Below are 115343 nucleotides of genomic sequence, written 5' to 3'. Positions count from 1 at the left end.
CCCGCGTCGGTCGTCGACACGCTGCGCGTCGTGCGCGTCAGCAGCCGCACGCCGAGCCGCGCTTCGAAATCGCGCACCGTCTGGCTCAGCGCCGATTGCGACACACCGAGGCGCGCCGCCGCGCGCGTGAAGCTCCGGTCGCGCGCCACCGCCAGAAACGCCAGCAGATCGTTGAGGTTTTCGCGCGGCATGTCGGGCAGCTCCTGTCGAAACGGACGCCCATCCTAGCACCGACGCCGCCGCGCGCCACCCGGTACGGCTTCCGTCTATTCATTAGCCTGACTTATAAGTCCAAGCGCAGTGCGCTACTTAATCGATCGATCGTGGGTCGATAGACTGCGAAGCCTTCGGGTCCCCGTGCGGCCGTAGCCGACTTTTGGGGATCTCCCCTGCATTCCTTTCCGGAGTCCGTCTCGTGAAATCCGCTCTTCGCCTTCTCGTCGCCGCACTTGCCGTGTCCGGCCCGTGGTTCGCCCATGCGCAGGGCCTGACGCGCGAGCAGGTGCGCGAGGACATGATTCGCTACGAAGCCGCCGGCTTCAATCCGGCACGCGCGAATCCTCGCACGTGGGTGGACGATGCTCAGGCCGCGTCCGTACGCGTCATGGCCGCGCACGATGCCGGCGCCCGCACGCACCTGGCCGATCGCGGCGCGGCCGCCGCGCGCTGCGACTGACCGACGCCGCCCCTTTCGCCCACGATCCGCACCGCTTCGACGATGCAAGCCGTTGCCACTTCCGACCGGCGCCCCGCGCCCGTTCAAACCGCCGCATGGGGCGCCGTCCTCGCGATGGCGCTCGGCGCGTTCGCGCTCGTCGCGTCCGAATTCATGCCGGTCAGCCTGCTGACGCCGATCGCCACCGACCTGCACGTCAGCGAAGGCCAGGCGGGCCAGGCCATTTCCGTGTCCGGCGCCTTCGCGCTCGTGACGAGCCTGTTCATCGCGTCGCTGGCCGGACGGCGCGATCGCAAGCGGCTGCTGCTCGTGCTGACGCTGCTGACGATCGTCTCCGGCACGATCGTTGCGTTCGCACCGAATTACGTTGCCTTCATCGCGGGGCGCGCACTGATCGGTGTTGCGATCGGCGGGTTCTGGTCGATGTCGGCCGCGACCGCGATGCGGCTGGTGCCCGATGGCGAGGTGCCGCGCGCGCTGGCGATCGTGAACGGCGGCAACGCGCTCGCGACCGTCGTCGCGGCGCCGCTCGGCAGCTTTCTCGGCGGCATCGTCGGCTGGCGCTGGGCATTCTTCTGCGTCGTGCCGGTCGCGGCGCTCGCGTTCGGCTGGAAACTCGTCAGCCTGCCGCCGATGAAAGCCGCATCGCACGCGGCGCCGGCCAATGCGCTCGCGCTGCTCGGCCGCGTGCCGGTCGCGCTCGGCATGGCGGCCGTCAGCCTGCTGTTCATGGGACAGTTCGCGCTGTTCACGTACCTGCGGCCGTTCCTCGAAACGGTGACCCACGTCGGCAATGCCACGCTGTCGCTGATGCTGCTCGCGATCGGCGTGGCCGGGGTCGCGGGGACGATCCTGATCGATGCGTGCCTGAAGAACGGGCTGTACCGCACGCTCGGCGTCATCCCGCTGCTGATGGCCGCGATCGCCGTCGCGCTCGTGTGGTGCGGCGCGTCGACCGCCGCCACCGCGGGCCTGCTTGCCCTGTGGGGACTGACCGGCACGGCCGCGCCCGTCGGCTGGTGGACCTGGCTCGCGCGCACGCTGCCGCATGACGCGGAAGCCGGCGGCGGGCTGATGGTCGCGGTCGTGCAGCTCGCGATCGCGCTCGGCGCGACGACGGGCGGCCTGCTGTACGACCTGCACGGCTATTGCGCGACCTTCGCGATGAGTGCGGCGCTGCTCGTTTGCGCCGGCGTGGCGGCGTTCGCGGCGGGACGCGCCGCCGCGGCGCGCACGGCAGGTGGCTGAGCACCGCACGACGCCGCTCTAGGCCGCTCCGGGCCGCTCGATGCCGTTTTGCAAGTCGTACCGTGCAAGGCGGCTGGAGCATCGCCGGGGCTGCTTGCATCCCCTGTCCCCCGCCATCACCGCATGCGGCCCCAACCCACGACGCGTCCATCGCGACCGAACGCGGCATGCCGGTTGCTGCATGTCGTCGATATCGTCGATACGGGAGCCGCCGATGCACACACTGCCGATGTTCCGCCCCGGCAACGCCTTCGATCGGCCTGTCGCGCGCGCCCGAGCATGCCGCTTCGCGCGCGCGGCGTCGGCCTGCACCGGAGGACTGGCATGAAGCGCGACGCGAGCACGAAACCGGCGGCGGTCCCGGCCGCCGCCGACACACCGGCCACGCTCGACGCCTGCCGCCGCTGCGCATTGTGGGAACATGCGACGCAGCCGGTGCCCGGCGCCGGGCCTGTCGACGCGCGCATCATGCTGGTCGGCGAACAGCCGGGCGACCAGGAGGACCGCGCGGGCATTCCGTTCGTCGGCGCCGCCGGCCGCATGCTCGACCGCGCGCTCGACGAGGCCGGCATCGCGCGCACGAGCGTCTACCTGACCAACGCGGTCAAGCACTTCAAATGGGAACCGCGCGGCAAGCGGCGGCTGCACAAGACGCCCGCGCAGCGCGAGGTCGCCGCCTGCCGCTACTGGCTCGAACGCGAGCTCGACGCGGTGAGCCCGCGCGTGATCGTCGCGCTCGGCGCGACGGCGCTGCGCGCGGTGCTGCAGGACAACGACGCGACGCTGGAGCGTACGCACAAGCCGGTGCGCTCGCCGGACGGTTGTCTCGTCGTCGCGACCTATCACCCGTCCTACGTGCTGCGCACACGCGGCGCCGATTCGCGCGAGCATGCGTACCGGACGCTCGTCGACGCGCTGCGCACCGCGTCGCGCCTCGCGCGCGGCAACGGCGGCGCGCACGAGGCATCCGGAGACGCCGAATGAGCAACCTGCGCGGCGGCGCGTCGCGCGACACCCCGGCCGCCACAACCGACCCGGCCGCCACCACCGCCGCGAAGCCCTGGTACCGTCGGCTCGGCCCCGGCTTGCTCGCGGGCGCGTCCGACGCCGATCCGAGCAACGTCGCCGTCTATGCGCAGGCCGGCAGCCAGTTCGGCTTCCACATGCTGTGGATGATCGTGATCACGCTGCCGATGATGGTGGCCGTGCAGCTTGCGGCGGCATTCATCGGACGCGCCAACCGCGAAGGCCTCGTGGCCGGCATCCGCGAGCAGTTCTCCAGCCGCCTCGCCAAGGCCCTGATCGTCATGGTGGTGATCGTCAATGTCGTGAACGTCGGCGCCGACCTCGCCGCGATGGGTGATGCGACCGCGCTCGTCGCCGGCGGCCGCAGCTACTGGTATGCGCCCGTCTACGGCATCGCGTCGCTCGCGCTGCAGGTGCTGCTGTCCTACGAACGCTACGCGCGCTGGCTCAAATGGATGACGTTCGGCCTGCTCGCCTACGTGCTCGAACTCGGTTTCGTGCACATCGATTGGCGCGGCCTGCTGCACGCGATCGTCCTGCCGCACATCGCGTTCACGCACGACTATGCGACCACGGCGGTCGCGGTGCTCGGCACGACGCTGAGCCCGTACCTGTTCGTATGGCAGGCCGCGCTCGAGGTCGAGGAAACCCAGGTCGAGCGCCGCAACGGCGACACCGCGTGCACGCCCGGCGCGCGCCGTGAAACCGGACGGCGCATCACGTTCGACACCTGGACCGGGATGATCGTCACCAACGCGGTGTCGTTCTGCATCATGGTGATCGGCGCGGCGGTGTTCTTCTCGCACGGCAAGCACGACATCGGCTCCACCGCGCAGGCTGCCGAGGCGCTGCGCCCGATCGCCGGCGAGGCGGCATTCGTCGTGTTCGCGTTCGGCATCGTCGGCTGCGGGCTGCTCGCGATCCCCGCGTTCGCGGGCAGCGCCGCATATGGTTGCGCGGAGGCGTGGCGGTTCCGCGAAGGGCTGAACGAGCCGGTGCGGCGCGCACCCGCGTTCTATGCGGTACTGGCCGGCTGCGTGATCGTCGGCATCGCGATCTGCTTCAGCCCGGTCGATCCGATCAAGGCGTTGTACTGGAGCGCGGTGCTCAACGGCGTCGCGGCGGTGCCGATGCTGGTGCTCGTGATGCTGCTGTCGCAGCGGCGCGATGCGGCCGGCCAGCCGGGCAGCGGCATCGCGTCGAAGGTGTTCGGGTGGCTGGCGGTCACGCTGATGGCGGCATCGGTGGTCGTGATGGCCGCGGACATGCTGAGCTGATCAGGGAGGCATGGTTGCGCCTGCAACCGTTCAGGCGTGACGGACGGCGTGGAAAGCGAACGACCCTGACGATCGGGTGACAACCGGGCACGCCGCGCGAGCGGCGTCGCCCGGCTGCCCGACCGGCAGCGTCACATCATCTTGCCGCGCGACTTTTCGGCCCGCGCCGCATCGGCCGCCGACTCGACCTTCTTCACTTCCTCCGGCGGCGGCAGCACCGCCTTGAAGCCCATCGAGTCGATCCACATCTCGCGCGCCCAGCCGCGGGTGTGATACAGGTGATGGTCCTCGTCCGCCTCCACCTCGTCGTGCGCGGCCTTCAGCGCCTTCGCCGCGTCGCTATCGCGCAACTGGTCGGCCGCATAGCCGATCAGCTCCCAGTTCAGGTGGTCCTTCGTCTCGGCGAGCACCACGCACTCGGCCGCGACGATCTGCGCGACCGCCGGGTCGGCCTGCTTCTTCGCCTGCTCGATCACCTGGACGAGCGACTTGCCGGTCGCCGCCACGGCGGCGCGCCCCGGCGACTGCGTATCCGGATCGAGGCCGAGCGTGTCGAATACCTTGCGCAGCACTTCCTGGTGATGCATCGTTTCGCGGTGGTACTTCTCCCATTCCTTGTGCAGGTCCTCGTCGGTCGCACACTTGAGCGCGGCCTCGTAGATCTTCGCGCCGCCGAGCTCGGTTTCGTATGCCTGGCACAGCAACGCCAGGATGCCTTCGTGCTTCGATTGCCGTTGGCCCATGACTGCTTCTCCGAAAAAACGGGCCGCCCGCGCGGCCCTGGGGTTGAACCGGGCACGCGTTACTGCGCGCCCACCTTGCGCTGGAGTGCTTCCGCCATGCTCAGGTGATGCCTGAGCGTCGGCAGCGCGGCGGTCGCGAACGCCCGCAGCTGCGCGTCCTGGCCGCCGCGCGCCTCGTCTTCGAACAGCGCGACCGCCTTCTTGTGCGCGTCCGGGCCGGCCGCGGCCACATACGCCGTGTCGAAGTCGTGTCCGCTCTTGCCGCGCAGCGCCTCGACGTCCGGGTCGTGGATCTGCTCGACCTGCGGCTTCATGCCCGCGCGCGCGGCGACCTCGTCGAGCTTCGCGTTCGCCTTGCCGTGGTCGGCCACCATGCGTTGCGCGAACGCGCGCACGTCCGGCGACTGCGCCTGCTTCAACGCGAGCTGGCTCGCCTGCACTTCGGCCTTGCCGGCCAGCGCGGCCTTGTCGACGAATTCCGCATCGCCGCGCTGCGGCGCCTTCGCGATGCCCGGATCGCCCGCGCCGGCGGCGCCCGACGACGGGTTGATCACGCCGCCCGGCACATGCGAATTCGACGCGGGCGGCTCGCTCGGCGCCTGTGCCTGCGCGAGCCCCGCCATGGCGAGTACGCCCGCGGCGAGCGCCGCGATCGTCCAGTTGGGTTGTTTCATGCGCTTTCTCCTGGTGTGGCGGGCATCGTCACCCGCCGACGATCGAGCCGCCGTTCGGATGCAAGGTCTGTCCCGTCATGTAGCTCGCGCCGTCCGACGCGAGCAGCACATAGCAGCCGATCAGCTCGTCCGGTTGCCCCGGCCGCTTGAGCGGCACGTTCGAGCCGAACGTCGCGACCTGTTCGGCGGTGAAGGTCGACGGGATCAGCGGCGTCCAGATCGGCCCCGGTGCGACGGCGTTCACGCGAATGTCGCGCTCGGCCAGCTCGATCGACAGCGAACGCGTGAACGCGACGATCGCGCCCTTGGTCGCCGAGTAGTCGGGCAGCTTCGGGCTGCCGTGATACGCGGTCACCGACGCGGTGTTGACGATGCGCCCGCCCGCTTTCATGTGCGGCAGCGCGGCCTGCGTGCAGAAGAACATGCCGTACACGTTCGTGCGGAACGTGCGCTCGAGCTGTTCCTCGGTCACGTCCTCGATGCCCGGCTGCGGGTGCTGTTCGCCCGCGTTGTTGACCAGCACGTCGAGGCGCCCCAGCCGCTCGACCGTACGCGCGACGGCGTCGCGCGCCTGCCGGCGGTCGCCGACGTCGCAAGCGATGGCCTCGCAGCGCCGCCCCGTCTGCTCGATCAAGCGCTTCGTGTGCGCGGCATCGTCGGATTCGTTCAGGTAGACGATCGCGACGTCCGCGCCCTCCTTCGCGAAACCGATCGCGACCGCGCGGCCGATCCCGCTGTCGCCGCCCGTCACGAGCGCGACCTTGCCGGCGAGCCTGCCGCTGCCGACGTAGTCGGCCGCCTCGTCGCGCGGCTTCGGATGCATGTCCCGCTCGGTGCCCGGCTGCCGGGCCTGTTCCTGGGGTGGCAGGGTCTTTGCCGTCGTCATGGGTTCCTCCTTGAACGGGTGTCGGCGAGACGTCGCAAGCGGCATGCCGCGCGGCGGCCCGGCCCGGTGCACGCGCGATGCCCGCGCGCCGCGCGCCGCGTTGCAAGCGCGTGCAGAAACGGCATGCTCAGCGCGGCGTGCCCTGCGTGGTGCCGTCCGGCCGGCGCACCGGATCGAAGTCGCGCCATTCGCCGTCCTGCCAGTCGCCTTCGACACGTTCGATCGCTTGCGCGCCGGTCGCACGCAGCACGTCTTCCGCGGTGGCCGCGGTCGTCGACGTCACGCGCGCGGCCAGGATCACGCCGGTTTCGGTCTTCGCGAGCGCGCCCTTGCCTTCGGCCTGCTCGCCGCGCATCCGGCCGAGCGCGCCGCCGAACGCACCGAGATAGGCACCGGCGAGCGCACCGGCGGCCGGCACGAACCAGTAGCGCACGCCGAACGCATAGACGATCAGCCCGACGATCGCGCCGATCAGCAGCCCGCGCAGCGCGCCGACCAGCGCGCCGCGCCCGCCGGGCTTCGCGGCCGTATCGGCATACACGTCGCCGCCGATCGGAAAACGCGCGTGCTGGCCGCCCGGGTTCAGGAAGAAGATCGACACGTCGTCCGGGCCGAACGCGCGCTCGTAAAGGTGGCGCGCCCCACCTTCCGCTTCATCGAACGTCGTGAAGCGGCCTGCGACGATCATCGCCATGGTCGTGCTCCTCGTGGCCGTAAGGTGCCGCGCACGCGAGCGCGGGCGCGACGCGACGCGGGTGCGCTCACATCAGCCGCCCGAGTTCCTTGGATACCGATGCCGGCGTGCCGTATTCGCGATCGGGGATCTGCCTGAGCATGTCGAGTACGCGCGGGTCGGCATGCGAGCGCTCCGCGCACTGGACCACCTGCGCCTTGCTCGCCGGATAGTCCATCCCCTTCAGCGCCTTCTGCACGTCGACCGGGCTCGGCGCCTTGCCGTGCCCGCTCTGGTGGCCGCCCTTGTCGTGATCCTGCTGCTCGCGCTCGCCTTCATGCGCGCGCGCGTGGCTGTATTCGTGGCCCGTATGTTGTCGGGATGACATGGAAACCTCCTTCGATTGAAAAACGGAAAGGCACGCCATTACGTCGGGCTGCGCCGCGACCGCGCGAACGCGGCCACCATCAGCGCCGCCGCGCCCAGCGCGACCGCGCCCGCGACCTTCGGCCGCTGCACCACCGCGTTGTATGCGCAAGCGCGCAGCACGGGCCCGTCCATCCCTTCGCGCTCGTGCAGCGCATGGCGGGACTCGTATAGCGCGTTGTCGTCGCGCGGCCGCGCGGGGCGCACCGTGCGCTGGCCGCGCGAGAACAGCGTGGCCGCGATGCGATCGAACAGGCGCGGCGCGTGATACGCGCCGGCCGACGTGAGCTTCGCGGCACCGCCGACGAACAGCGCGCGGCGCGGGTGCGCCGCCGCGAACAGGATCGCGTCGGCGACGAGCTCCGGGTCGTAGATCGGCGGCGGCAGCCGCGCCTCGACGTTCATGTAGTTCTTCGCGTGCATCACGAACATCGTGTCGATCGCGGCCGGCTTGATCAGCGTGACGGACACCGGCAGGCAATCGGACTCGAGTTCGAGGCGCAGCGAATCGGTGAAACCCTTCACCGCGTGCTTCGATGCCGCATACGCGCTCTGCAGCGGCACCGGCGCGTCGGACGCCTCGCTGCCCATGTTGATGATCGCGCCGCCGTGGAAATCGCTCTTGCGCCGGAAATGATCCGACGCGACAAGCGAGCCATGCACGACACCCCAGTAGTTGGTGTCGAACAGCCGGCGCTGATCCTCGAGCGGCACCGCCGCCGCCGTGCCGAAGATCGACACGCCCGCGTTGTTGACCCAGGTGTCGAAGCCGCCATAGGTATCGGCCGCCGTCGCAGCCGCGCGCTGCAGGTCCTCGAGAATGCCGACGTCGCCGGCGACCGGCACCGCGAGGCCGCCGTGCTGGCGGATTTCGTCGCACAGCGTGTTCAGCGCGTCCGCGTTGCGCGCGAACAGCACCAGCTTCGCCCCGCGCCGTGCCGCCTTGCGCGCGGTGACGAGGCCGATGCCGCTGGTGGCGCCCGTGATCACGATCGTCTGCTCGCCGACCGGTTTGAGCATGCAGTTCATCACTGGACTCCTTCTGCGGGGCCGGTTATTTCGGGCGGATGGTCAGCTGGTCGCGCACGTCCTGCACGCCGTCGATCTGCCTGACGACACCGACGGCCTGCGTGCGCTGCTGCTCGTCCGGCACGCTGCCGGTCAGCATCACGACGCCGTGACGCGTCTTCACGTGAATGTCGCCGGCCGACAGGCCGCTCGTGCCGACCAGCTCGGCCTTCGCCTTGGTCGTGATGGTCGCGTCGCGGATCTTCGTGCCGGTGCTCGAATGCGTCATCGACGACGATGACGATGACGACATGGATGACGATGCCGAGCCGTCGTCTCCGGCGGCGAACACGTTCGGCGCGACGGCGATACAGGCGGTGGCCGCGGCGATCGCGACCGCCATGCCGAGACGGCTGGCGGGATGACGGCGGAATCGCGGTGCGCGGGCTTGCAGCGGGAATACCTTCATCGTGACCTCCTATCGTGAGGCCGGCGTGGCCGGCGGACGTCCGGGTGTCGCAAATCGCGTGCCGCGCGCAACCGGCCGCATCCCCGCGCGGCCCGCCGATCGGACGCCCTTTCATCCAACCCGTTGTAATTTTTTCGGCACCTGGGCCGGGCATGCCCCCCGCAAAGTGACGGGCATGGCGATTGCCGCAGAGGGACGCAACGGGGCTCGCCGGCGCGGGCCCCGACCTCGGGAGCACTACCATGCAAAGAATCGCGTTGATCAGTGAACATGCGTCACCGCTGGGGGTGATCGGCGGCGTGGACGCGGGCGGCCAGAACATCTACGTCGCGAACGTCGCGAAACAGCTGGCCGAGCGCGACCTCGACGTCGACGTCTACACCCGCTGCGACGATCCGCACCTGCCGGAAGTCGTGCAGATCGGCCCGCGCATGCGCGTGATCCACGTGCCGGCCGGGCCGCCCGCCGCCGTGCCGAAGGAACGGCTGCTGCCGTACATGGGTGCGTTCGCGGACTACATGACCGCGCGCATGCGGCGCGAGCCCGACCCGGTCGACGTGATGCACGCGAACTTCTTCATGTCGGGCGAGGCCGCGCTGCGCGTGAAGCAGCGTCTCGGGATCCCGCTCGTCATGACGTTCCATGCGCTCGGCCGCGTGCGCCGGCTGCATCAGGGCGCGGCCGACGGCTTCCCCGACGAACGCTTCGCGATCGAGGACACGCTCGCGCGCCGCTCGGACCGGCTGATCGCCGAGTGCCCGCAGGATGCGCTCGACCTGACCACGCACTATCGCGCCGATGCCGCGCGCATCGAGATCGTGCCCTGCGGGTTCGATGCGGGTGAATTCCGGCCGGTGCCGCGCGTCGATGCGCGTGCGCGGCTCGGCTGGCCCCACGATGCGTTCGTCGTGCTGCAGCTCGGGCGGCTCGTGCCGCGCAAGGGCATCGACACCGTGATCGACGCGCTCGCGCGGATGCCACGTGACCCGAACCGGCCGACGCGGCTCTACATCGTCGGCGGCAGCCACGCGACGCCCGACCCGGCGCGCGATCCGGAACTCGCACGCCTCGCCGCGCTCGCGCACGACGCCGGCATCGCGGAACGCGTGACGTTCGTGGGCCGGCGCGAGCGCGACGCGCTGCACCTGTACTACAGCGCGGCGGACGTCTTCGTGACGACGCCGTGGTACGAGCCGTTCGGCATCACGCCGGTCGAGGCGATGGCATGTGCCGCGCCGGTGATCGGCAGCGACGTCGGCGGCATCCGCACGACGGTCGACGACGGCGTCACCGGCTACCTGGTGCCGCCGCGCGACCCGGCCGCGCTCGCCGGGCGGCTCGTGCAGCTGCGCGCGCAACCGGCGCTGTGCGATGCGCTCGGCCGGGCCGGTTATCTGCGCGCCCACCGCTTCTACACATGGCGCGGCGTGACCGACCGCCTCGTCGACATCTACCGCGACGTCGCGCATCCGCAACGTGCCGGCACGGCGGCCGGCAGCCGCCGCACGCCCGTCGCGACCACGCCGGGCGTACTCGCCCACCGCAAGGAGAATGCATGATGAAGGGCTACGATCGCAAACGGGTACTCGTCACCGGCGGCGCCGGGTTTCTCGGTTCGCATCTGTGCGAACGCCTCGTGACGGCCGGGCACGACGTGCTGTGCGTCGACAATTTCTACACGGGCGCGAAGGACAACATCGCGCACCTGCGCGATGCGCCGAACTTCGAGCTGATGCGGCACGACGTGACGTTTCCGCTGTACGTCGAGGTCGATGAAATCTACAACCTCGCATGCCCGGCGTCCCCCGTGCACTATCAACGCGACCCGGTGCAGACGACCAAGACCAGCGTGCATGGCGCGATCAACCTGCTCGGCCTCGCGAAGCGCGTGAAGGCGCGCATCCTGCAGGCATCGACGAGCGAAGTGTACGGCGACCCCGACGTGCATCCGCAGGACGAGCGCTACTGCGGCCGCGTGAACCCGATCGGCATCCGCGCGTGCTACGACGAAGGCAAGCGCTGCGCGGAAACGCTGTTCATGGACTATCACCGCCAGTACGGCGTCGACGTGCGGATCGCGCGGATCTTCAACACGTACGGGCCGCGCATGCATCCGGCCGACGGGCGCGTCGTGTCGAACTTCATCACGCAGGCGCTGGCCGGCGAAGCGTTGACCGTCTACGGCGACGGCAGGCAGACGCGCTCGTTCTGCTATGTCGACGACATGGTCGATGCGCTGATCCGGCTGATGGACGAGCCCGGCGACGCCTGCGAGCCGGTGAACCTCGGCAGCGACGACGAGATCGCGATGATCGACGTGGCGCGCGAGGTCGTGCGGATCGTCGGCGCGACGGTCGCGATCGAGTTCCGTCCGTTGCCGTCCGACGATCCGCGTCAGCGCCGGCCCGATCTCGACGCCGCGCACCGGCGCCTCGGCTGGCGCGCGACGACGCCGCTCGCGAGCGGGCTCGCGCATACCGCGCGGTATTTCATCCATCGGCAGGTCGCGAATCACACGCCGGGCGATCTCGTGCGCAGCACGCGGATCGCGTCGCACATGCTCGCGCAGATCAGCACACGGAACCGACCGGGGGCGGCGACGTGAACGGCACGACGTGACACGACGCTGCGTCGTCGCGCGCCCGGGGCGACGGTCGTCGCGTATCCGCCGCGTATCACCCGTCGCGCGTCGTCACGCGCGCGATGCGGCGGGCCAGCTCGCGCACGTCGACCGGCTTGCACAGATAACCGTCGAAGCCCGCTTCGAGCGCGCGGCGTTCGTCGCCGAGGCCCGCGTGCGCGGTGACCGCGAGCACGCGCAGGTTGGGCGGGCTGCCGCCGTTCGCGCCGCCGCGGCGCAATGCATCGAGCAGCCAGAAGCCGTCGCCGTCGGACATCGCCAGATCGGACAGCACGACGGTCGGCTTCACCTCCGCGACGATGGCGAGCGCGTCACGGCCCGACGACGCGACCGCGACGACCGCACCGAGCGTCGCCAGCGCGGCGGTCAGGCTCGCACGCGTGGTCGGGTCGTCGTCGACGATCAGGATGCGCTGCGACTCGAGCATCGGCGTACCGCGCGCGACGTCGTCCGGCGTGACGCTCCACGCCATCGCCCCCGCCGGCTGCCAGCCGGCCGGCAACGTCACGGTGAACGTGGCGCCGCGATTGCGGCCCGGGCTTGCGACGCTGACCGTGCCGCCGTGCAGCTCGGCGATATGCCGCACGATCGACAGGCCGAGCCCGAGCCCGCGCCGCGACGAGGCAGGCGACTCTTCCGCGCGGCGGAACATGTCGAACACGTACGGGATAAAATCCGGCGCGATGCCTTGCCCGGTATCGGCGACGGTCAGCATCGCGTGCCCGGCGTCGCGCGACAGCGTGACCGTCACCGCGCCGCCGGCCGGCGTGAATTTCAGCGCGTTCGACACGAGGTTCGACAGCATCTGCCGCAAGCGCTCCGCGTCGCCCGACACCACGCATGCGGACGTGGCGCAGTCGAATTCGAGCGCGATGCCGGCCGACGACGCGGCCGTCTGGAACGTCCCCGTCGCATCGGCGAACAGCCGCACCACGTCCACCGGCATCGAATCGATCCGCAGCTTGCCGGTCGCGAGCGACGATGCGTCGAGGATGTCGCCGACCATGCGCGTGAGCGAACGCGCGCTGCGATCGATCGCGTCGATCGCCTGCTGCTGCAATCCGTCTTCGCGCGAATTGCGCAGCACCTCGACCCAGCCGTAGATCACATTCAGCGGCGTGCGCAGTTCGTGCGACACGGTCGCGAGCAATTCGTCCTTCAGGCGGTTCGACGTATCGGCCTGGTCGCGCGCGTCGCGCGCGCCCTGCAACGAGCGGTGCGCGCGCAGGTCGCGGCGGCGCTGCGCGCCGGTCTCGCGCAGCGTCATCGACAGCGCGACGCTGGCGCGCAGGTCGCCGCGCACCGGGCATGCGGACACCGTTGCGCGAAAGCGCCGGCCGTCGCGGCGCACGCACAGCAGCTCGAGCGGGCCGACCGGTTCGTGCATCGCGTCGAACGTTTCGGCCAACGGATTGCGCTGCAGCCAGCGCATCGCGACGAGCGATTCGAACGGGCGCCCGTAGGCCTCGGACTCGTCGTACCCGAAGATCCGCTGCGCGGCCGGGTTCCAGCTGACGATGCGGCCCTCGCCGTCGACGCCGACGATCGCGTCCGGCGATGCCTCGACGACCGCGAGCTGCAGCCGCGACTTGTCGGCGCGCGCGCGCGCCACGCCGGCATCGCAGAACAGCAGCACCGCGCCGCCGATGTTGCCGTCCGCATCGGCGATCGGCGCCGCCGCCTCGGCGATCGGCACCGGCGTGCTGCCGGCGGCGCCGTGCAGCCAGTGCCGGTCGGACAACGCATGCACGCCGCCGAGCGCCCGCTCGAGCGGCGTCGCCTGCACGCGCCGGCCGTCGTGATCGAACAGGCGCAGCACGTCGCGCACGGGCCGGCCCGTCGCCTCGTCCACGCCGCAGCCTGCCAGCTCGGCCGCCACCGCATTCAGGTAAGTCACCCGGCCTTTTCCGTCGGTCGCGATCACACCGTGCGGCAGCGACTGCAGCACGGCTTCGAGCTGCCGCCGCGCGACCGCGTCACGCCGGCGCGCGACGTCGTTCGTGAGCCGCGCGTGGTGCAGCATCGCCGCGCCCGCGCAGACCAGCATGCCAACCAGCAGGAAGACGAAGAGCTGCACGAGCCGGGCCGACAGCGGCCCGGTGTACGCGGCCGGATCGGACAGGAACAGCGTCCAGATCAGCAGCCCGCTGACCACGGTCGACACGATCCCGAACAGGAACGACGTCACCCAGGCCGCGCCGGCCAGCATCGGGTAGTACAGGATCAGCGACAGGTTCACGCCGCCGAAGCGGATCGCCAGCGCCTGCAGCACGGTGGCGATCGCGACGAACATCACGGCGGTTGCGTAATTTCCGACCTGCGGCCGTGCAAATTCAAACATCGGACACGCTCCTGCCGCCCCACCGGCGGCAGCCGGCCACGCGCAGCCGGACGGGCACGTCACCTGCTCGGCCGCCTGTGCTGACCTGGGAGACCTTCATACCATGACCGCTCCGACACGCTGGCTCGTCGTCTCGCCGCACCTCGACGACGCCGTATTCAGTTGCGGGCAGCTGCTCGCGCAGGCACCGGGCTCGGTCGTCGTCACGGTGTTCGCGGGCATTCCGGAACACGGTACGGCCGCGCCGCCGTGGGACCGTCGCGCGGGATTCCGCACGGCCGACGACGCGATGCGCACGCGCCGCGACGAGGACCGTCATGCGCTCGCGCTGCTCGATGCGCGGCCCGTCTGGCTCGACTTCCTCGACGACCAGTACGGCACGCCGGCCGCGTCGGCGGCAATCGCCGCGCGCGTGGCCGACGTGATCGACGCGCACCCGGGCTTCGGCGTGCTGGCGCCGGCCGGCCTGTTCCATCGCGATCACCTGCAGGTTCAGCAGGCCGTGCTGGCGCTGCTGCGCGATCACGACCGGGCCGGCGACGCAGCGCGCGTGTGGCGCTTCTACGAGGATGTGCCGTACCGGCGGATCGACGGGTTGATGGCCCGGCGCGTGACCGGCTGGCGCGAGCACGGCTGGATCGGCCGCCCGGTCGGCGCGCCGGCCGGCAACGGCATGGACACGGCGGCAGCGAAGGCCGCCGCCGTCGCCGCGTATGCGAGCCAGATTGCGCTGTTGGAGCCTCATATGCGTGCCGATCTCCGTGAACCCGAAACATACTGGCGGCTCGAATGCGACGGCACGTCCGCGTGACGCCCGCGCGTGTCGTGCTGCCGCCGCGCGAACCACGCGTGACCGCGGTGGTGCTGACCTGCCGGCGCTCGCTGGAGCTCGCGCGCACGCTGGCGCGGCTCTCCGCGCTGCCCGACCGGCCGGCGATCGTCGTCGTCGACAACGGCTCGGACGACGCGACCGCGGCGCTCATGCACAGCCGCTTTCCTCATGCGACGCTGGTGCATGCGCCGGCCAATCTCGGGGCCGCCGGCCGCAATCTCGGCGCGGCCGTCGCCCGCACGCGCCACGTCGCGTTCTGCGACGACGACACGTGGTGGGCGCCCGGCTCGCTCGCCGAAGCCGCGAACCTGCTCGATGCGTACCCGCATGTCGCGGCCGTCACCGCGCGCGTGCTGGTCGGCCCCGACCGGCGCGAAGACCCGACCTGCCGGCTGATGGCCGACAGCCCGCTCGATGCGCCCGTCGCGCTGCCGGGCCGCCCGATCCTCGGGCTCTTGGCCGGCGCGAGCGCATTCCGGCGCGACGCGTTCGTTGCCGCGGGCGGCTATCATCCGCGCTACTTCCTCGGCGGCGAGGAAGCGCTGCTCGCGCTCGACCTGTATCGCGCGGGCGCGTGGCTCGTCTATGCACCGCGTCTGACGGTTCATCATTACCCTTCGAAGCAACGCGACGTGCAGACGCGTGCGAGCGTGTCCGCCCGCAACGCGGTGTGGACCGCGTGGCTCAGATGGCCGGCCCGCGCCGCGCTCGCGCATACCGTCCGCATGCTGCCGCGCCTGTGGCGCGAACGCGGCATCGTGCCCGCCTTCGCGGGCCTGCCGTGGATCCTGCGCGAACGGTGCGCGCTGCCGCCGCACGTCGAACGCATGCGCCGCCGGCTCGACGACGACGCGCGTCGCCGCGCGGGCGGGCGCGCATGAGCGCGCCCGGCACGACATCAGGAGTCCGGTTTTTCCGCTTCGTCTTCCAGTTGCGCGAGCCGGTTGTAGATCGTCTTCAGGCTCACGTCCAGCACTTCGGCCGCCTGCGCCTTCACGCCGCCGCATTTCGCGATCGTGCCGAGAATCAGCTTGCGGTCGACTTCCTCGAGCGGCGTGCCGAACGGCACCGTCACGCGATCCTCGTGCGCGTCGACCATGTTCGACAGTTCGTCCATGATCGGCGGCGGCAGCGTGTCGATCACGTCCGCGTCGGCGAAGATGCTCGCGCGCTGCACGAAGTTGCGCAGCTCGCGCACGTTGCCGGGCCATGCGTAGGACTTCAGCGCTTCGCGCGCGGCGGGCGCAAAGCGCAGATTGCGGCCGCTTTCCTCGTTGTAGTGCTGCAGGAACGCGTCGGCGAGCATCGGGATGTCGTCGCCGCGCTCGCTCAGCGACGGCAGCGGAATCGGGAACACGTTGATCCGGTGATAGAGGTCGGGCCGCAGCTTGCCGTCGGCCATCGCGGCTTCCGGATCGCGGTTGGTCGCCGCGACGATGCGCACGTCGACGTCGATCTCGCGCGTCGAGCCGAGCCGCGTGAGCCGCCCGGTTTCCAGCACGCGCAGCAGCTTGACCTGGGATTCGACCGGCATCTCGGTGATTTCGTCGAGGAACAGCGTGCCGCCGTCCGCGCGTTCGAAGAAGCCCTTGTGCTGCCGCTCGGCGCCGGTGAAGCTGCCGCGGTCGTGGCCGAACATCTCGCTCTCGACGAGATTCGCGGCGATCGCGCCGCAGTTCACCGCGAGGAACGGGCCGCGGCGGCGCAGGCTCAGGTCGTGCACCGTCTGCGCGGCGAGTTCCTTGCCGGTGCCCGACTCGCCGGTGAGCAGCACCGACGCCTCGGTGCGCGCGACGCGGCCGATCGCATCGTAGACGGCCTGCATCGCGGGCGAGCTGCCGAGCATCCGGCCGAAGCGGCCGAGACGCTTCAGTTCGGAGCGCAGTTCGGCGATTTCCTCATGCAGTGCGGTGGTGCGCGGCACGCGCGCGAAGATGCTGTTCAGCCGCTGCATGTTGATCGGCTTCACCAGATAGTCGGTCGCGCCGCGCCGCAATGCGTCGATCGCGGTTTCGAGGCTCGCGTGACCGGTGGTCAGCACCATTTCGCAATGCGCGCGCTTCGGCAACGCGTCGAACAGATCCATGCCGTTGCCGTCCGGCAGCACGAGATCGCACAACACGAGATCGGGAGTGTGCGTCGAGACGAGCGTGCGCGCTTCTTCGAGCGTCGCGGCCGTGTCGCATGCAAGCTGCTGCGCTTGCGCGAGGGTCGCGAGCATCGTTCGCGTATCGGCGTCGTCTTCGACGATCAGGACATAAGGCATCGAAGCTCCTGGTGGGTGCGGCTCGGGCGCAAGGCGTCGGCCGAAACCGCGGCGGGCGTGCGATGCGGGGTACGACGCCGGAACCCGGCGGCACATCCGCACCGCACACGAATGAGCAAATTAGCTGTCCTGCAGTGACAAACGCGTGCTTGGAAGTATAGAAGAAGTGCGTCGTGCCTTCGCCGATCATCGAATAAATCTATCTGTCGTCGACCACCGCATTGCCAGATTCAATCCGGCGAAACGGGCATAAAAGGTATGCTTTCCACATGAAAAAATGATGCGTGGCGGTCATTTTTTCACCTGCTCCTCGACGGTTTCGGTCAATACTTCCAACTCGATACACTCATGTCGAAATCCGACGATGACGGCGCGCGGCTGTTCGGCCGCTCGCCAACGATTCAAGACCTGCTGCTGAAGGTAGCGCGTGTCGCCGCGACGCGCGTCAGCGTCCTGGTGGTCGGCGAGAGCGGCGCCGGCAAGGACATCGTCGCGCGGCTCATCCACGACATGAGCCCGCGCCGGCGCGGGCCGTTCGTGCCCGTCAACTGCGGGGCGATTCCGAAGGACATCGCGGAATCCCATTTGTTCGGACATGAAAAAGGCAGCTTCACCGGCGCGATCGCGCAACATGTGGGCATGTTCGAAGCCGCGCGCGGCGGCACGCTGTTTCTCGACGAAATCGCGGAAATGCCGGCGGAATTGCAGGTGAAACTGCTGCGCACGCTGGAGACGAACACGATCGTGCGCGTCGGCGGTCACGAAGCGATTCCGCTCGACGTGCGGATCGTCGCGGCCACCCATCACGATCCGGTCGAGGCCGTGCGCAGCGGCCGGCTGCGCGAGGATCTGTTCTACCGGATCGCGACGATCGCGCTGCACGTGCCCGCGCTGCGGCAGCGCGAGGACGACGTCGGCGACATCGCGCTGCAGATCGTCGAGCGGCTGAATGCGCGGCATCGCACGCGCAAGCGTCTGTCGCTGCAGGCGATGAAGGCGCTGCGCGCCTATACGTGGCCCGGCAACGTGCGCGAGCTGCGCAACGCGCTGGAGCGCGCGTTCATTCTCGCCGACGAGCAGATCGAACTGCAGCTGCCGCGCCGCCAGCCGCCGCGCGAGGAGGTACGTCACAACGCGATGACGCTCCATATCGGCACGACGCTCGCGCATACGCAGCAGCGCTTCATCGTCGCGTCGCTGCGCCATTTCAACGGCGACAAGCCGCGCACCGCGAAGGCGCTCGGCATCAGCCTGAAGACGCTGTACAACCGGCTCGCGCTGTTGCCCGAACACGAGCGCAACGCGGCGAGCGGCGCGGCTGCGCCGACGCCCGCCGCGAGCAGCGCAAGCGGCGCCAGCGGCACCGCCGGTGCCGACGGTGCGGCCGGCAGCCCGAGCGCCGGTATGCCGCCGGGCGCAACGAACCCGTAAGCGGGCCGCGACGGCAGCCGCCCGGTCTACGCCGCGACGTCGCACAACGCGCTGTCCCACTCGCGCACGAACCGCTCGATCCCGAACCGCTCGCACGCGTCGCGCTTCGCCGCCGCGCCCCACTCGCGCGCGAGATCCGGATCGCGGAGCAGCATGCGCATCGCGTCGATCAACACGGCAGGCCGCGTATCGGCGACCCCGTTGCAGCCGCTCCTCACGAGCTGCGCCATCTCCGTCGTTGCGAGCGCAACGATCGGCAGCCCGATCATCATCGCCTCGATCACCGCGAGCCCGAGGCTCGTGTAGCGGATCGGATTGAAGAAGAAGCGGTAGTGCGACAGGAACTGCGGCAGCGCCGGATTCGGCACCTCGCCGATGCCGCCGAGTTCGGCCGAGCCCATTCCGACCAGATCGAGCGGCACGCTGTGACGCACGGTCTCGAACAGGTCCGCGCCGAGACGCCGCCCGCGTCGCGCGAGGTGGTTCACGACCGTCACGCCCTTGGGCAGCGTGCCGCGATACTCGACACCGTCGGGCAGCAGCACGCCGTGCTCGATCACGCGCGTCGGCGTGACGCCGCTGTCCCACATCAGCGCGTTGAACGGCGTCACGTGCACCAGCAACACGTTCGGGTCCTGCACGGGGTGCAGCGTGTCGGTCGGGTGCTCGCGCGGCGGATCGTGTTCGACGAACAGCGCCGGCAGCGCACGCTGCGCGTCGCTCAGGAGCCGCAACCGGTCGTGCGCGTAGTGATTGTGATGCTGGTACAGCACGCAGTCGAACTCGGTGTCGCGCACGCACTCGACGGGCACCTCGTACACGTTGTCGCCCCACGGCAGGTGCCCGACCCGACCCGCGTAACCGGGCGGATGCTGCGGCTTCGTCACGATGTAGAAATCGTGCGGCGCCTGCGACAGGTAATACAGATAGTTGCCATGCACGTGCCAGGTGAGCACGCGCAAGCGCTTACGTGACATGACGTCTCTCCTCCGCGAGCAGCTTGCCCGCCCGCTCCATCACGTCGTCGACGCCGATCGCCGTCGCGCACTCGTGCCCGTACGGGCAGGTGTCGAACGCGCACGGCCGGCAAGCCGGATAGTGCGCGAGCACGCGATGGCGTTCGGCGTCGAGCGGCGCCCAGCGGACCGTGTCGCTGCCGCACGCGACGACGATGCTCGGCGTGCCGAACGCCGCCGCGACATGCGACACGCCCGTGTCGTTGCACAGCACGAGCCGCGCGCGGCCGATCAGCGCGGCCAGCGCGCCGAGCGGCGTGCGCCCGCACAGGTTCACGCACGGCCGCGCGAGATGTTCGACGAACGCGCCGGCCAGCGCGAGTTCCGCGCGCGTGCCGGTCAATACGATCTGCCAGCCGTCGTCCGCGAGCTGCCGTGCCGCGCTCGCGAAACGCTCGACCGGCCAGCGCCGCGACGCCATCCGCGCGCCCGGATGAACGATCACGTAGCGGCCCGGATCGAGCGCATGCTCGTCGCACAGCACGTGCCATAGCGCGTAGTCGAGGCCGCCCAGCGGAAATTCCAGGTAGTCGCCCCAGTCCGGATAGCCGAGCTTGCGGGTCAGCGCCAGGTAGCGCGTGACCTCGGGCTCGCCGTCGCGCCACACGAGTTCACAGTCGAGCGCGGTCGTGCCGCCGTCGGGCGGCACGAAACCGGCGGTGCGCGTCGCACCGAGCGACGCGACGATCGCGTTGGTCTGCACGCCGCTGCCGTGCAGCTGGATCGCGAGATCGAAGTCGCGCGCGCGGCATTCCGCGACGAACGCCTCGCGCGCGGCCGGCTCGGCGTCCGGCTGCTCGCCGAGGCCCGGCGCGCCGGGAAACGCGATGAAGCTGTCGATGTAGTCCGAGAAGCGCGATGCGAACTCGCGCGCCCACGGCAAGCCGATCAGCGTGATGCGCGCATCCGGCTCGCCGCGCCGCAGCGCGCGCAGCGCCGGCACCGCGCACAGCATGTCGCCGAGCTGCAGCGCGCGGAACACCGCGATGCGCATCGGACCGGACGACGAAACGGATTCGAGCATCATAGGAAGAACACCCGGAAGTGGAGCGCACCGCGCACGCGCCAGTACAGCGACACGGGCGGAATCGCGATCGACGTGACGATCATCTCGGCGACATGCGACGGCGTGAGCCGCGTGCCGCGCAGCCGCTTCGCGCAGAATGCGGCCGTGATCACGGCCCAGGCCGCCGCGCACGCGATGCCCGGCACGCGCCATCCGGCCGCGAAACAGCCGAGCGCGCCGAGCGCGAACAACACGGCCGCGTAGTAATTCCACGGCGGCATCGCGCGGATATGACGCCGGTAGGTCGCGCGATGCTTCTTGTACAGCAGCGCGTCGAAATACACCTTCGACTGCTGGCCGATGCTCGCGCCCCAGCGCGCGGGACGCACCGGATGCACGATCCGCGCGGCATCGACGCCGACGATCGGCCCCGCGTGCTCGCGCAGCGCGAACATCAGGTCGGCGTCCTCGCGCCATGCGCGCGTGAAGCGCTCGTCGAACCCGCCTACGCGCTCCAGCGCCGCGCGCCGCACGAAGCAGTTCGCGGTCGCGAATTCCGCATGCGCGAGGCCGGCCGCGTCGCGCTCGTGGTCGGTCGGGCGCGCTCGCAGCGGCACGTCGATGCGCCCGGCCGCGGCCGCCGCCGACGGTTCGGCCAGCAGCGCGGCCGCGCCGTGGCGCAGCCAGGTCGGATCGGGAATCGTGTCGTCGTCGGTGAACGCGATCAGCGCGCCGCGCGCGCTGCGCCAGCCGATGTTGCGCGCGCCCGCCGGCCCCTGCGTATCGGGCGCGGTCATGTAGCGGATCACCGGCACGTCGGTCATGCGCGCACGACACGCGTCGACGGTTTCCCAGGCGCTGCCGGCCGGGTCGTCGTCGACGACGACGATCTCGTAGGTGGTCGGATCGAACACCTGCGCGCACAGCGCGTCGAGGCAGCGTTCGAGCAGGCGGGGCCGCCGGTACGTCGGCACGACGACCGACACGACCGGCGGCAGTTGCGTGTCGCGCATGTTCATCTCGGCTTCTCCAGCAGGAACGAACCGATCACGAGCGCGTCGAGCGGCGAAGTCCAGAAGCACTCGAGCGCGTCGCGCGGCGTGCAGACGATCGGTTCGCCGCGCGTGTTGAACGACGTGTTGACGAGCACCGGCACGCCGGTCAGCGCGTCGAACTCGGACAGCAGCGCATGCAGCAGCGGATGCTGGTGTGCGTCGACGGTCTGCACGCGCGCGGTGCCGTCGATGTGGCGCACCGCCGGAATCGTCGCCTCGGCGCCGGGCGCGATGTCGTACACGAACAGCATGAACGGCGCGCGCAGCGGCGTGCGCCGCCCGCCGTTGAACCAGTGGTGTGCATGGCTTTCGAGCACGACCGGCGCAACCGGCCGGAAGTCCTCGCGATCCTTGATCCGGTTCAGCTTGCGCTGCATGTCCGGATCGATCGGCGATGCGAGGATCGAGCGCGCACCGAGCGCGCGCGGCCCGAACTCCATGCGGCCCTGGAACCAGCCGATCACGCGGTTTGCCGCGAGCAGCGCGGCCGTCTGGCTGGCGACGTCCGCGAGCCGCCGGTACGGCAGCCGCGCTTCCTTCAGGAACGCCTCGATCGCATCGTCGCCGTACGACGGCCCGAGATACGCGTGATCCATCCGCCAGTCGCCGCGCATCCCGCGCATCCGGAAATCGGTCCACAGCGCGGCGCCGAGCGCGGTGCCCGCGTCGCCTGCCGCCGGTTGCACCCACACGTCGTCGAACGGGCCGCGATCGCGGATCTTCGCGTTCATCACGCAGTTCAGCGCGACGCCGCCCGCCATCGCCAGTTGCTGCTCGCCGCTCTCGGCCGCGAGCCAGTCGACCGCCTGCAGCGTCGTTTCCTCGAGCACCAGCTGCAGCGCATGCGCGATGTCGCAGTGATGCGGCTCGATCGGTCCGCCGCGCTCGCGCGGCGCGCCGAACAGCGCGACGAGATCGCCGTCGGCAACCTCGTAGCGCCCGTCGCCGTGGTAGCTCACCAGCTTGCGCATCGCGTCCGCGAACACCGGCTTGCCGTACGACGCGAGCGCCATCACCTTGTACTCGTCCGACGAATGCAGGAAGCCGAGGTAGCGCGTCACGCGCTCGTACAGCAGGCCGAGCGAATGCGGCAGGTTGACCTGGCCGAGCCGCCGGTACGACTGGCCGTCGAACACGCCGTAGCTCGTCGTCGCGCGTTCGCCGCGCCCGTCCATCGTCATCACCGCGCAGTGCTCGTACGGCGCCGCGAGAAACGCGCTCGCCTCGTGCGCGAGATGGTGCTCGATGAAATGCCAGCGAAACGGCCCGTCGTGCGCGACGCCGCGAAAGCGCCGCTGCAGGTGGTGCGGCGCGCCGCCCGCGAGCTGGCGCGGCGCGTTCACGATCGACGACAGGAACAACGGATGCCACGGCGATGCGCCGTCGGCACGCCGCGCATGCGCGGACGGTGCGAGCGGCAGCGTCAGCTCGGGCGCGTCGCCGTGACGGTCCAGTTCGAGCCACGGATCGTACGAATACGCGACATGGTCGACGTCCGCGAGCGTGATGCCCGCTTCCGCCAGACAATAGTCGATCGCGTGATACGGCAGCTCCCAAGTCGAGAACGGCACGGGCCGCTTCGCGTGCTTCACGTGCGTGAAGCGTTCGTCCTCGGCCGCCGCGATCACCGCGCCGTCGCGCACGAGGCACGCGGCGCTGTCGTGAAAGGCGGCATTGATGCCGAGCGTATAGGTCGGAGCAGGCATGCGTCAGGTCCTCGTGATGACTTGCGCGAACGGAATCACGTTCGACACGCTCGACGCGTTCGCCGCGACCGGCTCGGCAGCGTGCAACGTGGCGCGCGCGGCCGCGTGTTGCGCATGGCGCGCGCTGCGGCGCAACAAGCCGTGCGTCGCCTCGACGACATCGTCGACGCTCACGCCGAGCAGGCACGGATGGCCGGGCTGGTTGCAGACGCTGCGGTAGCAGTTGCGGCACGGTACGTCGACGTTCAACGCGCGGTGCGGCACACGCCACGGCGTGTGCTGCGGATTGGTCAGCGCGTACAGATCGACGACCGGCGTGCCGAGCGCGGCCGCGAGATGCACGGGGCCGCTGTTGTTCGTCAGCAGCAGGTCGGCCGTCTCGATCAGCGCGCCGAGCTCGCCGAGCGGCAGCACGCCGGCGAGCGGCACGGCGCGCGGCCCCGCGCGTTCGCACACGGCATCGACGAGCGCGCGCTCGTCGGCGCCGCCCGTCACCGCGATGCCGTCGAACAGCGGCGCGAGCCGCGCGGCCACGTCGCCGAAGCGCTCGGCCGGCCAGCGCCGCGACGCCGCGCTCGCGCCCGGATGCACGACCAGCCAGCGCGTGTGCGCCGGCGCCGGCCGGCGCGGGCCGCCGATGCGCAGCAGCGCCGCGCGCAAGCGCGAGTGCAGCGCGCGTCGCGCCGCATCGCCCGGCTCGAACGCCATGCGCCAGTCGCACGTCTTCGCGCCGATCGCGCGGACCAGCGCAAGCTGGCGCGCGACTTCGTGGCGCACGCGCGAATCGGGCTCGGTCTCGGGCACGCGATCGGTCAGCAGTTCGTAGGGGTTCTCGCGGCAATGCGCGAGCCGCAGCGGGATGCCCGCGAGCCAGCACATCATCGCGGCCGGCAACGGACTCTGGCTGTATACGGTGAAGATCACGGCCGCGTCGAAACGGCCGGCCAGCAGCCGGTCGATCATGTCGAGATCGACGACCGGATCGCCGCGCACGTCCGGATGCTTGACCCACGGCGCGTCGTACGTCCACACGTCGTCGACCATCGGCAGGTGTTTCGCCAGCGCGGCGCCGGTGCGCGACGTCAGCAGCGTGAGCCGGCGGCCGCGCCCGCTCTCCTTCAGCGCGCGCAGCGCGGGAGTCGTCATCAGCACGTCGCCGAGGCTGTCGAGGCGCACGCACAGAATGCGCCGCGCGCGATCCCAGGCGGCGCTCATCGCCGCACCCACGAGCCGTGGCGGCGCACGGCCTCGCGCGCGACGAGGTCGGCGGCGAGGTCGAGCCGGTCGACCACATGGTGCGGCGTGCGCGCGGCATCGAGCCGCCATTGCGTCTCGTTGCCGCGGTCGACGAGTATCGTGCCGCAGCGCGCGGCGCGGCCGGCCTCGACGTCGTCGAGAATGTCGCCGATCATCCAGCTCCACTCGGCGACCGCGCCGAGCGTGGCGATCGCGCGGCGCACCATCCCCGGGCGCGGCTTGCGGCAGATGCAGTCGCAGGTGTAGCGCGGCACGCTGCCCGCCGGGTGATGCGGGCAATAAAAAAAGTCCGCCAGCACCGCGCCGTTCGCTTCGAACAATTCGGCGAGACGCTGACGGACCGCGCCAAGCTTCGATTCGGCAAAGTAGCCGAGCGCGACGCCCGGCTGGTTCGACACGACCGCGATCGGCATGCCGGTCGCGCCGAGCGTGCGCAATGCGCGCGCGGCGCCCGGCGCAAGCTGCATCCGCGCGGGGTCGACGTTGTACGGCAGGTCCTCCAGCAGCGTGCCGTCCTTGTCGAGCAGCACCGCGCCGGGCAGCCGTCGCGCGCGACTCACGGCCATGACGTCTCCTTCATCGGCAGCACCATCAGTTCCGGCACGACGGTGCCCGGCGGCTGCGTCAGCACGAAACGCACGGCCGCCGCGACGTGTTCCGGCGGCTGCAGCGTGTCCACGTCGATGTCGGGGAAGCGATCGAGCAGGAACGGCGTGCGCATCCCGCCCGCGACGATCGCCGACACGCTCACGCCGGCCGGCCGAAGCTCCGCATGCAGCGCATGCGACAACCCGAGCAGTCCCCACTTCGTCGCGTGATACGCGGACGCATTCGGCCATGCGCGCTTCGATGCGGTCGACGCGATGTTGACGATGTGGCCGCTGCCGCGGGCCTTCATCATCGGCACGGCCGCGTGGCACATCAGGTACGGGCCGAACAGGTTGGTCATCATCACCTGCTGCCAGGCGGCGACGCTGACGTCGTCGATCGGCGCGGTCACGTCGATCGCCGCGTTGTTGACGATCACGTCGACGTCGCCGAGCGCCTCGCGCGCGTCGTGCATGACCTGCAGCACCGACGCCTCGTCGCGCACGTCGAGCGGCCGTCCGACCGCGCGGCCGCCATGTCGCTCGAGGCGCTGCGCGACGGCCGCCGCGCGATCGCCGTCGAGATCGGCAACGATCACGTGTGCGCCGTGTTGCGCCAGTTCCTCGCAGATGGCCTCGCCCAGGCCGCGGCCGCCGCCCGTCACGAGCGCGGTGCGACCGGCGAGCGACGCTCGCGCTGGATCGTGAGTCGCGTTCAACATGCACCTCCTGTAAGCGTCCGGAATATCGAGGCGTTGACACTTGTCGTGACAAACGTCGTACCAGAGGTACAGCGAAAACCGTGCCATTGCGCGAACGCCCGCGCCACATCGCGCTCCCCCCGCGCGCCCGCTGGCTTTTTTATAACCGGCTGTAAAAACGGGCCCGCTCGCCGGCGCTCAGATCGCGAGCGCGTCCGGCGTCGCCTGCGCGCGGTGTTTCGCGAGCGCACGCAGGCAGTGCGCGATGCAGCCCGCGAACGCCTCGTCGAACCAGGGCTGCGCGCCCGACACGCCGACCACGATGCCGTGCTGCGCGACACCGCCCCACAGGTTCGTGTCGCCCGCGCGCAGCCGGTACGGCTCGAGCGCCTGCACGACGTGGCCGTCGCGGCCGGTTTCCCACGACAGCCGCGCCTTCGCGCGGGCGTACGAACGATAATCGGCATCCCAGTCCTTCGGATCGGGCAGCGAGAACTCGTACAGGATCGCATCCTCGAACGCCGCGTCGCGCGGCCCGAGCGCCGGATCCATGATCACGACGTGCAGGCAGCCGCTGTCGCCGACGAAGTCGCTCTGCAACGCGGCCGACAACGTCGGCAACAGCAGCTCGACGGCGGCGACCGCGGCCTGGCGGTCGGCGAACGCGCTACCGGCGCGGCGCTCGGTCAGGACTTCGGGGGGCGTCGGATTCGAAAGGTTCGGCATGGATATCTCCGGAGGAAAGCGCGAGCGCCCGCAGCGTCGCGATCAGGTCGGCCGCTGCCGCGGGCTTGGTCAGATAGGCGTGGAAACCCGCTTCGACCGCGCGCGTGCGGTCGCGCTCGCGGGCATGGCCCGACAACGCGAGCGCTTCGAGCGGCGCCCGGCCGTCGCGCGCACGCTCGGCGTCGAGCTGGCGCACGCGGCGCATCACCGTGTAGCCGTCTTCCTCGTCGGCGCCGAGGTCGATGTCGCATACCAGGAGCGCCGGCCAGTCCGCGCGGCGCGTGTTCCGCATCTCGTCGAGCAGCGCGTGGCCGGACGCGAACACGCGCACCTCCGCACCGGCGACCTGCAGCAGCGCGGCAAGCGCTTCGCGCGCCTCGTCGTGATCGTCGACGCACGCGATGCGCACGCCGTCGAGCGGCTTCGCGTCCGCGGCCGCGACGGCGCCCGGCCCGGAATTCGGTGCGGCCGCGTCGGCCGGTTGCAGCGACGCCGGCGCGACCGCGCACAGCGGTAGCGACAGGTGCAACGTCACGCCGACGTCGTCGCGCTCGCGAACGACGTAGCCGCCCGCGTCCTCGATCGCGCCCTGCAGCCGTTCGAGATCGGCCAGCGACAGCTCCGGCGCGTCGACGCCGGTGCACGTGATCGTGATCCGCGCGTCGGGGTCGTGCCGCGCGGTCCGCACCTCGACCCGCCCGCCGCCGCTCGTGTCGATCCCGCCGCGGCACAGCTCCCACACGAAGCGCCGCAGTGCGGCCGGATCGGCCTTGACGACCAGATCCTCGTTCGACAGCTCGCGGAACACCGGCACGCCGCGGCGCGCGGCGGCTTCCGCCAGCGCATCGAGCACCTGCGCCACCAGCGGGTTGATCCGCACCGGCTGCAGCGCGAACTTCGCCTCGGTGCGCTCCAGTTCGCGCTGCTTCGCCTGCAGCGACCACATCTGCGCATACACGCCGTCGCTCGCCAGCAGTTCGTCGTGGGTGCCCTGCTCGACGAGCCGGCCATGCTCCATCACGAGGATCCGGTCCGCATCGACGATCGTCGACAGCCGGTGCGCGATGACGAGACTCGTGCGGTGCCGCGCGACGCGCATCAGTTCCTGCTGGATCGCGCGCTCCGAGCGCGTGTCGAGCGCCGACGTCGCCTCGTCGAACACGACGATCGGCGGCGCCTTCAGCAGCGCGCGCGCGATCGCGACACGCTGCCGCTCGCCGCCGGACAGCCGCACGCCGCGCTCGCCGACACGCGTGTCGTACGCATCGGGCAGCCGCTCGATGAACGCGTCGAGTTGCGCGCCGCGCGCGGCCGCGATCACTTCGCCGCGCGTCGCGTCGCGCTTGCCGTACGCGATGTTGTAGGCCAGCGTGTCGTTGAACAGGATCGTGTCCTGCGGCACGATGCCGAGCGCATCGCGCAGGCTGCGCTCGGTCACGAGGCGCAGGTCCTGGCCGTCGATCCGGATCGTCCCCGCATCGGGCTGGTACAGCCGGAACAGCAGCCGCGCGAGCGTCGACTTCCCTGAGCCGCTCCCGCCGACCACCGCGACCGACTGTCCCGGCTCGACGCGAAACGACACGTCCCACAGAATCTGCCGGCTCGGCTCGTAGCCGAAGTCGACGTGCTCGAACTCGATCGCGCCGCCGCGCACCGCGAGCGGCTGCGCGCCGGGCGCGTCGCCCTCCTCGCCCGGCTTGCCGCGGGCGTCGAGCAGGCCGAACAATCGTTCGATGTTCGTCATCGCGTCGTGCGCCTCGCGGAACACGAAGCCGAGCGCATTCAGCGGCAGGCTGATCTGGATGATGTACGCGTTGATCAGCACCAGGTCGCCGACCGTCATCGTGCCGCGCGCGACATGCTGGCCGGCGAGCAGCATCACCGCCGCGATGCCCGCGCCGATGCATGCGCTCTGCCCGATATGCAGCGTCGACAGCGCGTACTGGTTGTCGACGCCGGCCTCGCGCCATGCGTCGAGCACGCGTTCGAGCCGGCTGCGCTCGACGTCCTCGCGCGCGAAGTACTTGACCGTATCGACGTTGAGCAGGCTGTCGACCACGCGCGCGTTCGATTCGGCCTCGAGCACGTTCACGCGACGCTGGTAGCGCATCCGCCGGCGCGTGAAGACGGTCGTGTAGCCCGCATAGACGGCGAACGTGACGAGGATGATCGCGGTGAAGCCGCCGCCGTACTTGCCGATCACGATCACCAGCACCGAGCCGATCTCGATCGCGGTCGGCACGACGGTAAACACCGCGACGCCGAGCAGGTAGCCGATCCCGGCCGTGCCTTTCTCGAGGTCGCGCACGACCGCGCCGGTCTCGCGCTGCGAATGAAAGCGCGCGCCGAGCCGGTGCAGATGACCGAACGTGCGGACCGTAAACGACGCGACCGCGTGCTGCGTGACCTGCACGAACGTCATGTCGCGCACTTCGTTCAGCGCGTTCGCCGCGAAGCGCACGACCGCATACGCGAACAGCAGCAGAACCGGCAGCGCGATCGGCTGGCCGGCCGCGCGGCCCAGCCCGTCGACGATGTCCTTCAGCAGCAGCGGCACCGAAACGGCCGCCGCCTTCGCGAGCAGCAGCAGCGCCAGCGCGGCCAGCACGCGCGCGCGGTAATGCCGGATCGCGCGCCACAGCTCGACCGCGATGCGCGCGCGCAGGCCACGTGCGTCGCGGCCACGACCGTCGCGCGGCGCGCTGGCGCTCGAGTCGCGATCGTCGCGATCGTCGCCGTCGTCACGCGGTCCGTCGTCAGAGCCGGTCGTCATGCGCGCATTGGCTGTGTCCGTGGCCTTGGCAGGGTCGTCCCGCGCATCGGCCGTCAACGGCGCGGATCGCGCTCGCGGCCGGCGCCGCTACCCGGTTCGGGATCGCGCGCCGCAGGCTGCGTCGGCGTGACCGTGCGTTGGGACGGATGCAGCACCATGCCCGTATCGGGTTGTTCGCCGTCGCGGCGCACGCGCACGCGGTTCTCGACGTCGCGCACGCCCATGCAGCCGTCGGCGATGTCCTCGATGTCGTGCTTCATCCAGCGCTGCGGCACGGTGCCGTCGAGTTCGACGCGGCCGTCGCGCACCTGCACGGAGACATCGCTCACGTCGATGTCGAGCGCATGCGCGAGCCGCTCGCAGACGTCCTCGCGAATCCGCTCGTCCGAACGCGTATAGCCTTTCGGGCCGCGCCGATGCCGCATGGCCTCGCGTTGCGCGGCGTCGCCGAAGCGCGACAGGCCGGACGCATCGCCGCGGCGCTGGTCGCGCCCGTTGTAGGCGTCGTAGTCGCCGTCGCCGCCATGCCAGCCCGTCCGGTGCTGGCCGCGGAACCGCGGCTGATCGGCATGGGCGCCTTCACGTCCCTGGCCGCCTTCCGCTGTGCGGCCGCGGTTGCCGTAGCCGCGCCCGGACTCCCACGCCGGATCGCGCGAACCGCCGGGGCCGCCCGGCCCGCCCGGCGCACCGCGCCAGTCGGCGCCGGCGTCTGCGCCGCGCTGTTCGGCCGACGAGCGGGCCGAGCGCTCGCTCCATTCGCTGCCCCAGTCTTCCGGGCCGACGTCCTCGCTCGCGAAGCGCCGGTACGCGGATTCGTAGTCGGCATCGTGGCGCCGGGATTCGTCGCCGCGAAAATCGCGCTCGCCGGTGTCCCGGTACGCGCGTTCGCCGCGCTCCTGCCAGTCGGGCGGGCCGCTCCGTTCGGCTTGCCGTCCGGGAGATCGTCGTTGCATCGTGTCCCTCCTTGATCGCGCCTGTGCCTGATCGCGCCTGTGCCGCGTGCGGACCGGGACCCATGTCGCGTCGCGGCGCACGTCGGTCAGGTCGATGCAAGTCGCGTGCCGTCCGTTGGCCAGCACACCGCGGCGGCGCGGCGGACCCCAGGGCGGCACGCCCGCGCCGACGATCGCGGTCCACGTCGCGATCGCCACGCAGCGCTGACGGGGGCAATGCGGATCGTCGCGCTTCGGCGGGGGTCCCTGGCAGGGCGCACCTGGCCGGGCACCCTTTGCCCGGCGCCCCTGGCCGGACGCCCCTATCTGCAACGCAATTGCAGTTTTTGCGCGAATGGTCGCCGTGCAGCGACCCTATGCGCCGCCCGCACCCGGTTCGTCCGGCGCATCCGGATCCTCGGTGCCGCCGGGCTCGCTCAGCCGTTCCGTGCGATCCGGCTCGATATCGGCGCCTTCCTCGAGCCCCGCGTCGCCATCCGCCGACGCGCGCTCGCCGGTGCCCGCGCGATCCGTATCGCTGTCGAGGGCCGCGTCGCCGCGCTCCAGCGCGTGCTCGTCGAGCGGCGAATCGACGTCGAACGGATGGCGCCGCGCGCCGGCCGTGTCGCTGCCGCTGTCGGACGAATCGCTCGGACCCAGCGCGCGGCCGTCGCGGCCGCGCCGTGCGTTCTCGTCGTCCGGGCCGGCCGGTTCGTTGTCGGGGTTCAGTGTGCTGTTCATGTCGATGCCCTCGGGTAGCCGTGAAGCGGCGCGCCGCCGCCGGAGGCCGGCTTTCGCGCCGGGCCGGCCGCGGCGTGCGGACCGGAGGGCGACGCAATCGGCATGCCGCGCCGCCGTCGCCGGGCCGCCACCGGCAGGATTTCGCACTGCGGGCGCGACGCGGCACAGGCCATGCGCCCCCATTGATCAGGCGATTCGACCTCCCTTATGCTTTCGGGGTGTCAATCCGATTTGAATGGCCGCAGTCGGCTCGTCTGGCCGCGGCGGGGCGGCGTTCCTCCGCCCGCATCCGACTTGCCGTTCCGATGAAGAAAGACGACGCCATTTCCGATCTCCACCCGCCGCTCGGGCCCGCCGATGCACGCGACCTGCTGCACCGCTTCGCCGAGTTCCGTTTCGAGACCGTCGTCGGGGCGATCACCGACTATGCGGTGTTCATGCTCGACGCGCACGGTAACGTCGCGACGTGGAACGCGGGCGCGGAGCGCATCAAGGGCTATCGCACGGCCGACATCGTCGGCCACCATTTCTCGCGTTTCTATCCGCCCGATGCGATCGCCGCCGGGCGGCCCGCATTCGGGCTCCGCGAAGCCGTCGCGCACGGCCGCTTCGAGGACGAAGGCTGGCGCGTGCGCAAGGACGGTTCGCTGTTCTGGGCCAGCGTGACGATCACGGCCGTGCACGACCATGCGGGCCAGCTGGCCGGCTTCATCAAGATCACGCGCGACATGACCGAGCGCAAGCGGCTCGCCGAACTCGAGGTGTCGACGCACCGGCTCAGCGTGTTCATCGCGATGCTCGCGCACGAGCTGCGCAACCATCTCGCGCCGCTGCGCAATTCGGTCGGCGTGCTGCAGAGCCTGCCCGATCCGGCACCCGCGCTCGCGCAATGCCGCGACGCCGTGCATCGCCAGGTCGGACAGCTGACGCGGCTGGTCGACGACCTGCTCGACGTCGGGCGCATCACCGCCGGCAAGGTGGAACTCGACCACGCGCCGGTGACCGTGCGCGACGTGGTCTGCCGCGGCGTGGAGAGCATCCAGCCGAAGCTGGCCGCACGCGAGCAGAACATTCGCGTCGACCTGCCGGCCGATCCGCTGGTGGTGCGCGGCGACGCCGCGCGGCTCGTGCAGGTGCTGCACAACCTGCTCGACAACGCGTCGAAATTCTCGCCGAGGGGCGCGCGCATCGACGTCAGCGCGAGCGCCGAAGGGTCGGTCGTCGCGATTCGCATCACCGATCACGGCGTCGGCATCGCGCCGGGCTCGCTCGAATCGATCTTCGACCTGTTCGAACAGGAAAGCGTGCCGGGCCGGCGCGCGTCGGACGGCTTCGGGCTCGGCCTCGCGATCTGCCGGTCGTTCGTCGAGCTGCATGGCGGAAGGATCGCCGCGGAAAGCGCCGGCCCCGGCCACGGCGCGACGTTCACGGTACGGCTGCCGCTCGAGCGCGCGATGCGCCCGACGCCCGGCGACGCGCCGGCGCCGGCGCCGCGCACGACCGAGCCGCCGGCCGGCGCGCCGCTGCGCATCGTCATCGTCGACGACAACCGCGACTCCGCCGACACGCTCGCCGTGCTGCTGCAGATCAAGGGCCACGCGCCGCGCGTCGCGTACCACGCGGACGACGCGCTGGCGCTCGCGCGCGACATCGTTCCGCACCTGATGCTCGTCGACCTGTCGATGCCCGACGTCGACGGCTTCACGCTGCTGCGCGAACTGCGCGCGATCGATGCGCTGGCCGGCACGACCTGCGTCGCGTTGTCCGGCCATGCGAGCCCGGCCGACTTCGCACGCACCGCGAGCGAGGGCTTCGACGATCACCTCGTGAAGCCCGTCGAGATGGCGGTGCTCGACGCGCTGCTGGAGCGCGTCGCGCGCAAGGTCCACGGCGCGCCGTAGCCGCTCATGCCATCGCGCGGCACATCGCCGCGCACGCATCGCATGCCAGCGCGCAGCGCCGGCAATGGTCGTGCGCATGCAGCAGGCATTCGGCCGCGCACACCTCGCACGCACGCGCGCACAGGGCGCACACCTGCGGCGCGAGCACGCTGTCGCGCGCCATCGCGGCCGAGGCAAGGCGGCACAGCTGCGCGCACTCGATGTCGAGCGCGATGCAAGCGGCCAGCGCGTGCGTGTCGGGGTCCGCCAGGCACCCCGCCGTACACGCGTCGCATGCATGCGCGCACGCATCGCACGCGGCCATGCAGTTGTCGTAGAGATCATGGAACCCGTTCATGGCAGCACTCCTCGTTGCGGTTCGCAGCGTCATGGCGTCAGCTTCACTTTCAGCCAGCCCGGCTCGCGCACGTCGAACGCGCGATACGCGTCGATCGCGTTCGTCAGCGGCTCGCAGCGCGTCAGCACGGACGCCGGGTCGAACGCACCGCTGCGCACGAGCTCGATCAGGTGCGGCGTGACGGTCCGGTGATTGCAGTTGCCCATCTTGATCGTCAGGTTCCGGTTCATCGCCTCGCCGACCGGAAACACGCGCGCCTGCGGCGGATACACGCCGATCACCGCGACCGTGCCCGCCTTCGCGACCGCGCGCACCGCCCATTGCAGTACCTGCGAGGGCCCGTCGCCGGGCGTCCAGTAGCGGCCGTCGGGCTTGCGGCGCGGCGCGACGGCGTCGACTTCCGCATCGAACGCACGCGCCGCGTCGTGGTCGGCGGCGGCCGGCCCATGCGTCGCGCGCATCGCGTCGACGCCCACCGCATCGATCGCACGATCGACCCCGATCCCGCCGGTGAGCCGCAGCACCGTGTCGACGGGGTCTTCCTCGGAGCAGTCGATGGTCTCGGCGCCTTGCGCGCAGGCCATCTCGAGCCGCGACGCGATGCGGTCGATCGCGATCACGCGCCCGGCGCCCATCAGCTTCGCGCTCGCGATCGCGAACTGGCCGACCGGCCCGGCGCCGAACACGGCCACCGTGTCGCCCGGCTTCACTTCCGCGAGCTGCGCGCCGAAGTAGCCGGTCGGAAAAATGTCGGACATCAGGATTGCCCGGTCGTCGTCGATCGCGTCCGGCAACCGGATCAGGCTCGCGTTCGCGAGCGGCGTGCGCGCGTATTCGGCCTGCAGCCCGTCGAACGGCCCCGTGTCGGCCGGGCCGCCGTAGAACGCGGTGCCCGCGCGCGGCCCGCCCGGGTTCGCGACGTCGCATTGCGCGGTGTAGCCCGCGCGGCAGTACACGCAGCTGCCGCACGCGATCGTCGACGGAATCAGCACGCGATCGCCGCGCTTCAGGTTGCGCACGTCGCGCCCGACCGTCTCGACGATGCCGACACCCTCATGGCCGAGGATCGTGCCGGGCTTCATCCCGCCGAGCGTGCCGCGCACCATGTGCAGGTCGGTGCCGCAGATCGCGCTGGCCGTCAGGCGCACGACCGCATCGGTCACGTCGACGACTTGCGGGTCGGGTACCGTATCGATGCGAATGTCGCCGATGCCGTGAAATACGACTGCTTTCATGTCAGGCCCTCCTTGTCGAAAGCGGTAACGGTGCAAGTACCGTCACGCTGTTCGAGCAAGGCGCGCGCCCGTGCGCGCAGGGGTCGGTGCGGTGCGTGGTCAGCCGGCCGGTGCGTCGTCGTCGATCGACATGCCGATCGCGGCCGTGCGGCGCATCGTGTCGACTGCACCTCCATGTCGGCACCGGAAATGCCGGATTGTTCGCGCTCGGGTTCATGATCGCGAACGGCGCCGCGATCACCTCGGTCGAGAAACCGCAGTCGAGAGTCACGGGAGTCTGTCCGGCTCGGCGGTCTCTGCGCATGTTGCAACGATGCGACGACCGTTGGGTACGCAACGACTTCACCCGCGTGCGCACTGGTCAGCGCACAGTCGGCGGCCCGTTCACGCGCGCGTCGTGCCCTGCTGCTCGAGCGCCGCTTCCGCGCGCAGGCAGTCGAGATCCCGGCCGATCGTCGCGACCGCGAGCCGTGCGTTGCCGCGCCAGAACGCGACCGAAGCATCATGCGCGCGCAGGTCGCCGTCGATCTCGACGCGGTCCCATTGCTCCGCATGTCCGACATAACGGACCGTCAGGTCGTAGTGCTGGCTCCAGAAGAACGGCACCGCGTCGAACGGCCGCTGCTGGCCGAGCATGTTGCGCGCCGCGGCGATGCCCTGCCGCTCCGCGACGACCCAGTGCTCGACGCGTATGCGTTCGCCCGTCAACGGATCGGGCCAGCGCGCGATGTCGCCGGCCGCATAGATGTCCGGTGCGCTCGTCCGCAGGAAACGGTCGACCGTCACGCCGCGATCGACGGCGAGCCCCGCCTCCTGCGCGAGCGCGACGTCCGGATGCACGCCGATGCCGACCACCACCACATCGGCCGGCAGCGCGTCGCCGTTCGACAGCGTCACGCGGTCCGGCGCGATCTGCGTGGGCGTCGCGCCGAGATGGAACACCACGCCGTGCGCTTCGTGCAGCGCGCGGATCGTGTCGCCGAGCGCGTCGCCGAGCACGCGCGCCATCGGATGCGCATCGGGTGCGACCACCTGCACGTCGAGCCCGCGCGTGCGCAGCGCGGCGGCCGCTTCGAGGCCGATGAAGCTTGCGCCGACCACGACGCAGCGCCGCGCCGTCTTCAGCTTGCCGATCAGCGCATCGCAATCGGCGCGCGAACGCAGCACGCACACGTGCGGCAGATCCGCCCCCGGCACGGTCAGCCGGTTCGGCTCGGCGCCGGTGGCCAGCAGCAGCGCGCCGTAGCCGACGCGGCTGCCGTCCGCGAGCTCGGCCGCATGCTGCGCGGGATCGATCCGCGTGACGCGCGTGCCGCAGCGCACGTCGATGCGCTGCTCGGTATAGAACGACGCGCCGCGCAACGGCAGCCAGTCGGCTTCGGCCGTGCCGGCCAGATAGTCCTTCGACAGGTTCGGACGGTCGTACGGCGGCTCGCTGTCCGCGCTCAGCAGCGTGATCGCATGCGGATAGCCTTCCTGGCGCAGCGTCACGGCCGCCGCAATCGCGGCCGCACCGCCGCCGACGATCACCACCGATGCGGGCAGCCCCGCCGCGTTCAGTGCGGGCGGCGATGCGGCGGGCCGCGCATCGAGCACGATCGCGCGGCCGTCGCGCCGCTCGACGCGCCAGCACGTCAGGCCGTCGAGCGCCGGCGCGCGTAGCAGTGCGCCGGTGCGCAGGCAGAACGCCGCGTGATGCCACGGACAGCGGATCGTATCGCCGACCAGCAGCCCGTCGGCGAGCGGCGCGCCGTAGTGCGGGCATTGCGCGCCCACGGCAAACAGTTCGTCGGCGCGGCGCACCAGCAGCACCGTGGCGTCGCCGACCTGGCCCTCGATCATCGCGCCGTCGGCGAGGTCGTCGAGCGCGATCCCCTGCGCGAGATCGGGACGTGAAGACGAGGCGTCGCTTCCGGACATGGCGTGGCTCCCGGGGTGTGGGGTAACGATCCCATTATCGGCGTCCTTCCCGAAAAGAACAGGTACAGACGACCCCGCAGCGCACGCAAACACGGACTGTGGCTTGTACGCGATCCGCGACCGGCGTGGAACGTCATCGACGTTGCGGCGCAACACACACCGGATGCGCATGCGGGGGGCCGGCGAGCCGAGCAATCCGCGTACCGCCCCGCCTTCATCCCGTCACGAGGAGCGACCCGATGGCGACCGTTCTGTGCGTGCTCTATCCCGACCCGGTCGACGGCTATCCGCCGCATGACGTGCGCGACGCGATTCAGGTCATAACGCGAGCTTGCCGACCGTGACGATCGCGCGTTCGATGTCCGGCGACCACGGGCTGCTGTAGTTGAGCCGGATGAAATTGCGGTAGGTGTCCGCGATCGAGAACATGTAGCCGGGCCCGATCGTGATCCCCTGCTCCAGCGCGAGTTGGTACAGCCGCATCGCATCGACCTGCGCCGGCAACTCGACCCACAGCACGTAGCCGCCCGCCGGGCTCGAGATGCGCGTGCCCTCCGGAAAGAACCGCGACACCATCGCGCGCATCAGGTTCGCCTGCTGCGCATACGCCTTGCGCAGGCGCCGCAGGTGATGCTCGTAGCCGTCGCGCTCGAGGAACTCGGCGATCGCCAGCTGCGGCAGCGACGGCGTCGCCAGCGTGTTCAGGAACTTCAGCTTCTCGACCTGATCGCGATAGCGGCCCGGCAACGCCCAGCCGATCCGGTACGCGGCCGTCAGGCTTTTCGAGAACGACGCGCAGTGCAGCACGATCCCGTTGCGGTCGAACGCCTTCAGCGCACTCGGGTGCGCATTGCCGAAATACAGTTCGTTGTACACGCCGTTCTCGATGATCGGCATGTCGATTTTAGTTGCGAATTCAACCAGTTCGCGCTTGCGCTCGTCGGGCATCTGGAAGCCGAGCGGATTCTGGAAGTTCGGCATCACCATGCATGCGGCGATCGGCTGAGACTTCGCGATCGCCGCCAGCGCCGCGATGTCGATTCCGTATTCCGGATGCGTCGCCACCTCGATCGCCTTCATCCCCATCCGTTCGATCGCGTGCAGCATCGCGTAGAACGTCGGCGACTCCACCGCGATCGTGTCGCCCGGTTTCGCGACCGCCTGCAGGCACAGGTTGATCGCCTCGGTCGCGCCGACCGTCACGATGATCTCGTTTGGGTCGACCGACATCCCGTTTTCCAGGTAGCGCCGTGCGATCTGCCGGATCAGGCGCGGATGGCCGGGCGGCAGCCCGTCGGTCACGCCCCACAGCGACTTGTCGCGGCCGGCCGCATACGCGTAGCGGTTCAGCTTCTCGAACGGAAACAGGCTCGGGTCCGGGTACGGCGAGCCGAGCGGCACCGCGTCGTCGGTGCCGATCGCGCGCAGCGTCGACAGCACGAGCCGGCTCACGTCGACCGACGACGAGATCGCGATCGGCTTCGACGGCCGCAGCTCGCGCACCGGCGCGTGCCCGTCGTCGTTGCGCAGGTTCACGAAGTAACCCGACTGCGGGCGGCTCTCCAGCAGCCCGCGGCTTTCGAGCAGCAAGTATGCGTGCAGCACGGTCGTGATGCTGATCCGGTGCTGCTGGCTCGCCTGCCGCACCGACGGCACACGATCGCCATGTCGATACACGCGTTGCCGGATGAGTCTCTCTATGTCGTTCGCGAATTTCTCGTAGAGCTTCATCCGCCTCGCCCCGCCAGCGGTGAACCAGCCTGCGACGCCCAGGTGCGCGTGCCGTGCCGCTGCACGAAGCCGGATAGCCGTGTCCGGCCGCGGGCGTTCCGGGGCGAGCCACGTCCATTACCGAAATTGAAGGCGGATAGCAATGCGAAATCCATCATGAGAAGGATCGGCATCCTACTGCGTCATTTCGGCGAATGTAAGTGACAGTTTGGCGATCAAACCTCAAATCGCACACGTGTGGTGAACAGATGGAAACGCGGCAGCCGCGAGTCGGCGCCGCACCGAATCAATCTCGGCATAACGAAATGAACTGCCGAACCGACGCCCCCATCGATCGGGCCCGCACACACACGCATCACCGCCGCGCATGCACATCGTCCTCGACGTCGTCGACTTCCGCCGGAAAGCGATGCTGGCCGAAGCTGAGGATCAGCACGCCTACCGCGAGCAGCACGATTCCGAACGTGGTCATCAGCATCCGCTCGGGGCTGTCGGTGGCGCCGCGCAGGATCAGGTCGCGCGCGAGCGACGTCATCGCAATGAACAGCGGAAAGCGCACCGGCAGCCGGCCGAGCCGCAGGTAACGCACGTTCATCGCGAGCACTTCGAGATAGAGGAACATCAGCAGCAGGTCGGTCAGCGACACCTCACCCGCGAGCACGACCTTCCACGCTTCCTGCGTCATCGCGAACGCGGTCGCGAGACCGATCACGATCAGCCCGGCCAGCTCGGCCGCGTGAAGGAAGTGTCCGAAGCGGCGGCGGATGCGCTCGGCGGCCGTATCGGCGGAAACAGTGGACGTATTCAAGGCGATGACCGGTGCAATCAGGGTTGTGCCGCGGTCGACGCTGGGTCGACACGGCGGATGGTTTCGGGCGGCGGAAAGCCCGCGACGCGCGCATCGGGAAAGGTTGCGCACGCACCGGCCGCGTTGGTGGCCTGCGCGACCGCGGACAGCGTGCGCCGGCAGCACTGGTGGAACGCGACGCCGGCATCGGTACACGCCACGTGGCCGCCCGCACGCGCCAGCAACAGCCGGCAGTCGAGATACCGTTCGAGGCGGTCCAGCCGCTCGCTGACTTGCGCGCGGCCGAGCTTCAGTTCGGACGCCGCGGCGGACACCCCGCCATGCTCGACCACCGCGACATAAATACGCATCGCTTCCAGCAGGTTCATCATGATGGTCCTCGTCGGCGGGCGGAGCGAACCTAATCTACTGCACGCGCCACGCCCGCTCAAGAGCACAGCGCCGCGGGTTTCAGGAGTACAGCTGCACGCCCGCGACGCAGAATCGGACCCCGATCAACCCATTCGAATGACAGATTGGCGATACGTGTTCCAAAGACCCGCCGAAGCTGCTAGATTGCATGCTCGACGACGTTACGCGGTGCGGCGAGGTCGCGCGCCGGGCGAACGCGCGGCCACCGAGCCTGCCTCCCCCTTGCGCGCCCGGGCGGCAGGCCGCCGCCGCTGCGGCCCGTTGCGCGATGCCCGCGCAACGTCCTTCATCCGCATGTCACAAAGAGAACAGTCGCATGACACAGTCCAACCGTTCGTCTTCGCGCGCCGCGGCATCCGCGGCCCGTCCGTCCCGACATGACTGACCGGCAGGCCGCGATGCAAACCCGTCCCCCGCTTTCCCAGGCCGTTCACAGCCCGATCACGCGCAGCGCGATCTTCCTCGTTGCCACCGTCAACCCCGGCGCCGAGCGCGCCGACACGATCCGCGCGTGGTGCGGCGACATCGCCGCGCTCGTGCGCTCGGTCGGCAAACGCGTGCCGGACGGCAACCTGTCCTGCGTATGCGGCTTCGGCGCCGACGCCTGGGATGCGCTGTTCGGCGATCCGCGCCCCGCGTCGCTGCATCCGTTCCGCGAATTCGGCGCCGGCCAGCGCGTCGCGATCGCGACGCCCGGCGACATCCTGCTGCACATCCGCGCCGACGCGATGGACCTGTGCTTCGAACTCGCGACCCAATTGCTCGGCGCGCTCGGCGACGCGGTCACGGTCGTCGACGAGGTGCACGGCTTCCGCAACTTCGACCAGCGCGCGATGATCGGCTTCGTCGACGGCACCGAGAACCCGGAGGGCCGCGACGCGGTCGACTTCACGGTGATCGGCGACGAAGACGCCGAATTCGCGGGCGGCAGCTACGTGATCGTGCAGAAGTACCTGCACGACATGGCCGGCTGGAACGCGCTCGCGGTCGAGACGCAGGAGCGCATCATCGGGCGCACCAAATTGTCCGACATCGAGCTCGCGCCGGACGTGAAGCCGTCGTGCTCGCACAGCTCGCTGACGACGCTCGACGAGAACGGCCAGGAAGTGAAGATCCTGCGCGACAACATGCCGTTCGGGCGCCCCGGCTCCGGCGAATTCGGCACCTACTTCATCGGCTACGCGCGCTCGCCGGCGCCGATCGAGCAGATGCTCGAGAACATGTTCGTCGGCCGCCCGCCCGGCAACTACGACCGGCTGCTCGACTACAGCCGCGCGGTCACCGGCTCGCTGTTCTTCGTGCCGTCGGCCGACCTGCTCGAGGCGCTCGCCGATCGCCCCGCACCGGCCGCCGCCGACGCCACCGCCGCCGCGCAGCCGGCCCCCGCATCGCCCGAGTCGCGTCGTGACGGCTCGCTGAACATCGGATCGCTGAAAGGAGCCAAAGCCTATGAATAACCTGCACCGCGAACTCGCGCCGATTTCCTCGTCCGCCTGGGAGCAGATCGAGGAAGAAGTCGCACGCACCTTCAAGCGCTCGGTGGCCGGGCGCCGCGTGGTCGACGTCGAGGGCCCGGCCGGCCCCGAGCTGTCGGCCGTCGGCACCGGGCACCTGCGCGAGGTCGCGGCACCGCGCGAGCTGGTCGGCGCACGGCTGCGCGAAGTCCGCACGATCGTCGAGCTGACGGTGCCGTTCGAGCTGAGCCGCGACGCGATCGACAGCGTCGAGCGCGGCGCGCGCGATGCCGACTGGCAGCCGGCGAAGGACGCGGCGCAACGCCTCGCGTTCGCCGAAGACGGCGCGATCTTCGACGGCTATCTGGCCGCGGACATCGTCGGCATCCGCGAAGGCACGTCGAACCGCAAGCTCATGCTGCCGGCCGACGTCAGCGCGTATCCGGACGCGATCAGCGACGCGCTGGAAGCGCTGCGGCTCGCCGGCGTCGACGGCCCGTACTCGGTCGTGCTCGGCTCGGACGCCTACACGGCGCTCAGCGAGGCGCGCGACCAGGGCTATCCGGTCCTCGGCCACATCAAGCGCATCGTCAGCGGCGAGATCATCTGGGCGCCGGCGATCAGCGGCGGCTGCGTGCTGTCCACCCGCGGCGGCGACTATGAACTGCACCTCGGCGAAGACGTGTCGATCGGCTACACGAGCCATACCGACAAGGTCGTTCGCCTTTACCTGCGCGAAACGTTCACGTTCCTGATGCTGACGAGCGAGGCATCGGTGGCCGTGGCGCCGCAGGGCAACCCGGCGACCTGACGTTCCGCCCGCGCGATGCCCGACCGGCATCGCGCCCACCGGCCGCATGGCCGGCCGCACGTTCGTCGCCGATCGAACCATCCTGCATGGAGCGAGAAATGAGCGAATCGAATGAAGCACTACAGGCACTGCAAGCGTCGATCGACAGCCTGAAGCAGGCCGTCGACGCGAACGCGAGCCGCCAGGCCGGCGACACCGCCGTATTGTTCACCGTGGTGGCGCTGATGCTGGCCGAACTGCCGCCCGACTCCCGCAACCTGATCGAGGATTCGTTCTCCGTCTGGGCCAATGGTCTGCAGAATGCGGCACTGTCAACCGACGTGAAGCAGATCGCACGGCAGAAACTTGCGATGACGCTCTCCGACTGACGCCGCCGCCTCGTCACGGTTGGGCCATGTCCGGCCCGCACCGTGCAGCCCGCCCGCTTCGCCAGCGGCCTCGCGCCACGCACCGGTTGCGGTGCGCGCGCGGCCCGGCCTGACCCGTGCGCGCACGCTGCCGCGCTGCGCGCTCGCGCCGATGCGCGCGCGCCGTGTTGCGTCGCGCGCATCCCTTCCCGTTTGCTCCCTGCCGGCGCCCTGCGCGCCGATGTCGCACCGCGCTTCGCGCGCGTCGCACGCCGCCACGTTTGCGCAGCCCGCACGCCGCACCCGCATGCGCGCTCGTCTGTACTCCTTGCGTCTCATGCTCGCACGCTTGTGAGGGTGCAATTCCCGGCCGGGCCGATGCGGAACTGTGTCTTGGAGGCCCTGGGCCGATTCGCTATTTTGAACGCAGTCGAAGTGACGGCGCAGGCGCCGCGAAGCAGCGGTATTGCCGGCGTCGAGCACGGCCGGTCGCCATGCCGGCGCGCGCGGCGCGACGGCGCCGGCATGGCGCGCGCGCCGCCGGTCGCGTCGAGCGGCAGGCACGCCCCGGCGCCCTCGCGCATCGGGACTTCCGTTTCGATTCACGTTCATTGACAGGAGCCAGACCACCATGCCCGCACTTTGCGACATCTGTCACGCCCGGCCGGCCGTCGCGCGCGCCACCGTGATGCAGGACGGCGAGCGCAAGACGATCTCGATCTGCGACTACCACTTCCGTCAGCTGATGCGGCATCAGAGCATGCTGAACCCGTTCGACTCGCTGCTGGGCGGCGGCGCGTCGTCGCTGTTCGGCGAGTCCGGCGACACGTCGCCGCTTGCCGCGGAGATTCCGCGCGAGTCGGTCGACCCGACCGACGCGTTCAGCGAGCAGACGCTCGAACTGCTGCAGCGCGCGGCCGAGAAGGCGCACGAGCTGCGCCGCAGCGAACTCGACACCGAACACCTGCTGTACGCGCTCGCGGACACCGACGTGTGCGCCGCGCTGCTGAAGGAACTGAAGCTGTCGCCGCAGGACATCAAGTCATACATCGACGAGCACGCGCACACCGGCACGGCCTCCCCCGATGCGTCGCTCGACAAGCTGTCGATCTCGCCGCGCGTGAAGAAGGCCGTGCAGTACGCGTTCCAGGCGTCGCGCGACCTCGGTCACTCGTACATCGGCCCCGAGCACCTGCTGATCGGTCTCGCGTCGGTGCCGGACAGCATCGCCGGCACGCTGCTGAAGAAATACGGCGTGACGCCCGAGGCGCTGCGCCAGAAGGTCGTGAAGGTCGTCGGCAAGGGTGCGGAAGACGGCCGCGTCGATGCGCCGACCGGCACGCCGAACCTCGACAAGTTCGGCCGCGACCTCACCGCGATCGCGCGCCAGGGCAAGCTCGATCCGGTGCTCGGCCGCGCGCAGGAAATCGAAAGCACGATCGAGGTGCTCGCGCGCCGCAAGAAGAACAACCCGGTGCTGATCGGCGAGCCGGGTGTCGGCAAGACCGCGATCGTCGAAGGCCTCGCGCAGCGGATCGTGAACGGCGACGTGCCCGAAGTGCTGCGCGGCAAGCGGCTCGTCGAAGTCAACATCAACTCGATGGTCGCCGGCGCAAAGTATCGCGGCGAATTCGAGGAGCGAGCGAAGCAGCTGATCGACGAAGTGACCGCCAAGCATGACGAACTGATCCTGTTCATCGACGAGCTGCATACGATCGTCGGCGCGGGCCAGGGCGGCGGCGAAGGCGGGCTCGACATCGCGAACGTGCTGAAGCCGGCGCTCGCGCGCGGCGAGCTGAGCCTGATCGGCGCGACCACGCTGAACGAATACCAGAAGCACATCGAGAAGGACGCGGCGCTGGAGCGGCGCTTCCAGCCGGTGTTCGTGCCGGAGCCGAGCGTCGAGCAGACGATCGTGATCCTGCGCGGGCTGCGCGACAGCCTCGAGGCGCACCATCAGGTGACGTTCGCCGACGACGCGTTCGTCGCGGCCGCCGAGTTCGCCGACCGCTACATCACCGCGCGCTTCCTGCCCGACAAGGCGATCGACCTGATCGACCAGGCCGCCGCGCGCGTGCGGATCGGCGCGACGTCGCGCCCCGTCGACATCCAGGAAGGCGAAGCGCAGATCGCGCAGCTGAAGCGCGAGCAGGACTACGCGACGTCGCGCAAGCGCTTCGACGAAGCGAAGCAGTTCGAAGAACAGATCAACGAGAAGCAGAAGTCGCTCGACGAAAAGATGGAAGCGTGGCAGCGCAAGACCGGTTCCGAGACTCTCGAGGTGACCGTCGAATCGGTCGCCGAAGTCGTGTCGCGGCTGACCGGAATCCCGGTGTCCGAGCTCACGCAGGAAGAGCGCCAGAAGCTGCTGAAGATGGAAGAGCAGTTGCGCGAGCGCGTGGTCGGCCAGAACGACGCGGTGGTCGCCGTCAGCGACGCGGTGCGGCTGTCGCGCGCCGGGCTCGGCCAGACGCACCGGCCGATCGCGACGTTCCTGTTCCTCGGGCCGACCGGCGTCGGCAAGACCGAGCTCGCGAAGGCGCTGGCCGAGACCGTGTTCGGCGACGAACAGGCGATCATCCGCATCGACATGTCCGAGTACATGGAGCGGCACGCGGTCGCGCGGCTGATCGGCGCGCCGCCCGGCTACGTCGGCTACGACGAAGGCGGCCAGCTCACCGAGCGCGTGCGGCGCCGCCCGTACAGCGTGATCCTGCTCGACGAGATCGAGAAGGCCCATCCGGACGTCTACAACGTGCTGCTGCAGGTGTTCGACGACGGCCGGCTGACCGACGGCAAGGGCCGCGTGGTCGACTTCAGCAACACGATCATCATCGCGACGAGCAACCTCGGCGCCGCGATCATCATGGACAACCTCACGCAGCCGGAAGCCGCGCGCAAGACCGACAAGGCGATCCGCGAGCAGCTGATGCAGGTGCTGAAGGGCCATTTCCGCCCCGAGTTCCTGAACCGGATCGACGAGGTGATCGTGTTCCATGCGCTGTCGAAGGAGAACATCCGCTCGATCGTGCAGATCCAGCTCGACCGCGTGGTGCGCACCGCCGCCGCGCAGGACATCACGCTCGTGATGGGCGATTCGCTCGTCGAACACCTGACTGAAGCCGGCTACCAGCCGGAGTTTGGCGCGCGCGAACTGAAGCGGCAAGTTCGGCAGATCATCGAAACGAAGCTCGCGAAGGAGATCCTCGCGGACAAGCTTCAGTCGGGCGACCGCGTCGAAGTCGACTACGACACGGCCGGCGACACGGTGACGTTCAACAAGCTCGCGCCGCCTGATGCGAAGGACGCGAAGCAGGACGCCGACGGCAAGGCCAGGCCGAACGGCAAGGCCGCGAAGGCATCGGCCGATGAAAAGGATGACGAAGCAAAGGCCGATACGCCGCCGCCCGTCGCGAAGGCATCCGGCAAGAAGTCGTCCGGTGCGAAGAAGGACGCGCACTGATACCACGCGGGCCCGGATGCTCGGGCCCGCATGACCGGCGCCGTCCGCCGGACGGCGCCGCCCCACGCCGCGACGCGGCGCAACCCGAGCCACCCCGCAGCGGGCCCGGCTCATGGAGATTCACATGACAAATCGACGCGAAGTGCCGGGCATCAGGAAGTACGATGGGCCCGCCGGCGGTTGGGGCGCGCTTCGCGCGACAGCCGAGGCCGTGCGCACGCAGATGGAAACCATCGAGGCGCCGATCGTGCTGATGCGGACCAACCAGCCCGACGGTTTCGACTGTCCCGGCTGCGCGTGGCCCGACAAGGAACACAAGTCGACGTTCCAGTTCTGCGAGAACGGCGCGAAGGCCGTCACGTGGGAGGCCACGACCAAGCGCGTGACGCCCGAGTTCTTCGCGGCGAACACCGTGTCGTCGCTGCTGCGGATGTCCGACTACGAGCTGGAGAACATGGGCCGGCTCACGCATCCGCTCGTCTACGATCGCGCGACCGACACGTTCCGCGCGGTCGAATGGGACGACGCGTTCGCGCGCATCGGCGAGGTGCTGCGTGCGCTGCCGCCCGAGCAGGTCGAGTTCTATACGTCGGGGCGCGCGTCGAACGAAGCCGCGTACCTGTATCAGCTGTTCGCGCGCGAGCTCGGCACCAACAACTTCCCCGACTGCTCGAACATGTGCCATGAGCCGACCAGCGTCGGCCTGCCGCAGTCGATCGGGATCGGCAAGGGCACCGTTTCGCTGGAGGATTTCGACCACTGCGAGCTGATCATCTCGATCGGCCACAACCCCGGCACGAACCATCCGCGGATGATGGGCACGCTGCACGAGTGCTCGCGCCGCAACGTGCCGATCATCGTGTTCAACCCGTTGCGCGAGCGCGCGCTCGAACGCTTCGCCGATCCGCAGGACATGATCGAGATGGCGTCGTTCGGTTCGACGCGCATCGCGTCGACGTACTACCAGGTCGACGCGGGCGGCGACGCGGCCGCTCTGAAGGGCATCATGAAGGCGCTGCTGCAGCTCGAGGCCGAGCGCGGCGACGTGCTCGACCGCGACTTCATCGCGCAGCACACCAGCGGCTTCGACGCGTTCTCCACCGACCTGCAGGCCACGTCGTGGGACGACATCGAGCGCGCGAGCGGCCTGAGCCAGGCGCAGCTCGAGCAGGTCGCGCTCGCCTATGCGAAATCGAACGCGACGATCGTCACGTACGGGATGGGTGTCACGCAGCACAACAAGGGTACCGCGACCGTGCGCCTGATCGCCGACCTGCTGCTGATGCGCGGCAACTTCGGCAAGCCCGGCGCGGGCGTGTGCCCGCTGCGCGGCCACTCCAACGTGCAGGGCAACCGCACGGTCGGCATCACCGAGAAGCCGTCGGCCGAGTTCCTGCAGAAGATCGAGGACGTGTGCGGCTTCAAGCCGCCCGCGCATCACGGGCACGACGCCGTGCAGGCCATGCAGGCGATGGTCGACGGCCAGGCCAAGGCGCTGCTGTGCCTCGGCGGCAACTTCGCGGTCGCGCTGCCCGATCCCGAGCTGTCGTTTCCCGCGATGGCGAAGCTCGATCTCAGCGTGCATCTCGGCACGAAGCTGAACCGCTCGCATCTGCTGGTTGCGAAGGAAACCTACATCCTGCCCGTGCTCGGCCGCACCGAGCTCGACATCCAGGCGAGCGGCCAGCAGTCGATCACCGTCGAGGATTCGATGTCGATGGTCCACGCGTCGGCCGGCAAGCTCAAGCCGGCGTCCGACGCGTTGCGCTCGGAGCCCGCGATCGTCGCGGGGATCGCGCATGCGACGCTGCCGAACAGCAAGGTCGCGTGGCTCGACCTGATCGCCGACTACGACCGCATCCGCGACCTGATCGACAAGACGGTGCCCGGCTTCGAGGCGTTCAACGAGCGGATCCGCACGCCGGGCGGCTTCCGCCTGCCGCTGCCGCCCACCGAGCGCGTGTGGCCCACGCCGACCGGCAAGGCGATGTTCTCGGTCTACACGGGCGTGAAGGAAGACGCGGACGTGCTCGGCGCCGAACAGGTGCTGCGGCTGATCACGCTGCGCAGCCACGACCAGTACAACACGACGATCTACGGGCTCGACGACCGCTATCGCGGCGTGTTCGGGCGGCGCGACGTGCTGTTCATGAACGTGGCGGATCTCGCGAAGTACGGGCTCGAACACGGCGACCTCGTCGACATCGAGACGATCACCGCGTCGGGCCGCACGCTGCGCCTCGAGAAGATCACCGCGATCGAGTACGACATCGCGCCGGGCTCGGTCGGCGCGTATTACCCGGAAGCGAACGTGCTCGTGCCGCTCGACTACATCGACAAGGAAAGCGGCACGCCGTCGTACAAGTCGGTGCCGGTGAGGGTCGCGCGTTCCGCGGTCGTGTGATCCGCGGGCGGGCAGGTTCGCGACGTACGGCACGCATGCGACATGCCGTGATGCCGAGAACCTGCCTGCCGCCCCGCCTCCCCGCTCTCCCGGCCGCTGCATCGCCTCCGATGCGGCGGCCGCTTCGTTTTCACGTGGCGAACGGCACGCGCCTTACCGCGCCGGCGACGGCGGCAGACGCGCGCCCGTCTGCCGGCGACGGTACGCGCTGTCGCGCGTCGCGAGCCAGTAGTACAGCGGCGACGTCAGCGCGAGCCCGACGAGCCAGGACAGGTCGGCGCCGCCGAGATGCGCGGGAATCGGGCCCGCGTACATCGGCGTGTTCATGAACGGGATCTGCACGACGATCCCGATCGCATACGCGAGCAGTGCCTGCGGATTGAATTCAGGGTCCGCGTCGAAGGCTGAGCAACACGAAACACTTTACATGGCGTCCACCCATTCACGGTCGCCGCAAGGCAAACCGTGAATGAACAGGCGCTCGACTCAATGCCCGCCGTTGATTTCCGTGTCTTCGAATGCCAGATGCTCGAAATAGCTACCCGTGAAATCCACGTCCAGCCCCTTGAGTCCATGGGCTTCGACCATGCTTCCCGTGCAGTCCAGCACCTGCACCGAATGCCACGTGTTGTCGTCGAACCGAACGCCGTTCCACTTGCATCCGAGAAATTTCACGCTATTGAACGTACTGCCCTGAAAGGCGGCCTCATCGAAGGAGCAATCGACGAACGTGCATCCGGAAATTGCAATCCCCGAAAAATCGCAACTGGCAAACGTACAAGCAGAGAACCGGCAGCCTGTCCAGCCGGCCTGCCGGAATGACGTGCCGCTGAACCGGCTGCCGCTGAAGCTGCTGCCGGAGAATTGCGCAAGACCCAGATCCAGGCCGGCATAGGCCGAACTATCCGTCTGACCTGAGAGTCCTGCCGGCATTCCACCGGCACCCTTGCGCCACAGGTCGTGCTTGTAGATGATTTCAGAACTGCTCATGAGTCTGCGTCTCGATGCGCCTGAGCAGACGATTCGCCTTCGCCGTTGCCGGCCGTCTGTTCGTCATCGGCGTCGGACGCCGCCGAGTCGCGGCTGGCGAACCAGGCGACAAGGCCGCCCAACGCAATCAGCGAGCCGAGGAAGAGGAAATTCTCGATCGCAAAATCGCTCACGTCATGCGAACCGTAGCTGCCTCCACTGATCTGGGACACCGCCCCCAAGGATGCGATGACAGCCCAGGCAACCAGTATCAGGCCGCCGGCCACTACGATCGCGGCCATTGTCGACTTGCGCATTCTTCGCTCCGTCAAGCGTCACCGGACGCGTTGCCTACACTGACTTCCGGCAGATTCGCGAATCCGAGGCGATTGGCCTCGTTCCACCACGTCCAGGTCACGTCCGCCGGCGATACATCCAGATGCATGTCCTGCGGATCAGGGAACGAATCACCCTGGGCGACATAGGCCTGGCGGTACCACTGATTGAACGTCGCGGCTCGAGGATGGTCATCCGTCACACTGGCCTGCCATATACCCGTCACCGGGCACGCGCGTGTGCCTCGACACTGGATCAGCGGATCGGGAAATTGCGCGGTGCGCGCGATGCCCTGCGCCACGCGGGGTTCCGATACCGGTTGTTGTACTGCCACCGGAATCGCATCGCCGACGTAATGAAAGAAGATACGTCCATCTTCCAGAACAAGGCCGGGACGACTGCGATCGAATAGTTCGTCCTTGCTGTAGTGCATCGGCACCTGCGCCAGATTCCAGGCGAAATGACGTTCGGCAGTCGGATACTTGAGCTGTGCGAGCCAATAACCGCCCACCGGTGCAGCGGTGGTTTCAGCCTGCGGAGGTACGGTGACAGGCGGCTTCTCCGGCAACGTATAGCCATCGGGTACATGCGCGCGACCGGTACGTAGTGAGACCGGATGAGCGGCGGGTTTGGAAGGCGACGCCGGTGCCGACATCACGGCCTTCGCCGCATTGATCAGCGTCTCCTTGTTGCCGTCCCACTTGGGCAATTTGGATGGCGGCAGCGGCACCACCTTGTCGAGGTTCGGCAGGCGAAGGTCGGGATCGCGCTCGAGGCGGTCGGCGAGAATTCCGTAGCGTTCGGCGCGTGCCTCGTCCTTGACATGGCCGACCAACGGATCACCCTTGCCAAACGAAGCGCTCAACCATCCGGCACTCTCGGCGCTCCCGAATTTCACACCGGCATGCAAGGTCTTGAGTGCGCGTTCATTGTTCTCGCCCAATTCTGCGCGATCACCTACGATCGTCGTCCCAAGTTCATATGCTGCACGCCCGTTTCCCTGTGCGACGCCGCATTCCAGCATCTGGAGAGCAATCTTGCGATTGCCCCAAAAGCCTGCCTTCGGGTCGTCATAGAGCGCGTCCATTTTGCCCCCCAGATATGCCATCGCACTCGGGCTACCCATATCCGCGGCCAGTTGCCAGAATGCATAGGCTCTACTCGCATCCTGCTTCACACCCATTCCGTTCATGTAATACGTGCCCATTAGATCGTAGGCCGCCGGAATGCCGAGTTTCATTGCCTGTTCGGTGATCTGCACCGCGCGTTCCGAATCACGATCCACGCCCTGCCCTTCAGCATAAGCATTGGCCAGATTCAACATCGCTTTCCAGTGCTTTCGTTCAGCGGCCTTGGCCCACAAATCGACCGCCCCCTTGTAATCGCGCTGGTTCGGCCACAGTAGCGAACTGGTGAGAGCCACTGCTTCCTGGTTCCATCGATCTGCCTCTGGATCGATTGGGGGAACGACATCAGCCTCATGCTTGCACTCAAATGCGTCACGGTGAGGATTGAATGCCGTCAGCGACATATTGCGAGGAAGAGAGTCGTTCATTGAGCAGGCCGTACAAGCAAGGAACACGAAAGCAGAAACTAAACGAATCAAACCGAAACGGTCGGCGACGGTCGAACTCAATTGATTGCGCACGATTGTTAGATACCTGATCAGGAAAGACGAACGCCTGTCGCGCGTTCATCATGGAACGGATGCAGAAAGCCCGTGGGAGCATCCCCTTTTTTCCGTGCGATTTCGTTCGTCTTCAACAATTGCACCCAGTTGATGAATGTCTTTGCCATGGACTGCGGCGTGAGCGATGCCGGATTGCAATCCGCTGCGTTTCCAGTGTGAAGTTTCCATACCCGCTTGCGCAGATCTTCAGTCTTCGCCGGATCATCAGTTCCGACATTGATCTCTGCGTCCACTGCCATGCTCCGCAAATTCAGGTTGGCACTGCCCAGCGTGAAAAAACTATCGTCGATCAACAGCAGTTTACTGTGAATGTAGATCTCTCTGTACCGGGCCGCTATCGACTGCGTTGGCAACGGCAGCATCGGAGCCAGATCCGGGTCCGGCAACTCTCCTTTGGCTTGTTGTTTGCCTACGTATTCATCCCAGCGAGCTTGCTGCTTCGCTGTCTCCGTACTCAACTTTGAGCTACGCCATCTACTATCGAATGTCCAGAGGCTACCGATCAGAGTGCGGATTCCCATTTGATCCAGCGATTTGGCAAGGGAAGCCTTGTCGCCGAGATCCTTTGTGCTTTGCGCGACGGGAGAGAGCGGTGCGGGGTAAAGATCGGGATCGATACTCGCCCCGCTCGCCTTCTGTCGCTTGACATAAGCGTCCCACGTGGCCTGCTGCTGCCGGTTGCGCGCCAACTCGTCTTCGACAGCCTTGTCTTGATTGGGCATCGATGTGCCATGGCCCAGGACCTTAACCGTGTCGTGCGTACGCGGCACCATTTGTGTTCGCTCAGGCGTGGGAATGACGACCATCACGTGTAAGTTGGGTATGTCGCTCGGACTCTTCCCGGCCGCCTGACTACAAGACAGAAACTGCGCTCGCAACTCCTTCAGCTTCTTCGGCCACTCGGTATATTGGAAATACTGGTTCTCGACGTAGATATAGCTGCGTGCAAAGGACGTGGCCTGCTCATACAGGGCCTTGATGGATTTATCCTTTTCTTCCGGCTGAGTACGCACGACTTGCGCCCGCTGACACGGTGTGCCGAGATTTTTCGTCAATCCCGTCGGCACCTTCTTGAAATCGTGCGTTCGCGATACGTTATCACCTTTGCCCTTGGCGCGGTTCCACGCATCGACGAAGTTCTTGCTGACCGCCACCAGCGCTTCGCCTCGAAGACGGCTCGCGTAATCCTGGTATGGTTTCAGGCCAGGCTGCACGTCATTGGCGCCCTCCCATGACTCGCCACGGCGTGGATCATGAAAGAGGTGCTGCTGCGTATCCCAGTAGTCCGTCACGCTATTCAGCCCCATCACATAACCGACTGCGTGTGCACCACCTTCATGCTCGTAGTCGATCAGGATGGTCTTCTGATGGTCGGTGGCCACTTTCTCCAGACCCAGCACTTCGGTGAAGTCACGTTTCCCCGGCTCGCCTGCAAGGCTCTCATGAACCGCCTTGCTACTGCCATCTCGCGTTCGAATCGACAGATTGGGCAGCCGGCCCGCGAACGCGTCGTCATACCAACGCGCATTGAAATCCTCGCGCCGTTCCTGCGGTGTCTGCGGTTGAGGCGGCTTGCCGGTCTGCAAATAGATACCGCCGCTCGCGCCGACCATCATGGCCATCTTTTCTTCGTAGTTCAGACGACCGCTGCTATGTCCCGGCATGTTGTTCGAACCAAGACTTCCGATAAACCCGTACCACGACAGCAAACGAACCTGAACCGGTTTGCCATTGTTGAATTTCCCCGCGGCCACATCGCGCAACAGCCCGCCCCAGGTATCGCCGCGCGGCCACACCGATCCATTGCGGATCAGTTCCATGCCCGGATCGAAACCCCAACAGATGATTTCCACGCTGTGCTTGGCCGCCTTCAAATCGGCCGCGATTTGCTTGAACGCATCCTCGCCACAAATGAACACGTCGAGATTGTTCTTCTCATACGGAGGTGCATAGTAGGTTTCCTTCTTCTCCAGAAACCACTGCGCACTGGCGACCGATTGGCGTGTGCAAACATCGACCGGCGCCTTCGATTTGTTTTGGGTATCGGTATCCGACATCAGATTTCTCGTCAAAAGTCGCGGAGCACCACGCGTCAGCCCTGTGCATGGCGCTGGCGCGATTCGGGATCGCCATCAACCGCGCGCCATCCCTGGGCAGCCAATTGCTCATCGTCGGTCAAGGCTCCCTCCACTACCGGCACATCGATTTCGTGCCCGTTGTGAAGCTTGACCATATAGGACGACGTGCCCTTCTGGTGATTGGCTATGATCAACTGACCATGCTCGTCCGTTACACCGTCCGCAATCTTGGCCGTGCCCTTGTAAAGGGTATAGGGCTCATAGGCAAGCGGCCGACCGCCATCGGGATGCGAACGAAGGATCACTGCAAGACTGTCCTTTTGTTCCAGTTCCTTGAACGAAACGGGATCAGGCGCCTTCACCGGCTTGTTGTCGGGCCCGACGAGGCTATGCGACGCCGCGTGCTCGCGCCAAACGCCGCTCGTGCCATGTACCACGCCGCCGCCATTCCACTGGCTGTAGCTGGATCCGCCATTGACCGACACTTCATTGCTCGCCTGCGTATTGACTTTCGGCGAGCGGAATACGATCTCTTCACCTGCCTCGAGAATGATGCGCTTGGCAGCCTTGACGATAACGTCCTCCTTGTGTGCCTCGATCCGAAGCTTGCCATCCGCCGTGACCAGCTTCATGCCCTTGGCCGCGAAGGCGCTCATCCAGTCCCCGACCCGTATCAGCAACCGACGTCCCGCGCTGATCTGCGTATTGCCCGAACTCACGGCATCGATGGTCGTCTGCGCACCGAGCACCATCGCGTCCTGACTCACTACGGTCACACCGGCCGGCCCCTCGATGGCAACCATTGGCGCGCCACCTGTGCCGCCGCCCTGGTTGACGTTGCTGCCTGCATCCCAACTCTTGATCTGCGACGCGATCTTCTCGATACGCGCCAGGTCGGTATTATCGGCATCATGTGCCGCAGACGCGTCGCCAAGGTTTTGAACCAGTTCCTGCAATTGCTCGATCAACGTCTGCAATGCAGTACGCTCGAGCATCTTGCCTTCGGCACGACCCTGCTGCTGAGCCGTCACGTACACGCCTTTCGCAGCACGAACGACGGCCTGAGCGTCGGTTCTTGCCTCCAGGCCGTCACCGCGAGGTGCTCCTTGACCGCCATCGCGAGGCTCCGTCAGGTAGCCCAGATTCAACTGCGTGTAGGTATGTTCGCTGGCAAGCTGACTGCTGATCTGGCCGGGCGTATCGTCGAAGCGCAACTGGTTATATCGATCAGCCTTGACTTCCTTGGTCTTGATGCCGGACAGATATCTATTGCCCGGAAGCGCGCCCGTGTGGCTGAACGTGGTCGGCATATTGGGAGCGCCGTGCAGCACGCCTGTCACGATCATCTTGTCCGGATCACCGTGCAAATGGTCGATCAGTACTTCCATCCCGGCGCGAGGAAGCATGTCCATCCCGTAATTCGGACCTGCCCACGGGCTGACCCATCTCACCCACGCGCTGTCCCGCTCGGTTCCGCTGGCGCCGGCACCCTGCGCATGTGCATGATCATCGGCTCGCAAACCAAGAATCTGCACCTTGATACGGCCGAGTTCGTCACAGTGGACTTCTTCGCCGGCCTGGCCGACCACCTTGGCAGTAAACGGATGCACGGGAGGCAGATCGACACGCGGATCGTAGGCGGGCGTCAGCGGCACGCCACGACGCACGCATATGAACGTGTTCTCATAGCGGACGCCGACACCCTCCTGAGCCGGCAGCGCATCGAAGCTCCAGCGGCTCGCGGCAAACAATGCCTGAGCCCGCTCGTCGAGCGCCTTGGCGAAATTGTTGGTCGCACGATGGTGCAGACTGGTAACGACGAACTGGCGCTGCTCCTCGGGCCGGGTGTCGACTTCTGGATGCCCGTGCAGCGTAAACCAGCAACCCGGCGACACATCACGGACATCGCTGGACGCATATACGCATTCGGCACGATGTTCGTGCGCGAGAATGCGCGCCTTCGCCAAGCGCTCCTGGTCTGCGTCCGAATCACCTGCGTGCGGAACGTCGATGACCGAATCTGCCAGCAACTTGGCGAGATCGTTTCCGGCCTCGCCCTGATCCACGATCGTCTCCTGCTCGGACTGAAGCATCCTGCCGGTCTTGTAATCCCAACTGGAACGTCGGACGCTTCCAGGCGTCAGCGCGCGAGCAGTGGACCATAGCGTGACCGAATCGCGTTCCCTCGACTGCGCACCGCGATGGTAAGAAACGCTGCCCGCACGCGCCTGCGGCAACTTCGTCGGATCGTCGCAGAATACGATTGTGTGGACCGGCGTATCGGTTGCCGCGCCGTCATGTTTACCGGCCCGGGCGTACCAGAAAATGCCGTCACGCCGACATAGCCGGCGGATAAAGGCCGCATCCGACTCATCCGCCTGGCGGGACTGCTCACGCTTCGGATATTGGTTGCGATCGAGGAGGAGTTCGAAATCGAAGGCCTGCGCCAACGCCGAACTGCGTTGCTGCCACTCATGCAACAGCGTCTCCAGAATGTCCGGAACACTCATCGAACGGAACGTTCTGCTGTTGACACGCTGCTCAAGGATGCTGAGCGCATCCCGCAACGTCAGCTGGACACATGTGAGAGAGCCGTCCGATTGGCCGGCACGTACATCGGTGACGATCCCGTTGATCGGGTACGGCTCGCCGCGATCCGTTATCAGTTGAACCGAAAGCGGCAGCCCCAGAAAAGTAGCCAGCGGCAAGTCCGGGCGTGAAGACAGACAAGTCAGGTGCCCTTCGATACCCGTGCACAGACCTTCCGTCAAATCGATATTCTGCGGCACCAGGACGTGCGCCAGCGTGCCTTGATGACGGCCCCAATGAAACCTGATCGCACGATTATTCTGATCGAGCGCGCTAGCGAAGGCGCGCAGCATTTCGGTCACGTTCACTTGTCGATTGGCATTCGGCAACGGCGCTCTCAGCTCGCCGCATCGCCTGCGCACTTAATTGTTTAGCTGTTGATTTTAAATGCAAAGTTCACACAAAAACAATCTCGTTATGATAGTAGCGATGCGATGACTGGTAGCGCGCCGGATACTCCCGAGGTCGCGCATCTTTCGGCAGGGATTTTGGCAAAAATTCAGAATCAGACGTTTGATTTTGTTGAGTTTTCCCATCGCCCCGAACGCGCGTTTTGCAGTCGCACCCACCGCGACTGCGCCTTCATCCGACCATTGCCCGACAATTCTTGACTGTGCGCGCGCCACCGAACTGGTAGGATGCGCCTCACCCTACGCGACGCACGCAGAACGCTTGATCGTTCCCTTTTTGCCGGCTCGCGAACCCCGTACTGCGCCAGCCCGGCCCCCCGTCGAACCCCGCAGCACCCCGGCGTCGGCCCCACCCGACCCGTTGCAGCAACCGTTGGAGTAGCGCACGTTGCGCCTGCAAGCATGAAGAAACTGAAGCAGCACATCCGCACCTTGGGCGAGATCGACCGCACGCCGCTGGTACGCGCCGGCGCGCTGCTGTTGATGGCCTGCCTGCTGTACCTGCTGTGGCCGTCGGCCGAAACCGCCTACCTCGCGATGGAGTCGGTCATACGCTGACGCAGCACGCCCGTCCCCGCACTACGCTATACTCGCGCAATGGAAACCCAACCTGCCTCGCCGAACGTGCATCGCTGGTGGCGCGCCTGACCCAGGCGGCCCGTTTCCTTTTGCATGTCCCGAACGTGATGCCGCCAGCCATGGCGGCATTGTCGTTTCTGCGCCCGAATCATGGCTGGTGGCTTCGATAACCCGGAGCCAATCCACACCATGACGCACCCGACCCGACCGACCATCCTCACCGGCGACCGCACGACCGGCCCGCTGCATCTCGGCCACTACATCGGCTCGCTGCGCGCGCGCGTGCAGATGCAGCACGACGCGACGCAGTTCCTGCTGCTCGCCGACACGCAGGCGCTGACCGACAACATGGGCCGTCGCCAGCGCGTCACCGAGAACGTGATCGAGGTCGCGCTCGACTACCTGGCCGTCGGCATCGACCCGGCGATCTCGACGATCGTCGTCCAGTCGCAGGTGCCCGAGCTCGCCGAGCTGTCGCAATACCTGCTCAACCTCGTGACGGTCGCGCGCCTCGAGCGCAATCCGACCATCAAGGAAGAAATCCGCCTGCGCGGCTTCGAGCGCGACATCCCGGCCGGCTTCCTGACCTACCCCGTCAGCCAGGCCGCCGACATCACCGCGTTCAAGGCGACGCACGTGCCGGTCGGTGACGACCAGTTGCCGATGATCGAACAGACCAACGAACTCGTGCGCCGCTTCAACGCGACGGTCGACAAGCCGGTGCTGGTGGAATGCGAGGCCGTGCTGTCGGCGGTCACGCGGCTGCCGGGCATCGACGGCAAGGCGAAGATGAGCAAGTCGCTCGGCAACGCGATCACGCTCGGCTCGACGCCGGACGAGATCACGCAGGCAGTGAAGGACATGTACACGGACCCGAACCACCTGCGCGTCAGCGATCCCGGCCAGGTCGAAGGCAACGTCGTGTTCACGTTCCTCGACGCGTTCGAGCCCGACGTGCAGAAGGTCGACGAACTGAAGGCGCACTATCGCCGCGGCGGCCTCGGCGACAGCGTCGTCAAGCGCGTGCTGAACGAGCGGCTGCAGGCGCTGATCGAGCCGATCCGTGCGCGCCGCCGCGAATTCGAGGCGGACAAGGCGGAGGTGATGGCGATCCTGAAGCGCGGCACGATGCATGCGCGCGAGGTGGCCGGCGCGACGCTGGCCGAGGTGAAAGGCGCGATGGGGCTCACGTATTTCGATTGAGCCGTGCGCGGCAAACGCGGCCGGGCGGCGTGGCGTGGCGCAATGCCGGCGCCGCGCTTACCCCGATGTCCACCGGCACACCGCGAAGCCGCGGTCAGTCGTCCGCAAGCGCCGTCACGACCGCTCGTGCGCCGACGGCGCTGCGTGGCACACGGCCTCGATCCGGTTGCCGGCAGGGTCGACGAGAAACGCCGCGTAGTAGTCGGCGTGATAATGCGGCCTCAATCCGGGATCGCCGTCGGACTGCCCGCCCGCGGAGCGCCCTGCCTCGAAAAATGCATGTACCTGCTCGCGAGAAGCGGCCTTGAAGCACCAGTGCCGCTTGCTCGTTCCGACTTCGGCGGGATCGAGATACACGGCCAGGAAAGTCGAGGCGGTGTCGTTTGCATTGCAGCGTTCGCCGTAACCGAGTGCCGCGGGCCGGTCGTAAACCTTGGCCGCGCCAAGTGCGGCCATGACGCCGTCATAGAACGGGCGTGCCTGGTCGATATCAGGAACGCCGATGGACACGTGATCGAGAAGTTGCATGGGATTGGCTCCGTTGAACGAGCACGAGTCTACACAAACATGTCACTTCGAACCGGCTACCGGTACAACCAGATCGCAAAACCGGAGGACAGGATTCCATGACGGACGACCGCCACATTTGGGAAGCACTGGAAGCATTCGTTCGCGAGGAGGCGGCGGTATCGAGCAAACAGCGGATTACCGCGGAGACCTCGATCGCCGACGATCTCGGACAAACCGGAGACGACGCGGACATCTTCATGGAGCGCTTCTTCGCGCGATTCGGTGTGGATCGCGGCGACTACGATTTCGGGCGTTACTTCCTGATGGAGGGTGAAGGGCTCCTGTATCACCTGGTTCGCAAGTTCATTCTCAGGAAGCCCCATACGTTCGATCGAGACGCGTTGACCGTCGGCATGCTGGGCAAAGCCATCGCGCTGGGTGCGTGGGACGCCGATGCGATCAGGAACTGATCCTCACGCAGCGTCACCGACGCTTTGATCGGCGCGTCGAACACCGCGCCCGCCACGCGTCACTTCATCTGCATCAGTTGCACGAGGTTGCCGCACGTATCGTCGAGCACCGCGACGCGCACGGGCCCCGCGTCCATCGGCGCCAGCGTGAAGCGCACGCCGAGCGCGTCGAGCCGCGCGAACTCCGCGTCGAGATCGTCGACCTGGAACGACGCCGCCGGAATGCCGTCCTCGTAGAGCGCCTGACGAAAAGGCCCGACCGCGCGATGATGGCTCGGCTCGAGCATCAGCTCGGTGCCGTCAGGCTGGTCCTTCGACACGACCGTCAGCCAGCGGTACTCGCCCACCGGCACGTTGTTCTTCAACCGGAAGCCGAGGGTGTCGGTATAGAACGCGAGTGCCTTGTCCTGATCGTCGACAAAGATGCTCGTCACGTAGATGCGCATGTGATGTTCTCCGAATCACGCGCGCCGTCGCGCGCGTCGTCGCCGTGCCGCTCACGTGATCTGATACGTCGATGCCGGCACGAATTCCTCCGGCATCGCGCGATCGCCCAGCTCGAGCACCGACCGTTCGATCGTGCGCGCCATCGCATCGAGCGCGAGCGCGTTCGGCGCGAGGCCGAACGGCTCCGCGACCTCGTTCGCGATCGCTTCGAGCGCGATCAGCGTGTACGAAATGAACACGCAAATCAGCGGCGTGAAAAACTCCGTCGAATCGACGAGGCCGAACGGCAGCAGCACGCAATAAGCATAGACGGTGCGATGCAGCAGCACGCTGTACGAGAACGGAATCGGCGTCGTCAGGATCCGCTCGCAACCGCCCACCGCCTTGCCGAGTTCGACCAGCTGCGCATCGAACATCCAGCACGTCGCGTCGCTGCCGGGCGCGCGGCCCAGCGCGCGGACGATCCCGCCGCGCAGTTCGTCGAGAATCGCGACGGGCTGGTAGCACTTGTGCGCGAACGCGGCGGCGCGCTCGGCGCCGAGGATGCGCTGCAGGTCTTGCGCCGGATCGGTATGGCGCAGCTGATGCTTCAGCGCATACGTGAACGCGATCAGCAGATCGGCGAGCCGGTTGCGCTCCGCGTCGCCGACGCTGTCGGGCAGGTAGCGCCGCAGTTGCGACGTGACGGTGCGCGCGGCGATCAGCAGGTTGCCCCACAGAAGCCGCGCCTCCTTGAAGCGCTCGAAGCTCGCGTTGTTGCGAAACGCGAGAAAGATCGCGAGCGCGAGCCCGAACAGCGTGAACGGCGCGGTGTTCAGCGGAATCTTCTCGCCGAAGATGCGCCCGTTCGTGAAAACCGCCAGCGTGCTGACGATCGCCATGAACACGAGTTGCGGAATGATCGACTGCAGCACGGAGCCGTTCCATACGAACAGCATCCTGAGCCAGTTTTGTCGTGGTCTGACGATCATGGTGTTGTCTCGACTGCCAAGGGAATACGCAATGCGGCGCGCCGCCGCCCGATATGCGACGGCCCGCGCGTGGCGGGCCGCTGTCCGATCGCTACCGGGCCGGGTAACGAGCCGCACGGCGGCTGCGCGAGATGATACGCCCGCGCACGCCGCGCGCCGTCACCGGCCGCGCCGGTCAGTGATAGCCGGCGTCGCCCTCGCGCACCTTGCCGCGGAACACGCGGTACTGCATCGCGTTGTACACGAGGATGATCGGCAGCACGATCACGGTGCCGACGAGCGCGAACAGCTGGCTCGAATGGCTCGACGACGCATCCCAGATCGTCAGCGACGGCGGCACGATGTTCGGCCAGATGCTGATCACGAGGCCGGTATAGCCGAGGAACACGAGCGCGAGCGTCAGCAGGAACGGTGTTGCCTCGTGCCGGCGCTTCAGCGTATGGAAGATGCCCCACACGCATGCGACGACGAGGACCGGCACCGGCAGGAACCAGCCGAGGTAGCCGCTGCCGAACCAGCGGTGCGCGACGGCCGGCAGCCCGATCACGGTCCACAGGCTGACCACGCCCATCACGGCGAGCAGCACGCCCGCGAGCGGCTTCATCAGCACGCGCATCTTGCGCTGCAGTTCGCCGTCGACCTTCAGGATCAGCCATCCGCAGCCGAGCGTCGCATAGGTGACGAGCACGCCGATCCCGCAGAACAGGCTGAACGGCGACAGCCAGTCGAACGGCCCGCCCGCGAACTGGTTGTTCACGATCCGGATGCCCTGCAACAGCGAACCCAGCGTGACGCCCTGGCAGAACGCGGCCAGCGCGGAGCCGCCGATGAACGCGAGATCCCACAGGTGTTGCGTGCGGTTCGCCTTTGCGCGCAACTCGAACGCCGCGCCGCGGAAGATCAGCCCGACCACCATCAGGATCAGCGGCAGGTAGTTCGCCGGCAACAGCGTCGAGTAGACGACCGGGAATGCGCCGTACAGGCCCGCGCCGCCGAGCACCAGAAAGGTCTCGTTGCCGTCCCACACCGGCGCGACGGTATTCAGCATGACTTCGCGTTCGACCTTGGCGTCGAAGAACGGAAACAGCAGGCCGATGCCGAGGTCGAAGCCGTCCAGCATCACGTAGAGGAACACGCCGAGGCCGATGATCGCGGCCCACACGACAGGAAGATCGATCTGCATGGCTTACTCCGCTTCGGTGACGTTCAGCGGCGTGGACAGCGCGCTCTTGCGCAGCCCCGGATGCCGGTGCAGCTCGATGTATCCGGCGTGGGCAGCCGGTCCGCGCTTCATCAGGTTCAGCATGTAGTAGATACCCGTCCCGAACACCAGGAAATACACGACCACGAAGATCAGCAGCGACACGCCGACCTGCTGCGCGCTGAGCGGCGCGACCGAATCGACGGTGCGCAGCACGCCGTATACGGTCCACGGCTGCCGCCCGACCTCGGTCGTGATCCAGCCGGCCAGCAGCGCGACGATGCCCGACGGCCCCATGCACACGACGAACCACTGGAACCAGCGCGTTTCATACAGGCGTCCGCCCTTTCTCAGCAGTAGGCCGAGCAGCGCGGTGAGCAGCATCAGCATCCCGAGGCCGGCCATGATCCGGAAGGTCCAGAACACGATCGGCGAATACGGACGGTCCTGCGCCGGGAATTCCTTCAGCCCGCGAATCTCGCCGCTCCAGCTGTGCGTGAGGATCAGGCTGCCGAGGTGCGGCACCTGGATCGCATAGCGCGTCGTCTCGGCCTGCATGTCGGGCAGGCCGACGAGGTTCAGCGCGGTGCCGCCCTTCTCGGTTTCCCACAGCCCTTCGATCGCCGCGATCTTTGCCGGCTGGTATTCGCGCGTGTTCAGCCCGTGCGCGTCGCCGACGACGATCTGGATCGGCGCGAGCAGCAGCAGCATCCACAGCGCCATCGAGAAGCTGCGCTTGACCGGCTCGTCGCGGCGCCCCTTCAGCAGGTGCCACGCGCCGCACGCGGCGACGATGAAGCCCGCGACGATGAACGCGGCGATCGTCATGTGCACGAGGCGATACGGGAACGACGGGTTGAAGATGATCTTGAACCAGTCGACCGGCACGACGAGCCCGTTCTCGATCTTGTAGCCCTGCGGCGTCTGCATGAAGCTGTTCGACGCGAGGATCCAGAACGTCGAGATCAGCGTGCCGACCGCGACCATCAGCGTCGCGAAGAAGTGCGCGCGCGGGCTGACGCGCTGCCAGCCGAACAGCATCACGCCGAGGAAGCCGGCTTCGAGGAAGAAGGCCGTCAGGACTTCGTACGTGAGCAGCGGGCCAGTGATGTTGCCCGCGACGCGCGAGAAGCCCGCCCAGTTCGTGCCGAACTCGTAGGCCATCACGACGCCGGAGACGACACCCATCCCGAAGCCGATCGCGAAGATCTTCGACCAGAACTGGAACATGGATTTGTAGGCGGCGTCGCCGGTGACGAGATAGCGCCATTCCAGCACCGCCAGGAAGCTCGCCATGCCGATGCTGATCGCCGGAAACACGATGTGGAACGATACCGTGAACGCGAATTGCAATCGGGCGAGATGGAACGCATCGAAGATTTCCATGACCGTAATTTGCTCGTGGTTGTGAGGACGTCAGCTCGAAGCAGGAAATCGCGCGACGGCTTCGCGACGGCACGTGCACACAACGACGGATCGCAGTGCACGGCAACGAAGCGTGAATGACGATATCGCGTTTCAGACGATACTCGCAATCGCGCGGACGTGCGCTGAAACTGTGCTTTCCCCGGGGCCGAAGATGTGTGTACGGAAAACCCGTTTCGGCGCCGCGAGGCCCTCGGCTGTACTGCTTTCCGCTCTGCAACGCTGTGCATCCGCGGCACCGCCGAACGCCCGTACCATCGGCTCCTGGCCTGCCCGTGGCGAGCGAGCGCGACCCCGCGCACCGCCCGCGCAGAATCCGTTTCGATCGCCCGGCGCCCGCGCCGGCCGATCCCCCTGGAGAAACCCGCATGGAGCCCAGCGACCGCCCCGACGATCCGGCCGGCACCCGCGTGTGTCATGTGACGCGTCATCGTGCCGGCGACGCGCGGGACACCGTCGATCGCGTCGTCGACGAAACGCCGGTTGCACTCGTATTCAACGGCATCGCGCACACGGTGATGATGGCGACGCCGATCGACCTCGACGCGTTCGGCCTCGGCTTCGCGCTGAGCGAAGGGATCGTCGAGCGCGCGTCGGACGTCTTCGATATCGAAAGCGAATGCCGGCCCGGCAGCGCCGAAGTGCGGCTCACCGTGGCGCAGCAGGCGTTCATGGCGCTGAAGGCGCACCGGCGCGCGCTGGCCGGCCGCACCGGCTGCGGCGTCTGCGGGATCGAGAGCATCGCGCAGCTCGACCTGCATCCGCCGCGCATCGCGGCCGCGGGCGCGGCGGCCGGCATCGGCGCCGACGCCGTCGCGCGCGCCGCCCGCGCGCTGCCGCAGCGGCAGCCGCTGATGCACGCGACCGGCGGCATCCATGCGGCCGCGTGGTGCGAGCGCGACGGCACGGTGCTGGAAGTCGTCGAGGACGTCGGCCGCCACAACGCGCTCGACAAGCTGATCGGCCGGCTCGCGCGGCGCCGCGCCGACCTGGGCGCGGGCTTCGTGTTCCTGTCCAGCCGCGCGAGCTACGAGCTCGTGCGCAAGGCCGCACGCGTCGGCATCCCGATGATCGCGACGATCTCGGCGCCGACCTCGCTCGCGATCGACGTCGCCCGCGAAGCCGGCGTGCGGCTGCTCGGCTTCTGCCGCAACGACGGCTTCGTCGAATACGTGTCGCCCGACCCGCTCCCGTTACCCGAACCGACGCCTGCGCAAGCGCAGGCGCTCACCGCTTGATGAAACCCCTGACCGATTTCGACACCGCCCAACGGCAGTTCGCCGGCGTATTTGCGCCGCCGCATGCGGCCGTCTCCATCCCGGTCGCGCAGGCGGCCGGCCACGTGCTCGCCACGCCGCTCACCGCCGTGCTCGACCAGCCGCCCGCCGACCAGAGCGCGATGGACGGCTACGCGGTCCGTCACGCAGACCTCGAACACGGCGAGCCGCTGCGCGTCGCGCAGCGCTGCTATGCGGGCGACGCGCCGGCGCCGCTCGCGCCGCGCACCGCCGCGCGCATCTTTACCGGCAGCCTGATTCCGCCGGGCGCCGACACCGTCGTGATGCAGGAGCACGCGCACGAACAGGATGGCTGGGTTGCGTTCGACACACCGCAGCGCAGCGGATCGCATATCCGCCGCCGCGGCGAGGAAGTGCGCGCGGGCGCCCTGCTGATGCCGGCCGGCGTGCGGCTCGGCGCGATGCACGTCGGCGTCGCCGCCGCGCAGGGTTGCACGCGCATCGACGTGCGCCCGCCACTGCGGGTCGGCATCCTGACGACCGGCGACGAGCTTGTCCCGTGCGGCCAGCCGCGCGCGCCGCAGCAGATCTACAACAGCAACGCGCCGATGCTCGCCGCGCTGGTGTCGGGAACCGGTGCCGGCGTCGCGGCGAGCGAGCACGCCGCCGACACGCCGGCCGCCGTCGATCAGGCGCTGCGCGGCATGGCCGCGCGCTGCGACCTGGTCGTCTGCGTCGGCGGTGCATCGGTCGGCGACAAGGACCTGCTGCGTCCCGCGCTGACCGCGCTCGGCGCGTCGTTCGTGGTGTCGGGCGTGCGGATGAAACCCGGCAAGCCGGTCGCGCTCGCGCGGCTCGACGAACGGCCCGTGGTGCTGCTGCCCGGCAATCCGGGCGCCGCGATGACCGCGTTCGCGCTGTTCGTCGCGCCGCTGATCCGCTGCCTGCAGGGGCGCGACGACTGCCTGCCGGCCGTGCCGTCGCTGCCGATCGACATCGACGTCGAACCCGATGCGCAGCGCGAGCGCGTCGTCCGCGTGCGCCGCACCCTCGACGCCAATGGCGCGCCCGTACTCGATACGCTGCGGCAACAAGGCGCCGGCACGCTGCAATCGCTCGTTCAGGCGAGCGGGCTCGCGCGGCTGCCGGCCGGCCGACGCATCGCGCGCGGCGACGCGGTGCCGTATTACGATTTCGCGCACTGGCTTGCGTGAGCATGCCGATGAGCGTCATGTCCGCCTTGCGTGCAGGCAGGATCACGAACTGTATTCCTGCATTTCGGGCGGGATTGTGTCCCTGTCGGGAAAATCCGGCGGACTATCCTCACGAAGAGGCTCGTCACGAGCCGTGCGCCGACACGTCGGCACACAGGCGGCCGACCGGCGACGCCGTTCCGCTCACTTCATGCAGGTCGAAAAACCGATCGTGAATGCCATCGCTTCCGCACCGGCCGCCACTGCATCCGGCGGCGCATCGCCCGGCGCCTTCTCCCGCCCGCTCGACACGCTCGCGCGGCCGCTGCGCGATCTGCGGCTGTCCGTCATCGACCAGTGCAACTTCCGCTGCGGCTATTGCATGCCGCGCGACAGCTTCGGGCCCGACTATGCGTTCATGCCGTCGTCCGAGCGGCTGTCGTTCGCGCAACTGGAGAAGATTGCGCGCGCGTTCGTCTCGCTCGGCGTCGAGAAGATCCGCCTCACCGGCGGCGAGCCGCTGCTGCGCCGCAATCTCGAAGCGCTGATCGAGCGGCTCGCGACGCTGACGACCGTCGACGGCAAGCCCGTCGAAATCGCGCTGACGACCAACGGTTCGCTGCTCGCCGCGAAGGCACGCACGCTGCGCGATGCGGGCCTGTCGCGCGTGACCGTGAGCCTCGACGCGATCGACGATGCCGTGTTCCGCCGGATGACCGACACCGACGTGCCGGTCGCGCGCGTGCTGGCCGGCATCGAGGCTGCGCAGGCGGCCGGGCTCGCGCCCGTGAAGGTCAACGCCGTGATCGAGCGCGGCGCGAACGACGACCAGATCCTGCCGCTCGTGCGCCACTTCCGTCATAGCGGCGTGGCCGTGCGCTTCATCGAATACATGGACGTCGGCGGCGCGAGCGCGTGGTCCGGCGACAAGGTCGTGCCGGCCGCGCGGATGCGCGAACGCATCGACGCGAGCTATCCGCTCGTGCTCGTCGGCGAACCCGGCCACGACGCCACCGCCATCCGCTGCCGGCACATCGACGGCGCGGGCGAGGTCGGCTTCATCGCGAGCGTGTCGCATCCGTTCTGCGGCACGTGCTCGCGCGCCCGCGTGTCGGCCGACGGCCAGCTCTATACCTGCCTGTTCGCGACGCAGGGCACCGACCTGCGGCCGTGGCTCGACGACGGCGCATCGGTCGACCACCTCGCCGACGCCGTGCGTGCGCGATGGACGCGGCGCGACGACCGCTATTCCGAGCGGCGCGCCACGCGTGCGGCCCGGCCGTCGGGCAAGACCTATCCGACCGTGCGCATGTCGCTCGTCGGCGGCTGACGGCTGCCGCGCTCGGCGGCGCGCACCGCTTACTGGAGAACCGTCATGACGAGTTTCACCGAATCCCGTGCCGCGTCACCCGACGATCCGTCGCGTGACGCCACCCATGCCGAACCCGCCGAGCCGCACGCCGAGCCGCCGCCGGCGATTGCCGCCGGCTTCGAGGTGCGTGTGCAGTACGCGGCGATCGACGCCGGTACCGAGATCGCACCGATCGTTCGGAATCCGAATGTCGGCGCGGTCGTGAATTTTCTCGGTGTCGTGCGCAACGAAGGCGACGTCGACGACGTGATCGCGCTCGAAGTCGAGCACTATCCGACGATGACCGAGCAGGCGCTCTGGAGCATCGTCGAGGAAGCCAGCGCGCGCTGGCGGCTAGAAGCGGTCAGGATCGTGCATCGCGTCGGGCGCATTCCGCTCGGCCAGCCGGTCGTGATCGTCGTGGTGGCCGCCGCGCATCGTGCGTCGGCATTCGATGCGTGTGAATTCATCATGGACTTCCTGAAGACGCATGCGCCGTTCTGGAAGAAGGAGATCCGGCACGACGGCGTGGCCGGCTGGGTCGAGCCGAAGGCGCACGACGATCAGGCGATGCGGCGATGGGGTTGAGCGTGCCGGTCAATGCGTTGCCGATTTCGCCCATTTCGCCCGGGACATTTCAATGAAACTGACGATCAAATACTTTGCGAGCATTCGCGAACAGCTGCATATCGATCAGGAAGTCGTCGAGATCGATGCGCACGAGGTCACCGTCGACGCGCTGCGCGGCACGCTCGCCGCACGCGACGCGCGCAGCGGCGAAGCGTTGCGGATGGACCGGCCCGTGCGGGCGGCCGTGAATCTCGAGATGGTGACCGGGGGATTCGTCGTGCGGGAGGATAGCGAGGTGGCATTTTTCCCGCCGGTGACGGGCGGGTGATCCGTTCGCACCGGGCGGCGACCGGCGGGCTTAAGCTGCCCGATGCCTGACTGGCGGCTGGACGAACTCGCGAAGAAAATCCGGGACGGGTGGTCGATCGACGTCGGGTAGCCGGCCGGCGCGCCGGCCACTTTCCGCACGGCCGGACGCGCGGGCATCCGTTCGCGCCAGGCGAGCAGATTCGGTGTTTCGGCCGTCATCGGCGCGCCCTTGCGCGTGCCGAACCACTGCGTCACGGAGAACGCGATGTGCGCGTACGAAAAGGCTGCATCCGGACCCCAAATCGGGGTCGACTACATCTCCGGTCGTAACGAAGTTGTCATGAACCCCGCCCACGAAACAGGCAAATGGATCATCAAGCCACGCGACTTGCCGTGACCTGCATCCAGCCTCATTTCTCCTGATTTTTATATTCAGAGTATTTTCGCGAGTCGCCCCTCACTCTGTCAGCCGGATACTTTGCCCGGTTGAGCTCCATCTTCTCAAGCACCGCCTGAAAAAGATCGACGTCCATCTTGTCCGCGAGGCGAACCAGATACACCAATACGTCGGCCATCTCGTGACGGACGGCCGTCAGGTTGGCTTCGCCAAGTTCGCTCTTGTCGCCCGAAACGAGCCATTGAAACGGCTCCAGCAATTCACTCGCTTCGATGCTGAGCGCTGTCGCCAGGTTCTTCGGCGTGTGGAATTTGTCCCAGTCGCGCTCGTCGACAAACTGGCGGACGAGTTCGCGCAACTCCACCAGATCATTCCGCAACTCAGACTTTTCCACGTAGCGACTCCTGGTGCATTTCCAAAATCTATCGATGCCTTCGACGGCATGCGGGCATGAGAAATCCGCCCTTCGGCCTGCAAGTACAGTTCCCCCGCACGGACAGACCCGAATGATATAGGAGCTGGAAGCTGCCCCGGCAAGCGTCGCACCAAGGGCAAGCGAAATGCCGTCCCGCCGTCGGGGCATCGTAGCGACGGTCCAAATTCACGATCACGCCCCTGCGTCGAACCGTCCCGCTCCGGCCCACGCAGTTCGCGATTTTTCCGTCCGCTTCGCATCCAGCTTCGATGCGCCCCGCCGGATACCGGGCAAGACAGCTCAGCGGCACGCGCCGCAACTCTTATATAAGACATAAGACATTTGACGCCTGACCATATTGCGACTAGAATCCCGTCCAAGCAGTGAAGCAGTGTCCGGAACAGCAGCCTCGGCGTGCCTGGAAAGCCCTTCCCCTGAAACGCAATCTCAGCAGGTCCCCCCATGCTTGAAAACTTTCGTGCTCACGTGGCCGCCCGCGCCGCGCTCGGTATTCCCCCCCTGCCGCTGACGGCCCAGCAAACCGCCGAACTGGTGGAACTGCTGGCGCACCCGCCCGCAGGCGAAGAGCAGACGCTGCTCGACCTGATCACCCACCGCGTGCCCGCCGGCGTCGACGAAGCCGCGCGCGTGAAGGCCGGCTTCCTGGCCGCCGTCGCGAAGGGCGAGACGGCCTGCCCGCTGATCTCGCGCGAGCGCGCGACCGAGCTGCTCGGCACGATGCTCGGCGGCTACAACATCCAGCCGCTGATCGAGCTGCTGTCCGACGAAGCGGTCGCGGCCGTCGCTGCCGACGCGCTGAAGAAAACCCTGCTGATGTTCGACCAGTTCCATGACGTGAAGGAACTCGCCGACCAGGGCAACGCGCACGCGAAGGCCGTGCTGCAGAGCTGGGCCGACGCCGAATGGTTCACGAGCCGTCCGGAAGTGCCGGAAAGCCTGACCATCACGGTGTTCAAGGTCACCGGCGAAACCAACACCGACGACCTGTCGCCGGCCCCGGACGCCACCACCCGCCCAGACATCCCGATGCACGCGCTGGCGATGCTGAAGAACGCGCGCCCCGGCATCACGCCGGAAGAAGACGGCAAGCGCGGCCCGGTCAAGTTCATCGAATCGCTGAAGGAAAAGGGTCACCTGGTCGCCTACGTCGGCGACGTGGTCGGCACCGGCTCCTCGCGCAAGTCGGCCACCAACTCGGTGCTGTGGTTCACCGGCGAAGACATCCCGTTCGTCCCGAACAAGCGCTTCGGCGGCGTGTGCCTCGGCGGCAAGATCGCCCCGATCTTCTACAACACGATGGAAGACGCCGGCGCGCTGCCGATCGAACTCGACGTGTCGCAGATGAACATGGGCGACGTGGTCGAACTGCGCCCGTACGAAGGCAAGGCGCTGAAGGACGGCAACGTGATCGCCGAATTCCAGGTCAAGTCCGACGTGCTGTTCGACGAAGTGCGCGCCGGCGGCCGCATTCCGCTGATCATCGGCCGCGGCCTGACCGCGAAGGCGCGTGAAGCGCTGGGCCTCGCACCGTCGACGCTGTTCCGCCTGCCGCACCAGCCGGCCGACAGCGGCAAGGGCTTCTCGCTCGCGCAGAAGATGGTCGGCCGCGCATGCGGTTTGCCGGAAGGCCAGGGCGTGCGCCCGGGCACGTACTGCGAACCGAAGATGACCTCGGTCGGCTCGCAGGACACCACGGGCCCGATGACCCGCGACGAACTGAAGGATCTGGCGTGCCTCGGCTTCTCGGCCGACCTCGTGATGCAGTCGTTCTGCCACACCGCCGCTTATCCGAAGCCGGTCGACGTGAAGACGCACCAGACGCTGCCGAACTTCATCAGCACGCGTGGCGGCATCGCGCTGCGTCCGGGCGACGGCGTGATCCACTCGTGGCTGAACCGCATGCTGCTGCCCGACACCGTCGGCACCGGCGGCGACTCGCACACGCGCTTCCCGATCGGCATCAGCTTCCCGGCAGGCTCGGGCCTGGTCGCGTTCGCGGCCGCCACCGGCACGATGCCGCTCGACATGCCGGAATCGGTGCTGGTCCGCTTCAAGGGCAAGATGCAGCCGGGCGTCACGCTGCGTGACCTCGTCAACGCGATTCCGCTGTACGCGATCAAGCAAGGCATGCTGACGGTCGCCAAGCAAGGCAAGAAGAACATCTTCTCGGGCCGCATCCTCGAAATCGAAGGCCTGCCCGACCTGAAGGTCGAGCAAGCGTTCGAACTGTCGGATGCGTCGGCAGAGCGTTCGGCCGCCGGTTGCACGGTGCGCCTCAACAAGGAACCGATCATCGAATACCTGAACAGCAACATCACGCTGCTGAAGTGGATGATTGCGCAGGGCTACCAGGATCCGCGCAGCCTGCAGCGCCGTATCGCGGCGATGGAGCAGTGGCTGGCCGACCCGCAACTGCTCGCGCCGGATGCCGACGCCGAATACGCGGCCGTCATCGAGATCGACCTCGCCGACATCCATGAGCCGATCGTCGCATGCCCGAACGACCCGGACGACGTGAAGACGCTGTCTGACGTCGCCGGCGCCAAGATCGACGAAGTGTTCATCGGCTCGTGCATGACCAACATCGGTCACTTCCGCGCCGCGTCGAAGCTGCTGGAAGGCAAGCGCGACATCCCGGTCAAGCTGTGGGTCGCGCCGCCGACCAAGATGGACCAGAAGCAGCTGACGGAAGAAGGCCACTACGGCGTGTTCGGCACGGCCGGCGCACGCACCGAAATGCCGGGCTGCTCGCTGTGCATGGGTAACCAGGCGCAGGTGCGCGAAGGCGCGACGGTGATGTCGACGTCGACCCGCAACTTCCCGAACCGTCTCGGCAAGAACACGAACGTGTATCTCGGCTCGGCGGAACTGGCGGCGATCTGCTCGCGTCTGGGCAAGATCCCGACCAAGGAAGAGTACATGGCCGACATGGGCGTGCTCACGGCAAACGGCGACAAGATCTATCAGTACATGAACTTCGACCAGATCGAAGACTTCAAGGAAGTCGCCGACACCGTGCAGATCTAAGCATGCTGTCGCGCTGCGGCGGGTGATGCCCGTCGTGGCGACACGCAATGGCGCCGCGGGCTGAATGGCCGCGGCGCCATTTTTTTTTAATTTTTGGATGTCGCCGGCGCTAAAAGCGGTCCGGCTCACACGTCAGGCCATCGCCTTCAGCCAGCCGAGCAGATCCGACTGCGCGCTTCCGTCCTTCACGGGCTCCGGCGTCAGCAGGCAATAGTGCGAGCCGTCTTCGACGAAACCCATCGGCGCGACCAGCACGCCGCTTTCGAGGTCGTCGCGAACGAGATGCCACGGCCCGATCGCGACACCCAGCCCCGCGACGGCCGCCTGAAGGCTGAAATAGAAATGGTCGAACGCCTGCCCGCGTCCGCTTCCCGCAGCCTGATGCGCGGCCGCCGCCCATTCCTTCCATGCGTCCGGCCGCGTCCGGGTATGCAGTCGCGGCGCGCCCCGCTTCAACGCGCGGTCATGCCGACTGCCTGAAAACCACGCATCGACCTTGTCGGGCCGGCACACCGGACCGACCTTCTCCGCGAACAGTCGCTCCGCGTGATAGCCGGCGGGCCACGCAAAGTCATTGCGGCGAATCGCCATGTCGATGCCGTTGTCGAACGAGAACGGGCCGCCCGCCGCGGCGAGATGGATATCGACGCCCGCGTAAGCTGCCTGGAAATCCGGCCAGCGCGGAATCAGCCAGCGCATCAGCAGCGTCGGTTCGCACGACAGCACCCAACGCTGCGCGCGAGCCGCCTCGGTCCGCAATTCATGCGCGGCCTGTTTCATCAGATGCAGACCGTCATGAACGGCCTGCGCCAGCTTGCGGCCCGCGTCGGTCAGGAAGACCCGACGACTGCGCCGCTCGAACAACGCCACACCGAGATCGTCCTCGAGCAGACGCACCGCGCGACTGACGGCGCCGTGCGTCAGATGCAGTTCATCGGCGGCGCGGCTGAAATGCTCATGGCGCGCCGCCGCCTCGAAGCAGCGCAGGGCCATCAACGACGGCAGATTGGTACGAACCTCATGTGAGTCAGGCTCACCATCCTGGTCAGAAAACATCGCTTTTCCTCGCGAATCGTGATCCCTAATATTCGCTCATCACGATGAATTTCAAAAGGACGATGCAATGACGGAATGGATAGTCGTAGTCACCATCACGCTGCTGGCCGTCGTCAGCCCCGGGCCGGATTTCGCGATGGTCACGCGCAACAGCCTGATGCTGTCGCGCCGCTCGGGCCTGCTCACCGCGTGGGGAATCGGGCTGGGCGTGACGGTTCACGTGAGCTACACGCTGCTCGGCGTCGGCCTCCTGATCCGCCAGTCGCTGTGGCTCTTCAATGCCGTGAAGCTCGTCGGCGCGCTCTACCTGATCTACCTCGGCGCGAAGATGCTCGCGGCCAAACCCGTGCACGGCCGCCCCGCGACGCAGGCCGCGCCCCTGTCGGATCTGGCGGCGCTGCGCACCGGCTTTCTGACGAACGCGCTGAATCCGAAAACCACCGTGTTCATCGTCAGCCTGTTCATGCAGGCGGTCCGCCCCGACACGCCATTGCCGGTGCAGATCGGCTACGGCCTGTTCATCGCGCTGGCGCACGCGGGCTGGTTCAGTCTCGTGGCGCTCTGTTTCTCCGCCGACGCCGTCCGCGATCGCTTGCTGTCCCTGCGTCACTGGATCGATCGCACGTTTGGCGTGTTGCTCGTCGGCTTCGGCGTGATGCTGGCCATCGCGCGCGGCAGCCGCTGATCGCCGCACGCCAACGCCCGGGCCCGCGGTTCAGCCCGCATATCGCCATCGAGCAGGCCGGCGCACGCGACGCGCGCCGGCCTTCGCCTCACCGCATGCACGACGCCGCGAGTTTGCCGACCGCGATCACCGCCTGCTCGATCTCGGGCGACCACGGGCTGCTGTAGTTCAGCCGGATGAAGTTCCGGTAGTTGTCGGTGATCGAGAACATGTAACCCGGACCGATCGTGATCCCCTGCTCCAGCGCGAGCTGGTACAGCCGCATCGCATCGACCTGCGCCGGCAACTCGACCCACAGCACGTAGCCGCCCGCCGGGCTCGAGATGCGCGTGCCCTCCGGAAAGAACCGCGACACCATCGCGCGCATCAGGTTCGCCTGCTGCGCATACGCCTTGCGCAGGCGCCGCAGGTGATGCTCGTAGCCGTCGCGCTCGAGGAATTCGGCGATCGCCAGCTGCGGCAGCGACGGCGTCGCCAGCGTGTTCAGGAACTTCAGCTTCTCGACCTGATCGCGATACCGGCCCGGCAACGCCCAGCCGATCCGGTAGGCCGCCGTCAGGCTCTTCGAGAACGACGCGCAGTGCAGCACGATCCCGCTGCGGTCGTAGGACTTCAGCGTGCTCGGATGCGACTCGCCGAAATACAGTTCGTTATACACACCGTTCTCGATGACCGGCATATCGATTTTAGTTGCGAACTCAACCAGTTCGCGCTTGCGCTCGTCGGGCATCTGGAAACCGAGCGGATTCTGGAAGTTCGGCATCACCATGCATGCGGCGATCGGCTGCGACTTCGCGATCGCCGCCAGCGCCGCGATGTCGATTCCGTATTCCGGATGCGTCGCCACCTCGATCGCCTTCATCCCCATCCGCTCGATCGCGTGCAGCATCGCGTAGAACGTCGGCGATTCCACCGCGATCGTGTCGCCCGGTTTCGCGACCGCCTGCAGGCACAGGTTGATCGCCTCGGTCGCGCCGACCGTCACGATGATCTCGTTCGGGTCGACCGACATCCCGTTTTCCAGGTAGCGCCGTGCGATCTGCCGGATCAGGCGCGGATGGCCGGGCGGCAGCCCATCGGTCACGCCCCACAGCGACTTGTCGCGGCCGGCCGCATACGCGTAGCGGTTCAGCTTCTCGAACGGGAACAGGCTCGGGTCGGGGTACGGCGAGCCGAGCGGCACCGCGTCGTCGGTGCCGATCGAGCGCAGCGTCGACAGCACGAGCCGGCTCATGTCGACCGACGACGAGATCGCGATCGGCTTCGACGGGCGCAGTTCGCGCACCGGCGCATGGTTGTCGTCGCGCCGCAGGTTCACGAAGTAGCCCGACTGCGGACGGCTTTCCAGCAGCCCGCGGCTTTCGAGCAGCAGGTACGCGTGCAGCACGGTCGTGATGCTGATCCGGTGCTGCTGGCTTGCCTGCCGCACCGACGGAATCCGGTCGCCGTGCCGGTACACGCCCTGACGGATCAGGCGCTCGATGTCGTCCGCGAGTTTTTCGTAGAGCTTCATCGCATGCTCCCCGCCGGCGCGCGCATGCGCGCCGCCCCTCCGTGCGCGTCCGATGCGCGCGTGTTCTGCCCGCCGACCGGGCTGTCGTGACGCCTGATTGCTCCCTCCGGTTTTGCCTTTTCCATCGCCGTGGCTCGCTTTTGAAGATGCGCCGGGCGGCCCGTGACGTCTGGGCTTGCGGCACTGTGCACTTGATGATCGGATCTTAAAAGCAGAACAGTTGGCGCGGAGTACACACATCGGATACGCACACAAGAGTACAGTTCGGCGCGAATTTGCGATTTCGGGCGAACTGTACGTCTTATGAATTGACGCAGCGGCTGGGAAATTGAGGCGGCGGCCGCGATTCGAGGGGGTACGGGTGATCGCGCAGTTCGCGGTTGCGTGCGGCATCCGCAATGCAGTACAGGCCCGGCAGGGATGGGTTGCGCCGGCCCGCGATCGTGCAGCCGTGAAAATCACGCCAGAACGCCGCGGCGATTGGCACGCGCGCCAGCGCGTGTCTCGATGGTCGGGGAATCGGGCCCGGACGAGTTGCGGCCGCGCTCCGGTGAGAACAAGGCATGCGGGCCGTTCGCCGACGCACGGCGTGAGGATCACCATCGGCCGGCCCGATACAGGCAGCGAACCGCCAGCCACCACCGCTGCACGCGATGTCACGCCTGCATGACGGCACAGCGCCGCTGCCGCGGCGGATCGTCGAAGTCGTTGCGGGTTGGCTCGGCGCGAACGGCGCGCGTCAGATCGACCCGAACAGCGCGCGCGGCCGGTCCTTCAGCGTGCCGGCCAGAATCCGCAGCCCGTTCACGAGTTCGTCGCGGGTCGCCGGACACGCGAGATTGATGCGCACGCCGTGCTCGATTTCCGCGCGATCGACCGCGAACGTCGACGACGGCATCACGATCACGCCGCGGGCCTTCGCGTTCGCGGCGAAGTCGTCGGCCCGCCACGGCGGCGGCAGCCGCAGCCACACGAACATGCATGCGGGGTCCGACTTCAGGTGCCCGGCCGGCAGCAGTTCCCGCGCCAGATCGACGCGCGCACGGATCTCCGCCAGCTGCGCGCTCATGATTCGCTCGGCGGTGCCGTTCTCGATCCACACCGTCGCGATCAGCATCGACGTCGGCGCGGGCATCCACGCGGTGGTGCGCACCGCTTCCGCGCACAGCGCCACGCTGTCGCGCGGGCAGCTCAGGTAGCCGAGGCGCAGCCCGGGCGCGAGGATCTTCGACGTCGCGCCGATATGGAACGTGAGCTCGGAACCCAAGCCCGCGATCGCCGGCAGCCGGTCGCGCACGAGCGGCCCGTACACGTCGTCCTCGATGATCGTCACGTGATGGCGGCGCGCGACGTCGACGAGCGCCATGCGGCGCGCGAGGCTCATCGTCGTCACGGTCGGGTTCTGCAGGTTCGGCACGACGAAGATCGCCTTGACCGGCATGTGCTGGCAGATCCGCTCGATCTCGTCGGGCAGCAGGCCGTCGTCGTCGGCCGGCGCGCTGACGATCTCGAACTGGAACACCGGCGCGAGCGCCTTCAGGCCGTAATACGTGAGCCGGTCGGCGACGATCACGCCGTCGGTGCCGATCAGGCTGTTCAGCACCGCATAAAGCCCGTGCTGCGCGCCGCTCGTGACGACCACCTGGTCGCGCGACGGCGTGAAGCCCGGCGCGGCCAGCCACTGCGCGCCCGCGGCGCGCGCCCAGTCGGGGCCCTGCGGCGGCTGGTATTCCTGCAGCGAGGCGAACCGCGGATCGGCCGGCAGCGTGCCGAACGTCTGCGCGAGGCACGCCAGAAACTCGCCGGTCGCCGGCCGGTTCACCGTCAGGTCGATCACCCCGTTGCCCGCCGCGAGCGACGCGCGGGCCGGCTCGATGCTCGGCATCGCGCCGCCGGTGACGAGCGACCCGCGCCGCTTGCTGCCGATCACGAGGCCGCGCAGCTGCAGTTCCTTGTACGCGCGCGACACGGTCGACACGTTGATGCCGAGCTCCGTCGCGAGCTGGCGCTGCGGCGGCAGGCGGCTGCCCGGCGGGTACATGCCGTTGCGGATTTCCGCCTCGATCGAGCTCGATACCTCGACATAGGTCGGCCGCTTCGCCTGCGCCGGCGCGTCGCCGTCGCGCTCACCGGAAAGTTTGTCTGCTGCCATTCGTCGCCTGTATCCACACAAAAAGCGTTTGTCTGCCGTCCAAGCCTGCCCAGCGATTGTATATGACATCCCCTTTCGGTCAAACGTCAGCCGAAAGGTCAGTCAAAACAGTGACTTGAAATCGGGTAAACGCTAGCGCCATACAATCGCTTTTTGATTGCACACAAAAAATTACTGTGTGATTCTTTATCCCATCTTTGTGTGAATCACGCGTGCCGGAGGAGAGGCGACATGGCGAACATCGCCATCGTGGGTGCAGGTTTCATCGGACTCGGCGCGGCGGCCTGGCTGCAGCGCGACGGGCACCGCGTCACGCTGTTCGATCCGGCCGGCGTCGGCCATGGCGCGTCGTTCGGCAACGCCGCGACGTTCGCGCCGTATGGCTGCGTGCCCGTCAACGGCCCGTCCGTGTTCCGCGACATGCCGCACTTCCTGTTCGGCGCCGACAGCCCGCTGCGCATCCGCTGGCCTTACCTGCTGCGCGGCGCGCCGTGGCTCGCACGGTTCCTCGTCGCGTCGACGCCCGCGCATCACGCGCGCAGCGCGAGCGCGCTGGCCGCGCTGCTGACGCGCGCCGCCGACGGCTATGCGCCGTTGCTCGCGCCGTCGCGGCTCGCGGCATTCGTGCGGCCGCGCGAATGCCTGTATCTGTACGCACGGCAGGCGTCGTTCGACGCCGCGCAGCCGTCGCTCGCGCTGCGGCGCCGGCTCGGCGTGCCGTTCGACACGCTCGACGCGGACGCGATCCGCCGGCTCGAGCCCGCGCTCGCGCCGATCTTCACGCGCGGCGTGCTGTTCCATGGGAGCTGGCATTTCTCCGATCCCTGCGGGTTCCTCGGCGAACTGTTCGCGCACCTGGCAACCGGCGGCGCGACGCTCGAACGCGCGCAGGTCGAACGGATCGAGCCCGGCGGCGACGGCGTGAGCCTGCATGCGGGCGGCACCGTGCGCCGCTTCGATCATGTGGTGATTGCCGCCGGCGCCCGCTCGCGCGCATTCGCCGCCGCGTGCGGCGACACCGTGCCGCTCGACACCGAACGCGGCTACCACGTGCAGTTCGCCGCGCGCGAGCAGATCGTCACGCGGCCGGTCGGCTGGGCCGAGCGCGGGTTCTACATGACGCCGCTCGACGAAGGATTGCGCGCGGCCGGCACCGTCGAGCTCGGCGGCTTCGACGCCGGCATGAACCGCTCGCTGGTCGCGCTGCTCACCCGCTCCGCGCGCGAGGCACTGCCATCGCTCGGCGCGCCGACGCGCAGCTGGCTCGGCTTTCGGCCCACGCTGCCGGACGGCGTGCCCGTGATCGGCCGCGCGCGGCGCAGCGAGCGCGTGATCCACGCGTTCGGCCACCAGCATCTCGGCGTCACGCTCGCCGGCATCACCGGGCGGATCGTCGCCGATCTCGTCGCGCAACGCGCGCCGCCGCTGGATCTCACCCCATACCGGGCCGCGCGATTCTGACGCGCGCCGCCACTTCCACCACTGCAAGGAGGCATCATGAATCGTCGTAACTGGCTGGCATGGCTGGCCGTCTGCTCGATCGGCACGGTCACCGCGTCCGCGCAGGCCGCGGACCCGGAAACCGTCAAGATCGGCTTCGCCGGCCCGCTGACGGGCCCGGTCGCGCGCGTCGGCAAGGACCTGCAATACGGCGCGCAGCTCGCGCTCGACGAGGAGAACGCGAAACACCCGACCATCGGCGGCAAGCCCGTGCGCTTCGTGCTCGACGTGCAGGACGACCAGGCCGATCCGCGCATCGCGATCCAGGTCGGGCAGAAGCTCGTCGACGACGGCGTGGTCGGCGTGGTCGGCCACTACAACTCGGGCTGCAGCATCCCCGCGTCGGCCGTCTACAAGCAGGCGAACGTCGCGATGATCACGCCCGGCTCGACCAACCCGCAACTGACGATGCAGGGCTTCAAGAACGTGTTCCGCACGATGGGGCACGACGGCGTCGGCGGCGTGGTCGCCGGACGCTTCGCGGTCGAGCAGCTGAAGGCCAAGCGGATCGGCATCATCGACGACCGCACCGCATTCGGCCAGGGGCTCGCGGACGCATTCGAGAAAGGCGTGAAGGACGCGCACGGCACCATCGTCGGCCGCGAATACACGAACGACAAGGCGGTCGATTTCCGCGGCATCCTGACCACGATGAAGAGCAACAACATCGACCTGCTGTTCTTCGGCGGCCTCGACGAACAGGGCGCGATGCTCGTCAAGCAGATGCGCTCGCTCGGCATCCGCGCGCAGCTGTTCGGCGCCGGCGCGCTGAAAAGCAATGCGTTCCTGAAGATCGCCGGCAATGCGGGCGAAGGTACGCAGGATCTCGAGCCGGGGCCGGCGCTCGACAAGCTGCCGTCGGCGATCGCGTTCGCGCAGCGCTACAAGGCGCGCTTCAACCAGGACGTCGAGCTGTATGCGCCGTTTGCGTACGACGCGACGCTCGCGATGATCGCGGCGATCCGCAAGGCCGACTCGCTCGACCGCAGCAAGATCGTCGCGAGCCTGCCGGGCGTGTCGGTCACGGGCGTGACCGGGAAGATTTCGTTCGACGAGCGCGGCGACCTGATCAAGCCGCCCTACACGCTGTTCCGCGTCGAACAGGGGCAGTGGCACAGCATTCGCACGGTCGGCGGCGCGTCGAACTGATCGACGCCGAGCAGCGCGCGGCAGGCGGCGTCATCGCGCCGTCTGCTGCCGCTGCACCTCCTGCGCCTTCATCTGCAGATACGCGCCGCGCTCGACTTCGTGCAGTTGCTGCGGATACTGCTCGGTCGCGTCGAACCAGCGCGCGAGGCGCTGGTCGAGCGGCTTGTCGAGCGTCGCGAGATACGTGTCGATCGCGAGGTAGTAGCGCATCGTGTTGCGCTCCAGCAAGCCGCGCACGCCGCCGATGTATTGCGGCTGCGCAGCCGATGCGCCGCTCGCGGCCGTGAACCCGACCTTGTCGCTGCCGACCGTCGCGAGGTAGGTCTTCATCGCCATGCGGCCGACCGTGCCGAAGCCGTACGAATACGTGAGGTGCAGGAACGTGCGCGACGCGCCGACCGGCACGGCCTCCAGCGCGATCCGGTAATCCTTCGTGCCCATCGGGCCGCTGTCGGCGGTCAGGTCGACCTGGAAGTAGTCGGGCGTCGCGGCGGCCACGCGGTAGCGGAACTGCACGCGGTAGGTGTCCGACAGCTTCTGCTCGATCTTGCGGCCGAGGTTCACGTCGAGCACCGGGCCGTTGCCGCCTGTCGACGCGTGACAGTACTTCGTGTTCAGGTGCAGGATCAGCACCGCGCACCAGTTCGCGGGGCCTTGTGCGGGATCGTTGAGCCTGCCGTTCACGACGGCGAACGGATAGTCGACGACCGCGTAGATATCGCCCTTCAGCGATGAAGATGCCTCGGACGACTCGAGGTACAGCGGGCGGTGGAACGGGTTGTTCTTCAGTTGCTCGCCGAGGCTGTGATAACGGTCGAGCAGGGCCGCCGCGCCGTCGGCGCCATCCGCGCCGAACGACAGCGCGCTCCAGCCGACGCATAGCGCCGCGACGAGCGCGTGCCAGGCGCGGCGGGCGTAGCGCGGGGCTTGCGGGTTTGTGGATGTCTCCATTCTTGTGCTCCAGCGGGGGGCGCGGGGGAAGCGCGCATGGTTCACAGAATACGCCGACCGCTATCGGCTCCGCTTCACCGGCACCGGCAGTTGCGCGGCCGTGATCCGGATCAGCGTCGACAGCCATTCGCGGTCGTCCCAGCGCTCTCCTCCGATGACGAGATGCGGCTTCGCCGACGGATACGGCGGACCTTCCTCGCACGCACCGAGAAACGCACGCCCGTCGGGCGTAGGCTTGACGAACAACCGGTCGTCGCACACCAGCGCGACCATCTTGCCGTCGCAGTAGATGCCGTATTCGCCGAACATCTTGCGGGCCGACACGGCGCCCGCCGCAGCCATCTGCTCGACGATGAAATCGACGGTTCCCTGACTCGATGCCATTCATGCGCTCCGTGATCGAATAACCGTTCTGACCGTCACCGATGCGGTGTCGTTCCGTTCAATCGTCGCGCAATCGCTCGTGCACCGTGCTCCCCCTGCTCCCCAGCTCATTTGTCAGCCGAAAACGCACTCGACATCTGCCGCGCCCGCTTCACGTCGTCCCCGTGCAGATAGATCGACGTCGTCGAGATCGACGCATGCCGCAGGTTGTCGCGCACCGTCGTCAGCTCCGCGCCGCGCGCGAGCGCATGCGTCGCGTGCGTATGGCGCATCCAGTGCGGGCTGGCCTGCCGCAGCTTCTGCGCGAGCGCAGGATTGTCGTCATCGACGAGCGCGGCCGTCTGCGCGAAGAACCGCTGCATCACCTTCCACAGCCGCACGCTCGTGATCCCGGCCGCACCGTCTTCCGCGAGGCTCGCAATCAGCGGCGTATCCGGCCGCCAGCGCACCGGAGTCACCGGCAGCCGCCGCGCGACCAGATGCCGGTCGAGCGCCGTGCGCGCGAGCGGCGGCAGCGCGACACGCGCGGCCTTGCTGCCTTTGCCGATCACCTTCAGCCACGCATCGCCGTGCGCGTCCGTTTCGATGTCGCCGAGCGTCGCGCCGACCAGCTCACTCGCACGCAGCCCGGTCGCATAGCCGAAATCGAGGATGAAGCGCAGCCGTTGCGCGGCGGCCGGCGTCCAGCCGGACCGCGGCGCGCCGGACGGTTTGTCCTTGCGAAACTCGAGCCCGTCCGCGATCGTGCGCACGAGCAGCCATTCGCCTTCGGTGAACGCATGCGACGTGTCGAGCGCATTCGCGCCGCGTGTGTCGCGCACCTTGACGCCCGCGAACGGATTCGCGAGCAGGTAGCGCTGCTCGATCAGCCAGCGGAACAGCGCGCCGAGCACCGACAGCGTGTACGCGGCCGAGCGCGCGGACAGCCCGCCCGAAAACGGCCGCCAGTCCGGCGCGCCGCGCGGCCGCACCGGCCCGACCCAGCGCTCGTGCGGCGCCGGGTTGCGCAGGAATGCGCGATACGCGACCGCATCCTCGGTGGTCAGCGACGACAGCGCGCGCCCGCGCTCGACGATCGCCCACAGGATCAGCCGCTCGGCTTCCTTCCGGTACGCGCGGCGCGTCGCGGCCGATTCGTGCAGCGACAGCCATGCGTGCACGGCCGCGTAATCGTTGTCCGCGTCGAGCGTGCTGGTTGCGCGCGGCGCGCGGAACGTGCCGTTCGATCCGTCGACTTCGTGCGGCAGCTTCAGCTGCTCCCACGGCACGATGCCGCTGCGCGGCGTGGCCGCGATCAGCGCGCGCGCCCGCTCGGTCAGGTCGGGATGCGCGGAAAAGAACCCCTCGATATGCCGCGCGCTCGCCATGCCGAGCCCCGCGATCGCGCGCCACCACTGACGCCGCCGCGGAATCCGCACGGTCAGGTCGGCCAGCGTCGCGATCCCGTGCGCACGCAGCGCGACGACGGCGCGCGCCGGCAGCCACAAGCCGACGTCGTCGCTGATCTGCGGCACCGGCGCGCGCGCATGGCGCAGCACGCCGATCGCGTCGGTCGCGGCCTTCGCCATCTGGATGCGCGCGCTGTCGGCATGACCGAGCTGCTCCGCGAGGTCGGGTCGCCCGGCCTGCCGCGCGACGCGCACGAGGCCGCGGCGAATCCCGCCGATCACGCCGCGCGCCGACCGCCCGTCGCCAAGACGATCGGGCAGATAGCGCTCGATGGCCTGACGCACGGTCATGCCCGCATACCACGCACGCAGCGCGGCCAGTTCGTCGGCATCGGGAAAGCCCGCGGGCGCGGGCGCAGAATCGGAGGAAGGCGGTGAGGCGAGGCGCGGTGTCATGGGCGCCAGTTTGACAGAACCGCCGACGCTCGAAAACGCCTCGAGCGCTGCGAGACACGCGCGCGATGCCGGGGTCTGCGGCTTCGCGCGGGAACGGTCAGCCTGTCACAGGCGTGCGCCGCACGGACAGAATCGACGCGGGCCGCGCGTCACCCCTCGCCCTTCGGCCCCGGGTTGAGCATCACGACAAAGCAGGCCACGCCGACGATCAACGCGATCGCGCCGCCGCGCAGCGCGATCGTCGCGTCGAACAGCAGCCCGGTCACGACGGCCATCATCCCCGCGAGCGACACGAACACGGCGATCGCCGCGACGACGATCCGGTACTGGCGACGTATCATCGCGCGCTCGCGTCAGGCTGCCGCGGCGGACGCCGGCTCGCCGGCATCATCGCCGCGAATCAGCAGCACCGGGCACTTCGAGCCGCGCACGAAGCGTTCGGCGACGCTCCCGAGCAGCACGCGCCGGATGCCGCGCCGCCCGTGCGTGCCGACCACCGCGAGATCGATCCCACGCTCCGTCACGTAACGCTGCAGGCGTTCCGCGACGTCCTCGCCGATGCTCTCGGTTTCGACGAGCTCGGCCTCGCCCTTCGCGCCGGCCAGTGCGATGATCTGTTCGGCTTCATGCAGCACCTTGCGCCCGTCGTCGCGGATTTCCTCAATGAGCGCGTGCGGGTCGAAACGGCCCGCGTACGTGAACAGCACCGACTTGTCGACCACATAGACGGCGCTGACGTGCGTGTCGCCCGCCAGTGCCACCTTCACTGCCTCGGCAAGCGCCTGTTTCGACGAAGCGCTGCCGTCGACGGCCACCATGATCTTCTTGTACATGCGAACCTCGCTGGGGTGAGTTGCCGGGCGCGGTCGCGCGCGGCCATGTGCCCATCATCGGCGGACGGCCGGTTCGAAGGTTGACGGCGATCAAGATTCCCCGACAGCGGGTCGTGCGGCAAAGCGCCACGCGGAGCAGCCGGGGCGCCGTCCCGGTGGCCGAACCGTGCTGCCGAGCGGCCATGCCGCCGAAGGCGCTATCATCGACATTACGACCTTCGTCCGGCCCTTTTTTGCCGGCTCACTTTCAACTCGCTCAACCGACATGACAACGACTACCGAACGCGTGGACGGCGCCGCCCAGCATCTCGTCGCCGCCCGCCATGCCGGCGTGCCCGGCCCGCTGCTGCCCGACGCCTTGCGCCCCGAGAACGTCGACACCGCACTCGCGATCCAGCATCGCGTCGCCGACCTGCTCGGCGAATCCATCGGCGGATGGAAATGCGCGCTGCCGCCGCCCGACCGCGTGATCGTCGCGCCGATCTTCGCGTCGACGATCCGCGCAGCCGATGCGCCGTACCGCGTCGTCGGCGGCCCGATCGTGCGGATCGAGCCGGAAATCGCGTTCGTGCTCGATCGCGACCTGCCCGCCCGCGCGCAGCCGTACGATGAGCACGACGTGCGCGGCGCGATCCGCGAAGTGCGCATCGTGCTCGAGGTGCTGGGTTGCCGCTATGCGGAGCCCGCGCGCGCATCGAAGTTCGAACTGCTTGCCGACGGGCAGTTCAACCAGGGATTGTGCGTGGGTCCCGTCGTGCCCGACGGATTGAACGTGCCGCTCGAGACGCTCGCGCTGTCGTTCGAGGGTGCGCTGAATCGCACGATCGACGGCCGTCATCCGGACGGCGATCCGCTCAAGCCGCTGGTATGGCTGGTCAATTTCCTTGCATCGCGCGGCGACGGCGCGCAGGCCGGCCAGATCGTGACGACCGGTTCGTATGCGGGTGCGATCGACGTGCCGCTCGGCGATGCGCTGACGGTGCGCTTCGGCGAACTCGGCAGCCTGTCGGTGACGCTGACGGCTTGACGGGCTGACGGCCTGACGTTCAGCGGCGGGTGCGGCTCGCGACGAACGCGGCGCCCGCCCCGCCTGCCGACGCTGCGTGATACCGTTGCACAACGCCCGTCACGCTTGAACCGCGTGCCTTTCCGTCATTCGCCATGCCGCCGACACCGTTGCCCGCCCTGCTGGACGAAGTCCTGCGCACCGTCGATCGCCGCTACCGGTTGCCGCCGCTCGTGCGCGCGCCGTCGCTGGCCGACGCCGCGAACCCGGCCGTCGTCATCGCCGTCGCGATCGAGGAAGCGCGCCGGATGCAGGCCGACGGCCGCACACCCGACCCCGCATTGCAACGCCGCTTCATCGATGCGCTCGCGCGGATGATCGGCGACGCGATGGACCCGCAATCCGGCGACCCCGCCTTCCAGGCCGCGGTGCTTCGGCATCGCGCGGCGGCCGTGCGCGAATACGCATCGCTCGCCGCGCATGCCGAGCAGGACCGGCGCGCGCTGCGCTCGGCCGTCAACACGATCGCGCATCCGGCCCGGCTCGAGCGGCATGCGCTGGCATGGCAACGCGAACCGCTCGCGCGGCTGCATGCGGCCGCGGCCGGCGCGTCGTGGGACGATCTCGACGCCGCGCTGCGGCAGCTGCTCGCGCGGCCGGAGATGGCGACCGACACCGCGTTCGAACAGGACGTCGCCAGACTGAAGGACAGCGCCGCACTCGCCCGGCTGCGGCGTCTCGATGCGCTGGCGCCGGATCCGGACGTCCGGCAGTACCGCACGCTGTGGAGCCGCCAGGGTCCGCTCGAAGGCAGCGCGCTCGCCGTCGCGCAAGGTGTCACGTCGCAACAGCGGGGCGCGGCCGTCGAAGCACTGGCCGCGCAGGCGCTCGACGCCCTGGCCGCACAGCTCGATGCGAGCGATGCGCAGCGCACGTATCGCGTGGTCACGTCGATGCGCGTGCCGGCTTCGATACCGGCCAAGCACGACCGCGCGAAAACCGAGTGGGATGCGGTGCTGCTCGCTCGCGCGCGCGGCGACGATCCGTCGGCCGCGTGGCACGTCGTGTTTCTCGTCGAAGCGAAAGCGTCCGCGGATGCCGCGACGACCGATCTGCCGCGCCTGCTGCGCGGCCTGAGCCTGCTCGCGCAAGCCGATCCGGACACCGTCTATGCGTTCGACACGCGCGAAGGCACGGTACGCCTGCACGGCGCGTCGCTGCGCGCGCTGACGATCGACGACGCGGCCTTGCAGCGCGAAGTGCTGTACTGCTGCGATGCGTCGGCAGACCCGGCGCCGCGCCTGCTGGGTGCCGCAAGCCGGATGCAGTTGCTGTCGGCGCCGGCGAGCCTCGAATACGCGAGCGCGCTCGCGCAATGCACGGATGCCGATCCGCATGGCCTCGGCGCCGTCTGGCAAGCGCTGCTGGAACTGCCGTCATGGCGCACGGTGCTGCATCAGTACGAATCGCTGCGGCAGGTTCGGGCGCTGATGGTGAGCGTCGACGATCTGATGGCCGCGATCGAAGGCGACCTGGACGACAGCGCTGCGAACGAGGCGTGACGTGCGAGCGCGAATGGCACGAATGGCACGACTTCCGCGTTGAATCGTCACGCGTGATCCGCTCAGTTGTTGAGTACCCCGAACGGTAGCGTCCACCCCTTCAGTCGCCCGCCGTCTCCCCAGCGGCTTTCATCGTCCGCGCCGAACGGCAGCAGAACCGGCGCCGCCGCGCATGCCGGCGTTTCCTTCGGCGTATGGCCGAACTCGGCCTTGAACAGCCGATGGAAGTACTTCTCGTCCGGAAAGCCGTGCGCCCATGCAATCTCCGCGATGCGCTGGTGCCGGCGCTGCGGATCGCCGAGCACGTGGTACGCGTGACGCAGCCGCCTGCGCGTGAGCTGCCGCATCACGCCGCCCTCTTCCTTGAACAGCTGATAAAGCCGCGCCCGCGACACGCCGATGTCCCGGCAGATCCGCTCGGGTGCGAGGTCGGGCTCCAGCAGGTGCGCGTCGATATAGCGCCGCACGCGCTCGATCAGCGCGTTGTCGATCGGGCCGCGCGCCTCGTCGAACGCCTGTGCGCTCGGGGCGACGGCCGCGCTCATGAGCAGCAGCAACGATTGCACGACGCTCGGCAATTCGTGCGTGCGCAGGTTCGGCAGGTTGCGGTGCAGCGACAGCATCTGGTCGCCGAGCAGCCGCCCGACACCGCTCGCCAGCGTCTGCCCGTGCGCGTTCGCCGCATGGGCCGGCAGCAGATAGCGCGGCACCACGAGGCTGATCACGTCGCCGGCCTCGACCCGGCAATCGTTGACCTGCGCGACGTCATAGACGAACAGGTCGCCCGCACGCTTGACCAGTTCCGGCCCGCCGGTGCGGCACGTAAGATGCCCGCCCAGCAGCAGCGTGAAGCGGATCGAATCCTGGCCGTCGAGCCGGATCCGCCGCGTCGTGCGGTGCACCGAGTAGGTCGGCGCGCGCGACCGCCAGCACCGGCTCGAGAAGATCAGCGGGCCGAGCGCCGCGCCGGTCGCTTCCGCGTTGAACGCGCCGTAGTCGCCGAGGTCGTCCAGCCGGTAGTCGCAGAGCATGTCCTTGACCCACACGTGGAATCGGTCCCGCACCGGATAGTCGGTGGTACGAAACTTGAAGACGGGGATGGCATCCGCTTGATCCATGGCAGTTTTCATTCGAGCCGACAGGAAAGGAAGGGATCGGTTCGTCGATTATCGGACCAAAATGCGGCGGTGGACAGCGGGTTCGTCGCAGTGCCCGCCGCGCCGTCGATCGACATGCGCGCGGCGGGCAGCGCGGGCGTCAGCGACGCGGGTGGCATTCCCAGTCGTTGTACGTCGGCCGGTCGATCGGCGTGAGGCCGGGAATCATGAACACGGTGCAGGTGAAGCGCCGCCCCTTGCCGGTGGTCGCGTCGTAACTCACCTGCTGGCCGCCGAGCCCGTTCTTCTTCCCGTACTGCACGTTGGCGATCGTGATTTCGTCCGACGACGCAAGGCCGATCGTCTTCGCGGTCGATGTCTGCACGTCGGTCATGTTCATCTGCGTCGTGCCGCAACCGGCCAGCGCGAGGCTGGCGGCCGCGGCGCCCAGCGCGGTCCGTACGGTGCAAAGCAAGGTCTTCTTCATGGCTTCTCCTTCGGTTTCCCGCGCAACGCGATCACGAGCCCGGGGTATAGAAACTGGACTGCAGCTGGCTGCCGATACTCGCGACGTACGATTGCCAGAGGAGTGCCATCGACCCCGTCGCGTTGACGGCCAGCGCCGGCCACGATGCGCTCTGTGGCGCCACCGTCGACGCGCTCCACGCCCCGTCCCGGTAGCGGGCCGCGATGACGGCCGACGCGCCCGGCAAGCCCGTGTCCTGCCATGCGACCGTCACGTGGCCCGCCGCGTCGATCACCAGCGGCGGGTACTGGGCGGCCGCCCCGTTCAGGTGTTCCGTCAGCCGCTGCAGCGGCCCCCAGTTTCCGCTGGCATCGGACACGCTCGCCTGCAGCGCCGCGCCGCCCTCCGCCCACATCACGGCCGCGATGCCGTTGTCGTTGACGGTCAGCATCGGCGTCGCGATGAAGCCGGTCGGCTCAGTGATCGCCGGCGCCACCGGCGCGGCCGGCTGCCACCCGGTGCCGGCGACGAAGCGTTGCGCCATCGTGGTCGTCTCGAGATGCCCGCCGGTCACGTCGAGCTGCCCCCACACCAGCGTGATGTTGCCCTTCGCGTCCATGCCGGCCGCGGGCGAGATGATCGTCGTAAACAGGCTCGTGTTCGACACGGCCTGGTTGACGTCGGTCCAGCCGTTGGTCGGGTCGTACGTGGCCGTCCACAGCGCCGAATGCGTATGGTTGGTCTGCCGCCACGCGAGCACCGCGCGGCCGGACGACAGGACCGACATCATCGGCCTCACGTTGTCCGTATCGCCGGTCACCGCACCCGGCCCGGTCTGCACCGGCATCTGGATCAGCGCCGTGGGCGACCACTGTCCCGCCTGCGTATAGCGCGTCCAGGCGATGCGCGTATCGAGCAGGCTGATCGACTGCGTCCAGGCGACGAGCGCGTTGCCCTGGCTGTCGATCCCGGCCGTATAGGACGAACCGCTCATGTCCGCTGCCAGTTCGGACGCCGTGCCCCAGCCGGCGCCCGGGCTGTACGGGCGCGCCCACAATGCGTACGTGTTGGGGCCCGGCATCCATTCGGTCCAGAACGCGACCGCCTGGCCGCTCGCATTGCCGACCAGCTGCGGCGGAACGCCGGTCAATCCGTTCATCGAATGCGTACCGTCGCTCGTGTCGAGCCGCGTCGCGCTTTGCCAGCCCGAACCGGGGACATAGCGCGCGCCCCACATTTCGTTGCCGTACGGACTGGCCGGGTCGACGGTCATCCAGGTGGCGAGCGCATTGCCGCTCGCGTCGATCGTCACGCTGGGGTCGCCTTCCGGCCCCTTGCCGTCCACCGCGACGGCCGTCGACCAGCCGGCCTGCGGCTGCGTGGTTCCGCCGCCGGTCGGCCCGCCATTCGAGCCGCCGTTCGAGCCGCCGCCGGGCGATGTCGTGCCGGAAGGTGATCCGGGAGAGGTCGGTGTCGACTGCGACGCACCGCTCTTGGTCGAGACGTCGTCGCCGCCGCATGCGGTCAACGCGAGAACGACGGCCATGGCCGTCCAGGTAACGGGTTTCATCACAATCCTCTTGTTCTGGATTGACGGCATGTGCTTGTACGCGCAGCAGGTCAAACCTGCCGCGCATATTGATAAGCAGTGCCATTCAATGGATATGGAATGCCGCGCTTTCGTCGAGCCTCGCCCGGTTAGATCGCGCGGACGGCCTTTGCTTCCGGTACGGGCGACGGCTTGCGTACTGCCTCTGTCGCCCAGCGCCGGACACCCCGAAGTGCCGGCTGCATCTTAATTCATACGATCCGGAATCAAGGTGGGGTTGCGTCTACAGTGAGTGGACATGCATTTCGCCGGGTGTCGGCACGCGCATGAGCCGGTGGTGCGTGGATGCGGATTGCCGCGTCGGCCGCGGGGTGCGGGGTGCGGGGTGCGGGGTGCGGGGTGCGGGGTGCGGGGTGCGGGGTGCGGGGTGCGGGGTGCGGGGTGCGGGGTGCGGGGTGCGGTGGGCGGTGGGCGGTGGGCGACTGGCGACTGGCCGCAATCGTGCGGTGCATCGAGGGGGAACGGTAGCGAGCCGGACGCTGCGCTGCGCCGTGGCGACTTCGCGGTGTCGTGCCGGCAGCATCGTTCCGCGTAGCCGGTCAAACCCGCCGGCGAAGCGAAAGGGAGCTGGCCGGCATCACCGGCCAGCGCGGCGCAGCCCGCGAGAACGGGCTTGCGCCGCCACCGTTACGACTGGACGAAGGCCAGCAGGTCGGCGTTCAGCACATCGGCGTTGACCGTCAGCATCCCGTGCGAATAGCCCGGATACGTCTTCAGCGTGCCGTTCTTCAGCAGCTTGACCGACTTCAGCGCCGAATCGGCGATCGGCACGATCTGGTCGTCTTCGCCGTGCAGCACGAGCGTCGGCACCGAGATCGACCGCAGGTCTTCGGTCTGGTCCGTTTCCGAGAACGCCTTGATGCCTTCGTAGTGCGCCTTCGCGCTGCCGATCATGCCCTGGCGCCACCAGTTCTGAATCACGCCCGGGTGCACCGTCGCGCCCGGCCGGTTGAAGCCGTAGAACGGGCCCGACGGCACGTCGAGGAAGAACTGCGCGCGATTGTCGGCAAGCGCCTTGCGGAAGCCGTCGAAGACCTCGAGCGGCAGGCCTTCCGGGTTCGCGTCGGTCTTCAGCATCAGCGGCGGCACCGCGCTGACCAGCACCGCCTTCGCGACGCGGCCTGCCGGCTCGCCGTGGCGGGCCACGTAGCGCGCGACTTCGCCGCCGCCGGTCGAGTGGCCGATATGGACCGCGTTGCGCAGGTCGAGCGCTTCGGCCACCGCGAACGCGTCCGCCGCGTAGTGATCCATGTCGTGGCCGTCGGAAACCTGTGCCGACCGGCCGTGGCCGCGACGATCGTGCGCGACCACGCGATAGCCCTTCTGAACGAAGAACAGCAGCTGGGCATCCCAGTCGTCGGAAGACAGCGGCCAGCCGTGGTGGAACATGATCGGCTGCGCATCCTTCGGGCCCCAGTCCTTGTAGAAGATGTCGACGCTGTCCTTCGTGGTGATGTAAGGCATGGCTTCAGGCTCCTTTGGGGTAGGTGAACGTCACGTGCCGGCCGGCCACCCGGGCGGATGTCGGTGTCGAACGGCGGCGCGGCGGCACACCGCACCGGTCGATGCGGCACCTGAGTGTTGTAGCGGAAAACCGCGACCGTGTCATGAAGCCAATTGCATACCGCCGTCTATCGGTTCTCCGCGGGCAACGACGATGTGTGGCGCGAACGACCATGCCGCGTTCGTCACCGGTCCGGACGGGCACAACCTCGCAGAGGTGTGCTCGCATCCCGAGACTCGACCATTCAACGCAACTAACCGTGCGATTTCGCACGCCCCAACCCTCGTGCCTCAACCGTCCGTCGACACGGTCACCGCCTCCCACGCGCGCATGTCGTCGTCCAGCGCCGACCATTTGGCGCGCACGAGCCGAAGCGCATCGCTGCCGAGCAACAGATGGGCCGGCGGATGGTCCGCCTCGATGACTGCGAGCATGGCACGCGCGGCCTTCGCGGGATCGCCCAACTGACGGCCGCTGTTCTCCTCGCGCGCGTGACGGATCGGCTCGAAGAGCGCGTCGTAATCGGCGATCGAGCGCGGCGTGCGCGTCATCGAGCGGCCGGCCCAGTCGGTGCGGAACGAGCCCGGCGCCACGGCGGTCACCGCGATGCCGAACGGCTCGAGCTCCTTGCCGAGCGTGTCGGAAATCCCTTCCAGCGCGAACTTGCTGCCGCAGTAATAGGCAATGCCGGGCATCGTGATGTGGCCGCCCATCGACGTGATGTTCAGAATGCGGCCGCGCCGGCGTTCGCGCATGAACGGCACGACGGCCTTCATCATCGCGACGGCGCCGAATACGTTCACGTCGAACTGTCGGCGCATCTCCGACAGCGGCGACTCCTCCATGATGCCTTCGTGCCCGTAACCGGCGTTGTTCACCAGCACGTCGACGGGCCCGACGCTCGACTCGATCTCCGCGACGACGCCGTCGATGCGCTCGAAGTCGGTCACGTCGAGCACGCGCCCGATGGCCGCATGCGGGGACAGCGCTTCGAACGCCCGCTTCGCCGCTTCGCTTCTCACGGTGCCGACCACCGTATGACCCGCGGCCAGCGCCGCTTGTGCGAGTGCACGGCCGAAGCCGCTGCTGACGCCGGTGATGAGCATGATAGTGCCGGATGCCATGTGAGCTTCTCCCGAATGTCGATCGAAGCATGCATACTAGTCTGACGATCTACGCAAATTAAGCTCGATTCCGCTGATTTTCTTGCACAAAACTATGAGCACCGCGCCCTCTTCGTCCCGATCGCCGCAGCTGCCCGCGCGCAGCCGCCAACGCCTGATCGCATTGCTGCGTGCATTGGCGCCGGACGAAGGCTACAACCTGACCGCACTGCCGAGCGTGCGCATCCTGCGCTCGAACCGCGCGCTGTCGCGCACGCCGGTGCTGTACGACCCGGGCATCGTGATCGTCTGCCAGGGCAGCAAGCGCGGCTATTTCGGCGGCGAACGCTACCTGTACGACGAGGCCCACTACCTGGCCGTCTCGGTGCCCGTCCCGTTCAGCATGGAAACCGACGCAACGGCGGCGCACCCGCTGCTCGCGCTGTATCTGCACCTCGATTTCCCGATGGCCGCCGAACTCGCCGCGCAGATCGACCGCGAAGGGATCGCCGAACCCGCGCAGGCGCCGAGAAGCATGATGTCGACGCCGATGGACGACGCGATGCAGGCGACCGTGCTGCGTTTCGTCGAGGCGCTGCACCGGCCGCTCGAAGCGGCGGTGCTCGGCCGCGGGTTGCTGCGCGAACTGTATTTCCGCGTGCTCACCGGCGCGCAGGGCAGCGCCATGCGCAACGCGCTGGCGATGCGCGGACAGTTCGGCCGGATCGGCCGTTCGCTGCGCCTGATCCACGCCGACTACGCGCAATCGCTCGACGTCGCGCAACTGGCCGCGGAAGCCGGCATGAGCGTGCCGAGCTTCCATAGCCACTTCAAGGCGATCACGCAGGTGTCGCCGATGCAGTACCTGAAGTCGACGCGGCTGCATCAGGCGCGCTTGCTGATGGTGCGCCAGGACCTGACCGCGGAGACGGCCGGCCATGCGGTCGGTTATGCGAGCCCGTCGCAGTTCAGCCGGGAATTCAAGCGGCTGTTCGGGCTCACGCCCGCGCAGGAGACGAAGCGGATGCGTGCGCAGTTCGCGATTCCGGCGGCGTTCGAGGATGCGGTGTTCGTGTCGTCACACTGAGCGACGCGCCGCGAGCGGCACGCGTGACTCGGCGGGCCCGAGGCCCCGTGCGTGAAACTAGTCGGGACGTGCACACTCTCCGCCCGCGGCATCGCGCACCAGACCCGCCAGCGATTTCAGGATGAACGCGGTCACGCCCCAGATGTCCTGCGTCTGATCCGCCCAGTACCAGGCGCCGGCGCGTTCGCCGTCGTCGTATTGCCGCGGCAGATCGGGATTCAGCAACGTCGAAAACGGAAACTCGAAAATCGCCTCGACTTCAGCGGGTGCGGCTTCCCATGCGGCCGTCTCCGGCACGAAGCCGATCACGGGAAAAATGGCGTGATTGCGCTTTCTCGTTTTATGAATCGGCAGGCTTCCGATCATCCGCACCGCATCGGGCGCGAGGCCGATTTCCTCGAACGCCTCGCGCAGGGCAGTCGCGCCGATGCTGGTGTCCGATTCCGCCGGACGTCCGCCGGGGAAACTTACGTGCGACGAGTATTCGCTGAGCCCCGACGATCGCTTGGTCAGCAGGATCGTCGGCTCGCGCCGCGTGACGATCGCAACCAGGACAGCGGAGAATTTCCACGGTCGGTCGTTGTCCGCGAGGTAGAGCTGCGCCGTGGGCCACGGCGTGTCGGCCGGGATCAGCAGGTTTTCCACGCCGCGTGCGAGCATTTCCAGCATGGATTGCGGTGAAGCGGTGCCCGCCGATGCGTTCGCGAGTCCACCCCCGGTTTTCAGGTGGCTTCCGTCGGATGCCATGTCTTCCTCCTGCATGCAGGATGCTGCAAGCGTTGAGCGACACTGAACCCGACCTGTGTTGCATGGGCACGGCGTCGTTGTGTTTGAACCGGACGGTTCCGGATTCGCAGGCGGCCGTCTGCTCCGGCGAAAAAATTGGCGCGATCGTTGCGAAAATTCGCGTGGCCGGGCCGAAGCGGAGAACCCTGATGATGCACGAAAATTGAAATGCCGAGCGACCGCGCATCGATCGATGCGCTCGGTCCGGCAGAATGCAGGATCGTGCCGAAGCATCCCGACATCCGGGCGATGCTCGCACGCCCCGACCAGCACGCCCCTCTCACACGAGATCGAGATGACCCAGTACGCGTTCCGCCTGCTCAATGTATTCGCCGAATCCACCTTCGGCGGCAATCCGCTATGCGTGTTCGAAGATGCGCGCGGCATGGACGACGCGACCATGCAGGCACTGGCCGTGCAGTTCAACCTGTCGGAAACGACGTTCGTGCTGCCGTCGGCGCATGCGCATGCCCGCGTGCGCATCTTCACGCCCGGCCATGAAATGGCGTTCGCGGGCCATCCGACGCTCGGTACCGCGCATGTCGTGCGCGACCTGCTGAAGGCAGGCGACACACTCGCACTCGAATTCAAGGCCGGCGTGGTCGACGTCAAAGCCGGCGACGACGTGTGGACGTTCACCGCCCCGCACGCGGGCATGCCGAAAACGGCGCCTTGCGCGTTGCCCGATACCGACACGGCGGCCATGCTGGGACTGACGACGGACGATTTTCTCGCGCCGCCGCTTTGGGTCGACACCGGCGCGGACCAACTGCTGGTCGCCGTCAAGAACCCCGCGGCCGTGCGCCGCGCCCGGCCCGACAACGCCTGCCTCGAGCGCTGGCCGACCAACAGCCTCGGTCGGAAGACCGCCTATGTGTTCGCGTTCGACCCGCATCGGCCCGGGAAAGTGGTCTCCCGCTATTTCTTTGCGAAACAGGGCGGCGGGATTTTCGAAGACCCGGGCACGGGGTCGGCCTGCGCGAATCTCGGCGGCTGGCTGCTTGCGGCCCATCACGCGCTGCCCGCCGCGTTTCAGGTCGAACAGGGTGAAGCCGTCGGCCGGCCTTGCCTGCTGCGGTTGTCGGTCGGCTCGAACGGTGAAATCAGCGTCGGCGGTCGCGTGGTTGAGCTCGGACGCGGCGTCATCAACGTGTAGACGCAACGACCTGCGACGCCGGACGCGCGCGCGACACACCGCCATCCATGCGTCGTGCGTGCTGCGGGCCGGCGCGGGAGCGATCGACGGCCGGGGCATCGACGCACGCCGGGTGTCGCCGCGCTTGCCATGCTGCACGCATCGCCCGCCCGAGCCGATCGCCGACATCAACGACCCGGCCGCCGAAATCGCGCACACGTCGTGCGCCGCCTGCAACGCGTGCTTCGGCGCGGCCGCCGTGTGGCCGCTCGTCGAGCGCGCGTAGGGCATGAGCAGCAGCGCTTCCATCACATGCTCGCGCATCTGGCCGAACCGCTCGCGCGGTTCGTGATCCTCGCGGCTGCACCCGATCGGCTTCGCGAATACGACCGGGCGCGGCAACCGTCATTGCGCCGGGTCTTTCAGTTCGATCAGCAGATCCTTCGCCGCGACTCGCTCGCCCGGCTTCACATGCACGGCCGCGATCTCGCAGTCGCGCTCCGCCGCGATGTGCGTTTCCATCTTCATCGCCTCGAGCGCGATCAGCGTCGTGCCGGCCGACACACGCTGCCCCGGTTGCACGGCGACCGTGACCACCGAGCCCGGCATCGGCGCGGCGACATGCAGCGGATTGGCCGGATCGGCACGCTGCAGGCCATGACGCTCCTTGCCCGCCTGCACGACGCTCTTCTGCTCGACCAGCGCGGAACGCGACTGGCCGTTCAGCTCGAACAGCACCTTCACGATGCCGTCCTGCGCGTCGGCATGCTGCCCCTGCAGCGACACGAGCAGCGTCTTGCCCGGCTCGATGTCGATCGCCACTTCTTCCTGCGGCTGCAGCCCGTACAGGAACGCCGGCGTCGGCACGACCGACGTGTCGCTGTAGGCGCGAACGTGCGCGTAATAGTCGACCGTCTGCTTCGGATACATCAGGTAGGACGCGAGTTGCCGGTCGTCGAGCGGGCGCTCGCACGCGGTCTCGGCCTGCTTGCGTGCCGCGTCGAGGTCGACCGGCGCAAGCTGGTCGCCGGGACGATACGGCGCCGGCGGTTCGCTCTTGAGCACCTTGCGCGACAACTCGGCCGGGAAGCCGTCGGGCGGGAAACCCAGCTCGCCCTTGAACAGCGACACGACCGACTCGGGGAACGCGATGTCCTTGTCCGGATTGCGCACGTCGTCCACGCCGAGGTCGTTCGCGACCATCATCAGCGCCATGTCGCCGACCACCTTCGACGTCGGCGTGACCTTCACGATGTCGCCGAACAGGCGGTTGACGTCCGCATACGCACGCGACACCTCGGTCCAGCGATGATCGATGCCGAGCGAGCGCGCCTGCTCGCGCAGGTTCGTGTACTGGCCGCCGGGCATCTCGTGACGGTAGACGTCGGCCGTGCCCGCGCGGATCTCCGATTCGAACGGCGCGTAATAACGGCGCACGCCTTCCCAGTACATCGACGCTTCGTGCAGGCGGTCCTGATCCAGCCCGGGATCGCGTTCGCTGCCGGCCAGCGCCGCCGCGATGCTCGACAGGTTCGGCTGCGACGTGAGGCCGCTCATCGCGTCGAGCGCGCCGTCCACCGCGTCGCAGCCCGCACCGACCGCCGCGAGCACCGACGCGGCGGCGATGCCGCTCGTGTCGTGCGTATGGAAATGCACGGGCAGCCCGGTTTCTTCCTTGAGCGCCTTCACGAGCGTCGCGACCGCCTGCGGGCGGCAGATGCCGGCCATGTCCTTGATGCCGAGCACGTGCACGCCGGCCCGCTGCAGCTCGCGCGCGATGCCGACGTAATACTTGAGGTCGTATTTCGAGCGCGACGTGTCGAACAGGTCGCCGGTGTAGCAGATCGCGCCTTCGCACAGCATCCCGCTCTCGCCGACCGCATCGATCGCCACGCGCATGTTGCGAACCCAGTTCAGAGAGTCGAACACGCGGAACACGTCGACGCCCGCGCTCGCGGCCTGCTGCACGAAGAAGCGCACGACGTTGTCCGCGTAGTTCGTGTAGCCGACCGCGTTCGAGCCACGCAGCAGCATCTGGAACAGGATGTTCGGCACGCGCTCGCGCAGCAGCGCGAGCCGCTCCCACGGGTCTTCCTTCAGGAAGCGCAGCGCGACGTCGAAGGTCGCGCCGCCCCAGCATTCGAGCGAGAACAGCTGCGACAGCTCGCGTGCGTAGAACGGCGCGATCGGCAGCATGTCGGCCGTGCGCATGCGCGTCGCGAACAGCGACTGGTGCGCATCGCGCATCGTCGTGTCGGTCAGCAGCACCTGCTTCTGGTCGAGCATCCAGCGCGCGAACTTCTCGGGGCCGAGCTCGCGCAGTCGATCGCGCGTGCCGGCCGGAATCGCCACCGCCGTATCGACCTTCGGCAGCACGGGTTTCGGCAGCGGCAATGCCGGCAGCGTGCGGCCGCTCATCTCGGCGTTGCCGTTCACGTTCAGCTCGCCGAGATAGCGCAGCAGCTTCGTCGCGCGATCGCCGCGCTTCGCGAATGCGAGCAGCTCCGGCGTCCTGTCGATGAAGCGCGTCGTCACGTCGCCCGCGATGAAGGCCGGGTGATTGATCACGTTCTCGAGGAACTGCAGGTTCGACGTGACGCCGCGAATCCGGAACTCGCGCAGCGCGCGATCCATCCGGTGAATCGATTCGGCGGCCGTCGGCGCCCAGGTCGTCACCTTGACCAGCAGCGAGTCGTAGTACGGCGTGATCACCGCGCCGCCGTAGGCGGTGCCGGCGTCGAGGCGCACGCCGAAGCCCGCCGCGCTGCGATAGGCCGTGAGCCGCCCGTAGTCGGGCAGGAAGTCGTTCTCCGGGTCCTCGGTCGTGATCCGGCATTGCAACGCGTTGCCATTCAGCGGAATCGCCTGCTGCTCCGGCACGCCGGCCGCGCGCGCGACGAGCGTGCCGTCGCCGTCCGTCGCGTCCTCGGCGAGGCCGATCCGGCCGCCTTCGGTGATGCGGATCTGCGCCTTCACGATGTCGATGCCGGTGATCATCTCGGTCACCGTATGTTCGACCTGGATGCGCGGGTTCACCTCGATGAAGTAGAACTGGCCGGTGTCGGCGTCCATCAGGAATTCGACGGTGCCCGCATGCGTGTACCCGACCGCGCGCATCAGGCGCAGCGCCGATTCGCACAACGCCTGCCGGCCGTCGTGATCGAGATACGGCGCCGGCGCGCGCTCGACCACCTTCTGGTTGCGCCGCTGCACCGTGCAGTCGCGCTCGTACAGATGCACGACCGTGCCGTGCAGGTCGCCGAGCACCTGCACCTCGACGTGCCGCGCATTGCGCACGAGCTTCTCGACGTATACCTCGTCGTTGCCGAACGCGGCCAGCGCCTCCCGGCGCGCGACAGGCAGCAGTGTTTCGAGGTCCTGATCGTTTTCCAGCACGCGCATCCCGCGTCCGCCGCCGCCCCAGCTCGCCTTCAGCATCAGCGGATAGCCGACTTCCGCGGCCAGCGCGCGGCATGCGTCGAGATTGTCCGGCAGCGGCGCGGTCGCGGGCATCACGGGCACGCCAGCCGCGATCGCCGCGTTGCGCGCGGCCACCTTGTTGCCGAGCGTGCGCATCACGTCGGGCGACGGGCCGATCCAGCGAATGCCGGCGTCGATCACGGCCTGCGCGAAATCGGGGTTCTCCGACAGGAAGCCGTAGCCCGGATGGATCGCGTCGACCTTTGCCTGCCGCGCGACGCGCAGGATGTCGTCGATGTCGAGATACGCGGCGAGCGGCTTCTTGCCTTCGCCGATCAGGTAGCTCTCGTCCGCCTTGAAGCGATGCAGCGCGAGGCGGTCTTCCTTCGAATACACCGCCACCGTACGCATGTTCAGTTCGGCGGCGGCACGCATCACGCGGATCGAGATTTCCGAGCGGTTCGCGATCAGGATAGACTGGATGGGGGTAGGCGTCACGGCGGCCATGGATAGTGAATGGTTGAATTGAGTTCGCCGACGCGCCGTGCTCCGCCCGCCTGCTTCATTGGGCGGCGTGCGGATCGTCGCGTCGGTCATTCGCGGTTGCATCGTCGCGGCTTTCGCCAGTCGACATGTTCGCCAGATCGCCGGATGATCGCTATCGACATCGCGACGACGAATAGCATCCAGCCGACCAACCGGAAATAAGGGACCGGCTCGCCGGCCGGTCCGGTCGTCGGTCGAACCACGGCGAGCCCGTGGCACGAACCGCGCTCGCGACAGGATCAATCGCGGTGATCGAACAGCGGTGCGTGATCCATCCAGTCGTAGCCGGCCGTTCCCTTCGCCCACGCCCAGTTCGTATCGCGGCGGCGTTCACCGGACGATTCGCGCGTCGGCGCGGATCGATCTGCTTCCACCGCGCGTTCGCGCGCAACGCGACGCGCATCGTTCCCGGAAACCGTGTTTCGTTTGCCGTAGTCAGTCATTGCATTCACCTTACGATTGAAAAGCGGGTCGCCTCTCGAACCGTGCGGTTCGTTTCGTCAGGAAAGACCGGTCAGACGAGAGGACATCGAACATGTCGTCTCGTAAAGGCAAAAAGCAGGCCACATGGAATATCACACGGACGGCGTTGATGGACGGGGCTCGGGCGCGCAGCCCGGCCTCGTACCGACTCAGATATGGAATCGAAGTTTCAATTCTGAAATCCCGCCAGCCGGGACCGGTCAGCCGAGCGGACCGATGGGCCAGGAGAAGTCAACGTCAATCGGGCCCGCATCGCACACCGCTGAGAAAGGATCCGAAATCGCCCTCCCGACGCGTCTCACCTCCATCAGATCCCGTGCGCGCTCAACCGCGCGCCGTACCAGCGCGAGAACCGGTCGACGTAAGCCTCGGTGAACGGCGAGAACACGCCCGGCGCATACGCAGGATCCTGGGTGCCCGCGTGCGTGATCTCGACGAGGTGCTTGTCTTGCGTATTCGTCGCGACCCATACCTCGGTCAGATCCGACAGCGTGTAATCGACGCCCTCGACCGCGTCGGCATGGACGAGCCATTTCGTGCGCACGAGCGTCTTGTCCGGTGCGAGCGGGATGATGTACGAAATCACCGCGTGGTCGCTCATCACGTGGGTCCACGAATTGTGCGTCCACAGATGCGTATCGCCGAGATCGCGCCGTTGCAGGTCGCCGAACAGCTTCGTGCTCGCCACCTTCGTGCTGATCGTCTGCGATTCGCCCGCGCCGGCGATCACGAGCTGCTGCGTCCTGAACTGCGTGACGGCATCCTCATCGAGCCATTCGACGGCCGAGCCGAGGAAGCCTTCGCGCGCCCAGTTCGCCTGGCAGCTGGCGTTGCGCGCCTGGTATTCCTCGAACGCCCGAAGCTGTTCGTCCGTGAGGTTTTCCGGGCAGAAGCCAAAATCCTCGGGCAGGAACGACGCGGTCAGCTCGGGATGGGTGCCCGCGCAGTGATAGCACTCGCGGTTGTTCTCGATCACCAGCTTCCAGTTGCCGTGCTCGACGATCTCCTGCTCGAACGCGATCTTTGTATGCCGCAGGTCGTACGGCGCGAAGCGCGGCGCCATCGTGTCCTCGAGCTTCGCGATGTCCTCGGGTGCATCGTCGTCGAGGCACACGAAGATGTGCGTGCCGATGATGCGCGTCTTCACCGGAATCAGGCTGCGGCAGGTCGTGTCGAAATCCTTGCCCATGTGCGTCGCGTGGCGCAGCGTGCCATCGAGGTCGTACGTCCATTGATGATAAGGACACACGAGCATTCCAACGGTCGACTTCCCCGCCTCCTTCAGGCGCGCGCCACGGTGACGGCACACGTTCCGGTAGGTTCGGACGTTCTCGTCGTCGTCGCGCACGATGAAGATCGACGACTTGCCGATGTCGACGGTCGACACGTCGCCGGGCTCCGGAACGTCGGCCGTCACGCCAACCAGGATCCAGTGCTTCCGGAAGAAGATCTCGACATCCGTTTCGAAGACGTCCTGACGGCCGAACAGTTCGCCGGGCATCCCGTGGCCCGGTTGGCGACTGCGGATCAGGTCACCGTGCGTCTTGACTTGCACTTCGGACATCGTCTTTCTCCAATCCCAAGGTTCGTGAAATCGCGCGGCTTCGAATGTTCCGCGTCGATTTCAGTATTGGATCGATGAAAAAGAGCGTCAACGCGCTTTATTTTCGTTCTGGTATTACCTGGGATCATGCGAAGCGGACAGAGCGAAAATCGCCGCGAAAGTCTGCCGGCGTGCCTGCGTCAGTCCTGCCTGACGTCCGCGCGCAGCCATTCGACGAGGCCGTCGATCGCCGGCGTGATCGTCTTCCCGTGCGGCACCACGATGTAATAGGCGTCCGTCATCTGCAAGGACGCCACCGACAACCGCACCAGTTCCCCGGCGTCGAGCAGGTCGTGGACGAGCCGCCCCCAGCCGAGCGCGACACCATGACCATAGCGGGCGGCATCGATCGCATCGGTATATAAGCTGCAGCGCAGCGCGTAATTCAACCGGTCGGGCCGGAAGCCGGCGGCATGGAACCACGCCTCCCACCCCATCCAGCCCTCGGACGTCGAATCGGACTCCACCAGCGCGACGGCGGCGAGTTCCGCCAGCGATTCCGGCGCGCCGTGCTGCCGCAGCCAGGCCGGCGAGCAGACGGGAAAGACTTCTTCGTCGAACAGGCGGATCGCGGTGCCGTCGGCCCAGCGACCGTTCCCGTAGCGCACCGCGATGTCGATTTCGTTGTGGCGCAGATCGGCGGTAAACATCAGCGTCGCGAGACGAAGCTGCAACTCGGGCTGTGCGGCCTTCAGTGCGGCAAGCCGCGGCAGCAGCCGGAAATGCGAGAACGCGGAGGTCGCCGCGAGGACGAGTTCCTGCCGGATCGGGCCGCTCGTCAGACGGTCGAACACGCCGGCGATCTTCTGCATCGACTCGGCCATCACCCGGTACAGCGCCGCACCCTCGTCGGTCAGTTCGATCGAGCGATGCAGCCGATGGAACAGGCGCGTGCCGAGCAGGTCCTCGAGGAACTTGATCTGCCGGCTCACCGCGGCCTGCGTGACGCCGAGTTCGTGCGCGGCCAGCGTGAAGCTGCCGAGGCGGGCGACCGCCTCGAACTCGACGAGCGCCGTCACGGACGGGATCAGACGGCGATAGCCTTTGGGGGTTGCGGACGCAGGTTTCATCTGACGAACGCGTGGTGCGGCGGCAGCGTGCTATTGACCGATCTCGACCCCGGCATCTAGCCAGCCGCGCATCATCACGCCGACCTCGTCGCCCAGCCACTTCCGGAACAGCCGATATTCGTCGCGCGGCTGCGCATTCCGGTGCGTGATCAGATAGTGATGGCGATCGCGGAACACCAGCACGTCCTGTACCGGACGCACCAGGATGCCTTGCTCGATCTGCCGGTGCACGAGGTGATGCCAGCCCAGCAGCGTCCCCTCGCCGGCCTCGGCCTGGGCGACGAGCAGCCGGTAGTCGTTGCTTTCCAGATACTTGTTCTCGGTCAGCGTGTCGGTACCGTCGCCTTGCTGGAACCAGTTGCGCCACACGCGCCAGTCGACGTGCTCGCACACCTGCGCGCGGCCGAGCATCGACAGATTCAGGGTCGGGTACGACAGCAGGTCCAGCGGCTTCAGCGACCGGCCGCGAAAGTGGCGTTCGTGAAAGGACGGGCTGCAAACCGGATACACGATGTCGTGAAACAGCGGCTCGGCTTCGAACTCGGGCTCGCGCGGCGGGTTCTTCGTGATGATCACATCGGGCTCGATGAGCCCGTCGAGTTCCATGAAGTGTTCGGTGACGATCACGTTCAGCCGGATATCCGGAAACCGCTCGCGAAACGCGGGCAGCCGCGACGACAGCCAGAGCGCCGAGAACGTATGCGACACGCAGATCATCAGCGCGTGCCTGTCGGTGCGGCGCACCGCCTCCGCCGCCTCGGCGATGTTCATGATCGACAGGTACGACGCGTTGTAGAGGACGCGCCCCGCATCCGTCAGCGCGATATGCCGGCCGGTGCGCTCGAACAGCGCGACGTCGAGCGAATCCTCGAGTTCCTTGATCTGCCGGCTGATCGCGGCCTGCGTCACGCACAGCACCTCGGCCGCCTGGGTGAAGCTCTCGTAGCGCGCCGCCGTCACGAAACACCGCAGCGCCCGAAGCGACGGCATCTGCGCGAGGAGTCGGTCTGCAAACAATTGCTTCTTCAACATGGCTTTCACTCTCAAAACGGAGGTCGGACGCAGCGTCGGCGCATTCGTCGACGGCAGTCCCCATCGGCTGCCTGCGAGCAGGCTCATCGCAAACCTTTCGATTATCTGAATATTACGGCTTGCGAGTCGGCCGGGCGGCGTCGCGATGACGTCATTCTTGATCGATTGTGCACTGCGTCGCCATTATCGGAAGCGATGATGGAGACGGCAAGGCGCACGGTGGTGCCGCCCATCCGCCCCCGCGCCAGGCCACTGCGCGGCGCGGCGCGGGGGCGCAGCGCACCATACGCGATGCCGACGCGGCGTAGCGTCGTTCGTTCTGTCGCGCGCCGCGTGCGCCATTCTCGCCGGCCGAGCGGCCGCTGGCCATACTCGCGCGACATGGTGCAGGACAACATCGCAGCCGATCGGCGGCTCGACAAGCCGCCGAAACGGTTTCGCCGCAACCTGCAGCCTGGGCCGCGCGGCCCCGGGGTGCAGCGTGCGCGGCGCGCCCCACTTAGTCGAGCTTCAACCAGGTGGTCTTCAGCTCGCAATATTGATCGTGCGCGTACACGGACTTGTCGCGGCCGCCGAACCCCGACTGCTTGAAGCCGCCGAACGGCGTCGACAGGTCGCCTTCGCCGAAGCAGTTCACCGTGACCGTCCCCGCACGAATCCGCGCGGCGACCTTGTGCGCGCTGTTCACGTTGTCGGTCCACAGCGACGCGGCCAGCCCGTAGCATGTATCGTTCGCGATCCGCACCGCGTCGTCGACGTCGTCGTATTCGATGAAGCACACGACCGGCCCGAACACCTCGTCGCGCGCGATGCGCATCTCCGGCGTCACCTGATCGAAGATCGTCGGCTCGACGAACCAGCCGCCCGTCTCCGCGAGGATCGCGCGCCCGCCGCATACCACGCGCGCGCCTTCCGCCTTCGCCTGTTCGATATGGCCGAGCACCTTCTCGTAATGCTTCTGTTCGATCAGCGCGCCGAGCTTCACGTCCGGATCGAGCGGATCGCCGGTCTTCCAGCCGGCGAGCACCGCCTGGACCTTCTCCAGCAGTTCCGCCTTGCGGCTCGACGGAACGAGGATCCGCGAGCCGGCGCTGCAGTTCTCGCCCATGTTCCAGAACGCGGCCGCGACCGCCTGTTCCGCCACCGCATCGAGGTTCGCGACGTCCGGCAGGATCACCTGCGGATTCTTGCCGCCGCACTCGAGCACGACGCGCTTCAGGTTCGTATCGGCCGAGTAGTGCAGGAACCGCTTTCCGGTCGCGGTCGAGCCGGTGAACGCGACGAGATCGACGTCCGGATGGCGGCCGATCGCCTCCCCAGCCTCGCTGCCGAACCCGGTGACGACGCTGAATACGCCCGGCGGCACGCCGGCTTCCAGCGCGAGATCGGCGATCCGCAGCGTCGACAGCGACGTCTGCTCGGCCGGCTTCACGACCACACTGTTGCCGACCGACAGCGCGGGGCCGATTTTCCATGCGAGCATCAGCGCCGGGAAATTCCACGGCAGCACCGCGCCGACGACGCCGATCGGCTCGCGCGTGACCATGCTGACGACGCCGGCGCCGGAAGGCGACAACGCGTCGTAGCGCTTGTCCGTCACTTCCGCATGCCAGCGGATGCACGCGGCCGACTCGGGAATGTCGAGCCCCAGGCATTCGCCGATCGGCTTGCCGGCTTCCAGCGCCTCGAGCAGCGCGAGTTCCTCCGCGTGCTCGTCGATCAGCTGCGCGACGCGCAGCAGCACCGCCTTGCGATGCGCGGGTGCGGCCTTCGACCAGACGCCCGACTCGAACGCTTCGCGCGCGGCCGCGACCGCGCGATCGACGTCGCGGTCGCTACAGCGCGCCACTTCGGCAAGCACCTTGCCGGACGCCGGGTTGAGCGTCGCGAACGTCTCGCCCGACGCCGCCGCGCTGCGCTGCCCCGCGATGAACGCGCGACCGTCGAGCGACAACGCGTTCGCCTTCTGTTTCCAATCCTGATGGGTCGTCATGTCGTTTCCTCAAAAATCAAAGCTCGGCACCAGCCGAGAATTCCTTGGCCCAGATCGTCGCCGACACGGCCAGGTCGACGAGCGGCCGAACCGGCAGCGGACGCGGATGCGGCTGCTTCAGCAACTGCTGCACGAGGCTGTTCGATTCGCCGAGCGCGTATTCGGCGATCAGCTTGCCGGAGGCCGACCCGCGGCTCAGCCCGAGGCCGTTGCAGCCGATCGCCTCGTAGAGGCCGTCGTCGCGCCTGCCGAACAGTGCACCGTTGTTCGAGGACAGGCACAGCGGCCCGCCCCACGTATATTCGAGCTCGACGCCGCCGAGCATCGGGAAGCGCCGCTCGAACGAGCGCTGATGCAAATGCCGCGACTTCGCGAGATCGGCCTGCGACAGCTTCACGTCCGGCCGGAACGCGAAATGGTTGCGCACGCAAATGCGATCGGTGACCAGGCGCCGCACCGTCGTGCCCATCGGATCGGCCGGAATCAGCGCCCACGAGCGCGTGCCGCCGAGTCTCGCCACTTCGTCGGGGTTCATCGGGCGCGTGAGCGACGCGAACGTATAGACCGGCAGCAAGCCGTTCGAATGCATGCCGAAGGTCGCCGCGTATGCGTTCGTGCACAGGATCACCTGCTTCGCGACGATCGTGCCGTCGGCGAAATGCAGTACGCGCGTGTCGCCGCGCGGTTCGATCCGCGTCACCGGGCTGAGCTCGAACACCGTCACGTTCGCCGGTTGCGTCGCCGCCAGCCCGCGCATCAGCGCCGCCGGCTGCACGGTGCTGCAGCCCGGCGTGAACAGCGCGCCCGTGTAGAACCCGGTGCCGGTCACGGCCTGGATCGCCGGCTGATCGAGCCATTCGAATGCTTCGCCGATGCGCGACAGCCCGTCGGCGAAATGCGCGAGCGCGGTCGCGCCCTTCCGGTTGACCGACGCGTGGAATTTGCCGTCGTCGCGCCAGTCGCAGTCGATGCCGAAACGCCGCACGATCTCGCGCACATAGTCGATGCCGTGCCGCTGAAACCGCACGTCCGCACGATCCTCGTCGATGCTGCGCGAGTAGCTTTCGCTGCTGATGTCGTGCGGCAGGTCGACGAAGAATCCGGAATTGCGCCCGGACGTGGTGCGGCCGATCCGGTCGGCCTCCACGAGCGCGATGGACGCACCGGGTGCGAGCTCCGCCAGCCGGCGCACGGCACAAAGCCCGGTGATGCCGCCGCCGACGACGACCCAGTCGAACCGGCTGTCCGACTTGACGGTATTGGCGTCCGGTGCGGGCGGAAGGCTCTCCCACCACCCGTTCATCCCGTCCGGCGCCGGAAACCGCGCGAATTCCAGAGTCGAGCCCATGACGGATTACCGGCCGTCGCGCAGAAACGGCTTGACGAGCTTCGCGAACGCGTCGCGCTCGTCGCCCGACAACGCGCCGAGCGGCGCGCGCGCGACGCCGACCGGCAGCCCGGCCAGCTCGCAGCCGTAGCGCACGTACTGAATGAACTTGCCGCTGCGCTCGAGCAGTTCGAGCACCGGCAGCAGTTGGGCCATCTGCGTGCGGCCGGTCGCGAAATCGCCGCGCTTCACGCATGCGTCGAACAGGTCGGTGTGCGCTTCCGGCAGGAAGTTCGATGCGCCGCCGACCCAGCTGCGCGCGCCCCACGCGAAGAACTCGAGCGCCTGGTCGTCCATCCCGCAGCTCAGCACGAGCCGGCCGCTGAAATGCGTCGACAGATGATGCAGATGCGAGATGTCGCCGGTGCTTTCCTTCATCGCGACGAAGTTCTTGCGCTCGAGCAGCGTCTCGAGAATGTCGTCGCCGATTTCGGTGCCGGTGCGGGCCGGGAAGTTGTACAGCATGATCGGCATGTCGAGCGCGTCGTCGACCGCGAGCAGGTGCGCGAGCAGTTCCTGCTGCGTCGGCTGCGCGTAGTACGGCGCCGCCACCAGCAACGCGTTCAGTCCCGCGCGCTTCGCTTCGCGGCCGAGGCGCAGCACCTCCTTCGTCGTGGTCGCGTTGATGCCCGCGGTCAGGAACGTCTTGCCGCCGGCCGCAGCCGCGACCGTGTCGAACGTGCGCACGCGCTCGTCGAAGCTCAATGCGTAGTATTCGCCCGTCGTCCCGCCGATGCCCAGGCCGGATACCCGGCCCGCAAGATCGGCCGCATGCCGGCCCAGCAGTTCGTGGTTGATTTCGCCGTCCGCGTCGAACGGGGTGACCAGCGGAGTGTGTACGCCCTCGAAGCTCATTTTCGATTCCTCAATCAAGTGGTTGCACCAGGTTCCCGCCCGTCAGGCAGGAAACCGGCAATTCGACACAACGTCGTCGGTACGTCGCTGCATACGCGCAGCGACGCCGATCGATTCACTACGTGATCCGAACGATGTTCGAGGTTCAGACCGATTCCCGGATCAGGCGAACGCCTCCGCGTGCGCATAGACGGGAAACTGGCTGCACAGGTCGCGCACGCGGGTCCGTACCGACCGCTCGACCGCTTCGTCGCCGTTCGGATCGCGCTCGAGCGCAGCCATCACTGCCAGGATCATTTCGCCGATCTGCTCGAACTGCGCGGTTCCGAAGCCGCGCGTGGTGCCGGCCGGCGTACCGAGCCGGATGCCGGACGTGACGGTCGGGTTTTCCGTATCGAACGGAATCCCGTTCTTGTTGCAGGTGATGCCCGCGCGCTCCAGTGCCTTCTCGGCCTGCGCGCCGGTGATGCGCCGGGCGCGCAGGTCGACCAGCAGCAGGTGGTTGTCGGTGCCGCCCGTGACGAGCGTCAGGCCGCCGGCCGTCAGCACGCGCGCGAGCGCCTGCGCGTTGCGCAACATCTGCTCGATATAGCTGGTGAATTCCGGCCGAAGCGCTTCCGCAAAGGCCACTGCCTTGCCGGCGACGACATGCATCAGCGGCCCGCCCTGCAACCCCGGAAACACCGCCGAATCGATCTGCTTCGCGACCTCGGCGTGGTTCGTCAGGATGAAGCCGCCGCGCGGGCCGCGCAGCGTCTTGTGCGTGGTGGACGTCACCACGTCGGCGAACGGCACCGGGTTCTGATGCCGGCCGGCCGCGACGATGCCCGCGATGTGCGCCATGTCGACCATCAGCTTCGCATCGACGCTGTCGGCGATCTCGCGAAACGCGGCGAAGTCGAGCGCGCGCGGATACGCGGAGTAACCGGCGATGATCAGCTTCGGGCGATGCCGCTCGGCGAGCCGGCGCACGTCGTCGTAATCGATGCGCAGCGTGTCGCGGTTCACGCCGTACTGCACCGCGTTGAACCACTTCCCCGACAGCGCGGGCCGCGCGCCGTGCGTGAGGTGGCCGCCCGCATCGAGCGACATGCCCATCACCGTGTCGCCCGGCTTGACGAGCGCGAGCATCACCGCGCCGTTGGCCTGCGCGCCCGAATGCGGCTGGACGTTGGCGTGGCTCGCGTCGAACAGCGCGCACGCGCGATCGATTGCGAGCGCCTCGATCCGGTCGACATGGTCGCAACCGCCGTAGTACCGCCGCGACGGATAGCCTTCCGCGTACTTGTTCGTCAGCACGGTGCCCTGTGCTTCCAGCACCGCCGCCGACGCGATGTTTTCAGACGCGATCAGTTCGATCTGGGTTTGCTGGCGACGCAGCTCCAGCGCGATCTCCGACGCGATCACCGGATCCCGGCTCTGAAGCGTTTCGGAAAAAAAGCGGGCGTTCTCGTTCACTTGCTGACTCCGCGACGCGATTCGTGACATGCTGCATGGACTGCGCGTACCGCACATCGCGAGGCCGGCGCCATCGTTGCGGCTCCGCCCATCGGCTTCGGGCGATACGCCCCGCCGGTTCGCACGGACGACGCCGATCGCATCGTCTGCGCCACCGGGGCGCGGCTTTACTGCTGCAGCCAGGCCTTGAGCTTCTCTGGGTGTGCATCGACGAACTTCTTCGCGGCGCTCGCGTAGTCGTTCGTGCTGTTCCCCTCGAACTCGATCGCCTCGACATCGGCCAGCGTCAGCTTCAGGTGCTTGAAGAACACGTCGGCGCGCGGGAACTTGCCCGCGAACTTCTTCGACGCGAACGCATGAATCTGCTCTTCGCCGCCCAGCGTGCCCTTCGGATCCTTCAGGTAACGCATCTGCCACTTCTGGAACAGCCAGTGCGGGCTCCAGACCGTTGCGACGATCCACTGCTTCGACTGGTACGCACGCGACACGCTCGCCAGCATGCCGGCCTCGCTCGACGCCTGAAGGTTGTAGCCGTCCAGGTTGTACGCCTTGATGGTCTTCTCGGATGCCTGCATCAGGCCGCCGCCCGGCTCGATGCCCTGGATCGTGCCGTTCAGCTTGCTCTTGACTTCCGGCTTGCTCAGGTCGGCGATCGACGACAGCTCCGATTCCGGAATGTAGGTTGGCACCGCCCAGCCGTTCTTGCCGCCGGTGTAGATGATGCCGACGTCGTCCAGGTCGTTCTTGTACTTCGCGTAGTAGGTCCCGTGCGTGACCGGCAGCCAGCCCCCGACCATGATGTCGAGATCGCCACGCGCGACACCCTGGTACTGGATGCCGATGTCGGCCTGGACGAACTGCACCGGTTGCTTGAGTTGCGTCTCGAGCACGTACTTCGCGACGTTCGCGACCGCGAGCACGTCCGCCCAGTTGGTCACCGCGATCTTGACCGGCTCGGCCGCCGATGCCGCGCCCACACCTGCACTGCAGGCCACCACCGTCGATACCGCAATTTTCGCCAGAAGCGACTTGAACGTATGGGTATTCATCTAGTACTCCTTTTTAATCACGCGAGTCTTTCAAGGGTGAGGAACGCCTTCGATCGGCGTTTCCGGTCTCCACGCACTGCTACACCGGTTCCGCCGCGGCACCGTGGCCGCGACGCTTCATCGTCCTTCAAATGCCTTCGACCGCCCTGTTCGTCAGGTGCGTACCGCGCCACGCGGGCCGGCCTTGCCGGCGCGCACGATCGGCTTCTTCGCCTTCTTCTTCGCCTTCACGCCGAAGCTTTCCGTCAGGCGATCCAGTACGATCGCGAGCAGCACGACGCCCAGCCCGCCTTCGAAACCGATCCCGATGTCGAGACGCTGAATGCCGCTCAGCACGTATTCGCCGAGGCCGCCCGCGCCGATCATCGACGCAACCACCACCATCGACAGCGCCATCATGATCGTCTGGTTCACGCCGGCCATGATCGACGGCAGCGCGTTCGGCAACTGGATCTTCCACAGCAGCTGCCAGTCGGTGCTGCCGAACGAGCGGCCGGCTTCGATCAGTTCCTCGCGGACCTGCCGGATGCCGAGCGTCGTCAGCCGCACGACGGGCGGCATCGCGAACACGATCGTCGCGATCACCGCCGGCACGCGTCCGAGCCCGAACAGGATCACGGCCGGGATCAGGTACACGAACGCGGGCATCGTCTGCATGAAGTCGAGCAGCGAGCGCAGGATCATGCCGATCCGGTTGTTGCGCGCGCCCCAGATCCCCAGCGGGACGCCGATCACGAGGCTGAAGAAGGTCGCCGCGGTAACGAGCGCGAGCGTCGATACCGTCTGTGCCCACAGGCCCATGTAATGGATGACGAGCAGCGCGAGACCGACGAAGATCGAGAACACGATGCCGCGGCGCCACAGCGCGAGCCCCACCATGATCACGACCATCGCGATGAACGGCACGGCGGCGAGCCCGTCTTCGAGCAGCTTCACGACCGCGCCGAGCCCCGCCGAAAACGTGTCGAAACCCCCGCGGAAATGCAGAAACAAAAAGTTGACGAAGTCTTCCGCGAACTTCCCGATCACCGACGCGTTCATGCTGCCCTCCGTTGCATCATCTGCTTGAGTATCGTCCGGCAGGACACGACGCCCGCCAGTTGTCCCGCCGCGTCCGTCACCGGCACGTCGTGCTGCCGGGTCAGCGCGATCGACGCGAGCCGATGCAGATCCGTATCGATCGACACCGCATGGAAGTCGGGCAGGAATGCCTCGCGAATCGGCCGGGCACCGGACCGGTGCAGTGTGGCGGCCGTCACGCAGCCGAGGTAATGGCCGGCCTCGTCGCACACGTAGCCGCATTCCGCGCCGCTGTCGATCAACCGGTTCAGGTAGCGGTCGGACGACGTGCCCGCGTCGCACTGAATCAGCCCGCGCTCGATCTTCGTCAGCAGGCTCGACGCCTTCAGGAAGCGCGATACGTCGACATTGCGGAAGAAGTCCTGCACGTAGGCGTCCGCCGGTGTCTGGATCAGTTCGGCCGGCGTGCCGACCTGGATCAGGCAGCCGTCCTTCATGATGCCGATGCGGCCGCCGATCTTCACCGCCTCCTCGATATCGTGGGAGATGAACACGATCGTGCGCTGCTCTTCCTTCTGCAGGCGCAGCAGCTCGTTCTGCATTTCGAAGCGGATCAGCGGATCAAGTGCGGAGAAAGCCTCGTCCATCAGCAGGACCGACGGGTTCACCGCGAGTGCGCGGGCAAGGCCCACGCGCTGCTGCATGCCGCCGGACAACTCGCTCGGCAGCAGCTTCTCGTACGACCCGAGCCCGACGCGCTCCAGCGCGGCACGCGCGACCTCGTAGCGCTGCGCTTTCTTGATCCCCGCGACCTCGAGCCCGTACGCGATGTTGTCGAGCACGGTCCGGTTCGGCAGCAGCGCGAACGACTGGAACACCATCGCCATCTTCCGGCGTCGAACGTCGCGCAATTCCGGCGTCGACATCGGCGCGATGTCGCGGCCTTCGAGCACGACCTGCCCGGACGTCGGCTCGATCAGCCGGTTGAGCAGACGTACCAGCGTCGATTTACCCGAGCCCGACAGCCCCATGATCACGAAGATCTCGCCGGCCCGCACGCTCAGGCTCACGTCGTCGACCGCCACCATGTTGCCGGTTTCGGCGAAGATCTCGTTGCGCCCGACGCCGCGCTTCATCAGCTCGATCGCACGCTCGGGCTTCGGACCGAAGATCTTCGACAGGTGCTTGACGGTCAGGATGTCGGTTCCGGTCGCGATGCTCGACCGGGCGATCGACGGCGCACCGTCGGTGGAGATTGCTCCGGGGGGAAGTACGTCGCCCGGTGCAAACGTCAGATTTGGGGCCATTCTGTCATCCCGACTAACTGGTAACGGAAACCGCGAACTCCGCACGTGTCGCCATCGATTGCCGGCTTGCTGCCAGGGCTCGATGCCGCGCTCGCGTGGTTGACGGCGCTGATTCAGTGACTGCAGCGTATCAATCCAATTTCGTCGCTCCAGATACATTTTCTGTGCGCTTTTCCATACCTTTGGTAATGCATCGAATGCGGGCAAAAAGGCATGACTGCCCCGAAACCGTGCGAATGACGTGAAAACCAGTGCCGGTGCGGCTGTGCGGGATTGGACGGGAATTGCGCCGAGGCGGCGTGCGTGGCGTGCGCAGGGGTGCGCTAGGGGAAAATCCCGACGAGGGGACTTAAGGGAAACTACCAGGAAGACGCGCATTCGACGGCGCACATGGCCGTCGGGCCGGCTCTCGGCAGAGCGGCCCGGCAGATGCTCGCGATGTTCAAGCGTCCCTTGCCGCGGGACCTCGCGGCGCTCGACGCATAAGCGCGTCGCGCAAAGCACGCGGCCGCCCGAAGGCGGCCGCGCGAAGAGGCACTGATGCGCCGCTTACTTGCTGTAGTCGTACACCCCACGCCCCGTCTTGCGCCCCAGCCGCCCGGCCGACACCATCTCGCGCAACAACGGGCACGCGCGATACTTCGTGTCGCCGAAGTCCTTCAGGAACACGTCCATCACCGCGAGGCACACGTCGAGCCCGACGAGATCGGCCAGCGCGAGCGGCCCGATCGGATGGTTCGCACCGAGCTTCATCCCCGCGTCGATCTCCTCGGCCGACGCGATGCCTTCGGCCAGCACGAAGAACGCTTCGTTGATCATCGGCACGAGGATCCGGTTCACGACGAAGCCCGGCGCGTTGCGCACGCCGATCGGCGACTTGTCGAAACGCTCGGTCAGCGCACGCACCGCCGACGCGGTCGCATCGCTCGTCTGCAGCCCGCGGATGATCTCGACGAGCGGCATCAGCGGCACCGGGTTGAAGAAGTGCATGCCGACGAAGCGCGACGGATCGGCGAGCAGCGCCGCGAGCGACGTGATCGAGATCGACGACGTGTTGGTCGCGATGATCGCGTCGGGCCGCGCGACCGACTCGATCTGCTTCAGGATGCGGCTCTTCAGCTCGACGTTCTCGGTCGCGGCTTCGATCACGATGTCGACCGCGGCGAGCTTCGCGTAGTCGGTCGACGTCGTGATGCGCGCGAGCGCGGCGTCGCGTGCGCCGGCGTCGAGCTTATCCTTCGACACGAGCCGCTCGAGGCTGCCCTTCAGGGCGGCGACGCCCTTGTCGAGCGCCGCGTCGCTGACGTCGATCATCACGACGTTGAGTCCTGCAACGGCCGCGGTTTGCGCAATGCCGTTGCCCATGGTTCCGGCGCCCACGACGCCGACGGTTTCGATTGCCATGACGATTCCTGTGTATTCGGGTGCTGAGCGGTCGATTATCAGATGTTCTCGAAGATCGCCGCAATCCCCTGGCCGCCGCCGATACACATCGTCACGAGCGCGTAACGCCCGCCGATGCGCTTCAGCTCGTACAGCGCCTTGACCGTGATCAATGCGCCGGTCGCGCCGATCGGGTGACCGAGCGAAATGCCCGAGCCGTTCGGGTTGACCTTGGCCGGATCGAGGCCGAGCTCCTGCGTGACCGCGCACGCCTGCGCGGCGAACGCCTCGTTCGCCTCGATCACGTCGAGATCGGTGATCTTCAGGCCCGCGCGCTCGAGCGCCTTCTGCGTGGCCGGCACCGGGCCGATGCCCATGTACGCCGGATCGACGCCCGCATGCGCGTACGCGACGAGACGCGCGAGCGGCTTCACGCCCTGCGCGCGCGCGGCATCCGCGCTCATCATCAGCACCGCGGCGGCCGCATCGTTGATCCCCGACGCGTTGCCGGCCGTCACCGTGCCGTCCTCCTTCACGAACACCGGCTTCAGCTTCGTGAAGTCGTCCGGGCCGGCGTCGTGACGCACGTGCTCGTCGGTGTCGAACGCGACCTCGCCCTTCTTCGTGCGGATCGAGATCGGCAGGATCTGGTCCTTGAAGCGGCCTTCGGCGATCGCGCGCGCCGCGCGACGATGCGATTCGAGCGCGAGCGCATCCTGCGCATCACGCGAAATGCCGTACTTTTTGGCGACGTTCTCGGCGGTCACGCCCATATGGATCGTCTGGAACGGGTCGTGCAGCGCGCCGAGCATCATGTCGACGAGCTTTGCGTCGCCCATGCGCTGGCCGAAGCGCGCGGCCGGCACCGTGTACGGCGCGCGGCTCATGTTCTCCGAGCCGCCGCCGATCGCGACGTCGGCGTCGCCGAGCATGATCGTCTGCGCGGCCGACACGATCGCCTGCAGGCCGGAGCCGCACAGGCGGTTCACGGTGAGCGCCGGCGTGTGCTGCGCGACGCCGCCGTTGATCGCCGCGACGCGCGCGAGATACATGTCCTTCGGCTCGGTGTTCACGACGTGGCCGAACACGACATGCCCGACCGCATCGCCCGGCACGTTCGCGCGCGACAGCACTTCGCTCACGACCTTCGCGCCGAGATCGGTCGGCGAGAAATCCTTCAGGCTCCCGCCGAAATCGCCGATCGCGGTACGGACACCGCTCACCACCACGACTTCCTTCGCTGCATTGCTCATCGTCTCACTCCGGTTCGTTCGCGCCCGCGGGCGCGGGGATGCGTTGCGTTACATGTTCGGGTAATTCGGCCCGCCGCCGCCTTCCGGCGTGACCCACACGATGTTCTGCGTCGGGTCCTTGATGTCGCAGGTCTTGCAGTGCACGCAGTTCTGCGCGTTGATCTGCAAGCGATCTTCGTTGCTGTCGTTCTTGACGAACTCGTAGACGCCGGCCGGACAGAAGCGCGCTTCCGGCCCCGCGTAGGTGCGCAGGTTCACGTTCACCGGCACGTTCACGTCCTTCAGCGTCAGGTGCGCCGGCTGGTGTTCCTCGTGGTTCGTGTTCGAGATGAACACCGACGACAATCGGTCGAACGTCAGCTTGCCGTCCGGCTTCGGGTACTCGATCGGCGTGCATTGCGATGCCGGCTTCAGCATCTCGTGGTCCGCATGCTTGTGATGCAGTGTCCACGGCACGTTGCCGCCCATCACCTTCTGTTCCAGCCCGACCATCAGCGTGCCGAGGTAGAGACCCTTCGCCATCCACTGCTTGAAGTTGCGCGCGCGGTACAGCTCCGTGTACAGCCACGATTGCTTGAACGCATCCGGATACGCGTTGAGCTCATCGCTCTGACGACCGGCCTGCAGCGCGTCGAACGCGGCGTCCGCCGCCAGCATGCCGGTCTTGATCGCCGCGTGGCTGCCCTTGATCCGCGATGCGTTCAGGAAGCCCGCGTCGTCGCCG

99 protein-coding genes and 1 pseudogene (1 of these 100 running past the window's edge) are annotated in these 115343 nt (G+C 67.8%); 32 read left to right on the top strand and 68 right to left on the bottom strand.

Annotation, left to right across the window (positions count from 1 at the left end; translation table 11 throughout):
- Nucleotides 1-191: the start of a LysR family transcriptional regulator gene (locus U4Z64_RS12300; RefSeq protein ID WP_321809616.1), read on the bottom strand. The gene continues 703 nt to the left of window position 1, outside the view; only the first 191 of its 894 coding nucleotides appear in the window; its start codon is at nucleotides 189-191; its stop codon lies beyond the left edge, outside the window.
- Between the two features lie 224 nt (nucleotides 192-415).
- Between U4Z64_RS12300 and U4Z64_RS12295 the strand changes: the two genes are divergently transcribed.
- The 4 genes from U4Z64_RS12295 to U4Z64_RS12280 all read left to right on the top strand — a co-directional run bounded on the left by U4Z64_RS12295 (nucleotide 416) and on the right by U4Z64_RS12280 (nucleotide 4227).
- A complete protein-coding gene (locus U4Z64_RS12295) occupies nucleotides 416-676 on the top strand; it encodes a DUF4148 domain-containing protein (protein WP_124528742.1) in 261 nt (86 codons plus the stop codon).
- 42 nt (nucleotides 677-718) lie between these two features.
- Nucleotides 719-1924 (top strand): MFS transporter, encoded by a 1206-nt coding sequence (locus tag U4Z64_RS12290; protein WP_321809615.1) that lies wholly within the window; start codon nucleotides 719-721, stop codon nucleotides 1922-1924.
- 324 nt (nucleotides 1925-2248) lie between these two features.
- Entirely contained in the window at nucleotides 2249-2908 is a 660-nt protein-coding gene (locus U4Z64_RS12285) for a UdgX family uracil-DNA binding protein (RefSeq protein WP_321809614.1), read from the top strand.
- Nucleotides 2905-4227 carry a divalent metal cation transporter gene (locus tag U4Z64_RS12280; protein WP_321809613.1) on the top strand — a complete coding sequence of 441 codons (1323 nt, stop codon included), beginning with the start codon at nucleotides 2905-2907 and terminating at the stop codon, nucleotides 4225-4227. The genes U4Z64_RS12285 and U4Z64_RS12280 overlap by 4 nt, the downstream gene beginning before the upstream one ends.
- Nucleotides 4228-4358: 131 nt before the next feature.
- On the opposite strand, the gene U4Z64_RS12275 is transcribed toward U4Z64_RS12280, so the two are convergent.
- From U4Z64_RS12275 to U4Z64_RS12245, 7 genes are all read right to left on the bottom strand, one after another.
- The gene (locus U4Z64_RS12275) at nucleotides 4359-4970 is read right to left on the bottom strand and encodes a DUF892 family protein (RefSeq protein ID WP_321809612.1); all 612 of its coding nucleotides are present in this window, start codon (nucleotides 4968-4970) and stop codon (nucleotides 4359-4361) included.
- 59 nt (nucleotides 4971-5029) lie between these two features.
- Nucleotides 5030-5644 (bottom strand): DUF4142 domain-containing protein, encoded by a 615-nt coding sequence (locus U4Z64_RS12270; protein ID WP_124528750.1) that lies wholly within the window; start codon nucleotides 5642-5644, stop codon nucleotides 5030-5032.
- A gap of 28 nt (nucleotides 5645-5672) precedes the next feature.
- Nucleotides 5673-6530 carry an SDR family oxidoreductase gene (locus U4Z64_RS12265; RefSeq protein ID WP_321820099.1) on the bottom strand — a complete coding sequence of 286 codons (858 nt, stop codon included), beginning with the start codon at nucleotides 6528-6530 and terminating at the stop codon, nucleotides 5673-5675.
- A 127-nt stretch (nucleotides 6531-6657) separates the two neighbouring features.
- Entirely contained in the window at nucleotides 6658-7224 is a 567-nt protein-coding gene (locus U4Z64_RS12260; protein WP_124485785.1) for a hypothetical protein, read from the bottom strand.
- A 67-nt stretch (nucleotides 7225-7291) separates the two neighbouring features.
- Nucleotides 7292-7591, bottom strand: a complete 300-nt coding sequence (locus tag U4Z64_RS12255; RefSeq protein ID WP_321820098.1) for a DUF2795 domain-containing protein — start codon at nucleotides 7589-7591, stop codon at nucleotides 7292-7294.
- Nucleotides 7592-7629: 38 nt separating this feature from the next.
- Nucleotides 7630-8658, bottom strand: a complete 1029-nt coding sequence (locus U4Z64_RS12250; RefSeq protein ID WP_321820097.1) for an SDR family oxidoreductase — start codon at nucleotides 8656-8658, stop codon at nucleotides 7630-7632.
- A 25-nt stretch (nucleotides 8659-8683) separates the two neighbouring features.
- Nucleotides 8684-9106 carry a BON domain-containing protein gene (locus tag U4Z64_RS12245; RefSeq protein WP_044843364.1) on the bottom strand — a complete coding sequence of 141 codons (423 nt, stop codon included), beginning with the start codon at nucleotides 9104-9106 and terminating at the stop codon, nucleotides 8684-8686.
- A 242-nt stretch (nucleotides 9107-9348) separates the two neighbouring features.
- Between U4Z64_RS12245 and U4Z64_RS12240 the strand changes: the two genes are divergently transcribed.
- Both U4Z64_RS12240 and U4Z64_RS12235 read left to right on the top strand, forming a co-directional pair.
- Nucleotides 9349-10665, top strand: coding sequence for a glycosyltransferase family 4 protein (locus U4Z64_RS12240; RefSeq protein ID WP_044843363.1), 1317 nt, complete (start codon nucleotides 9349-9351; stop codon nucleotides 10663-10665).
- A complete protein-coding gene (locus U4Z64_RS12235; protein WP_044843362.1) occupies nucleotides 10665-11711 on the top strand; it encodes a UDP-glucuronic acid decarboxylase family protein in 1047 nt (348 codons plus the stop codon). Before U4Z64_RS12240 ends, U4Z64_RS12235 begins: the two co-directional genes overlap by 1 nt.
- Nucleotides 11712-11781: 70 nt before the next feature.
- Here U4Z64_RS12235 and U4Z64_RS12230 read toward each other — a convergent pair whose 3' ends face one another.
- Nucleotides 11782-14088 (bottom strand): ATP-binding protein, encoded by a 2307-nt coding sequence (locus U4Z64_RS12230; RefSeq protein WP_321820096.1) that lies wholly within the window; start codon nucleotides 14086-14088, stop codon nucleotides 11782-11784.
- 103 nt (nucleotides 14089-14191) lie between these two features.
- Here U4Z64_RS12230 and U4Z64_RS12225 point away from each other — a divergent pair, with 103 nt between their 5' ends.
- Together U4Z64_RS12225 and U4Z64_RS12220 are read left to right on the top strand one after the other, a co-directional pair.
- On the top strand, nucleotides 14192-14899 hold the full coding sequence (locus tag U4Z64_RS12225; RefSeq protein ID WP_321820095.1) for a PIG-L deacetylase family protein: 708 nt from the start codon (nucleotides 14192-14194) through the stop codon (nucleotides 14897-14899).
- Nucleotides 14878-15801 carry a glycosyltransferase family 2 protein gene (locus tag U4Z64_RS12220; protein ID WP_044843359.1) on the top strand — a complete coding sequence of 308 codons (924 nt, stop codon included), beginning with the start codon at nucleotides 14878-14880 and terminating at the stop codon, nucleotides 15799-15801. Before U4Z64_RS12225 ends, U4Z64_RS12220 begins: the two co-directional genes overlap by 22 nt.
- A 17-nt stretch (nucleotides 15802-15818) precedes the next feature.
- Here U4Z64_RS12220 and U4Z64_RS12215 read toward each other — a convergent pair whose 3' ends face one another.
- Nucleotides 15819-17186, bottom strand: coding sequence for a sigma-54-dependent transcriptional regulator (locus tag U4Z64_RS12215; protein WP_044843358.1), 1368 nt, complete (start codon nucleotides 17184-17186; stop codon nucleotides 15819-15821).
- Between the two features lie 348 nt (nucleotides 17187-17534).
- Here U4Z64_RS12215 and U4Z64_RS12210 point away from each other — a divergent pair, with 348 nt between their 5' ends.
- Nucleotides 17535-18617, top strand: a complete 1083-nt coding sequence (locus tag U4Z64_RS12210; protein ID WP_321820094.1) for a sigma-54 dependent transcriptional regulator — start codon at nucleotides 17535-17537, stop codon at nucleotides 18615-18617.
- Between the two features lie 26 nt (nucleotides 18618-18643).
- Here the strand turns inward: U4Z64_RS12210 and U4Z64_RS12205 are convergent, their stop codons facing one another.
- The 11 genes from U4Z64_RS12205 to U4Z64_RS12155 all read right to left on the bottom strand — a co-directional run bounded on the left by U4Z64_RS12205 (nucleotide 18644) and on the right by U4Z64_RS12155 (nucleotide 31117).
- Complete coding sequence (locus U4Z64_RS12205) at nucleotides 18644-19594, bottom strand: glycosyltransferase (protein ID WP_124521681.1); 951 nt, start codon at nucleotides 19592-19594, stop codon at nucleotides 18644-18646.
- Nucleotides 19584-20660 (bottom strand): glycosyltransferase family 9 protein, encoded by a 1077-nt coding sequence (locus tag U4Z64_RS12200; RefSeq protein ID WP_321820093.1) that lies wholly within the window; start codon nucleotides 20658-20660, stop codon nucleotides 19584-19586. The genes U4Z64_RS12205 and U4Z64_RS12200 overlap by 11 nt, the downstream gene beginning before the upstream one ends.
- Entirely contained in the window at nucleotides 20657-21658 is a 1002-nt protein-coding gene (locus U4Z64_RS12195) for a glycosyltransferase family 2 protein (RefSeq protein ID WP_124485777.1), read from the bottom strand. The genes U4Z64_RS12200 and U4Z64_RS12195 overlap by 4 nt, the downstream gene beginning before the upstream one ends.
- The gene (locus U4Z64_RS12190; protein ID WP_321820092.1) at nucleotides 21655-23400 is read right to left on the bottom strand and encodes a carbamoyltransferase; all 1746 of its coding nucleotides are present in this window, start codon (nucleotides 23398-23400) and stop codon (nucleotides 21655-21657) included. The genes U4Z64_RS12195 and U4Z64_RS12190 overlap by 4 nt, the downstream gene beginning before the upstream one ends.
- Nucleotides 23401-23403: 3 nt before the next feature.
- Nucleotides 23404-24615, bottom strand: a complete 1212-nt coding sequence (locus tag U4Z64_RS12185) for a glycosyltransferase family 9 protein (protein WP_124528768.1) — start codon at nucleotides 24613-24615, stop codon at nucleotides 23404-23406.
- Entirely contained in the window at nucleotides 24612-25223 is a 612-nt protein-coding gene (locus U4Z64_RS12180) for a D-glycero-alpha-D-manno-heptose-1,7-bisphosphate 7-phosphatase (RefSeq protein WP_044848165.1), read from the bottom strand. Before U4Z64_RS12180 ends, U4Z64_RS12185 begins: the two co-directional genes overlap by 4 nt.
- Nucleotides 25214-25966: an SDR family oxidoreductase gene (locus U4Z64_RS12175; RefSeq protein ID WP_124485774.1), complete on the bottom strand. Its 753-nt coding sequence runs from the start codon at nucleotides 25964-25966 to the stop codon at nucleotides 25214-25216. Before U4Z64_RS12175 ends, U4Z64_RS12180 begins: the two co-directional genes overlap by 10 nt.
- Nucleotides 25967-26143: 177 nt before the next feature.
- The gene (locus U4Z64_RS12170; protein ID WP_321820091.1) at nucleotides 26144-26671 is read right to left on the bottom strand and encodes a hypothetical protein; all 528 of its coding nucleotides are present in this window, start codon (nucleotides 26669-26671) and stop codon (nucleotides 26144-26146) included.
- Nucleotides 26613-29444 (bottom strand): ABC transporter transmembrane domain-containing protein, encoded by a 2832-nt coding sequence (locus U4Z64_RS12165; RefSeq protein WP_321820090.1) that lies wholly within the window; start codon nucleotides 29442-29444, stop codon nucleotides 26613-26615. Before U4Z64_RS12165 ends, U4Z64_RS12170 begins: the two co-directional genes overlap by 59 nt.
- 53 nt (nucleotides 29445-29497) lie before the next feature.
- Nucleotides 29498-30397 carry a BON domain-containing protein gene (locus U4Z64_RS12160; protein ID WP_321820089.1) on the bottom strand — a complete coding sequence of 300 codons (900 nt, stop codon included), beginning with the start codon at nucleotides 30395-30397 and terminating at the stop codon, nucleotides 29498-29500.
- 354 nt (nucleotides 30398-30751) lie between these two features.
- Complete coding sequence (locus U4Z64_RS12155; RefSeq protein ID WP_257771964.1) at nucleotides 30752-31117, bottom strand: chemotaxis protein; 366 nt, start codon at nucleotides 31115-31117, stop codon at nucleotides 30752-30754.
- 305 nt (nucleotides 31118-31422) lie between these two features.
- Between U4Z64_RS12155 and U4Z64_RS12150 the strand changes: the two genes are divergently transcribed.
- Entirely contained in the window at nucleotides 31423-33018 is a 1596-nt protein-coding gene (locus U4Z64_RS12150; protein WP_321820088.1) for an ATP-binding protein, read from the top strand.
- Between the two features lie 4 nt (nucleotides 33019-33022).
- Here U4Z64_RS12150 and U4Z64_RS12145 read toward each other — a convergent pair whose 3' ends face one another.
- From U4Z64_RS12145 to U4Z64_RS12120, 6 genes are all read right to left on the bottom strand, one after another.
- Nucleotides 33023-33355: a ferredoxin gene (locus U4Z64_RS12145; RefSeq protein WP_044848162.1), complete on the bottom strand. Its 333-nt coding sequence runs from the start codon at nucleotides 33353-33355 to the stop codon at nucleotides 33023-33025.
- Nucleotides 33356-33384: 29 nt separating this feature from the next.
- Entirely contained in the window at nucleotides 33385-34590 is a 1206-nt protein-coding gene (locus U4Z64_RS12140; protein ID WP_321820087.1) for a zinc-dependent alcohol dehydrogenase, read from the bottom strand.
- Nucleotides 34591-34974: 384 nt separating this feature from the next.
- Entirely contained in the window at nucleotides 34975-36510 is a 1536-nt protein-coding gene (locus U4Z64_RS12135) for an FAD-dependent oxidoreductase (RefSeq protein WP_321820086.1), read from the bottom strand.
- 318 nt (nucleotides 36511-36828) lie between these two features.
- Nucleotides 36829-38241 (bottom strand): PLP-dependent aminotransferase family protein, encoded by a 1413-nt coding sequence (locus U4Z64_RS12130; protein WP_321820085.1) that lies wholly within the window; start codon nucleotides 38239-38241, stop codon nucleotides 36829-36831.
- Nucleotides 38242-38596: 355 nt separating this feature from the next.
- Entirely contained in the window at nucleotides 38597-39049 is a 453-nt protein-coding gene (locus tag U4Z64_RS12125; protein ID WP_044848158.1) for a phosphate-starvation-inducible protein PsiE, read from the bottom strand.
- Nucleotides 39050-39066: 17 nt separating this feature from the next.
- The gene (locus tag U4Z64_RS12120) at nucleotides 39067-39420 is read right to left on the bottom strand and encodes a LysR family transcriptional regulator (protein ID WP_415750567.1); all 354 of its coding nucleotides are present in this window, start codon (nucleotides 39418-39420) and stop codon (nucleotides 39067-39069) included.
- Nucleotides 39421-39837: 417 nt separating this feature from the next.
- On the opposite strand from U4Z64_RS12120, the gene U4Z64_RS12115 reads away from it, so the two are divergent.
- The 5 genes from U4Z64_RS12115 (at nucleotide 39838) to U4Z64_RS12095 (ending at nucleotide 47939) form a co-directional block, all read left to right on the top strand.
- Nucleotides 39838-40917 carry a Dyp-type peroxidase gene (locus tag U4Z64_RS12115; RefSeq protein ID WP_321820084.1) on the top strand — a complete coding sequence of 360 codons (1080 nt, stop codon included), beginning with the start codon at nucleotides 39838-39840 and terminating at the stop codon, nucleotides 40915-40917.
- A complete protein-coding gene (locus U4Z64_RS12110; protein WP_321820083.1) occupies nucleotides 40910-41725 on the top strand; it encodes a family 1 encapsulin nanocompartment shell protein in 816 nt (271 codons plus the stop codon). The genes U4Z64_RS12115 and U4Z64_RS12110 overlap by 8 nt, the downstream gene beginning before the upstream one ends.
- A gap of 98 nt (nucleotides 41726-41823) precedes the next feature.
- Nucleotides 41824-42093 carry a hypothetical protein gene (locus tag U4Z64_RS12105; RefSeq protein WP_124485765.1) on the top strand — a complete coding sequence of 90 codons (270 nt, stop codon included), beginning with the start codon at nucleotides 41824-41826 and terminating at the stop codon, nucleotides 42091-42093.
- Between the two features lie 610 nt (nucleotides 42094-42703).
- Complete coding sequence (locus U4Z64_RS12100) at nucleotides 42704-45535, top strand: ATP-dependent Clp protease ATP-binding subunit (protein WP_321797516.1); 2832 nt, start codon at nucleotides 42704-42706, stop codon at nucleotides 45533-45535.
- Between the two features lie 124 nt (nucleotides 45536-45659).
- Nucleotides 45660-47939 carry an FdhF/YdeP family oxidoreductase gene (locus U4Z64_RS12095; protein ID WP_321820082.1) on the top strand — a complete coding sequence of 760 codons (2280 nt, stop codon included), beginning with the start codon at nucleotides 45660-45662 and terminating at the stop codon, nucleotides 47937-47939.
- Nucleotides 47940-48092: 153 nt separating this feature from the next.
- On the opposite strand, the pseudogene U4Z64_RS12090 reads toward U4Z64_RS12095, so the two are convergent.
- The 6 genes and pseudogenes from U4Z64_RS12090 to U4Z64_RS12065 all read right to left on the bottom strand — a co-directional run.
- Nucleotides 48093-48323 (bottom strand): annotated as a pseudogene (locus U4Z64_RS12090) (cytosine permease); the annotation flags it as partial.
- Between the two features lie 102 nt (nucleotides 48324-48425).
- A complete protein-coding gene (locus tag U4Z64_RS12085) occupies nucleotides 48426-48929 on the bottom strand; it encodes a pentapeptide repeat-containing protein (RefSeq protein WP_321820081.1) in 504 nt (167 codons plus the stop codon).
- Nucleotides 48926-49225, bottom strand: a complete 300-nt coding sequence (locus U4Z64_RS12080) for a hypothetical protein (RefSeq protein ID WP_124666118.1) — start codon at nucleotides 49223-49225, stop codon at nucleotides 48926-48928. The genes U4Z64_RS12085 and U4Z64_RS12080 overlap by 4 nt, the downstream gene beginning before the upstream one ends.
- Before the next feature lie 11 nt (nucleotides 49226-49236).
- Complete coding sequence (locus U4Z64_RS12075; protein WP_321820080.1) at nucleotides 49237-50892, bottom strand: DUF6396 domain-containing protein; 1656 nt, start codon at nucleotides 50890-50892, stop codon at nucleotides 49237-49239.
- A gap of 17 nt (nucleotides 50893-50909) precedes the next feature.
- A complete protein-coding gene (locus U4Z64_RS12070) occupies nucleotides 50910-52991 on the bottom strand; it encodes a phospholipase D-like domain-containing protein (protein WP_321820079.1) in 2082 nt (693 codons plus the stop codon).
- A gap of 35 nt (nucleotides 52992-53026) precedes the next feature.
- Nucleotides 53027-55894 carry a type VI secretion system Vgr family protein gene (locus U4Z64_RS12065; protein ID WP_321820225.1) on the bottom strand — a complete coding sequence of 956 codons (2868 nt, stop codon included), beginning with the start codon at nucleotides 55892-55894 and terminating at the stop codon, nucleotides 53027-53029.
- Between the two features lie 519 nt (nucleotides 55895-56413).
- Here U4Z64_RS12065 and U4Z64_RS12060 point away from each other — a divergent pair.
- Nucleotides 56414-56569 (top strand): hypothetical protein, encoded by a 156-nt coding sequence (locus tag U4Z64_RS12060; protein ID WP_321820078.1) that lies wholly within the window; start codon nucleotides 56414-56416, stop codon nucleotides 56567-56569.
- A gap of 210 nt (nucleotides 56570-56779) precedes the next feature.
- Nucleotides 56780-57793 carry a tryptophan--tRNA ligase gene (gene trpS, locus U4Z64_RS12055; RefSeq protein ID WP_124521659.1) on the top strand — a complete coding sequence of 338 codons (1014 nt, stop codon included), beginning with the start codon at nucleotides 56780-56782 and terminating at the stop codon, nucleotides 57791-57793.
- A gap of 114 nt (nucleotides 57794-57907) precedes the next feature.
- Here trpS and U4Z64_RS12050 read toward each other — a convergent pair whose 3' ends face one another.
- Nucleotides 57908-58321, bottom strand: a complete 414-nt coding sequence (locus U4Z64_RS12050; protein ID WP_321820077.1) for a VOC family protein — start codon at nucleotides 58319-58321, stop codon at nucleotides 57908-57910.
- 98 nt (nucleotides 58322-58419) lie between these two features.
- On the opposite strand from U4Z64_RS12050, the gene U4Z64_RS12045 reads away from it, so the two are divergent.
- Nucleotides 58420-58773, top strand: coding sequence for a DUF1493 family protein (locus U4Z64_RS12045; protein ID WP_321820076.1), 354 nt, complete (start codon nucleotides 58420-58422; stop codon nucleotides 58771-58773).
- Nucleotides 58774-58832: 59 nt separating this feature from the next.
- Here the strand turns inward: U4Z64_RS12045 and U4Z64_RS12040 are convergent, their stop codons facing one another.
- The 4 genes from U4Z64_RS12040 to U4Z64_RS12025 form a co-directional block, all read right to left on the bottom strand.
- Nucleotides 58833-59219, bottom strand: coding sequence for a VOC family protein (locus U4Z64_RS12040; RefSeq protein ID WP_124485760.1), 387 nt, complete (start codon nucleotides 59217-59219; stop codon nucleotides 58833-58835).
- Between the two features lie 51 nt (nucleotides 59220-59270).
- Nucleotides 59271-60191 (bottom strand): bestrophin family protein, encoded by a 921-nt coding sequence (locus U4Z64_RS12035; RefSeq protein ID WP_321803544.1) that lies wholly within the window; start codon nucleotides 60189-60191, stop codon nucleotides 59271-59273.
- Nucleotides 60192-60366: 175 nt separating this feature from the next.
- On the bottom strand, nucleotides 60367-61374 hold the full coding sequence (gene cydB, locus U4Z64_RS12030; protein ID WP_124521655.1) for a cytochrome d ubiquinol oxidase subunit II: 1008 nt from the start codon (nucleotides 61372-61374) through the stop codon (nucleotides 60367-60369).
- Nucleotides 61375-61377: 3 nt separating this feature from the next.
- Complete coding sequence (locus U4Z64_RS12025) at nucleotides 61378-62778, bottom strand: cytochrome ubiquinol oxidase subunit I (RefSeq protein WP_044848141.1); 1401 nt, start codon at nucleotides 62776-62778, stop codon at nucleotides 61378-61380.
- A 407-nt stretch (nucleotides 62779-63185) separates the two neighbouring features.
- On the opposite strand from U4Z64_RS12025, the gene fdhD reads away from it, so the two are divergent.
- The 5 genes from fdhD to U4Z64_RS12000 all read left to right on the top strand — a co-directional run bounded on the left by fdhD (nucleotide 63186) and on the right by U4Z64_RS12000 (nucleotide 67497).
- Nucleotides 63186-64055, top strand: coding sequence for a formate dehydrogenase accessory sulfurtransferase FdhD (gene fdhD / locus U4Z64_RS12020; RefSeq protein ID WP_321820075.1), 870 nt, complete (start codon nucleotides 63186-63188; stop codon nucleotides 64053-64055).
- Nucleotides 64055-65269 (top strand): gephyrin-like molybdotransferase Glp, encoded by a 1215-nt coding sequence (gene glp / locus U4Z64_RS12015; protein ID WP_321820074.1) that lies wholly within the window; start codon nucleotides 64055-64057, stop codon nucleotides 65267-65269. Before fdhD ends, glp begins: the two co-directional genes overlap by 1 nt.
- A gap of 190 nt (nucleotides 65270-65459) precedes the next feature.
- Nucleotides 65460-66578, top strand: a complete 1119-nt coding sequence (moaA, locus tag U4Z64_RS12010) for a GTP 3',8-cyclase MoaA (protein WP_321820073.1) — start codon at nucleotides 65460-65462, stop codon at nucleotides 66576-66578.
- Nucleotides 66579-66623: 45 nt separating this feature from the next.
- Nucleotides 66624-67187, top strand: a complete 564-nt coding sequence (locus U4Z64_RS12005) for a molybdenum cofactor biosynthesis protein MoaE (RefSeq protein WP_124666109.1) — start codon at nucleotides 66624-66626, stop codon at nucleotides 67185-67187.
- A 52-nt stretch (nucleotides 67188-67239) separates the two neighbouring features.
- Nucleotides 67240-67497 carry a MoaD/ThiS family protein gene (locus U4Z64_RS12000; protein ID WP_044848136.1) on the top strand — a complete coding sequence of 86 codons (258 nt, stop codon included), beginning with the start codon at nucleotides 67240-67242 and terminating at the stop codon, nucleotides 67495-67497.
- 391 nt (nucleotides 67498-67888) lie between these two features.
- Here the strand turns inward: U4Z64_RS12000 and U4Z64_RS11995 are convergent, their stop codons facing one another.
- Nucleotides 67889-68269 (bottom strand): nucleotide pyrophosphohydrolase, encoded by a 381-nt coding sequence (locus U4Z64_RS11995; protein WP_044848135.1) that lies wholly within the window; start codon nucleotides 68267-68269, stop codon nucleotides 67889-67891.
- A 483-nt stretch (nucleotides 68270-68752) separates the two neighbouring features.
- On the opposite strand from U4Z64_RS11995, the gene acnB reads away from it, so the two are divergent.
- A complete protein-coding gene (gene acnB, locus U4Z64_RS11990) occupies nucleotides 68753-71338 on the top strand; it encodes a bifunctional aconitate hydratase 2/2-methylisocitrate dehydratase (RefSeq protein ID WP_124521645.1) in 2586 nt (861 codons plus the stop codon).
- 132 nt (nucleotides 71339-71470) lie between these two features.
- On the opposite strand, the gene U4Z64_RS11985 is transcribed toward acnB, so the two are convergent.
- A complete protein-coding gene (locus U4Z64_RS11985; protein ID WP_321820072.1) occupies nucleotides 71471-72394 on the bottom strand; it encodes a LysR family transcriptional regulator in 924 nt (307 codons plus the stop codon).
- A gap of 67 nt (nucleotides 72395-72461) precedes the next feature.
- Here U4Z64_RS11985 and U4Z64_RS11980 point away from each other — a divergent pair, with 67 nt between their 5' ends.
- Nucleotides 72462-73079, top strand: coding sequence for a LysE family translocator (locus U4Z64_RS11980; RefSeq protein ID WP_321820071.1), 618 nt, complete (start codon nucleotides 72462-72464; stop codon nucleotides 73077-73079).
- An 88-nt stretch (nucleotides 73080-73167) separates the two neighbouring features.
- On the opposite strand, the gene U4Z64_RS11975 is transcribed toward U4Z64_RS11980, so the two are convergent.
- Together U4Z64_RS11975 and U4Z64_RS11970 are read right to left on the bottom strand one after the other, a co-directional pair.
- Entirely contained in the window at nucleotides 73168-74592 is a 1425-nt protein-coding gene (locus U4Z64_RS11975) for a PLP-dependent aminotransferase family protein (protein ID WP_321820070.1), read from the bottom strand.
- A gap of 739 nt (nucleotides 74593-75331) precedes the next feature.
- Nucleotides 75332-76744: a PLP-dependent aminotransferase family protein gene (locus U4Z64_RS11970; RefSeq protein ID WP_321820069.1), complete on the bottom strand. Its 1413-nt coding sequence runs from the start codon at nucleotides 76742-76744 to the stop codon at nucleotides 75332-75334.
- Nucleotides 76745-76975: 231 nt separating this feature from the next.
- Here U4Z64_RS11970 and U4Z64_RS11965 point away from each other — a divergent pair, with 231 nt between their 5' ends.
- Together U4Z64_RS11965 and U4Z64_RS11960 are read left to right on the top strand one after the other, a co-directional pair.
- Nucleotides 76976-78205: an NAD(P)/FAD-dependent oxidoreductase gene (locus tag U4Z64_RS11965; protein ID WP_321820068.1), complete on the top strand. Its 1230-nt coding sequence runs from the start codon at nucleotides 76976-76978 to the stop codon at nucleotides 78203-78205.
- Nucleotides 78206-78241: 36 nt separating this feature from the next.
- Entirely contained in the window at nucleotides 78242-79393 is a 1152-nt protein-coding gene (locus U4Z64_RS11960) for a branched-chain amino acid ABC transporter substrate-binding protein (RefSeq protein ID WP_321803519.1), read from the top strand.
- A 30-nt stretch (nucleotides 79394-79423) separates the two neighbouring features.
- On the opposite strand, the gene U4Z64_RS11955 is transcribed toward U4Z64_RS11960, so the two are convergent.
- From U4Z64_RS11955 to U4Z64_RS11935, 5 genes are all read right to left on the bottom strand, one after another.
- On the bottom strand, nucleotides 79424-80344 hold the full coding sequence (locus tag U4Z64_RS11955; RefSeq protein WP_321820067.1) for a hypothetical protein: 921 nt from the start codon (nucleotides 80342-80344) through the stop codon (nucleotides 79424-79426).
- A 60-nt stretch (nucleotides 80345-80404) separates the two neighbouring features.
- Nucleotides 80405-80728 carry a TfoX/Sxy family protein gene (locus tag U4Z64_RS11950; RefSeq protein ID WP_044848126.1) on the bottom strand — a complete coding sequence of 108 codons (324 nt, stop codon included), beginning with the start codon at nucleotides 80726-80728 and terminating at the stop codon, nucleotides 80405-80407.
- A 107-nt stretch (nucleotides 80729-80835) separates the two neighbouring features.
- Nucleotides 80836-82572 carry a site-specific integrase gene (locus U4Z64_RS11945; RefSeq protein ID WP_321820066.1) on the bottom strand — a complete coding sequence of 579 codons (1737 nt, stop codon included), beginning with the start codon at nucleotides 82570-82572 and terminating at the stop codon, nucleotides 80836-80838.
- Between the two features lie 149 nt (nucleotides 82573-82721).
- A complete protein-coding gene (locus U4Z64_RS11940; RefSeq protein ID WP_044848124.1) occupies nucleotides 82722-82913 on the bottom strand; it encodes a DUF2964 family protein in 192 nt (63 codons plus the stop codon).
- A gap of 12 nt (nucleotides 82914-82925) precedes the next feature.
- Nucleotides 82926-83405 carry a universal stress protein gene (locus U4Z64_RS11935; protein ID WP_321820065.1) on the bottom strand — a complete coding sequence of 160 codons (480 nt, stop codon included), beginning with the start codon at nucleotides 83403-83405 and terminating at the stop codon, nucleotides 82926-82928.
- A 265-nt stretch (nucleotides 83406-83670) separates the two neighbouring features.
- Between U4Z64_RS11935 and U4Z64_RS11930 the strand changes: the two genes are divergently transcribed.
- Nucleotides 83671-84432 (top strand): 2-keto-4-pentenoate hydratase, encoded by a 762-nt coding sequence (locus U4Z64_RS11930; protein ID WP_124521634.1) that lies wholly within the window; start codon nucleotides 83671-83673, stop codon nucleotides 84430-84432.
- 134 nt (nucleotides 84433-84566) lie between these two features.
- Nucleotides 84567-85973, top strand: a complete 1407-nt coding sequence (locus U4Z64_RS11925) for a 3-deoxy-D-arabino-heptulosonate 7-phosphate synthase (protein ID WP_321820064.1) — start codon at nucleotides 84567-84569, stop codon at nucleotides 85971-85973.
- A gap of 62 nt (nucleotides 85974-86035) precedes the next feature.
- Here the strand turns inward: U4Z64_RS11925 and U4Z64_RS11920 are convergent, their stop codons facing one another.
- The 5 genes from U4Z64_RS11920 to U4Z64_RS11900 form a co-directional block, all read right to left on the bottom strand.
- Nucleotides 86036-87091, bottom strand: coding sequence for an AraC family transcriptional regulator (locus U4Z64_RS11920; protein WP_321820063.1), 1056 nt, complete (start codon nucleotides 87089-87091; stop codon nucleotides 86036-86038).
- A gap of 139 nt (nucleotides 87092-87230) precedes the next feature.
- Nucleotides 87231-87557, bottom strand: a complete 327-nt coding sequence (locus tag U4Z64_RS11915) for a hypothetical protein (RefSeq protein ID WP_321820062.1) — start codon at nucleotides 87555-87557, stop codon at nucleotides 87231-87233.
- 31 nt (nucleotides 87558-87588) lie between these two features.
- Entirely contained in the window at nucleotides 87589-89106 is a 1518-nt protein-coding gene (locus U4Z64_RS11910) for a hypothetical protein (protein ID WP_321820061.1), read from the bottom strand.
- Nucleotides 89107-89772: 666 nt separating this feature from the next.
- Nucleotides 89773-90609 (bottom strand): alpha/beta fold hydrolase, encoded by an 837-nt coding sequence (locus U4Z64_RS11905; RefSeq protein WP_044848485.1) that lies wholly within the window; start codon nucleotides 90607-90609, stop codon nucleotides 89773-89775.
- 330 nt (nucleotides 90610-90939) lie between these two features.
- Nucleotides 90940-91773, bottom strand: coding sequence for an oxidoreductase (locus U4Z64_RS11900; protein WP_321820060.1), 834 nt, complete (start codon nucleotides 91771-91773; stop codon nucleotides 90940-90942).
- A 94-nt stretch (nucleotides 91774-91867) separates the two neighbouring features.
- On the opposite strand from U4Z64_RS11900, the gene U4Z64_RS11895 reads away from it, so the two are divergent.
- Entirely contained in the window at nucleotides 91868-92839 is a 972-nt protein-coding gene (locus U4Z64_RS11895) for an AraC family transcriptional regulator (protein WP_321820059.1), read from the top strand.
- 57 nt (nucleotides 92840-92896) lie between these two features.
- Here U4Z64_RS11895 and U4Z64_RS11890 read toward each other — a convergent pair whose 3' ends face one another.
- Nucleotides 92897-93859, bottom strand: a complete 963-nt coding sequence (locus U4Z64_RS11890) for a CoA pyrophosphatase (RefSeq protein ID WP_321820058.1) — start codon at nucleotides 93857-93859, stop codon at nucleotides 92897-92899.
- 61 nt (nucleotides 93860-93920) lie between these two features.
- On the opposite strand from U4Z64_RS11890, the gene U4Z64_RS11885 reads away from it, so the two are divergent.
- Together U4Z64_RS11885 and U4Z64_RS11880 are read left to right on the top strand one after the other, a co-directional pair.
- On the top strand, nucleotides 93921-94781 hold the full coding sequence (locus U4Z64_RS11885; protein WP_321820057.1) for a PhzF family phenazine biosynthesis protein: 861 nt from the start codon (nucleotides 93921-93923) through the stop codon (nucleotides 94779-94781).
- A gap of 58 nt (nucleotides 94782-94839) precedes the next feature.
- Entirely contained in the window at nucleotides 94840-95046 is a 207-nt protein-coding gene (locus tag U4Z64_RS11880; protein WP_321820056.1) for a hypothetical protein, read from the top strand.
- A 119-nt stretch (nucleotides 95047-95165) separates the two neighbouring features.
- Here the strand turns inward: U4Z64_RS11880 and U4Z64_RS11875 are convergent, their stop codons facing one another.
- From U4Z64_RS11875 to U4Z64_RS11805, 15 genes are all read right to left on the bottom strand, one after another.
- Nucleotides 95166-98687, bottom strand: coding sequence for a pyruvate carboxylase (locus U4Z64_RS11875; RefSeq protein WP_321820055.1), 3522 nt, complete (start codon nucleotides 98685-98687; stop codon nucleotides 95166-95168).
- 278 nt (nucleotides 98688-98965) lie between these two features.
- Nucleotides 98966-99100, bottom strand: a complete 135-nt coding sequence (locus tag U4Z64_RS11870) for a hypothetical protein (protein WP_260426335.1) — start codon at nucleotides 99098-99100, stop codon at nucleotides 98966-98968.
- A 416-nt stretch (nucleotides 99101-99516) separates the two neighbouring features.
- A complete protein-coding gene (locus U4Z64_RS11865) occupies nucleotides 99517-100773 on the bottom strand; it encodes an aromatic ring-hydroxylating dioxygenase subunit alpha (RefSeq protein ID WP_321797596.1) in 1257 nt (418 codons plus the stop codon).
- 179 nt (nucleotides 100774-100952) lie between these two features.
- A complete protein-coding gene (locus tag U4Z64_RS11860; protein WP_321820054.1) occupies nucleotides 100953-101882 on the bottom strand; it encodes a LysR substrate-binding domain-containing protein in 930 nt (309 codons plus the stop codon).
- 30 nt (nucleotides 101883-101912) lie between these two features.
- On the bottom strand, nucleotides 101913-102914 hold the full coding sequence (locus tag U4Z64_RS11855; protein ID WP_321820053.1) for a LysR substrate-binding domain-containing protein: 1002 nt from the start codon (nucleotides 102912-102914) through the stop codon (nucleotides 101913-101915).
- A 499-nt stretch (nucleotides 102915-103413) separates the two neighbouring features.
- A complete protein-coding gene (locus U4Z64_RS11850) occupies nucleotides 103414-104907 on the bottom strand; it encodes an aldehyde dehydrogenase (RefSeq protein WP_321820052.1) in 1494 nt (497 codons plus the stop codon).
- Between the two features lie 16 nt (nucleotides 104908-104923).
- Nucleotides 104924-106255, bottom strand: a complete 1332-nt coding sequence (locus U4Z64_RS11845) for an FAD-binding oxidoreductase (RefSeq protein WP_321820051.1) — start codon at nucleotides 106253-106255, stop codon at nucleotides 104924-104926.
- Nucleotides 106256-106261: 6 nt separating this feature from the next.
- Nucleotides 106262-107149, bottom strand: a complete 888-nt coding sequence (locus U4Z64_RS11840) for a dihydrodipicolinate synthase family protein (protein WP_321820050.1) — start codon at nucleotides 107147-107149, stop codon at nucleotides 106262-106264.
- 162 nt (nucleotides 107150-107311) lie between these two features.
- A complete protein-coding gene (gene glyA, locus U4Z64_RS11835; RefSeq protein WP_321820049.1) occupies nucleotides 107312-108637 on the bottom strand; it encodes a serine hydroxymethyltransferase in 1326 nt (441 codons plus the stop codon).
- Between the two features lie 137 nt (nucleotides 108638-108774).
- Nucleotides 108775-109656, bottom strand: coding sequence for a glycine betaine ABC transporter substrate-binding protein (locus U4Z64_RS11830; RefSeq protein ID WP_321820048.1), 882 nt, complete (start codon nucleotides 109654-109656; stop codon nucleotides 108775-108777).
- Between the two features lie 153 nt (nucleotides 109657-109809).
- The gene (locus U4Z64_RS11825; protein WP_321820047.1) at nucleotides 109810-110697 is read right to left on the bottom strand and encodes a proline/glycine betaine ABC transporter permease; all 888 of its coding nucleotides are present in this window, start codon (nucleotides 110695-110697) and stop codon (nucleotides 109810-109812) included.
- Nucleotides 110694-111983 carry a glycine betaine/L-proline ABC transporter ATP-binding protein gene (locus tag U4Z64_RS11820; protein ID WP_321797611.1) on the bottom strand — a complete coding sequence of 430 codons (1290 nt, stop codon included), beginning with the start codon at nucleotides 111981-111983 and terminating at the stop codon, nucleotides 110694-110696. Before U4Z64_RS11820 ends, U4Z64_RS11825 begins: the two co-directional genes overlap by 4 nt.
- Nucleotides 111984-112532: 549 nt before the next feature.
- Nucleotides 112533-113387 carry a 3-hydroxybutyryl-CoA dehydrogenase gene (locus U4Z64_RS11815; protein WP_124485735.1) on the bottom strand — a complete coding sequence of 285 codons (855 nt, stop codon included), beginning with the start codon at nucleotides 113385-113387 and terminating at the stop codon, nucleotides 112533-112535.
- A 38-nt stretch (nucleotides 113388-113425) separates the two neighbouring features.
- Entirely contained in the window at nucleotides 113426-114619 is a 1194-nt protein-coding gene (bktB, locus tag U4Z64_RS11810) for a beta-ketothiolase BktB (RefSeq protein ID WP_044848466.1), read from the bottom strand.
- A 48-nt stretch (nucleotides 114620-114667) separates the two neighbouring features.
- A partial coding sequence (locus U4Z64_RS11805; protein WP_321820046.1) for a 4Fe-4S dicluster domain-containing protein occupies nucleotides 114668-115343 on the bottom strand: 676 nt, incomplete at its 5' end.

This window comes from Burkholderia sp. BCC1996 (genome assembly GCF_905339955.1).
Classification (GTDB): Bacteria; Pseudomonadota; Gammaproteobacteria; order Burkholderiales; family Burkholderiaceae; genus Burkholderia.
Note: the sequence above shows the minus strand (reverse complement) of the source record. Positions and strands in the feature narration are given on the sequence as shown.

Coding starts and splice junctions, on each gene's coding strand:
- U4Z64_RS11875 (WP_321820055.1), bottom strand. CDS start 98,687: ATGGCCGCCGTGACGCCTACCCCCATCCAGTCTATCCTGATCGCGAAC.
- U4Z64_RS12115 (WP_321820084.1), top strand. CDS start 39,838: ATGACTGACCGGCAGGCCGCGATGCAAACCCGTCCCCCGCTTTCCCAG.
- U4Z64_RS12080 (WP_124666118.1), bottom strand. CDS start 49,225: ATGCGCAAGTCGACAATGGCCGCGATCGTAGTGGCCGGCGGCCTGATA.
- U4Z64_RS12225 (WP_321820095.1), top strand. CDS start 14,192: ATGACCGCTCCGACACGCTGGCTCGTCGTCTCGCCGCACCTCGACGAC.
- U4Z64_RS11905 (WP_044848485.1), bottom strand. CDS start 90,609: ATGCCTTACATCACCACGAAGGACAGCGTCGACATCTTCTACAAGGAC.
- U4Z64_RS11940 (WP_044848124.1), bottom strand. CDS start 82,913: ATGATACGTCGCCAGTACCGGATCGTCGTCGCGGCGATCGCCGTGTTC.
- U4Z64_RS11975 (WP_321820070.1), bottom strand. CDS start 74,592: ATGAAGCTCTACGAAAAACTCGCGGACGACATCGAGCGCCTGATCCGT.
- U4Z64_RS11890 (WP_321820058.1), bottom strand. CDS start 93,859: ATGCTTCGGCACGATCCTGCATTCTGCCGGACCGAGCGCATCGATCGA.
- U4Z64_RS12285 (WP_321809614.1), top strand. CDS start 2,249: ATGAAGCGCGACGCGAGCACGAAACCGGCGGCGGTCCCGGCCGCCGCC.
- U4Z64_RS11950 (WP_044848126.1), bottom strand. CDS start 80,728: ATGGCATCGAGTCAGGGAACCGTCGATTTCATCGTCGAGCAGATGGCT.
- cydB (WP_124521655.1), bottom strand. CDS start 61,374: ATGCAGATCGATCTTCCTGTCGTGTGGGCCGCGATCATCGGCCTCGGC.
- U4Z64_RS12065 (WP_321820225.1), bottom strand. CDS start 55,894: ATGCTGCGCGCCTTCGCTAGCGCGCTCGATCAGAATAATCGTGCGATC.
- U4Z64_RS12195 (WP_124485777.1), bottom strand. CDS start 21,658: ATGAACATGCGCGACACGCAACTGCCGCCGGTCGTGTCGGTCGTCGTG.
- U4Z64_RS12070 (WP_321820079.1), bottom strand. CDS start 52,991: ATGTCGGATACCGATACCCAAAACAAATCGAAGGCGCCGGTCGATGTT.
- U4Z64_RS12105 (WP_124485765.1), top strand. CDS start 41,824: ATGAGCGAATCGAATGAAGCACTACAGGCACTGCAAGCGTCGATCGAC.
- U4Z64_RS12280 (WP_321809613.1), top strand. CDS start 2,905: ATGAGCAACCTGCGCGGCGGCGCGTCGCGCGACACCCCGGCCGCCACA.
- U4Z64_RS12035 (WP_321803544.1), bottom strand. CDS start 60,191: ATGATCGTCAGACCACGACAAAACTGGCTCAGGATGCTGTTCGTATGG.
- U4Z64_RS11955 (WP_321820067.1), bottom strand. CDS start 80,344: ATGGAGACATCCACAAACCCGCAAGCCCCGCGCTACGCCCGCCGCGCC.
- U4Z64_RS11965 (WP_321820068.1), top strand. CDS start 76,976: ATGGCGAACATCGCCATCGTGGGTGCAGGTTTCATCGGACTCGGCGCG.
- U4Z64_RS11845 (WP_321820051.1), bottom strand. CDS start 106,255: ATGGGCTCGACTCTGGAATTCGCGCGGTTTCCGGCGCCGGACGGGATG.
- U4Z64_RS12120 (WP_415750567.1), bottom strand. CDS start 39,420: ATGATGAACCTGCTGGAAGCGATGCGTATTTATGTCGCGGTGGTCGAG.
- U4Z64_RS12170 (WP_321820091.1), bottom strand. CDS start 26,671: ATGCCGAACCTTTCGAATCCGACGCCCCCCGAAGTCCTGACCGAGCGC.
- U4Z64_RS12290 (WP_321809615.1), top strand. CDS start 719: ATGCAAGCCGTTGCCACTTCCGACCGGCGCCCCGCGCCCGTTCAAACC.
- U4Z64_RS12220 (WP_044843359.1), top strand. CDS start 14,878: ATGCGACGGCACGTCCGCGTGACGCCCGCGCGTGTCGTGCTGCCGCCG.
- U4Z64_RS12155 (WP_257771964.1), bottom strand. CDS start 31,117: ATGAACAGCACACTGAACCCCGACAACGAACCGGCCGGCCCGGACGAC.
- U4Z64_RS12000 (WP_044848136.1), top strand. CDS start 67,240: ATGAAACTGACGATCAAATACTTTGCGAGCATTCGCGAACAGCTGCAT.
- U4Z64_RS12260 (WP_124485785.1), bottom strand. CDS start 7,224: ATGGCGATGATCGTCGCAGGCCGCTTCACGACGTTCGATGAAGCGGAA.
- U4Z64_RS11815 (WP_124485735.1), bottom strand. CDS start 113,387: ATGGCAATCGAAACCGTCGGCGTCGTGGGCGCCGGAACCATGGGCAAC.
- U4Z64_RS12050 (WP_321820077.1), bottom strand. CDS start 58,321: ATGCAACTTCTCGATCACGTGTCCATCGGCGTTCCTGATATCGACCAG.
- U4Z64_RS12110 (WP_321820083.1), top strand. CDS start 40,910: ATGAATAACCTGCACCGCGAACTCGCGCCGATTTCCTCGTCCGCCTGG.
- U4Z64_RS12140 (WP_321820087.1), bottom strand. CDS start 34,590: ATGAAAGCAGTCGTATTTCACGGCATCGGCGACATTCGCATCGATACG.
- fdhD (WP_321820075.1), top strand. CDS start 63,186: ATGGAGCCCAGCGACCGCCCCGACGATCCGGCCGGCACCCGCGTGTGT.
- U4Z64_RS12040 (WP_124485760.1), bottom strand. CDS start 59,219: ATGCGCATCTACGTGACGAGCATCTTTGTCGACGATCAGGACAAGGCA.
- U4Z64_RS12185 (WP_124528768.1), bottom strand. CDS start 24,615: ATGAGCGCCGCCTGGGATCGCGCGCGGCGCATTCTGTGCGTGCGCCTC.
- glyA (WP_321820049.1), bottom strand. CDS start 108,637: ATGTCACGAATCGCGTCGCGGAGTCAGCAAGTGAACGAGAACGCCCGC.
- U4Z64_RS12060 (WP_321820078.1), top strand. CDS start 56,414: ATGAAGAAACTGAAGCAGCACATCCGCACCTTGGGCGAGATCGACCGC.
- U4Z64_RS12150 (WP_321820088.1), top strand. CDS start 31,423: ATGAAGAAAGACGACGCCATTTCCGATCTCCACCCGCCGCTCGGGCCC.
- U4Z64_RS11910 (WP_321820061.1), bottom strand. CDS start 89,106: ATGAAACCCGTTACCTGGACGGCCATGGCCGTCGTTCTCGCGTTGACC.
- glp (WP_321820074.1), top strand. CDS start 64,055: ATGAAACCCCTGACCGATTTCGACACCGCCCAACGGCAGTTCGCCGGC.
- U4Z64_RS11820 (WP_321797611.1), bottom strand. CDS start 111,983: ATGGCCCCAAATCTGACGTTTGCACCGGGCGACGTACTTCCCCCCGGA.
- U4Z64_RS12025 (WP_044848141.1), bottom strand. CDS start 62,778: ATGGAAATCTTCGATGCGTTCCATCTCGCCCGATTGCAATTCGCGTTC.
- acnB (WP_124521645.1), top strand. CDS start 68,753: ATGCTTGAAAACTTTCGTGCTCACGTGGCCGCCCGCGCCGCGCTCGGT.
- U4Z64_RS11885 (WP_321820057.1), top strand. CDS start 93,921: ATGACCCAGTACGCGTTCCGCCTGCTCAATGTATTCGCCGAATCCACC.
- U4Z64_RS12235 (WP_044843362.1), top strand. CDS start 10,665: ATGAAGGGCTACGATCGCAAACGGGTACTCGTCACCGGCGGCGCCGGG.
- U4Z64_RS11970 (WP_321820069.1), bottom strand. CDS start 76,744: ATGGCAGCAGACAAACTTTCCGGTGAGCGCGACGGCGACGCGCCGGCG.
- U4Z64_RS11850 (WP_321820052.1), bottom strand. CDS start 104,907: ATGACGACCCATCAGGATTGGAAACAGAAGGCGAACGCGTTGTCGCTC.
- U4Z64_RS12270 (WP_124528750.1), bottom strand. CDS start 5,644: ATGAAACAACCCAACTGGACGATCGCGGCGCTCGCCGCGGGCGTACTC.
- moaA (WP_321820073.1), top strand. CDS start 65,460: ATGCAGGTCGAAAAACCGATCGTGAATGCCATCGCTTCCGCACCGGCC.
- U4Z64_RS12130 (WP_321820085.1), bottom strand. CDS start 38,241: ATGAAGCTCTACGAGAAATTCGCGAACGACATAGAGAGACTCATCCGG.
- U4Z64_RS12265 (WP_321820099.1), bottom strand. CDS start 6,530: ATGACGACGGCAAAGACCCTGCCACCCCAGGAACAGGCCCGGCAGCCG.
- U4Z64_RS12275 (WP_321809612.1), bottom strand. CDS start 4,970: ATGGGCCAACGGCAATCGAAGCACGAAGGCATCCTGGCGTTGCTGTGC.
- U4Z64_RS11865 (WP_321797596.1), bottom strand. CDS start 100,773: ATGTCCGAAGTGCAAGTCAAGACGCACGGTGACCTGATCCGCAGTCGC.
- U4Z64_RS12165 (WP_321820090.1), bottom strand. CDS start 29,444: ATGACGACCGGCTCTGACGACGGACCGCGTGACGACGGCGACGATCGC.
- U4Z64_RS11960 (WP_321803519.1), top strand. CDS start 78,242: ATGAATCGTCGTAACTGGCTGGCATGGCTGGCCGTCTGCTCGATCGGC.
- U4Z64_RS11900 (WP_321820060.1), bottom strand. CDS start 91,773: ATGGCATCCGGCACTATCATGCTCATCACCGGCGTCAGCAGCGGCTTC.
- U4Z64_RS12095 (WP_321820082.1), top strand. CDS start 45,660: ATGACAAATCGACGCGAAGTGCCGGGCATCAGGAAGTACGATGGGCCC.
- U4Z64_RS12240 (WP_044843363.1), top strand. CDS start 9,349: ATGCAAAGAATCGCGTTGATCAGTGAACATGCGTCACCGCTGGGGGTG.
- U4Z64_RS12145 (WP_044848162.1), bottom strand. CDS start 33,355: ATGAACGGGTTCCATGATCTCTACGACAACTGCATGGCCGCGTGCGAT.
- U4Z64_RS11920 (WP_321820063.1), bottom strand. CDS start 87,091: ATGGATCAAGCGGATGCCATCCCCGTCTTCAAGTTTCGTACCACCGAC.
- U4Z64_RS12245 (WP_044843364.1), bottom strand. CDS start 9,106: ATGAAGGTATTCCCGCTGCAAGCCCGCGCACCGCGATTCCGCCGTCAT.
- U4Z64_RS12200 (WP_321820093.1), bottom strand. CDS start 20,660: ATGATGCTCGAATCCGTTTCGTCGTCCGGTCCGATGCGCATCGCGGTG.
- U4Z64_RS11915 (WP_321820062.1), bottom strand. CDS start 87,557: ATGAAGAAGACCTTGCTTTGCACCGTACGGACCGCGCTGGGCGCCGCG.
- U4Z64_RS11840 (WP_321820050.1), bottom strand. CDS start 107,149: ATGAGCTTCGAGGGCGTACACACTCCGCTGGTCACCCCGTTCGACGCG.
- U4Z64_RS12210 (WP_321820094.1), top strand. CDS start 17,535: ATGTCGAAATCCGACGATGACGGCGCGCGGCTGTTCGGCCGCTCGCCA.
- U4Z64_RS12135 (WP_321820086.1), bottom strand. CDS start 36,510: ATGTCCGGAAGCGACGCCTCGTCTTCACGTCCCGATCTCGCGCAGGGG.
- U4Z64_RS12175 (WP_124485774.1), bottom strand. CDS start 25,966: ATGTTGAACGCGACTCACGATCCAGCGCGAGCGTCGCTCGCCGGTCGC.
- U4Z64_RS12005 (WP_124666109.1), top strand. CDS start 66,624: ATGACGAGTTTCACCGAATCCCGTGCCGCGTCACCCGACGATCCGTCG.
- U4Z64_RS12250 (WP_321820097.1), bottom strand. CDS start 8,658: ATGAACTGCATGCTCAAACCGGTCGGCGAGCAGACGATCGTGATCACG.
- U4Z64_RS12230 (WP_321820096.1), bottom strand. CDS start 14,088: ATGTTTGAATTTGCACGGCCGCAGGTCGGAAATTACGCAACCGCCGTG.
- U4Z64_RS12180 (WP_044848165.1), bottom strand. CDS start 25,223: ATGGCCGTGAGTCGCGCGCGACGGCTGCCCGGCGCGGTGCTGCTCGAC.
- U4Z64_RS11930 (WP_124521634.1), top strand. CDS start 83,671: ATGACAACGACTACCGAACGCGTGGACGGCGCCGCCCAGCATCTCGTC.
- U4Z64_RS12215 (WP_044843358.1), bottom strand. CDS start 17,186: ATGCCTTATGTCCTGATCGTCGAAGACGACGCCGATACGCGAACGATG.
- U4Z64_RS12085 (WP_321820081.1), bottom strand. CDS start 48,929: ATGAGCAGTTCTGAAATCATCTACAAGCACGACCTGTGGCGCAAGGGT.
- U4Z64_RS11945 (WP_321820066.1), bottom strand. CDS start 82,572: ATGACACCGCGCCTCGCCTCACCGCCTTCCTCCGATTCTGCGCCCGCG.
- U4Z64_RS12190 (WP_321820092.1), bottom strand. CDS start 23,400: ATGCCTGCTCCGACCTATACGCTCGGCATCAATGCCGCCTTTCACGAC.
- U4Z64_RS11825 (WP_321820047.1), bottom strand. CDS start 110,697: ATGAACGCGTCGGTGATCGGGAAGTTCGCGGAAGACTTCGTCAACTTT.
- U4Z64_RS12100 (WP_321797516.1), top strand. CDS start 42,704: ATGCCCGCACTTTGCGACATCTGTCACGCCCGGCCGGCCGTCGCGCGC.
- trpS (WP_124521659.1), top strand. CDS start 56,780: ATGACGCACCCGACCCGACCGACCATCCTCACCGGCGACCGCACGACC.
- U4Z64_RS12255 (WP_321820098.1), bottom strand. CDS start 7,591: ATGTCATCCCGACAACATACGGGCCACGAATACAGCCACGCGCGCGCG.
- U4Z64_RS11860 (WP_321820054.1), bottom strand. CDS start 101,882: ATGAAACCTGCGTCCGCAACCCCCAAAGGCTATCGCCGTCTGATCCCG.
- bktB (WP_044848466.1), bottom strand. CDS start 114,619: ATGAGCAATGCAGCGAAGGAAGTCGTGGTGGTGAGCGGTGTCCGTACC.
- U4Z64_RS11935 (WP_321820065.1), bottom strand. CDS start 83,405: ATGTACAAGAAGATCATGGTGGCCGTCGACGGCAGCGCTTCGTCGAAA.
- U4Z64_RS12160 (WP_321820089.1), bottom strand. CDS start 30,397: ATGCAACGACGATCTCCCGGACGGCAAGCCGAACGGAGCGGCCCGCCC.
- U4Z64_RS11985 (WP_321820072.1), bottom strand. CDS start 72,394: ATGTTTTCTGACCAGGATGGTGAGCCTGACTCACATGAGGTTCGTACC.
- U4Z64_RS11895 (WP_321820059.1), top strand. CDS start 91,868: ATGAGCACCGCGCCCTCTTCGTCCCGATCGCCGCAGCTGCCCGCGCGC.
- U4Z64_RS11925 (WP_321820064.1), top strand. CDS start 84,567: ATGCCGCCGACACCGTTGCCCGCCCTGCTGGACGAAGTCCTGCGCACC.
- U4Z64_RS12045 (WP_321820076.1), top strand. CDS start 58,420: ATGACGGACGACCGCCACATTTGGGAAGCACTGGAAGCATTCGTTCGC.
- U4Z64_RS11980 (WP_321820071.1), top strand. CDS start 72,462: ATGACGGAATGGATAGTCGTAGTCACCATCACGCTGCTGGCCGTCGTC.
- U4Z64_RS12205 (WP_124521681.1), bottom strand. CDS start 19,594: ATGTCACGTAAGCGCTTGCGCGTGCTCACCTGGCACGTGCATGGCAAC.
- U4Z64_RS11830 (WP_321820048.1), bottom strand. CDS start 109,656: ATGAATACCCATACGTTCAAGTCGCTTCTGGCGAAAATTGCGGTATCG.
- U4Z64_RS11855 (WP_321820053.1), bottom strand. CDS start 102,914: ATGTTGAAGAAGCAATTGTTTGCAGACCGACTCCTCGCGCAGATGCCG.